Genomic DNA, 113,530 nt, shown 5'->3' with positions numbered 1-113,530 from the left:
GGTATATAAATGGGACGTGAGTTCGTTCGATGCCTGTGCCGAGGGTGTCAAGAAAGTCGAGGCCGAACTCGGTCCCGTCGATGTTCTGGTGAACAATGCCGGCATCACGCGCGACGGCGCCTTCCACAAGATGACGCTCGAGCAATGGAATGCGGTGATCAACACCAACCTCGGCTCGCTGTTCAACATGACGCGGCAGGTGATCGAGGGCATGCGCAATCGCAAGTTCGGGCGCATCGTCAACATCTCGTCGATCAACGGGCAGAAGGGCCAGTTTGGTCAGGTCAACTATTCGGCCGCCAAGGCGGGCGACATCGGCTTCACCAAAGCGCTGGCACTGGAGAATGCGCGCGGCGGCATCACGGTGAACGCGATCTGCCCGGGCTACATCAACACCGAGATGGTGCAGGCGGTGCCGAAGGATGTGCTCGAGAAGGCGATCCTGCCGCTGATTCCATGCAACCGGCTCGGCGAGGCCGAGGAGATCGCGCGCGCCGTGGTGTTCCTCGCCGGCGACGATGCCGGCTACATCACCGGCTCGACGCTCACCATCAACGGCGGCCAATACATGGTTTGAGGCACAAGGGCGGGTCTTCGATCCTCGCACGGCGCGTCTGCCGTGCTGCTGCGAGGATCAGCCTGCAGGTGCGCTCATGACGTCGCGCGTTGCGACGCTGATCGGGCTGTCGGCGATCCTGATGTGGTCGCTGCTTGCGGTGATGACGGTCGCGACCGGCACCATCCCGGCGTTTCAGCTTGCCGCCATGACGTTCGCGATCGGTGCGCTCGCTGCCGCGATCGGATGGATCGTGCGGCCGCAGGCGGTTCGCGCGCTGCGCCAGCCGCCGCTGGTATGGGCGGTCGGCGTCGGCGGATTGTTCGGCTATCACGCGCTGTATTTCCTGGCGCTGCGGCTGGCACCGCCGGCCGAAGCCGGCCTGCTGAATTATCTGTGGCCGCTGCTGATCGTGCTGTTCTCCTCGCTGCTGCCGGGCGAGAGGCTGAAGCTGCATCACGTCGCCGGGGCGCTGCTCGGGCTTGCCGGCACGGTGCTGCTGTTCACCGGCAATGGCGCGGTGATCGAGCGGGCCTATCTGCCCGGGCTTGCCGCGGCGTTCATCGCGGCTTTCGTCTGGGCGAGCTATTCGGTGCTGTCGCGCCGGCTCAGTGCGGTGCCGACCGATGCGGTCGCCGGGTTCTGCTTCGTCACCGCGCTGCTGGCCACGGCCGTGCATCTGCTGATCGAGCCGACCGTGTGGCCGGACACCACGATGCAATGGGCGGCGATCATCGCGCTCGGCATCGGACCTGTGGGCGCGGCTTTCTACGCTTGGGACATCGGGATGAAACGCGGCGACATCCGCGTGCTCGGCGCCGCGTCTTATGCCACGCCGCTGCTGTCGACAGCGTTTCTGATCCTCGCCGGCTATGCCCGTCCGACCACTGCGCTGGCAATTGCCGCGCTGCTGATCGCCGGCGGCGGCCTGCTCGCTGCCAAGGACATGCTGAAGCGGAGTTGATCGAGCAAGGCTTGTATAGCAAAGCGACCGGAGGCTGTCCGGTCGCTTTGTCGTCTCGGTCTGCCGAATAAATCAGTAGCGGTGCTTGTGGATCACCACCACGCGGTCGCCGCGATGATGGTGGTGGCGCCAGCCGCGGTGCCAGCCGTGGTCCCGATGCATCATCTCGGCGCGCGGGCCGTCGCGATACACCTTCTTCTTGATGATCGTCGTCTCGGCAGACGCAATCGAGGGAAGCGAAATCGCGGCCGCGGCAACCGCGGCGAGCACGTAGCCCATCTTCATGTGTGTCTCCTCTCTGTTCGAATTGCGGAGAGAAAACATGCAGTCGCGATGAGCGTTCCTGCGGAACCGCAGGGATTTTCTTGAACGGATGTTCAGGAAGTAATCGAGCTTATTGCTCGAGAACCATCCGGCCGTCCGCATAGGCGAAGCGCTTCAGCTTCGACAGGTAGGACAGTCCGAGCAGGTTCTCCGACAGCGCTTCGTCAGGAAGTACCAGCGCATCGACGTCGCGCACGATCAGTCCGCCGACGTCCAGCATCGCGATGCGGGCGCGCGCCGCTTTCACCTGGCCGTTCGCGGTCGAAACCTTGGCGGTGTAGTCGCCGCGCGACGGCCGCAGACCGAACCGCGCCGCCGAGCTTTCGTTGAGAGCGACCACCGAGGCGCCGGTGTCGACCATGAACGACAGCCGCTGGCCGTCGATCCGGCCATCGGTGCGGAAATGGCCGCGCGGGTCGCGGTCGATGCTGATGCTGCGGCCATAGGTTTCGGAAGTCGCCGCCGCCATGCCGACAGTTGCGTGAGGCGCCGCATGGGCCTGCGCCGGAGCCGGGGTAATCCGGTCGGCGATTTGAGCCATCGCGGTGCCGAGCACCACGAGGGCTGCGGCGAAAATCAGGATGCTACGCATAACGCCTACTCACACAGTCCGTCGCCGCGCGGATTGGATCACGCGCTGATGCCGGACGCGACCGCGGCGTCCGATGCATCCGGATGTTTTTGGCGAAAACGGTGAGCGAAGGATTAACGCGAGCGCCGGCTCAGGTGCCTTTCGGCTTGGCGCGGCGGGTCGGCGGGGCCGAGGCGGGGTCTTCGGGCCAGGGGTGGCGCGGATAGCGGCCACGCAGGTCGGCCCGCACCCCGGCGTAGGAGCCGCGCCAGAATCCTGGGAGGTCGCGCGTGACCTGCACAGGGCGATGCGCCGGCGACAGCAGTTCCAGCACCAGCGGCACCGCGCCGCCGGCGACCGACGGATGGGTGGTCAGGCCGAACAATTCCTGCAGCCGCACCGCGATGGTCGGGCCCTGTTCGGCCTCGTAATCGATCGGCAGCTTCGAGCCGGTCGGCGCCTCGAAATGGGTCGGCGCCTCGCGGTCGAGCCGGGCGCGCAACTCCCACGGCAGCAGATTCATCAGAGCGTCCGACAGGTCGGAGGCCGAAAAGTCTCTCAGGCCGGTTTTGTCGAATAGCGCCGGCACCAGCCAGTTTTCGCGCGACTCGGCCAGGGCGGCGTCCGACAAATCAGGCCATGGGTCACCCTCGGCCTTGCGCAGGAACATCACCCGGCCGCGCCATTGCTGAAGCTGCTTCGACCACGGCAGCCGGTCGAGCCCGGCCGCGACAAGGCCGTCGGCGAGCACCCGCGCGGTCTGTTCGGACGGCGTCAACGCCAGCGGTGCTTCGGACAGCGTGATCGCATGCAGCCCGCGGCGCCGCCGGGCTCGCAGAGCCATCGCGGAGCGGTCGAAGCTCACCTCGTCGGCGTCGGTGATCTGATCGCCGAAATGCAGCTCGATCTCCGTCAGCGTGATTGGCGCGGCCAGCAGGATGCGGCCCTGTGCGGCGCTGCCGGTGAGTTCGCCGACCGCCAGATACGGTGCGCGTGCCAGTGCCGAGGTCTGTTCGATTGCGGCGCCGCGACCATTGGCGAGCGTGAAGCTGCCATTGCCACGATTCTTGGCGACACGATCCGGAAACGCGAAGGCGAGCAGGACGCCGGAGGAGAGCTCGCCTGCGTCTTGCGGGGAGGGAGATGACGATGCTGCCTGCGCCGCCCAGCGCTGCGCCATCTGCCGGGCGCTGCTGGCGCGCTGCGAGCGGTCGCGGCGGAATTGATCGCGGCGATGGTCGAGGTCGGCGCCGTCGCCGCCCAGCCCGCGCTCGGTCAGAATCGCGGCGATTTCGGCGGCCTCCTCGGCGCAGCCGTAGCGGGCGGCATCGACGATCATCCGCGCCAGCCGTGGTGGCAGCGCCATCGCCCGCAGGCTGCGGCCCTCATCGGTGATGCGGCCGTCCGGGTCGAGCGCGCCGAGCTCGCCGAGCAGCTCGCGGGCTTCCTTCAGCGCCGGCTGCGGCGGCGGATCGAGGAAGGCCAGCGACGACGGATCGGCGACGCCCCACTGGGCGAGGTCGAGCAGCAGCGACGACAGACCGGCGGACAGGATTTCCGGCTGCGTATAGGCCGGCAGCGACGCGGTCTGCGGCTCGTCCCATAGCCGGTAGCAGACGCCAGGCTCGATCCGGCCGGCACGGCCGCGGCGCTGATCGACCGCGGCGCGCGAGGCGCGGACCGTCCCCAGCCGGGTCAGGCCGAGGTCCGGCTCGTAACGGGGGACTCGGGACAGGCCGCAATCCACCACGATCCGCACGCCCTCGATGGTCAGCGAGGTCTCGGCGATCGAGGTCGCCAGCACCACTTTGCGTTGGCCTTTCGGTGCCGGCTGGATGGCGCGGTCCTGCACGGCGGAGTCCAGCGCGCCGAACAGCGGGACGATCTCGACCGCCGGATCCTGCACCCGCTCGCGCAGCATCGTCTCGGTGCGCCGGATTTCGGCGGCGCCGGGCAGAAACGCCAGCACCGAGCCGGTTTCCGCCCGCAGCGCCTGCGCGATCGCCTCGGCCATCTGCCGCTCCAACGGCGCGTCGCTGCGCCGGCCGAGATAGCGGGTCTCGACCGGAAACGCCCGGCCGAGGCTTTCGACCACCGGCGCATCCCCGAGCAGCCGGGCGACACGGGCGCCGTCGATCGTCGCCGACATCACCAGGATGCGTAGATCCTCGCGCAGACCTTGCTGGGCGTCGCGAGCCAGAGCGAGGCCGAGATCGGCGTCGAGTGAGCGTTCGTGAAACTCGTCGAACAGCACTGCGGCGATGCCAGTGAGTTCCGGGTCGTCGAGGATCTGGCGGGTGAAAATGCCCTCGGTGACGACCTCGATCCGGGTGGCGCGTGACACCTTGGAGCCGAACCGGACGCGATAACCGACCGTCTCGCCAGCCTTCTCGCCCAGCGTCTTCGCCATCCGCTCGGCGCTGGCGCGGGCGGCGATCCGCCGTGGCTCCAGCACGATGATCTTCTGGTTCTTCAGCCACGGCGCATCGAGCAACGCGAGCGGCACGCGGGTGGTCTTGCCGGCGCCGGGGGGCGCGACCAACACCGCGGTATTGCTCGCCTCGAGCGCGGCGGTGAGCTCGTCGAGCGCGTCGTCGATCGGCAGCGGGGTATCGAAGGTGCGGGTCAAAAGTCAGCTCGAGGGATGCAAGGGGCGGATGGTTAACAGAAACAACCTGCAGCGGCAAAACAGCCCACCCAGGCTTCCAATTCCGGAAATGCCGCACATTCGATAGTGGGGGCAACACTAACTCAACCGATCGCACCGATGATGCATCCGAGCCGCATCAGACGGGAACAACCATGACTGCGAACGGCACACTGGCTCCGCGCATGCACGGCGGCCGGGTCGATTGGGTCGACTATGCCAAGGGCATCTGCATCATCATGGTGGTGATGATGCACTCGGTGCTCGCCGTCGAGGCCGCGGCAGGCCAGACCAGCTTCATGCACTACGTGGTCGAGTTCGCCCGCCCGTTCCGGATGCCGGACTTCTTCTTGATCTCCGGCCTATTCCTGGCGGTGGTGATCGATCGCGGCTGGCGGACCTATCTCGATCGCAAGGTCGTGCACTTCGCTTATTTCTATGTCCTGTGGGTGACGATCCAGTTCGCCTTCAAGGCGCCGAGCTTCGCCGCCGAGATGGGGTGGATCGGCGTCGCCAAGCTATATGCGCTGTCGTTCATCGATCCGTTCGGCACGCTATGGTTCATCTATCTGCTGCCGATCTTCTTCGTCGTCACCAAGCTGACGCGGCGGCTGCCGCCGCTGCTGATCTGGGCTGTCGCCGCGTTCCTGGAATCCCTGCACGTCGCCACCGGCTGGATGGTGCCGGACGAGTTCTGCGCGCGGTTCTTCTATTTCTACACCGGCTATCTGTTCGCCCGGCACGTCTTCGCGTTCTCCGATGCGGCCCGTGCCCGCCCGGCTCTGGCGCTGCTCGGCCTCGCGGGGTGGGCGGTGATCAACGCGGTGCTGGTGCATATCGGGGCTGCCGATCTGCCGGTGATTTCGCTGCTGCTCGGCCTCGCGGGCGCCTGTGCCATCATCACGGTCGGCACGTTGCTGGCGGAGAAGCGCTGGCTCGACGGTCTGCGGTTCTGCGGCGAGCATTCGATCGTGATCTATCTCGCGTTCTTCCTGCCGATGGCGATCAGCCGGTCGCTGCTGTTGAAGTACGCGCCGTTTCTCGATCTCGGCGTGATCGCGATCATCGTCAACATTGCCGGGGTGGTCGGCGCGCTGATCATCTGGAAACTGGCGAGGAAGAGCGGCGCCACGTTCCTGTTCGAACGTCCCGATGCCTTCTGGATCGCCCCGCGCAAAAAGACTCCGCGGCTGCAGGCCGCGGAGTAATCAAAACTTACGTCTTCATAGCTGAGCAACTCGGATCCGCGCTTTGCGCCGTCCGCGCGCGGCTCTGTCGCGAAGCAGTCCAGCCTCGTATGGGGGCTGGATGCTTCGCGTCGCTTGCAACAACGGAGAGGGGGCGGGTCTTTACCGCCAGGCGTCGGCCTGCACCACAGCGTCGTCGCGCCAGGCTTCACGTGCGGCCTTGTTGGCCATCCAGTTCGGCAGGAAGGTCAGCGCTTCGTCGAGAATGTGCGGAGTGTGCAGGCCCGGCGAGTATTCCAGCGCGCGCTTGAAGTACTCCTTCAGCGCCGGCCGGAAGGTCGGGTGCGCGCAGTTCTCGATGATCACCTTGGCGCGCTGCTTCGGCGACAGGCCACGCAGATCGGCGAGGCCCTGCTCGGTGACGATCACCTGAACGTCGTGCTCGGTGTGATCGACATGCGAGGTCATCGGCACGATGCAGGAGATCTTGCCGCCCTTGGCGGCCGACGGCGTCATGAAGAACGACAGGAAGCTGTTGCGGGCGAAGTCGCCGGAGCCGCCGATGCCGTTCATGATGCTCGTGCCCATCACGTGGGTCGAGTTGACGTTGCCGTAGATGTCGGCCTCGATCATGCCGTTCATCGCGATCACGCCGAGCCGGCGGATCACTTCGGGATGGTTGGAGATCTCCTGCTGACGCAGCACGATGCGCTCGCGATAGAAATCGAGATTGCGCAGGAATTCGTCATAGCCTTCCGGCGACAACGACAACGCGGTCGCCGAAGCGTGAGTCAGCTTACCCTTGCGCAACAGGTGTAGCATGCCGTCCTGCAGCACCTCGGTGTAGGCGGTGAGATTTTCGAACGGGCCATCTTCGAGGCCGGCCATCACCGCATTGGCGACGTTGCCGACGCCCGATTGCAGCGGCAGCAGATTGTGCGGCAGCCGGCCCTTCTTCACCTCGTGGCCGAGGAAATCCAGGATATGGCCGGCGATCGCCTGCGAGGTGTCGTCGGGCGGCGAGAACGCCGAGTTGCGATCGGGCAGGTTGGTCTCGACGATCGCGACGATCTTGGCGGAATCGCAGCGCAGATACTGCTCGCCGATCCGGTCACCGGAGGCGATGATCGGAATCGGTTTGCGGTTCGGCGGCAGCTGCGTGCCGTAATAGACGTCGTGCATGCCTTCGAGGCGGATGTCCTGCCAGGCGTTGACCTCCAGGATGACCTTGTCGGCGAGATCGAGCCAGGTCTTGTTGTTGCCGATCGACGACGACGGGATCAGGCTGCCGTCCTCGCGGATGCCGGCGACTTCGACCACAGCAATGTCGAGCTTACCGAGGAAGCCGAACCAGGCGTGTTGGGCGACGTGGGACAGATGGATGTCGATGTATTCCATCCGCCCGGCGTTGATGCGCTTACGGCAGGTCGGGTCGGACTGATAAGGCAGCCGCATCTCGATGCCGTCGACCTTGGCGAGTGCGCCGTCGAGCTCGGGCGCCGTCGAGGCGCCGGTCCAGACGCTGACCTTGAACTTCTGGCCGCGGGCGTGATGCGCGTTGATGCGCTCGGCGAGCGCCAGCGGCAGCAGCTTCGGATAACCGGCGCCGGTGAAGCCGCTCATGCCGACATGCGCGCCGGATGGAATCAGCGCGGCCGCGTCGGCTGCGGTCATGACCTTGGAGCGGAGGTGGGGAGCAAGGATGCGCTCGGCGTTGACCATCAACGACTCTTTCTTGCTAGGAGCGGCCAGGGGATTGATGCGATTCGTCTAGTCGCTGTGACAAAAAGAGCCATGCAACCTATGGCGAAGGAGGCATGCGTCCCGCTCCCAAACGATGCCGCGCGCCGCATCTGAAGGTCACGCTCGGCGCGGCACCTTCGCATCAGCTATTTGATTCCTCAATCAAACTCCGCCGAACGGAAATCGTCAAACGGGCGCGAAAACGCACGGCGGAGGGTGACGAGCCGGCATGTGGCGTTTGCAGGGCAGGCCCGCGCCAACCGCTGTTCGGCGATGGTGCCGTTTTCCGGTTGGGCCTGTTGGCGGTCGAGGCTGTGCCCCCCAAAAGCGAAAACCTCCGGCAGGGCATTGCCGGAGGTTTCCTGGAGGTCTCATGAAGGAACCGAAATCTCTTTCCTCTCCTTCGACGGTCACCGATCACCCGCTGACCTTGTTCATAAGTATATGAGTATTTTGCCTGACTACAACAGGTAATTTACTCAATGAATGCGGCCGATCGACATGTCTCCAGGAAGCGGCCTCGCGAACGCTCGTAGTAAATGGCGATCTCCTCCTCTGCTGGAGAGAGAGCCCTGATACGTGCCTCCACGCTTCGCGTTGTGTGTTGGCTTACGATCGAAATCATTCAGAGAACCGGTGTTCGATGCGCAAAGAAAAACCCCGGCGGTTGCCCGCCGGGGTTCATCAGACTCTCGCTTCGAGAAGCGGGGATCAGAAGTTGCGCTGAACGCGGAGGTTGCCGCTCCAGACGCCCTGGTCCTTGAACTCGTAGTTCGCAGCCGGCTTGGTCGCCGAAGCGGTCAGCGGCAGGATACCCGAGGAGGCCTGGTCGAGGTAGGTGTACATCACTTCGCCCGACAGGGTCAGGTTCTTGACCGGGGTCCAGCGGGTGACGGTGCCGACCTGAGCAATCGCGAAGTCCGGATTGCAGTTGAAGCCGGCCACGTTGGCGCCGAGACCGTTGCAGATCAGAGCAGTCGCAGTGCCGTTGTAGTCGATCTTGGTGTACGAACCGAACAGCGAGCTCGACCAGTAGGGGTTCCAGTTGTGGTTGAACGCACCACGCACGCCCCAGGCGCTGGTCTTCTCGATGCCGGTGCCGGTCAGGTTGTTGAGGCCGGCGAACACGCCGTCAGCCGCAACGCCGAACGCGACGCTCTGGTAGGTACCCGGGACCGAGTTGTTGCCGTAGATCGCGAACGAGTTCGGGCTCACGCCGCCCAGCACGTAACGGGTCGCGCCGTTCGAGTAGGTCGCCGTGATGTTGATGCTGTCGCCGGGGCCGGTCGGCAGGTTCTTGAGCGACAGAGCGCCCTGGACTGCATAGCCCCAGGTGTCGCTCGGATGACCGGAGGTCTCGAGCGCCTGGTTGTAGTAGCTGGCGCGAACCTGATGTGCCGCGGCCGAAACCTGGAACAGACCCCAAGCCTGGTCGACACGGATCTTGCCGACGATGTCGGGGATCGAGGTGCCGGCGTAGGAGTTGGCGCCGTAGGCCAGGAAGTTCGGAGTAACGGAGGTGTTGTACAGCGCCGACTGCAGGTACGACGACTGATCTTCGAGCGAGATCGAGGCCGACACGCCGTTGCCGAATTCCGCGGTGTACGAAACCTGGTTGATGCCGGTGACGTCGTCGTAGCCGCCGATCAGGAACGAGGTGTTGTTGCCCGGATAGCCGGTCCAGGGAGTGTCGAACTGCGACACCGCCTTACCGAAGGTGAAGCCGGCGAACTGGATGAACGCGTAGTACACGCCCAGCGAACCGTTGGCGATGGTGTCGGTGCCAGTGGTCCAGTTGAAGGTCGCATCGAAGTAGGTGCGAACCACGCCGTATTCGGTCGCGGTGCGGGTATCGATGTTGATGTCCTGGCGAGACCGGAAGATGTAGTCGTTGGAAAGACGGTTCTTCTGACCGGCGTTGCCGTTCCAGGCCGGAGCGTTATAGCCCCCGCTGCCGAACATCGTGACGTCGGCGCGCAGATAGCCGCCGAGCTTGATGCAGGTGTCGGTGCCCGGGATGTAGTAGAAGCCGGCGCCGTAGATCGAGCAGACCTTCACGTATTCGACGGCTTTCGCCTTCAACGGAAGATCAGCGGCCTGAGCACTGCCAACAGCGATTACCGCTGCAGCTGTTCCCAGCGCCAGTTGCTTAATGATGTTCATTGCAACCCTCCAAGGTCAACAAAGTGGATGGAGCCGGTTCCTTCGGGAGCGCCCCGAGGTGGCCCTGTGACGCGAAGTTCGCCAGCGCCTCGGCGCGGCAGACCTCTCAACGGGACGACTAGTGTTTGCCCCACCCCGTCTGCGGCGGATCATGGTTGATTTCATCACGTTAGCAAATTCATTTATCTACTCAGCAATATGATTTGGATCGGCACGTTGCATTTGTGCAACAAGACTGTGGCGACGCACAATTTCCACGACAGGTGGAAGGCCGAGGTGTTGCAAGAAGATCGAGGTCGGTTCAGCGGCTTCTGTCGACCGCAGCGTTGAAGCTGCGGGTCGAGCGGATGTTGAGCGTGCCGCTCCCGCTCTGCCCTCGAAGCATTCACAAGTTATGCGAGGAGCGGCCGTCTTGACCGCACTCGTCCGGGCAGAAATCTTCTCGCAAAACCTGTATAGCTGCGCGCAGCGTGCACAGACGCCCGTGTTCGACCGGAATTGATATGAGCGGTTGAGGAAGTTGTGTACACTGCCAACCTAGTTGTGCGACGAGCTATGCACGAGCATCGGCGCTTGTGCGGGACACTGACCGGACAATGCAGACCAAGAGTAAAGCAGAGGCTCGTGCGCCACGTGGCTCGACGATTGATCCCGATCTCGCCAGGCGTTTCGCCACGACGGTCGCGAGCGTCGCGGTGTTTCTCGACGAGATCCGTCAGTTCCGCGCCAAGTCGCTCGGCATCAGCGGGCCGCAGTTCGCGCTGCTGATGGCCGTCATGGACCTCGAGCAGGGTGACGGAGTTTCGATCCGCCATGTCGCCAAGGCGGTCCACGTCGATCCGTCGTTCATCACCACGCAATCCAAGCTTCTGGAGAAGAAGGGGCTAGTCCGGCGCCAGGTCGACAGCCACGACGCACGGGTGGTGAAGCTGTCTCTATCTGACAAGGCCTACAAGCAGATTGCCGGTCTGGCGACCGACGAGCGCGCCCTCAACAGCTTCATCTTTGAAGAGATCAGTGGCGAGGAACTGGAACAGCTCACGTCCCAGCTCGGGGATCTGCAGAACCGACTGGAAAAGGCGACCGTTAAACTCGCCAGCGGCCTATAAGCGCGACTCCAGCCGGCGAATGCAGTCGGCCTCCCCGGCTCCGGCATTCAATTGCTGGCCGACCCAGTCGAACACGAAGTCGGCCACCAGAATTGGATCGTAACCGTCCAGCGTCCACGGACCGCTGCTCGTCTCGCCAAATACCTTCAGCAGGATGTCGCGGTTTCCGGGGTGATGTTGGGCCAGCAGATGGCGGGCGTGGCCCGGCTCGATGCCTTCGCCCGCCCGCAGCGGAACCAGCATCGGGCAGCTCACCGCCGGCAGCCGGGGGCCGGCCTGAACCATGCCGAGCGCCGCGCCATAGGCGTCGGTCTGACGTGCGGCCCATAAGTCCCAGAGCCCGCCGTCGCACACGGCGGCTGCGGCGCGGCCGTCGAGAGCGATGCCACGGGTGACGAGCGAAGAAGGGCTGCCGTCGCCGATGACGGCGATTCGCGCCGGGTCGATCCCGCGGGCCTCGATCAGATAGTCGAGTGCCGCCGTGATGCCGGTCTCGGCGGCGAAACGTGGCGATGGCGCCTCATCGGGAAGATCGACACAGAGCAGTGCCATGCCGCGCTGACGAGCGGAGCGCAGGACCAGTGACAAGATCTCTTCTTTGGTGCGCCGGGTCTCGGCGATACAGACGACGACCGGATGTGCGTTCGCGCCGTGAGAGGTGACCGGCAGATAGAAACCCTCGAGGGATCTCTCTTCCAGCCACGGGATGACGACGGTCTCGCCTTGGGGGCTCAGCTTCGCCAGAAAGTGCCGGAGGCAGGTGTGCGCCAAAGCTCCCAGGGTTGGTTCAGCGCCCTGCGGGCAGCTCTCGATCGCCGCGGCCATGAAATAGTTAGCCGCATGTAGCCAGCCCTTCTGCGCCGCCAACTCATTGCCGGTGCGACAGGCTTCCTGAGCGCGACGGAGATGTGATCTGGCGAGTTCTTCCCAAGCCTGACGCCAACCGGGCCCGTTGCTCGATCGGATCAGTTTGGCGGCGGCCACGCATTCGGAAAAGCTGACGCCTTCGTTCTGCGCCACGCATAGCAATCTGCTGAATTCGTCACTGTACTCGTCGTGATCGAGCAGTCCTCGAACGTCGCAATGATCCTGGATGCTGTTGCCCAGTCGCAAGACTGCGACCCCCTCCCGATTACCTCGACCGACTTCGTTAAATTACTTAGTTGATCGAATAACTGAATTGCGAGCTGCTGTCACTCGCGAAGCGGGTCCTGAGAGCCAAGATCGATGCTGCGTTGCACGCTCTGCTGCGCAGTGCAGCATGCCGTCCGTGACAGAAGCTGTCGTACAAAGGGACTGCTGAAACGCAGGGGCAGAGGTGCTCGGCGAAATGGTGCCCCTGGCCGGGATCGAACCAGCACTCCTTGCGGAACTCGATTTTGAGTCGAGCGCGTCTACCAGTTCCGCCACAGGGGCCCGCGCGGCCGAAAATCATCCGGCCGCGAAGCGCGCGGGACTATAGCGGTCCCGGAGTCGGGGTCAACCCGACGCGCCGCGGCGGCGGCGCACACTCTGGTTTGATCGGACGGCGTCTCGACAGCGTCTCGGCCCCGAGATACGACCCCTGCCGCATCCCGGAGACCGACAGTGACCGCCGACCTGATCGACCATCGAGGCACCCTTTCCAAGACGGGCCGCCCGGAGCGGATCGCGGGGGGCGTGGCGCTGACCGTCGCGGTCGTCGCCGTGGCGGCGCTGGGGCTGGCTTGGTTCTCCCAGCTTGTGCTGGGACTTGCGCCCTGCAAGCTCTGCCTGGAGCAGCGTTACGCCTACTATCTGGACATTCCGCTCGGGCTGCTGATCGCCTTCGCGGTCTGGCGCCGCGCACCGGTGGGGCTGCTGGCGGCGGGACTGGTTGTGCTCGCCCTGTTGGCGCTCGGCAACGCCGGCCTTGCCGCCTACCACGCCGGGGTCGAATGGCGGTTCTGGGCCGGCCCATCGGACTGCTCGGGACCGATCCTGGACCTCAGCAAGGCGGGTGGACTGCTCGCCCAGCTCGACACGGTCAAAGTGGTGCGCTGCGACGAGGTGCAGTGGCGGTTTCTCGGCCTGTCGTTTGCCGGCTACAACGTGCTGGCCTCGCTGGCGCTCGCCGCGCTGTGCGGATGGGGCTTGGTCCGGCTCAAGCGGCGCTGAGGTCAGTCGTCGACGTCGTCCGGGCTGTGCCCGAACCAATGCACGATCCCCGGCGTCACGATCGAGACGTAGATGAAGCGCGACAGATGGTGCGCGCCGACGAACACCGGATCGATGTGCAAGGTCAGCGCCAGCGCCATCATGGCGTCCATCGCACCGGGTGAAAACGCCACCACCAGGTCGTTCAGCTTGACCGGCGTGGTCAGCATGATGGCGACGACGAACACCGCCGAGATCGCGATCGCGACGGCGAATGAACCGAGCGCCGCCCCGATATAGCTGAGGATCGTGCGCGGCTTGATGGCGCCGAACCGAGCGCCGATCAGGGTGCCGATCCCGACCAATGCGGCCAGATAGGCCCATTGCGGCAGCGTGCCCTCCACCCAACCGCCGCCGTGCAGCACTGATGAGCCGAGCATTGCGCCGAACATCCAGCTTGCGGGGAAGTTCACCAGCCGCAGCAGCAGCGCGACGCCGACCGCGACCGCGATCAGGACGGCCAGGACGAGCGGTGTCGCCTCCGGCCCGCGCGACGGCAATGGTCCGTGACCCGCCATGCCGATCAGCGCCAGCAGCATCGGCACCGCGCTGGTCAGGATGATCACGCGCATGACTTGAACGACGGCGATGCCGGGCACGTCCGCTTTGCGTTCGGTGGCCAGCATGATGATCTGCGACAGCGCGCCGGGACTGCCGGCCAGCAGTGCGGACGTCCGGTCCCAGCCATGGACGCGCTGCAGATAGATGCTGCTGCCGAAGGTGGCGCAGAACGTCGCCACCGCGAGCAGCCCGATCGTCACCGGATAGGACGCCAGATTGTGCACCATGGTGGGTGACACCACCGAGCCCAGCGAGACGCCGAGTGCCATCAGCACGATGTGCGATAGCGGCGGCGGCAGGCCCATTTTCCGTCCAGCAAGGCCGGCGGCGCCGACCGCGATCATCGCGCCCGTGATCAGTCCGCCGGGGAGCTGCGCCCAATAGAACAATGCGCCGCCGGCCGAGCCGATGGCGATCGTTTCGACCACCTGGAGAGTCTTGGACCGCAACGTCATGGCGGTCAGCGCAGGATTTTGAGGCACGCGACCTTATTGCAAATCATTATACCTTCGGCAATTGCGCCTCGCGCGCGCGGCCATGCCGGCGATGCGGGTGCTCGCTGGCTCTCGCCGCTGGTAATCGGATCGCAATTGTCAGTTGCATCCCGCGAGATAGAATATCGACGGGTGGCACACTAGGGAGATGGGACATGAGAGTTCTGAGGTACGAGACCCGTGCGGCGCTAATGACTGCAGCGGCGCTGCTGACATGGTCGGCCGCAACGCCCGCGCAGGCGCTGACCGCGCAGGAGTGCAGTGCCAAGTATCAGGCCGCCAAGACTGACGGCACGCTGAATGGGCAGGGCTGGAACGACTTCCGCAAGGAGCATTGCGGGGCAGCGGCGAGCGCCGACAGCAAGGCCGCGGAAGCCAAACCGGCAGATGCCAAGCCAGCAGATGCCAAGCCCGATGCGAAGCCGGAGGCCAAGTCCGAAGCCAAGCCGGCCGAATCCAAACCCGAGAGCAAGTCGAAAGCCAAGAGCGCCGCAGCGCCGGCTGTGCCGCAAGGGCCGGCGGTGTATCCGACCGCGATCGACGCCAAGTTCGCCCAGGAAAAGCCGACGCTGGCGCGACTGCATACTTGCGCGCAGCAGTGGAAGGCGAACAAGGCCGCGAACACCACGGGCGGTCTGCGCTGGATTCAAAAGGGCGGTGGCTACTGGAGCGAGTGCAACAAGCGCCTGAAGGGCTGACGTCACTCGCTTTCATGGACGGCTGCGGGCGACCCGGCCTTTCTGCGTCGTACCGGCGGTATCGGGCGCATAGCAGCCGTCCTGCTGCTGCGATTGACAGGTTCCGACGGAGCCCGCATCGGTGCGGGCGATTTTCCGCGTGAGGGAACCTGATGATCGCCAGTGTCGGCCTGATCCTGCTGTGCCAGCTCGTCGGCGAAGTGATCGCCCGCGGGTTGGGGTTACCGTTGCCAAGTCCGGTGCTTGGCTTGATGTTGCTGTTCTGTCTGTTGGTGGCGCGCGATTACATCAAGCCGCTGGCGCTCGGACCGCTCGGCAATGGCGGCGTCGAGGAGGCTTCCAAGGGCATGCTGGCGCATTTGTCGCTGCTGTTCGTCCCTGCCGGCGTGGGGGTAATCCAGCAGCTCGATATGATCACCACCCACGGTGTTGCGATCATGCTGGTCCTGGCCGGGTCGGTGCTGATCACGCTGGTGGTCACGGTGGTGACATTTGTGGTGGTGGCGCGGCTGCTGGCGATGTGGGTGCCCCGATGAACGCCAACCCGTTCTCGCTGTGGGTGTATCTGTCGCAGACGCCGCTGCTGTGGCTGACCGTGACGCTGCTGGTCTATGCGGCGACCGATGCGGTGTCGCAGGCGACCGGGCGCAATCCGCTGGTCAATCCGGTTCTGCACGCCATGTGGATTATCGGCGTGTTCCTGTGGGCGACCGGCACCTCCTACACCACCTATTTCAGCGGCGCGCAGTTCGTGCATTTCCTACTCGGCCCCGCCACCGTGGCGCTGGCGGTGCCGCTGTATGAGAACCGCAAGCTGGTGCTGGCTGCGATCCTGCCGATGGCCCTGGCGCTGGTCGTCGGCTGCGTCACCGCGATCGTCTCGGTGGTCTGGCTGGCGCAGCTCGCCGGGCTGCCCGAAACCGTGGTGCTGTCGCTGGCGCCGAAATCGGTCACTGCGGGCGTCGCGATGGGTATCAGCGAGTCGCTGCATGCCGATCCGTCGCTCACCGCGGTGGCGGTGATCCTCACCGGCATCCTCGGCGCGATCGTCGTCTCGCCGCTGATGAACCGGCTCGGGATTCGGGATTATCGGGCGCGCGGCTTCGCCGTGGGGCTCGCCTCGCACGGCATCGGCACCGCGCGGGCTTTCCAGGTCGACGCGATCGCCGGCGTGTTCGCCGGCATCGCGATGAGCCTGAACGCGCTGATCACCGCGCTGCTGGTGCCGGTCCTGGTCACTTTGCTGGTGCACTGAGTTCGGCTCACGCTGTCGCTGCAGTGTGATTTGCCGCCGCGGCAACCACCGCGTTACGCTTTGCGTGAAATCATCCGTCTGAGGATGTCGCTGATGTCCGATGTTTCAGTGGGGCCTGCCTCGTACGTCGCGGCCCCGCCGCTGCGCTGGTCGATGCCGCGTCCGGTCGTGGCGATCGCGGCTGCGCTGATCGCAGTGATGGTGGCGATCCTGGCTTCGCCCGATGCGACGAGCGCCGCGCGCGCCCAGAGCGATGCCGAACTGGTGCTGCTGCTGCGCTTCATGGCCGGCGTGAAAGCTTTGATGGCGCTGGCCGCGCTTGGCGCGGTGGTGTGGCGGCTCGGCTATCCCGCTTCGCCGGTGTTGAGTGCAGCCTACGTGCTCGCGCCCGCCCTGATGGTCGCGGCGCCGCTGCTGATCTGGCAGATCGCGCCGACCGCGCTCGGCGCCGGGCTGTTTCATGGCGGCTTGGCGCTGCTGCTGCTCGCTTTGTTCGCCGACCGCGGCCAGGCCTCAGAACTGGTCCGGCGCACATTGTTGGTGCGGCGTACGGCCTGAGCGCTACGCCGCCGGCAGCTTCAGCCAATCGAGCAGCGCAACGTTGGCCTCGCGCGGGTAGCTGTGACTGAGGTCGGCGATCTCGCGGTAGCTGACGTCGGCGCCGGCCGAGACCAGCGCCTCGTGGGCCTGCCGAGCCACCTCCACCGGAAACATCCAGTCGTGGCGCCCGTGAACGATCTGGATCGGCAGCCCGCGCAGCCGCGCGGAATCCGCCGCGCCGGCGAGCAGCGGATGAAAGCTCGCGGCGATCGGCGCCAGATGGGTGAACGGCGAGTCGCTGGTCAGGCCCGAGACGTAGCAGAACGTGCCGCCGTCGCTGAGGCCGGTCAGCAGCAGCCGCGACGGATCGACCCGCCAATGCCCCCGCACCTCGTCGAGGATACGCACCAGATTCGGCGAATCGACATCCTCGCCCATCAACGCCCAGGTTCGCCCCCTCGCGGTCGGCGCCACCACGATCGCGCCGCGGGCGCGCGCGTCGCGCAACCAGCTCCACAGGAACAGCCGGCCGTGACCGCTGCCGCCGTGCAGCGCCATCACCAGCGGCCATTCCCGGTTCGGGTCGTAATATTCCGGCACGTAGAGCGAATAGCCGCCACGGCTGCCGGGCTCGTTGAACCGGTGAAACACGCCGCTATCCGGATGCTTCGGCTGCGTCAGTCGCGCCAGCAGTGTTTCGTTCTGCTGGCTGTCCGGATCGAGGAAGAAACTCGACACCGGCGGCAGAGTGGCCGCGAGCGGATACAGCGCCTCCAGCCCCTGCGGCAGATGCCGGAGCGCCCGGAAGACGTCGCCGAGATCGCCCTGGCCGGCATCGACCGCGCGGAGGCCGGCAAACGCCGCGAGCGCCTGCTCGCCGGCGGTCTGGAGCGGACCCCGCAGATGCGCGAAGGTCTCGGGCCAATTCGCCAGTCGTGGCAACTCGGCCTGCAGGGCCTGTTCGGGCGTGCCGGCGAGCTTGAGCAGGTCGCCGAATTCCGGCGGATGCAGATAGCGCGCGACGAAGCCGAGCGATTCGAGGCTCTGCAGCAGCGGCGGCAGCAGCGCCACGATGTCGTCGATCACGGCCTCGCTCATCCCATCCCTTTCCGATCTTGTGTTGTACAGCCCGACAGTGTCAGGGATCGGGGGCGCTGCAAACCGCAAACGCTGCGGTGATCGGGCGGGGTCCCATTCGGCGCAAAACCCTTTAGGGTGGCGAGGAGCCAAAGCCCGAGCGGAACGTTGCCGTCGGCGAGGCAAGGGGACCTGGATGCCGGCATCCGAAAACAAGTTCTTCATTCTGCTGCTGGTGGTCGCCACCGGACTGTTCGGTTGGATTCTGTGGCCGCTGTACAGCGCCGTGCTGTGGGGCATGGTGATCGCGATCCTGTTCGCGCCGCTGAACCGCCAGCTCAACCGCGCCTTCGGCTTCCGGCGCAATCTCGCGGCGTTCACCTCGGTGGCCATCATCGTGCTGATGGTGCTGCTGCCGATGTCGCTGCTCGGCGCCGCCCTGGCGCGCGAGGCGGCTGCGACCTACACCAAGATCGAGTCCGGCAACCTCGATCTGCTGAAAACCATGCGGGAGCTATTGGCGTCCCGGCCCGATTGGCTCGGCGATCTGCTCAGCCGGTTCGGCGTCGGCAATCTCGCGGACATACAGCAGCGGCTGTCGGCTGCGCTGCTGCGCGGCAGCCAGTATCTGGCGGGCCAGGCGCTCGATATCGGCCAGAGCACCTTCGACTTCACCGTCAATCTGTTCGTGATGGTGTATCTGCTGTTCTTCCTGCTACGCGACGGCGATCTGTTAGCCGGACGTATCCGCCGCGCGATGCCGCTCGGCGTTGATCATCAGAGCCGGCTGCTGGATAAGTTCACCGTGGTGATCCGCGCCACCGTGAAGGGCAACATGCTGATCGCGCTGATTCAGGGCGCGCTCGGCGGGCTCGCCTTCTATGTGCTCGGCATCAGCGGCGCGCTGATGTGGGCGGTGGTGATGGCGTTCCTGTCGCTGCTGCCGGCGGTCGGAGCCGGAATCGTCTGGCTGCCGATGGCGCTGTATCTGATCGCCACCGGCTCGGTCTGGCACGGCGTCGGGTTGATCGTCTGGGGCTCGCTGGTGATCGGCATGGTCGACAACTTCCTCCGCCCGATCCTGGTCGGCAAGGATACGCGGATGCCGGACTACGTGGTGCTGATCTCCACGCTCGGCGGTCTCGAAGTGTTCGGCCTGAACGGCTTCGTGATCGGCCCGGTGATCGCCGCGATGTTCATCGCCACCTGGGACATTTATTCGTCCGCGCGTGAGGATGCCGGCGATACGCCGCCGATCGGTGCCAATGCCGGCCCGGTCGAGGCCGAGCCGGTCGCAGTCGCCCCGAACCGTAGCGATCGCGGCACGACGCCGGTCGCTTAAATCCCGAACCAGGGCTGCAGCAGCCGGGCGAACCGGCTCTTGAACCGCAGCGGCGCGTCGGTGACGGCGAGGCAGATGCAATCCTCGCCCGCGCCGGCCTGCGGCTGGTGTTCGGTGCGCTCGTCGGTCTCGGCGACGTCGCCGCGCCGCATCACGGTGTCGCCGTCGCACAGCGATCCGTGCAGCACCAGCGTCAGTTCGCGTCCGGAATGGCCGTGCTCGAACACCCGCGTGCCGGCCTCGAACCGCAGCATCCGGGCGCGCGGGCGGCAGCCCGGGATGTCGATGGTGATCTGTTGCACCCGCGGCGCCAGCCGGGTCCAGCGCAAGCCGGCAAGGTCAGTACCGAGATAGCTGCGCAGCGGCTCGGGGATCACGATGTCGGAACGCGGCTGCAGCGCCGTTGCCGGGATGGCCGAAGGTGCGTCCGGCCCGGTGTGGGTCCGCGCCAGCACGCTCTGCCACAAGCCCTGCGTCACGTCCGCGGCGGGCAGCGCGTCGAGCATTTCGCCGCCGAGCGCATCGGCGGCGGCCGCGCGCGCACGGCAATGCGGACACAGCGCCAGATGGGTGGCGACCAGCAGGCTCGAAGCTTCGTCCAGCGCGCCGGCGGCGTAGCTCAGCAGCAGATCGTCGCCGATGTGGTGCCGCACCGTCATCGCGGCTCTCCGGCGGGCGCATCGAGTGCCGCCCGCAGCTTGCCGAAGGCGAGTCGGATTCGCGACTTCACGGTGCCGACCGGCAGGCCGAGTTGCTCGGCGATCTCGCTGTGTGATTGGTTTTCGTAGAACGACAGCATCAAAACACTCTTCTCGTTGAACGACAGGGTCTCCATCACCTCGCGCACGCGCTGCTCAGTTTCGGTGCGCTCCAGCCGGCGGTCGGGCGGCTCCTCCTCGTCGGGCACGAATGCCGGATCGTTGGGATCGAAGTTCGGCCGCTTCGCCTGCCGCAGCCGGTCGATGCTGAGATTGCGTGCGATGGTGAAGATCCAGGTCGAGGCCGAGGCTCTGGCCGGGTCGAACTGCGCGGCGCTGCGCCAGACCGACACCATCGTCTCCTGGGTGATCTCTTCGGCCAGGGCCGGATCGCCGCCACGCCGGGCGAAGTATGATTTCAGGCGCGGCGCGAAATGGCGAAACAGCGTCTCGAACGCGGCGCGATCCTGCGCGACCGCGATCCGGACGATGCAGTCCGCCATCTCCGCCGACGGCGGGCGTGGACCGTCGCGCAATTGATCCATGACTACCGCTCCGTTGCCGGGCGCGCACCGATCCGCAAGATCGCCTTGAAGCGCACGCTCTGAACCCCGCAGCCTAACGCGGGACGCGGCGATGCGGAGCGCGCCATGTGTCGCGCTCACATGCTCGCGAGTAGTAATCAGGTAGTCGCGCGTGAGGACCGAATCTGGTGTGCGGAGAATCATGAGCAGCGAGCGCGCGATCGGATTGATTGCATTTGTTCTGATACGAACCAGCCGATCGTTTGGATCACCGCATCCCGACAAAAATCGCATGCGGCAACCGAGCGCATCAGGCCGGGCCCGGCTCACGCGGCTGTGATGGCTAAGCGGTGATCCGACGGCGCCGCCGCTTCGTAAACAGCGTGCTAACAGCCAACGGGAGGTTTGATGATGTCGATGCTTCGGAAACTGAACGGCATGGAAGCTGCTGTGATCGGCGGCGCGCTCCTGATGACGCTCGCTCCGCTTGTGCCGTACGCGATGCTCGGCTGATCTTCGGCGACAGCAACGTGACCGATCGAACGCGAACCCAGCCATGGTCGCGGGGCCTGCCGGCGATGCCGGCGGGCCCTCGACTCTGAGTTGGGTTGTTGCGTGGTTCGGCTGCTGCGCCGAACATATTCGGCTCGTCAGCCCGCCTTGCCGGACAGCGTCTGCACCAGAGCGATGAACTGACTCGCCAGCGGATTGTTGGCGCCGGTCGTTAGCGCGTAGACATCGGCTAAAATCGGCGGTCCGGCGATCGGCCGATACACCACATCCTGATGCGCCAGCTTGCTGACGAATTCCGGGATGATGGCGATGCCGAGACCCGCAGCGACCAGGCTCGTCAGCGATGCCGACTCGATCGCCTGATGAGTGACGCGCGGCGCATAGCCTGCCTCGAAGCAGCACTGCCACAGATACTTGGCAAACAGCGAATCCTCCAGCCGCAGAAACACGAAGCTCTCGTCGCGGAGATCCGCCAGCGTCACCTTCCTGGTCGATAGCGCGTGGCCTTTCGGCAGCACCAGCCGGACCGATTCCTGCCACGCCAGCTCGCTGGCGATCTCGGCATCTTGCGGCGGACAGCGCAGGAAGCTCACATCGGTTTGGCCGGATTTCAGCGCCGCCACTTGCCGGTCGGGCGACATCTCGTGGATGCGGAGATCGACGTTCGGGTAGTTGAGCGCAAACTGCTGGATCGCTCGCCCGAGCGGGCCGGTGAGCACTGATCCGGTCAGCCCGACATTGAGAATGCCGGCGGTGCCGGCGCCGATCGAGCGGGCGCGCTGCACGGCGGTTTCGGCCCGCTCCAGAATCGCGAGCGCCTGTTTCAGAAAATCCTCGCCGGCCCGGGTCAGCGCGACGCGGCGTGTGGTCCGTTCGAACAGCGGGGTGCCGATCTCGGCCTCCAAATCCCTGATTTGCTGGCTGAGCGGCGGCTGCGCCACGCCGAGGCTGTCGGCGGCCGCAGTGAAATTCAGGTGCCGCGCCACGGCGGCGAAATAGCGGAGATGGCGGATTTCCATCGCTCAATCATACTTCAAATGTATCAATCGAGACACATGAAATATTTGACGTCTAGAAACTCAGCAGTGATTGTTTCGCAGGCTCCAAATCCCGGGAACATTCCGATGACGCGGTTTTTCAGGTCGCTGTTTGGGCAGGTGGTCGCCGCCCTCGTACTTGGTGTGGCTCTCGGTGCGCTGTGGCCTGAGGTCGGGGTTGCGCTGAAGCCGCTCGGCGACCTGTTCATCAAGCTGATCAAGTTCGCGATCGCCCCGCTGGTGTTCGGCGTGGTGGTCAACGGCATCGTCGGCGCCGGCGACCTGAAGAAGGTCGGGCGGGTCGGGTTGAAATCGCTGATCTACTTCGAAGCCGTGACAACGGTCGCGCTCGCGCTCGGCATCGTGCTGGCCTACGTGTTCCAGCCCGGCGCCGGCATGAACGTCAACACCGCGACGCTCGATGGCTCGGCCCTCGCCGGCTACAGCAGCCACGTCAAGGAAGTTACCGGCTTCACCGACTTCATCATGCGGCTGGTGCCCACCACCTTCATCGACGCGTTCGCCAAGGGCGACGTGCTGCAGGTGCTGATCATCGCGATCCTGTTCGGCGCCGGCCTGTCGCTGCTCGGCGAGCGCGGCAAGCCTTTGGCCGACAGCATCGAGCGCATCACCGAGGTGCTGTTCAAGATCATCGGCATCATTGTCAAGCTGGCGCCGCTCGGCGTGCTCGGGGCGGTGTCGTTCACGGTCGCCAAATACGGCGTCGGCTCGCTGAAGCAGCTCGGCCTACTGGTCGGCCTGTTCTATGCCGGCGTCGCGCTGTTCGTGTTCGTGATCCTCGGCAGCATCATGCGGCTGGCGGGCTTCAGCCTGCTCAAGCTGCTGGCTTACTTGCGTGAAGAACTGACGGTGGTGGCCGGCACCGCCTCATCCGACAGCGTGCTGCCGCAGGTGATGCGCAAGCTGGAGCGGCTCGGCATCAAGGACTCCACGGTCGGTCTGGTGATTCCGACCGGCTACTCGTTCAACCTCGATGCGTTCTCGCTGTATCTGACGCTGGCGACGGTGTTCATCGCCCAGGCCACCAATACGCCGCTGTCGTTCGGCCATCTATTGGTGATCCTCGGCATCGCGCTGCTCACCTCCAAGGGCGCCCACGGCGTTCCCGGCTCGGCGATCGTGGTGCTGGCCGCGACGCTGTCGGCGGTGCCGGATATTCCGCTGATCGGCCTCGTGCTGGTGCTGTCGGTCGACTGGTTCGTCGGCATCGCCCGGGCGCTCGGTAATCTGGTCGGCAACTGCGTGGCGACCGTGGTGATCGCTGCCTGGGAGGGCGACATCGACCGCGCCCAGGCGAAACGCGTGCTGAACGGCGAAGTGACCACCGACACCGCCGCGATCCTCGACGCGCCGATCGCCGAAGCCTCCGCCTGACCGCTGAGCTGATACCAAGAAACGCAGGGAGACCGCGATGAACGCCCCGATCTACAACCCGGCTTGCGGCGGGCTGCCGCCGCAGAGCACGCTGCATACCGGCCGCGCGGTGTTCACCGAGGCCTATGCGGTGATCCCGCACGGCGTGATGAGCGATATCGTCACCAGCCTGCTGCCCGGCTGGACCGATACCCGCGTCTGGATTCTGGCTCGGCCGCTGTCCGGTTTCGCCGAGACCTTCGCGCAATATCTGGTGGAGGTCGCGCCCGGCGGCGGCAGCGACCATCCGGAGCCGGATCCGCAGGGCGAAGGCGTCGTCTTCGTGGTCGGCGGCGCGCCAAGCCTCGAGCTCGGCGGCAAGTCCCATGCGCTGCGCCCCGGCAGCTACGCCTATCTGCCGCCCGGCTGCGGCTGGCGGCTGCATAACGCTGGCGCCGAGCCGGCGCGCTTCCACTGGATTCGCAAGGCCTACGAACCCGTCCCCGGCCTTCCTGCGCCGGACGCCTTCGTCACCCATGAGTCCGAGATCGAGCCCGCCGGCATGACCGGCACCGGCGGCACCTGGGCGACGACGCGGTTCGTTTCCCCGGAGGATCTGCGCCACGACATGCACGTCAACATCGTCACGCTGCAGGCCGGCGCCTCGATTCCGTTCGAGGAAACCCATGTGATGGAGCACGGGCTGTTCGTGCTCGAAGGCAAGGCGGTGTATCGGCTCAACCGCGACTGGGTCGAAGTCGAGGCCGGCGACTTCATGTGGCTACGCGCGTTCTGCCCGCAGGCCTGCTACGCCGGCGGTCCCGGCCGCTTCCGCTATCTGCTGTACAAGGACGTCAACCGTCACCCGGCGCTCGGCCGCCGCGGGCTCGGACGATGACTGCGACCGCGCGAAAAATCGTGGCGCAGCCGCTGACGGCGGCGGCGTTCGCGCCGTTCGGGCAGGTGATCGATACGGCGCAGGCCTCTTCGCGTCCGATGAATGCCGGCATGGCAAGGCGCTTCCACGACCTCGCCGAGATCGAGGTGATCGGCGACGGCGCGCGCGTGGTGGTCGGCTTGGTCGAGGCGCAGCCTTACGCGATGCCGCTCTGGCTCAACCTGGTCGAGCGCCATCCGCTCGGCGCCCAGGCGTTCGTGCCGCTGAACACCGCGCCGTTTCTGGTGGTGGTCTGCCCGGATGAAGCCGGCAAGCCCGGCGCGCCGCAGGCCTTCGTCACCGCCCCGCATCAGGGCATCTGCTACGCCCGCAACATCTGGCACAGCGTGCTGACGCCGTTCGGCGCCGCGCAGGATTTCGTGGTGATCGACCGCAGCGGGCCGGGCGTGAATCTGGAAGAGCACGTGTTCGACGAACCGTGGATCGTGCACCTGCCGACCTGCCATTGACGCTGCGGCTCTGCAACGAGCCGCGCCGGACGTCACGTCGCTGGCGGCTAGCGCAATTCTGGCTTCGACAGAATCAGGGCCGCGCTTCTGAGCGGTCGTTAGCTTGCAGAACCGCATGGTTCGAGACGGCGCTTCGATCTGACGCGGAACTGCTCTACGGCCGCTCAAACGTGATGCTGTAGCCGAACGCGTTGCCGGTGCAGCGCAGCTCCCGAAATCCCGCAGCCGAGACCCGCTCGCGTAAGTGGCGGCGGGACACGTAGTGCGGATCGAACACGCTCTCGGCAACCAGCAGACGGCCGCCGGGGCGCAGCATGCGATGCACCGACGGAAAGATCTCGGTGCCGCGCGGAAATTCGCCGAGTGCCATCACCATCACGGCCGCATCGAGCGAACCTGCCGCGATGGCTGCGTCCCGCACGTCGGCGCGGAGCGGGCGGATGTTGGTCAGCGCTTCGGCCTCGGCCTTGGCGGCCACTTTCGCCAGCATGCCGTCCTGAATGTCGAGCGCGGTCACTTGGCCGCTTGGTCCGACAGCGCGCGCCAGCGGAAGCGTCACCCGTCCGGGGCCGCAGCCGATGTCGATCGCATGGTCGCCCGGCCGCAGCTGCAATTGCGCCACGACCTGTTCTGAGCGTGTGGCGCGCGCCAGCGGGTTTTCCATTTCCACAAGCCAGGCGATCTCCGACGGGCACGGCAGCACCGTCCGCCTGGACGCCATCCGCCAGCCCACCCAGAGGGCCGGCAGCACCAGCAGAACAAGAAAACCCGCCATCACCGATCCGTTCGCACGCGCATTCGAATCCAGCAGTGCAGCCTGCGGGAAGCGGTGTAAAGCGGGCAGGGGAGGTGTGATGACAGGAGCGAGACGAGGTGTGGTCGGTACACATAAGGCTGTGATGATCGCTCAAAACACTCAGAGTTTCCAATGGGAGAGCGACACAAAAGATTGTCACGATCGCACGCAATTGACGTAACGCCGGGCCGGTTCGGGACTCATATGTCGTAACGTGTCGCAGCGCACGTAATTCTATTTATGAATCAATATCCTCCACCTCGCCATTCGGACCGACCAGTGCGATCTCGATTCCAGCCGCGGCACAACGAGGCGCCAGCTTGCGAGCGATCCGAAGGGTGACCTCGGTTTTTGGCATCACTGCCACCAAGCGGCCGCCCGTCGCCTTCATCATCAGACGACCGACGATTTCGCACATCGACTTGTCCAGCTTCGAGAGACGCCCCGGGTAGCGCGTCTCGATTGCCCCACCCTTGCACTCAGCCTCGATCCGGACGCCATTTGCCTCGGCGGTGACGTCGCTCAACCCAGATCTGGGGTGAACCACGATCTGGCGCCCCTCCGCGTCCTGGTAGGTGCCTGCGAACGGGGGCCGGGCCGTGATCGTTCGGTGAAAGCCGTGCTTCTTGAGCCAGCCCAGAAAATCGACCTGGCGAGCACGCTGCCCGTCGGGATGGATCAAGACCGAGTGTCATTTTGATTTCTCCTCAACTATCTCAAGGGCTGCGCTGACCAATTTCCGGAAGGCGGCCGATCGTCTCGCAGCGACACCAACTCTCTTCAGCCATGAATCGCGGTCGCTGGCGTCTGCACCACTTCGACTAGCGAGGAACTGGGAGATACGGCAGACCAGTTTGTCTCCCGGCTTTACGACACCCGAAAGAATTCGGGATAGGTGCGGCTGACTCACGCCCAGCGCACGCGACAGCTCCGCCTGATTCAATCCCGAAGAGCGACGGTAGTTGTTCAGACGTTTTCTGAGGTCGTCATTGTTGATCCTTGCCATATGCGTTTTTATGCATTTTTATGTATTTATATTCAATTAGCAGCAGCATGATCCGATGGTGGATGGGGTATCTTCGATAGGACGTCCCGGTGCGGAGGTCATTCCCGGCGTCCGCTGGGGCAAGCCAGAATGGGTGCCGAGCGCCGCCTTCTGGGCGCAAATGAGTGCCCTCGCCCACGAGGACGATGATTACGTATGCAGGGACATGACCCTCAAGGAGCAGGTCGGTTTCTGTCTCCTGGGCGGCTTCGGGATCACCGCCGAGATGAACGCGTCCGCGTATGATCGTTTGGCCGCCGAACAGATATTTGCCCCCGGCAGCCTTGCCGATGCCGAGCAGATACGCGAGTTGCTGACAGCCCCGCTTGAGATCCAAGGTCGGTCAAGAAAGTACCGCTTTCCCAATCAGAAAGCGGCCAGGCTATCGCAAGCACTGCGGATGCTTGAGCACGCCCCGCCGAAAACCAATGATCACCGAATCTTCCGTCGCGAACTTACAGAAATTCCAGGGATCGGAATGAAGACCGCGTCCTGGATCACCCGCAACTGGCTCGGCAGCGACGACGTTGCGATCCTCGATATCCACATTATCCGCGCGGGTATCCTAATCGGGTTGTTCGGCCGGGACCAGCAGGTCGCCCGCGACTATGAACTCATGGAAGGCCGTTTCCTCCAGTTCGCCAAGGCGCTTCAAGTCCGCCCGTCCCTGCTCGACGCAGTTATGTGGAGACACATGAGAGCCCTTGGGCGCGGTCCGGTTTGACGAATCGATCGACTCGCGCATAGGTTGCCGCGGGGGTGGTAGATGGCCGGAAAGTCGAAGCGGGGTGCAGGGCGGACCTCGACGCGAGAGGTGGGGAAGTCAGCGGTCGCCGGCGGCGACCCGTGTGATTTGGAGTTCACAACAGAACTGACGTCCGTTCGGCTTGCCGCTTTGCGAACGATCGCCGTTGGAACAGTCCTCGATGTCCAGATCGTCAGACAAGATAGTTCAGAGGCGGCGGTATGCGTCGTCAGGAGTAGCAGCGATGTCGTCGGAGCGCTGGCAGGTTTCGAGGGACTTGCAGTCCTCATCGACTGCATCCGACGCGGCAACCGATATTCAGCGGAGGTTCTCCGGATCACGGTAGCTACCTGCGCGGTGCATGTGCGGCGGGCCCGCGTGTGATCGTCGCGGGTGGCACCTATCTTGAGATCTGCCTCCGGCCAGCATGGCGGCGTCTGTTCGGTTCTGGGCTGCGGGCCGCCGTCGCCCTCGCCCGATTGTCGCCCGGAACGGTGTTGCATACCTATGCGCACCGGAATTGGGCCGCCGACGTTGTAGCCACTGCGAGGTCATTCGGCTGCACCGCGCTTGTGTCTCCGAGTGACGATGCGATCTCATTCTCGTATGTCCATCCCCTTTCACCGGCGGTGCGGTCGCCTGCTTCCTTTGACCGACAAAAGCCGCTTCGCGTCGAAGGGCCGGTTGTTCTTCGGTATGGAATGGTCGAAGGCGAAGCCGTCGTCCGCGCCGGGCGCGCAGTGTACGACCACCAGGGAGCAGAAGACGTGTTCCCCTCCAACGGCTCCAGTGCCACCGAATTGGCTGTCGTCTTGAACGAGGCCGAGGCGTCGAGCGAAGGCATCGAGCTCGACGTCAAGCAGGTGCTGCATCGACACAGCGCGCAGATCGTCGTGGTTAAACGCGGCCCCCGAGGGGCGACCGTCTACACTTCGCGGGGCGCGTCGACTGAGGTTCCGGCGTACATGTCGAAGCAGGTCTTCAAGATCGGATCAGGCGACGTATTTAGTGCCGCCTTCGCGCATTTCTGGGGAGAGGCAAACAGAGAGCCTGAAGCTGCAGCAGACATGGCGTCCCGATGCGTTGCGACCTTCGTCGAGGGTCATTGCCTGCCTTTGGAGGCTCCATCCGATAGCGCACATCCGATCAAACCGTTCGGGTCTGCCGGCCGAATTTATCTCGCAGGTCCATTTTTTGACTTGGCCCAGCGCTGGCTTGTCGAAGAGGCGCGCCAGGCCTTCGTCGAACTCGGCGTCCGCGTGTTCTCTCCTCTGCATGATGTAGGCACCGGGCTATCGTCGATAGAGATCGCGAAGGCGGATCTCGACGGTCTTAAGGCGTGCGCCGCGGTCTTCGCCTTGTTGGATGGAGCAGATCCAGGAACGCTCTTCGAGGTCGGGTACGCGCGGGCACTCGGGAAGCCGGTTGTCTGTCTCGCGGAACGATGGGGTGCAGAAGAACTCACGATGTTCGCAGGATCTGGCTGCGAGGTGCTGCCGGATTTCGCGACGGCTGTCTATCGGGCCGCTTGGGCGAGTTGCTCTTGAGAGTCTTGCTGTTCTCAGGCGGGATCGACTCCTCTGCGCTCGCGTATTGGTTGAGACCCGATGTGTGTCTTACCGTTGACTACGGACACCGGCCCGCGTCAGGAGAGGTCGCGGCCGCCGCGAGCATCTGCAGCGAGCTGGGTCTCCGTCACGAGGTCATTTTCGTCGATTTGCGCCACCTTGGATCAGGTTCTTTGGCAGGGACCCCGGTTTCAGGGTTGGCCCGCGCGGAGGAATGGTGGCCCTATCGAAATCAGATGCTGATCACTCTAGCCGGCATGAGGTTCCTCTCTGAGGGACTACGTGAGATAGTAATCGGGGCTGTGTCAACCGATGTGCACAGCGATGGGCGGTCGCCCTTTCTTAGAGGGATTTCGAGGCTTATGTCTCTCCAGGAAGGACAAGTGGCGGTTTTAGCGCCTGCGCGTCGGCTCAGTCCCGAGAGACTATTGGACGTTTCCGAATTTCCCGCCGACCTTTTAGGCCTAACGTTCTCCTGTCACACGATGGAATTCCCTTGTGGGACGTGCCGTGGGTGCATCAAGCACGCGGAGCTTTCGAATTACATGCGACGCGGCGCAAGGTGATCTGACGGCGAGGCTACAGTAGCCCCTCTCTAACATCCATCGGATGAGTGCCGCTCAAGCGATAGTACCATATATTGGTGCGCACGATATCTTGGTTGCCTATTCCCAAGGCCGCATTTCTTCGGTTGAAGCCGTCGCTAGACTTCATGTGGACGGCTATCGGGACTTGGTCTTGGCCATGAGCGACGTCGGACATTCTCTTCCGAGGCCATCCAAAGCCCACGTTGACCGTCAGGTTGGAATGGCGCTTCCGGTGCTTCGTGATGCGTTGATCGGCGTTTCATCGACCGTTGTAGGCAGCGCGCAGCGCGGCATCATCCTCCACAAGCTCATGGAGGAGATCATAAATGGCGAGGCCACCGAGAACGCCGTCGAGATCGAGGGCCGAGCGGCCTTGCTGAAGGCACACCTCGGCATCGAGCCGACGGCGGAGCCGCAGGCGGCCGAACTTGCGGCCACTGTGCTGCGGACGCTGGCGCTGCCCGCAATCCAGGCGCTGCGGCCCGGCCTTGTCGCCGAACTGCCGGTGTTCGGCGCCGGCCGCGTCGATGACGACGAAGTCCTGACCTCGGGCCAAGCCGACGCGATCGCGCTGGACGACAGCGGGGAGGTCGAGGTGGTTGTCGACTGGAAGAGCGACGTCGCTCCGCAGGCCAGCGCCATCGACCACTATCGGCAGCAGATCAGCGACTACCGGAAGCTGACCGGAGCCAGAAAAGCGCTATTAGTATTCATGACGGCGGGGTCCGTGGTGGAGGTCGGATGACCGCCCCGATAGCAGGATCGACGACGGCAATGGCGAACAGTTTGGATGCGGGCGATGAAGCAATGGTCTTCTGGAATGATTCGAATCGGAATCATTTCTCGTTAGTTAGCAAGCTTGTGAAGCGCGCAAATCGCCTCGATTGCCTCGTCGCCTTCGCTACCTACCAAGCGAGAGTGTGGTTAAGGCCTCCGGAAATTCCGTTAAAGCCCGCGGAAAGGCCGGATGCCTGAACGGGCGTGTTGCTGCTGGTGTTTGTCCCGTTGCCCAACTGGCCGTAACCGTTGTTTCCCCAGCACTTTGCGGCTCCCGATTGAATGCCGCATGCATGGCTTCCTCCAATGGTGACCGCACCAACTCCGGAGGACATTCCGGAAACCTGCACGGGCGACCAGCTATTGTTCGTGCCACCGTTGCCCAATTGACCACTTGAGTTGTAGCCCCAGCATTTGGCTGCACCGGATTGAATCGCACAGGCATTGAAGTTGCCGGTCGCGATAGCCGTCACTCCGCTGCTCAAGCCGGAAACCTGCACGGGCGTCGTATAGCTCCCTCCGCCAGTCCCATTCCCCACGCCACCGTATTGATTGTCTCCCCAGCACTTCGCCGCTCCCGATTGGATCGCGCAAACTGTAAAGCCTTGCGCCGCGATTGCCGTCACGCCGCTCGTCAGACCGGTCACTGCGACCGGGGTCGAACTGTTCTTCGTCGTGCCGTTACCGAGCGAGCCGTTGTTGTTGTAGCCGAAGCAGAAGGCTTGCCCCGAGGCGACCGCGCAAGTGGTTGGTGTTCCCCAACCCGTCGATACGGCCGTCACCCCCGTCAGGCTTGCCTGAACCGGTGTCGAGCTGTTGTTGGTCGTCCCGTTGCCGAATTGGCCGTAACCGTTGTTTCCCCAGCACCACAAGCGTCCTCCGGCGCCGCCCGAGACGACCGCACAGGAGTAGTCAACACCTGCGGCGATGTCCGTCACCCCCGAAAGATTGCTGACAGGCACCGGTGTCTTGCTGGTCGAATTCGTCCCGTTGCCAAGTTGGCCATAGCCGTTGCGGCCCCAGCATTGCACGGTGCCATCATTCAACAGGCCGCAGGAATGGTTACTGCCGGCGACCAGCTTTTTGTAAGTCTTGCCACCAGCGACATTGACGGGAGAGGAACTCGTGGCGCCGGCACCGTCCCCCAGTTGCCCGTAGTCGCCATACCCCCAGGCGTAGGCGTTCGAGTTGATCGCCACGGTGATCGTCAAAGGTGGCGTGGTGGCCGTTCCGCCGCCGGCGTCCGTCACCTTGATCGTGCCCTGCCAGGTCCCCGGCATAGGGGAAGCTCCCGAGATAGTGCCCGACGCTGGGTCGAGCGAGAGCCCCAGTCCCGCCAGCGAGCCGGAGATGTTCGTCGCGCCGAACGCATTGCCGCCCGACCCCCCAGTTGCGGTCATCGTAAAGGAATAGGCCGCCGCAGTCCCATTGGGCGGCGTCCCAGAGATCGCGAGCGCCGGATTGACGGTGACCGAAAGGTTCCCGGAAGTGGATGAGGCCCCCGCGCTATCGACTACAACTAATCTTCCCCACCAGATACCGGAAGTGGCCGGGATCCTTCCGGTGCCTGTTCCCGTGAACATGACGTCGCCGCCGGAAATCGACGCGGCGATGCCGAGGTCGGTAAGGGATGGGCCGCTGGTCGTCGTGGCAGCCACCGAGACGTAGGGCGGCAGACCTCCTGACACGGTTGCTGCGGTCCGAACGTACGTCTCGCCGAGCGCCCCGGTAGCGACCGATGCGCCTGCGACAGCGAGCCCGGAATTGACGGTGATGGCGAAGTCGGCGGAAGTTGCGGTCGTACCGTCCGCATCGATGACCTTGTAGGCGAGGCCGGACTGGTTGCAGGTTGCGGTCGGCGTTCCTGAGAGTTTGCCGGTCACGGCGTCGAAGGTGACGCCGGGGCAAAGACTTCCGACGTCCGATATCGGGGCCGCGTTGTGAAGGAGACTGTAGCTCAAGACCCCGACGGCGTTGGCGACGGCGGGGGCCGGCCAGATCACGGCATTTTCCATCGAGCCGGTTCGGGCCGCGGGGGCAGCGATGGCGAGGGGCGGCAGCACGGTGACGATGACGTCCGGGGTCGTGCTGGACGATTCGGCGGAGGTCGCTGTCGCGCGGAAGGTGAAGTCGGTTCGCTGAGCGACGGCCGGGGCCGTGCCGGAGAACGTAGTGTTCGGCGCGTCCGCAGTCTTCGTCAGCGATACGACCGGCGTAGCCGGCGAAACCTGGACGAGAGACCAGATCGGCAGATCGCGGCTGGTGATCAACGTGCCGGCGATAGTCGCGGCCTCATGTACCATCGGTGGTGACGTAAGGTTGGCGGTGGCGGTCGCGGCCGACACGGCGAACAGCAGGTCTCCGCTTGCGGACCGTCCTGCGGCATCGGTCACCACGATGGTCGCCGTGCTTGTTGTTCCAGCGACTTCGGTGGCTTGGATTTTCGATCCGACGAGATGCATGCCGTCCGGCAGCGCCCCCAATTTCAAAGCATAACTGTAGGGCGGTCGACCACCGGAAGTCAGGTCCGCGAGATCGACCGAATAGTTTCGGCCCTGAGAGGCGATCGGCGGCGTGCCGGTAAAGGAAACCGGCGCATAGAAATACAGCGAAAAGGCACTAGAGATCGCCTGCGTGTCGTCAGCGGAATCCGTCACGCGATACGCAAGCCCCTCGACGGTGCACGGCTCCACCGGACGACCGATGATGGCGCCATCGCTTTCCCGGAACTGCATCCCGGCGCAGAGCGATGAGAGATCCCTTATCTGCACGCCGTTTTGAAGAAGGTCGTAGGACACAGACCCGATGGCATTCGACGCCGTCGGCCCGGCAATCCCGAAGCTTGTATCGGGGACGACCGGACCTTCATAGATCGGCATCGACGCGAGGCTTCCGGAAATTGCCAGCTTCGGACGAACGACGACCGAGGCGCTCGCGGCGGCGAGCCCGGCACTGCTGCTCGCGGTGGCCGCGATCGTGTAGGTCGTATCCGACGCGACATCTGGCGCGACGCCCGAGAAGGTCGTCGACGGAGCGTTTCCTGCCGCCGTCAGCACCAGGGTCGGCGTGGCGGGACTCGCAACGAGGCCCCAGGTTGCATCCGGCGAGACGCTGGACAGCGCGCCGGCGACCCGCTGTCCTGCATGGACGATCGGCCTTTCGACGCTCGCGGTCGCGGAAAGGTATCCGATGTCGAGCACAAACGAATTGGAGAGTGCTCGGCGTCCGTCGAAGCTGTCCGTCGTCAATATCTGCAGCGGACCGTCGTTGCACCGTGCAGAAGGCGTCCCGGACAGAACTCCAGTCGATTGATCGAACGACAGACCTGGGCAACGTAGGGCGATATCGTAGACGGTATTGCCGTCCTTGACGATCTGGAAGTTCGCGTGCCCGACAATGCCCGAGGTGATAGGCGCTTCCGGCAGATCAATGGGCCTGCCTGCGGTCCCCGCTACGACGTCCGTCCGATACGCGACCTGAATCCGCGGATAGATGCGCAGCGACAATCTTGCGACCGCCGTCGTACTGCCGCTTGCGCGAGCCTGTGCGGTGACGACGACGTCGGTCGGCGCATCCACCTCCGGCGCCGTCCCGGAAAAGGTGCCGCCTGCCGGATTCGACACCAAGTCCAGATGAGGGGCGACCGGTTCCTGCGTGAAAGTCCAGGAGGCGGTCGTGAAGTTGGACTTCCCCTGGATGACGACGGTGTCGAAAGATCGAATGGGAGCGTCCCCAATGATCGACAGGCCGGCTGATCCGGTCTCGGCCGGCTGGGGCGGGACGGAAGGCACCCCCATTCCCCCGGTGCCGTACATGCGGAAATATTGGAAGTTAGCCGCAGTCGCAGCTTGGGAAGTCCATATCGTCGCACAGATGAAGCAGAGGACCGCCCCCATCCGATGCGACCACCGCCGCACCGAAGATTGCTCTGAACTCATGGTAGGACCGACAACCCGGCCAAACCGGTCGGACCGCAAGTGCGTCAAACGTTCGTTCCGAACGCCGTAGTCAAGGCCGGCCTGCATCGCTTCACCCGCTGCAATCAACGTCCTTCGCGCCGATCCCCTTTGCATGTCGGCAGGAACAAAGTCGTTATGACATTAAAAGTATTCATCCACAATTTCGGGCGACGGCAACTGTACTTGAAAGTATATTTGAAAATATTCAAATCAACACCAAGAACAACAGGTAGTTTTTGCTCGCTCTTCTGTCACCATTTGGCACTTTGATCGCGGGAGAGCTTTACAGTATCGAGCCTTTCAAATCGAAATACGTAGAATCCGCCGCTGAAGTAATGATTATGCGGAAATGCAATATTGAGCCAAGTATTGAAGATGAACAGTCTTGTGTTGGAAATTTTGGCTTTGCGTCGTCCGAGGTCGGGAGATTCCGCTTCCTGCTTCGACGACCCGCGTCTACCGGCAGTGGGTGCCGCTGACCGGCAGAGGGACCTCTGGAGCCGAAGCTTCCCGTTCGGGCAATGCTGCCCTACGTAGGGTTGGTCGGGCTCAAGCAGCTCCAGCACCATGCGGCGCAGGTTCGTCGCCGCGTTGAGACCGCGTTCGATATCGAGACCGCAATCGAAGCAGGTCGGGGTGGACGGCTCGAAGTGGCCGGCCTTGTGATGGATTATACGCCGCGGACGCAGGGGTCCTGGCGACGATCATGGAGGCGACGGCCGTGACTGGGCATCACCGGTGATCCCGAAATAACGATCGATTTCGTTTCACCGCTAGGCTATTGTGAGCCATCATGAAAAAGCCCGCACACGACATCGAAGCGGCCGATATCGCCGCCGTGGACCTGTTCTGCGGCGCGGCCGGATTGTCGCTGGGATTGACGCGGAGCGGCGTAAAGGTTGTCGCCGGGATTGATTTGGATCCGGCCTGTAGGTTTCCATTCGAGCAGAACATCGCCGCAGACTTCCTCCAGGCCGACATCTCGACCCTGGAGGCCAAAGCCGTCGACGATCTGTTCGGTAACGCGAAGATCAGAGTGCTGGCAGGTTGCGCTCCTTGCCAGCCGTTCTCCGGTCTGACGACCAAGCGGCGCGGCACTGACGAGCGTTGGGAATTGCTGCTGCATTTCCTGCGGATCGCCAAGGAGACCGGCCCCCACGTCATCACCGTGGAGAACGTGCCCAGGCTGAGCCATCTGCCGCTTTGGGGCAGTTTCGTCGAGGGACTCGAGCAGGAAGGCTACCATATCGCCTGGGAGGTTCTGGACGCCTCGCGGTACGGCGTGCCGCAGAGTCGGCGGCGGCTCGTCCTCCTCGCCTCCAAGCTCGGCCCGATCCATCTTCCGGAGCCCACCGTCCGAAAGCTGCGCACCGTTCAGGATGCCATCGGCACGCTCCCGGTCATCGCTGCGGGTTTGCCCAACTCTGCCGACCCGCTGCACACCTCGCGAGCGCTCACCATGCGCAATCTCGCAAGGATCCGGAATTCCCAACCCGCCGGCACGTGGCGCGACTGGCCCAAACGGATGCGGGTCGCCTGCCACAAGGCTGATACCGGACGGACCTATCCCTCCGTGTACGGTCGCATGTCGTGGGACAAGCCGTCGCCGACGATCACGACGCAGTTCTACGGTTTCGGAAACGGTCGCTTCGGCCACCCCGTCCAGGATCGAGCCATCACGTTGCGCGAAGGAGCGATACTCCAGTCGTTTCCGCCGAGCTTCAAATTCGTGCCCGACGGCCGCCGGATCAATTTTCGGGAGATAGGCCGCCTGATCGGCAACGCCGTGCCGCCTGCCCTTGCGGAGGCGATCGGCCAGGCCATCGTCCGTCACGTAGCCGAAGCAGCCTCCGACTCCTCCGTCGCCAGCTCGCGGTACTCCTCGGAATCGAGGTAGCCTGCAATATTCTGCGCGATGCCGCTCATGTACTTCAACGATCTGTCCGACAACATCGTCAGCTGTCGGATCGGATGGTCCCGGCCGACCTCCTCGAAGGTCTTGCGACCATGCGCGAGATCGTGCCGAATATCCTTGATGGTAAGAAGGTCCGCGCCTCCGCGGGTTCGACGATTGTCCGTGCGCACCGAGAACCCGTAATGGCCGGCCGCTTCGGCGATCCTCTTCGCATCCACGCTTCCTTCGATCCAGATCTCGCCGGCGAGCGCAATCGAAACGAACTCGCACGGAAGATCGACCATGTTGTGGTTCAGTGCGGGGCTCGCCTGCTTCTTGAACCTGCGGATCGTCTCCCGTCTCAACGACACCCGAAGATCGGCGAAGGCCACGGACTTTCGGGTAATGGTGTCGTTGATCTCCTGAATCCCGCCCCGGAAGGTCGCCTCGATCAGATTGTACAGGACGAGGAAGGTGCCGGCCCGGAGCGTCAGCAGCCGCCCCTCTTCGACGCGGCTCGCTCCCGACCGGATCTCCCGTTCGGCCTTTCTGACGACGGCGAGATAGTGAAGAACATGGCGTTTCCGCTCACTGAAATCCTGCAGGAAGGCGTAGGTCATGGCCGCAACAGCTCGTCCCGCACGAACTCTAGACGGCCCTTCAGGTTTGCGCGGTTGTTCGACGCATCGCTCGTCGTCAGGCGCTTGAACTCGTTGCCGGCGAGCCACTCGGGGATGGCGCCGACATTCAGGTCCTCCCGCTCGCGCAGTGCTAGTCCCACACCCACGGACAACGCTTCGAAACGCACCCGCGGGACCTTCCGGCCGCCGCCCTTCGTCTTCTGAAATCCGTCGGGGAAATGTGCCTCCACGAAACGGAGCATCCTGTCCCATTCGTCTCGCATCTGCTTCAGGAGAGCGTCCCTACCGCCGCCCTGAAGCTCCACATTGGTGTCCTTGACGTAGCGCAGCAAGAAATCGGCGACGACCTTGCCCTCGGGGCCGAACCCGAATTTCTCGTAGCGGTTCAGGAAGGCGAAGAACCTGGTGACTAACTCCTCGTACTCGAAGCGCTTCCTCAGGCCCTCCGGAACGGGCGCGAGCTTCCGAAGCAGAGGATCCTTCGCGAGCTCCGTCACAAATTCGAGGAACGGTCCCTTCTCGATGCCGCGCCGTATCTCCACTGTGGCCAGCTTCACGGAGCCAGTGTTGATCCTGTCGAAGAGGTCGCGACGAACGTCTTCCGTCACGGTCTCGCTGAGCTCAACCACCCTCAGCGTCGTCCTACGGACCCGCCTCTGTCGAGGCAGGGGAAGATCATCAAAGCTGAAACCATTCAGCGCATCGAGCTTCTCGAGGCCCGACAGAACCAGTTTGTTCGTCAGAAACTCGGCCAGCGTGCGTACGCGCTGCACACCATCGACGATTTCCAGCCGTCCGCTCATCGTTGGGTCGTCGTCGTTGACGTCTGCTACGAACAGGTAAGGTATCGGCATTCCCATCAGAAGCGATTCGATGAAGCGCATCTGATTGCGGTCAGGCCAGATCAGGTCGCGCTGGTAATCCGGGACGAAGAGTTCGTTTTCGTCCTCTTCCAGTCCCTTCAGATACTTCATCACCACGACTTCGGCGGGATACTCCCTGACCAGATAGCGGATGTCCTTCTGGCTCTGGACGATCTGACGGTCGGCTTCGTCGGCCTTCTCCTTCGACTTGGTCGGTCTGCCGGCAGGTCGAAATTTCTCCCAATCATCAAAAAGATCGCCCATTCCGTATCCATTCGTTGCAATGAAACCGCGCGAGGCCAGCCGGCCGATTCCCGCCCAACGGAGACCCCGACAGCACCATCAAATGGGACTGCCGCCAACCAAGACCGCCCACCACAATGAAAGTCATAACAGAAGATCGGCGTCGCTTCGATGGAGCTTCCGGCGAAGGTCGTAGACGAAATCGTAGAGGGCTGACCCGCAGCCGTCGTGACGTTCGCCCGCAGGAGGGGCGGGGGCAGTGCAAACGAGGACGGGCGGCGGCCGAATTGTCTTCACACCGGCGGGTCCGCCTTTCACTCCCTGGCCGATGTTTGGGCTTCGGCGCCGACGGCTTCCATCACCGAAGCGAGTTCGCCGGCGAGATCCCCATGATGGCGATGCAGATATCCGCCGATCGCCGGGTTGCGGAGGAGGCGGGCGACGAAGCCCTTGGCGACGACAAGCACCAGCAGGGTCTCTCCCAGAGTATCTTCGACGGACTTGTAGTCCTGATAGAGCTTCTCCATCTGTCGCTCCATTCGAGCGATGTCCTCCGGAGTGGCATCGAGTTGCCGAGGCTTCTTGGTCTCGATCAAGGCATCAGGGCGAGACGCGGCAAGGATCATCTTTGCGTACGGCACGTTCAGGCGGCTGGCGGAGATCATCATCTCGGCAGCTTCGATCTGGCGCATCGGCTTCATCTTTCGCAGGATCGCGAACACACCGCGGCTGACCATGCGGTCCTTCAGCAATTCGACCGCTTCCGGCACGACCCCGTCGAGCAGCCGCTCGCGCTCGCGAATGCGCTCCACGTTGACGTTCAGGGTCTGGGCGATCCGCTCGGGCGCCACGCCCTTGCGGATAGCCTGCATGATCATCTTGTGCTCCTGCACCGCGCTTATGCGATTGACCTGCCGATTGTAGGTGAACCCCTCGTCGTCGGTCGCGACGAGACAGATCGCGTCCGGTGCGCCGAGCTCCTTCAGCGCTTCCAGCCGCAGGTGCCCGTCGAGCAGGATGTAGCGACGGCCGTTGCTGCCCGGTTCGGGATGGACGGCGAGCGGTTCGATGATGCCGACTTCCCGGATCGACGCGAGGATGGTCCGAAACTTCGGCGTCCCGCGGACGTCCTTCGTCGGAAAGCGCGTCGGCAGGATCGCATCGAGCGCGATCCTGATCGTCTCCTTCTGGAAGGCGTGCCGGGTCATGACAACGCCCCGTGGCCCAACCTGTCCGCAAGCGGCTTGGGTATGTCCCCTATGCTCTCCGCCCGCAGGAGAGTGCGGAAATGTTCGTCCGCCAGGATCCGCCTCAGCGCGGTGACCACGAACAGCAGGCGCTGATCGGCCACCTCGGACTTGCGGACCACCAGTTGCTGCCGCCGAACCTCCGCCTGGAAGGTTTGGGCGAGCTTGTTCGCGGTCAGCGGTTGGCTGCCCTTGCGCCGCATCGAGCCGTAGGTCTTCCCCAAAGTTTGCCGCCGATCGATCAGGCGCCTCACCTTGAGAAGCTGGTCTCCGCGCAAGAGGCCGGATTCGTAGGCTTCCATCATCGCCAGTTGGACCTGGCCTTGGCCGGCCTTGGCGATATCCGCCGCAATCGTGATCGGCAGCCACCCTTTCTCGACCGCGCCGATCAGACGATCTTCGCCGGCCTTCAGGAGCTGCACGATGCAGGAGATATAGCCGGCATCGAGGCCGGTCTTTCGGGCGATCCTGGCGGGGCCGTACCCTCGGTCCTCCAGCACGCGCACCGCCGTCAGGAGGTCGCGGTTCGAATGCTTGCGGCGGGCCAGGTTCTCGACCAGGCTCATCAGATAGACTTCGGTTTCGGATGCCTGGACCACCAAGGCGGGAATGTGGGTCTCGCCCAGCGCCTTGAAGGCTTCCAACCGTCCCTGACCGCAAATGAGATCATAGGCGGGCCCGCCCCCTTCGGATTTGGCTTCCGTGACAGTAATCGGACGCTTCAGGCCGACCGTGGCGATGTTGTCGACGATCCCGGCGAAAGTCTTGCGGCTTCGTACACGCGGGTTGACGATGCGGATGCTCTCGACCGCGATCGACTGGATCTGCTGCGCGCTACCGACGTGGTGCGCGATCGTTGCCGTGTTTTCCTTTGCCATCAAGCGACCTCCGCCAACGGGACGCGGCGCATCAGTTCGTAGAGTGCCTCGAGCGTATCGAACCGATAGGTATCGAGGCTTGCCTCGTTGCGTTCGGCCACGTGCAGGCGCGGATTCCAGCCGTGCAGCGCGGGCAGAAGGTAGTAGTCGCGAACCGCCCCTTCGCCGGGCTCCATGCGCGCGGCGATCGTGATGTCGGGCTGGTTCGGGCCGCCGAGGCGGACCAGCCAGCGGAGCGACCCCGCCTCCGTCTGCGTGCACCGACAAAGCAGAAGCGCCGCAGTGACCTCATGATTTATCGTGGCGATGCCGGTCTCGGAGTTGAGCGATACGGATGCGCCTGCCGATCGCAGATGCTCCAGCATGTCCTCGACCAGGCGCGGGTGTTGCTGTCGAAGTCTCCGGTTGCTCTCGACGTAGGCGAAGTCGCGATCCGGTGCGTATCCGACGAGCGAGTAGGTCCGCAGGAGACTGCCGAATCGGCTGCGGTAGGCGCTACTCGAAGGGCAACTCGGCGTTTCGTCGATCATCAGCCCTGAAAGGTAGCCATGCTGGGCAAGAAGCCGCCGCAGCAGGTCCAGCATCGCCGCGTCGGACATTTTCGCCGACCGGCCGCGAATGATGGCCTGCGCCGCGTCAAACAGAAGGCGGTCGATGATCGCCGGAAAGGCGCCTTCGGACCGGATCCACATCGACGGGTCGTTGCGGACCCGCTTCTGCTTCAGCTTGAAGGACCCACGATTCCAGACGTTGTTGCCGATGTACTTTTCGTTGATCAGGACCTGATGGACAGTCCCGCGGGTCCAGGGCCTGCCAAGGTCCGTCAGGACGGCTTCCGAATTCAGCAGGTCTGCGATCTCGCCTTCGCTACGACCGTCCTCGACAAAGCTTCGGTAGATGCGCCGCACCACATCGATCTCGTCGCTCGGACCGGGAACGAGCACCACCCTGTCGGTCTGGATGCTCTTGTGCTCGAGGCGCCCGAGCAGGGTTTTTCTCACACCGCCCTCGTCGACCAGTTGGCGCCTCAGACCGAAGCCCGCCGGCCCCCCTTGGCGGAAGCCCTTCTCGATCAGTCGACACTGGCCGGCGAACACCTTGATCGAGAGCTCGCGGCTGTATTCGCCCGCCATCTTGCGTTTCAGCATCTTCTGGATGTCGGAGCCAAGGCTGCCGTCGTTCTCGAACGGCTCCGCGCAATACTCGACCCGAACCCCGGACCGCTTGCACTGGTATTCGTAGTAGGCGCTCTCGTCAGCGTCCTGGAAGCGGCCCCAGCGACTGACGTCGTAGGCGAGCACGATCTCGAAATCGGCCTGACCGCCCGTCACGTCGGCGATGAGCCGCCGGAGCCCGGCCCGCCCATCGATGTTCAGGCCGCTCTTTCCTTCGTCCGCATAGGTTCGGACGATCGTGTAGTTGCGCCTGGCCGCATAGCTGCGGATGGCGTCGGACTGGTTCTCGGTCGAATAGCGCTGATGCTCGGTCGACATCCGCACGTACTCGGCGGCCCGTAGCTCAGGCGAGCCGGAATTGCTCTCGTCTTGCGGCGTTGCCATCAGCCCATTTCCGCCACTCTCGCCGGCATGGAAGGAAACCCGCCGGTTGTGCGGAAGCCCCCGATACCGAAACCTTGCTTTCCTCAAGTCTAGCGCGAGGGAGGAGAAGCATGTTGCCGGAGAAGGGCAGATCATTGACGGCGGGAAGCCGAGGAGAGGGGCCCCCTCGACGCTATGCCGAAATCATCTCGCTGGCCCTGAAGACCGAACTCGACGATAGCCGACGGACGATCAAGACCGTTCGACGGTGGACCAAGGCCAGCGAGCGTTCCGTCAAGAACTGGCTTTCCGGATCGTGCGGGCCGGACGGAGATCACCTCATCGCCCTGCTCGTCCATTCCGAAACCGTGCTCCAGATGCTGCTGATCGCAAGCCGCCGGCTGGATATCGTCGAGATGCTAGTGATGCGCTCGGTCCCGGCCGGCGCCGCCGCACCACGCGGGCCTCGCGGGCGGAGGACAGTCTCTGGGGGCGATGGCCCTGATCGCGACCCTATCGATGACCCTGAAGCCGACCCAGATGACGGCTTCGTCCCCAATCACAGGCAGGCGTGGTTTCTCGGCGAACTAGCGAAGGGAACGCGCGTTTCGGCTGGGGCGCTGCGCGAACGGTTCGGCGTCGCGGAGAAGACCGCCAAACGCGACATCGCCGCGCTGAAGACGAACGGGCTGATATGCCGCGTCGGGTCGAGGAGGAAGGGCAGGTATCGCCTGTTGAGAGCCGCCCCCTTCTTCGGTACGGGGCCGTCCGACGCTGTCCCTCCGTCGGGTCCCCACGGCGGGCGGCGCTGACTTGGGGCGAGCGGCGGCGCAGGATTCCGCCTTCATGGCGCTATCTCACCGGACGGGAGATCGCTCTTGAGCGTGGAGCGCTGCGCGCTGGCGGATGATTGTGGCTAAGATTGCGGCGGGCCGGCCTATTTTCCAGCTTGGAGCGCGGAGGAGGTCGAGAATTGTGCCGGTTGCCGTGCGAGCGCGGGGGCGAGCGGGGCCGAAGGGGCCTAGACCGGCTTAATTCGCCTTGGAACGATCTCAAGGCAAATCTGCGGCTCTATCTAAACGAACTTATATATTGCATTATATCGCTTAAGGCTCTATGTATGATCTATTATGGCAAAGCAAGTTCCATCTATCGCAGCCACTCAGGGGCTTAGAAAACTGGGGGCCGACATATCGGTCGCGCGCAAGCGGCGGCGGATGACCCAACAGCGTCTCGCTGACGGAGCGGGTGTCACCGTCCCGACGATCCGCCGCCTGGAAGCCGGAGACCCGGGGATGTCGTTGGCCACTTTAGCAATGGTGCTCGTCGTGCTGGGCGAAGGAAATCGGCTGGGGAATTTGCTGGATACCAGTACCGACGATATCGGCTTGCTGATCGAAAACGAAAAGCTTCCGCAACGCATTCGTGCGGCTCGGCGGCGGCCAGCGCAGCCGAGCCGCACTGAGAAGCACGACAGCGACCAACGGCCCGCCGGCGACGACGAAAGCTTCGGGGAGGCGTTCTAATGGCTCGGATTTTGAAAGTCTGCATAGGCGACCGGGGCGACGAAGTCGGAAAGCTCCGCTTCGACTCGCAGGGGAATCGCGAGTTCAGTTCATTCGAATACGCCGAAGAATGGCTCGCCAATCCGCGTGCTTTCGCAATCTCTCCGTCCATGCCGCTGGTCGCGGGCCCCTATTACTCGAAGAAGGAAGGCGATCTCGTTTCTCCGCTGCCCCCTGCTCTCGCCGATACCTCACCGGATTCCTGGGGGAGGAACATCATTCGACGGGACGCCCGTGAGAACCGCAAGGACCCGGCACCTCTTACCGAACTGGACTACTTGCTGGCCGTCGACGACTTCAGTCGGATAGGGGCTCTGCGATTGAAAAGCGAAGACGGCCAGGATTTTCTCGCAAGCGAGCCGCTAGGCCGTCACAACATTCCGCCTGTCTTGCAATTGAACGAACTCGGCAAGTCAATCGCAAGCCTCGAAGGAGAAGACGAGATCACGGCCGCGGCCCTCAAGAGGCTTCGCCAGATCGGCAGCGCCCTCGGCGGCGCAAGGCCGAAATGCTCCGTGATAGATGGCGACAATTCGCTTCTCATCGCGAAATTCACATCTCGCCACGACTCCTACGACGTCGAGCGAGCCGAGGTGTTGACGCTAAGACTGGCGAAGCTTTGCGGTCTCACCGTGCCTGCGGCCCGTCTCGACATGAGCGACGAGCTTCCCGTTGCACTGATACCTCGTTTCGACCGATCGGGCGCAGGCCGCATCCCCTACATTTCGGCACAGACGATGCTGCAGGTACCCTCTGCCGACGGGAGCTCCTACACGGCAATAGCGGAGGCCGTCCGCATCAACTCCAAAGACCCAAAGACGGATCTTCGTGAACTGTTCAATCGGGTCGGCTTCACGGTGCTCGTCTCGAACGTGGACGACCACCTGAAGAACCACGGGTTCATATACGCAGGCGAAGGAAAATGGCGCCTCTCGCCGTTGTTCGACGTGAATCCTGCCCCGGAACGGCACCGCGAGCTCAAGACGTCTATCGTGGAGGGCGGAGGGGCCGAGGCAAGCATCGACCTGTTAATCGAGAATTCTCCGTTCTTCGACGTTCCTGAAGATGACGCCAAGGCGGAGCTTCACGCGATGGCAACGACAATCTCGGAGCGGTGGCGTGACCTGGCTAAGGATTGCGGTATGAGCCGCCGCTCGATCGATATCTATCACGCGGCTTTCCAGCACGAGGAGACCGATAAGGCGCTCAAGTTAGGTCAGCCGAAGATCGCTTTCGGCTGACCTGTTGCCGGTCGAACTCGTTACGCGCGAGCGCGAAGACCGGATGCATCCACCGCCTCCCTCATGAAATGCGATCGCGTTTCTGCGTCTAGCGATCCCGTCGGGATGAAATGAAACGGGAAGTCCTTCATTTCGGACTCCACGACCTTGAATAGGCGCGGTTCGACGTCGGCCTCGCACTCGACCAAAATGTCGACATCGGAGTGAAGTCCGAACCCGCCTTTCGCGAGAGACCCGACCACCCAGGCGCGTCCCAACCTTCTTCAAGGCATCGAGTGCGTTGAATGCACACGTGGCAGCGAAGGCTCGCCTTCGCTGAAGCCTCGTCTCGATCAGAATCTCTACTCGGGACTTGGTCATGCGACGACAATCCAATTCCACTGTAAAGGCATAGGTATGGCTCGGGCGGGGAAGTATCAAACCCTCGACTTCGGTCCTGCAGCAGCTCGCGCCTCCTCGGCGCTCGACGCTAAGCTCGTTCCGCAGGGGGCGATCTCCGAGGCGGCACCTCGAACCCCAGCTCAATCGGCGGACGTTCGCGGGTGCCTCCGGGTCAGGTCGGCAACGGCTCTTCCCAGAGCCAACCCCAAACGCTCCGGCAGGGGCGGCCCCGACCGCCTTTCGACGTCGCCGTTGATGGCTTTGTGAAAATAGCGCCTACGGTTCGCCGAGCCGTTGATCAATGACCAGCTCTGCCCGATGCCGGCCAGAAGGTAGGGCAGACCGAGTCCAAGGATTGGGGTGAAGACGATGCCCCGGAGCATGTTCGTGACTGCGAGTATGGTTCGCAGGTTTGCGGTGTCGATCACGTCACGATCGCTCGTCGACGCGCCCCACAATTGGCAAAGGATGCGGCGACCGACCACGAAGACTTCGTCGATGAAGAAGATCCCTTGCGATCCAGGTTGGATGACGGCCTGCACGTCGACGCCGACTGCGACCTTCTTGACCAGTGTTCTCGCGCCCTGCGGGTCGATGATTTCGATGAAGGCGTAGACGGCGAGATCGAGGTCGACCTCGCACGGTCCGAGTTGAACGATGGTGCCCTCGAGTGCGTACAGTCCCATGTGACCCTCCTGGTTGAGCGAGGAAAGCGTACCGGATCGGTCGTAAAATATGTGATAAATCACATGGCTACTTTTGGGGGAAATCCGGACCGTCCGCGTCATGGCGCAGACCGGATTCGGACGTCGCTTCCCTCAAAGGAAGGGTATGGCCGTCAAGCTACTTGCCACGAACGTTCGCCGTCTTCGGCAGGCCAAGGGGTGGACGCAGGACGAACTCGCCGCCGCCCTTGAGGCCGAGCAGGGGGTGGTTTCCCTGATCGAGAACAGGCGGTCGAATCCAACGCTTCTCATGCTGGAAGGGCTCGCCGCCGCCCTCGGCGTCCACCTGGCCGACCTCTTCGAGGCCGAGCCCTCGCCCAAGTCACGCGGCCAGGTCGAACGCGCTGGCGGCCGGCAGAAGTGATCTCAGATTGGCATCAAGCGGTATGGGCTGTACTCCCGCCGCCGAAGGCCCGCATAGCACTGGCCGGGACTTCGGCTTCCTGACGCGGCGTCTGATGAGACGGGCGAACCGGCGATGGGCTAGTCGATTGGCGGCCTGCTCTTGCTCGGTGGTTTCTACAGTTGCCATTCCGATCAAGAAGCCACAGGTGCTCGAGGTCGCAAGCGATGGCCATGGCTTTGCGGAGATGTTCGAACAAGGCTGCGAAGAACTCGGCATACCTTTTCATAGCGGCAATCCCCCTTCAAAAACGTGCCCCGCCAAAACGGCAGTGCGTCGATGATGGCAAAAACCCACCCGACATTGCCGTGTCCGTCGTCTGCGAACTGCAAGGGGCAAATGGAGGAAGCGAGCCCGGGCTCAGTCGAACGGCACCGGTGACCTAAATTCACGACCATTTCGGGGAGGACTTCGTTCTGGAAGCCGGACCCAATCGAATGAAAGTCGATCATGGGAATTCGCAGCGGCTTCGATCACTAAAGGCCGTCTATATAAAGGAGGCGGAGGTGGTGTTGTTCGGATGTTGGTTGGAGGCCCGCCGGCGAAGTCCCGCGCTTGCCGAGGCCCCCGCCAAAGACCTGATGAGAGGCGTCGTGGATTCGGCCTACGACCAAGCGCAAACTCGCGCGTGCGAAAGCGGCCAACGGATTACCATGGACGCCAATCGTCCTCCAGAGCACTGGTGACAAATCGGCGTGATAATTGCCAAGCGAAGACAACTCCTACGGAGTCCAGACAACGCGAAGTTGAACCCCTTTTCACCTATAGCGCCGCCCTTTCAGTCCATAACCCAGCTTTGGTAACCACACGACTTTGCCAGATTTTTGAAGCGCCCTTGAAATCTGGGATCTACTTTTTTCGCCCGCGTCGAACGCACCTCGCCGAGCGAGCATGCTGATCAGATCCGCGCGGCTGACGGGTGATTTGGTTTCGGTGAGATGTTGAACCACGCAGGCAGTGATCCGCTCGTCAAGGGTCTGGATTCCGGTTGGATAGAGCTTGCTGTTGTACAACGCCGGCCCGTAGGGCCTCATCCTGTCCCAGTAGCCGAGACCGACGAGCCTGGCGATCTTGGTGCGGTGCTTCGCGGTCAGTTTACGCAGGAAGACCTCCTCGCTGGCTGCAGCAATCGCCAGACCGCGGCCCCGCAAGGCGGCGGCGATGTCCTCCTTGGAAAGCGGTCGCTTTGCAGTCCGGATCATCTCCAGCACGGCCTCCTCGACGAAGTCGTGGTAGCTGGGCTTCTCGTCAACCGAAAACACACGTCCCAAGAATGGGCGAGAGCGCAGCCACCATCCCGCGCCAACAATGAACACGAACCGTGCCTTCTCTTCGTTCATCGTCGTGAAGAAGAACGCGGGCTGATCTGAAGGACCCAGGTTTGTCTTTCGGCGGATCAAGCCGATCATATCGTCCGTTTCGACTGGCTTGCGGGCCGATTTCAGAATCTGCCTGGCTTCGGCGATCACGGCGTTTCGGGCGGGGTCCGGCATCTCCAGCGAGGCTTCGCCGGTCTCGATTTCGGCGAGGAAAGCCTCCATCCGCTCCCGCGGGTAGCCGGCAAGCAAACACCTTGCGAGCTTGTCGTCCGGCGGGAACCCGGCGCGCTCGAGCTGGGGCCGAAGAGTGGCCATGCTACCGCCGATCCGATCCCGGATTTCGCCCATCATGATGAACTCGCGTGAGAACCTCGCGGCAACATCCGCTGGAAGCTCCGTCGCGCCGGCCGGCACCCCAGCGAGGAGCCCCAAGTCGATCATGCGGCGGAGTCCGCGACTGTTGATCCGCATCTTGTTAGCGGCCGTTGCGAACGACAGGAGGTCGCCCTCGGCAGACCGCACGGCAGCTTCGAGCACTTCCTTGGGGTCGACGAAAAGAGCCTGGAGGCCGGCCCCCTTTGTCTTGCGTTGGCTGACCTTGAGATGTCCTTCGAGGATCAGCCGCACGCCCTGCGCTACGCTGGCCGGGCGTCCTCGTCCGAGCCCGGACAGCGCGACTAGGCCCTTGGCAGGCCGTTTGAAAATCGGAGTGGACGCCGCAAGCGTGGTTAGGAGCTTGTCCACATCAGTTCGTCGGAAGACGTAAGCGTTCTTTTGACCCCGGCAGTCGAGAGCAGGCGTGATGGTTTGATTTTCAATTAGCTGAACCATGACCCTGCGCGCGATCCCGAGGCGGTCCATTGCTTCTTCCAAGGAAAGTGCGTCCGCCATGTCACGTGCCAGCCGGTCGACGAGATCGGACGGGAACGACTTCGCATGTCCGGAGGTAGGCTCGTCCTTGATGATCTCGAGAGCCAGCCCGATGCTTCGCATGCCGGCGGTGCTGACGCCGATTCTCGCTGCCGCTTGCTTCAGCGACAGCTTCCTGTGCTCTTCAGGGAGGAGGGTCCCGAGCTTGGCGCGGGGAACGATCGGGAAGCGGGCCGCGCCGTGCCTGAGCATCGCTTCGGCGAGACGGTCGTAGCCCTTCCATCGCCGTCTGTAGTTGAACCAATGAAAGAGCCAGCCATAGCACGCCGAGAACCCCTGCTCGGGGCGCCCTCCATTTGCGATGAATTCGTCGTAGGTGCGGGTCAGGAGTTCGTCGAGGCGGTTGTCGGCCAGAATTTCAAAGCCGCGAGCTTGAAGCTTTGCAACCGGGACGCCCAGCGACCTCGCCGTGCGCCACTTCCTGCTGAAGCCGACGTCAGCGGCTCCGATCCGTTCCAAAATGTTGCAGGTCTCGACGAAGTTCATCTCATCGAGAATCGCGACAGGCTCGGATTCTGCGCATCCGAAGCGGGCCAACAGGTATCGATCCGCCCTCATGATAGCCGGGTCGGCTTCCAACCGGGGCAAGTTTGCGAAGAACCGGCCTTGGTCGCAGTGGAGAAGGCTGGGGTCCCGCCATTTGAGTTTGCTGCCGCAGACGCAGGTGTCGATCAGACAAAGTTGATGGCGCGGACAGGTGGTGATGGGACGAAGATCCCACCAAAACCTGTGGTGTTGCGACTCGGCGATGCAGGCCGGGCAGAGCCTGCGGGTCAGATAGTGGAGTTGGATTGTGACTTCGTTTCCTCGAAGCGTGCGCTTGCCATCCTCGGCGCACCGGACGCTCCACTGTGCAAACTGCTCAAGCGACTGACCCACGGCGCCAGCGAACCGTTCCAACTCCGCCGGCTCGCCGTGCGCCAAGCGCGATTGATTGATGCCCAGACAATGCGCCGTCCAATCCGGAGAGTCGTGGCGATGCATCTCCGCAAGGGCAAAGAGAAAGCCCTGAGCGGACTCCTCGGGTTGGAGAGGTCTCCATCGATAGATCCCAAGCCGGGGGACGTACGGCGTGTGTCCAACCTCCGTCATCGGCGCCCTGACACGACATCTTTCACATGCCTGGTTATTCGCGCGCGAAAGGCTGTGGATTTCCCCTGCGGTTCTTCGTCGCCGGATTCATCGAGGATTTCGCCGAAGCGATTTTCGAACTGCTTCCACGACATCAGGAAGTAGTTGTCCTCGTCGTTGCACTGCTTCCGGCGCCGATAGACTTCAGCGAAGTGACCGCGAGTGATATTCTTGCTTCCATCGTCGATCGCGCGGCTTCCCGCATTCTGGATCAGCTTCATGATGTTCCCAAGATACCCACCGCCCGCCTGATGGAGGCGCATAGCCATCTCGGGATCTGCGAGGTTCGAGGGAGCGTCGAACGGCAGGAACGAGGCTTCGCCCGCCGACTTGTCGATGGCCGCGAGGATCTTCTGGTACTCGGTCGTTTCGCTCCGGCGGCCCCCTTTCGGGCGCCCGTGCGCATCCAGCTCGGGGAAGTCCTCGAGGTGGCAGCGCAAGGGACCGACCATGAGGGAATCCCGCTGCCGACCTTCCAGTTGCTCGTTCACCTGCTTGAGATGCACAGCTTCCGGCAGGCCAATGAAAACAAGCTGTACGCGGGAATTCAACAGCAGCTTGAAGACGTCCGAGGCACGAAAGTTCTGCATCCTGGCTCTCATGATGTGCTGAACTTCGTCAAAGATGATCATCTTGACCTTCTGCGCCAGAATGGCCGATTGCACGCTCCGGCTCGCGTCTCCGTAGTTGGCGTTGGCCCGAAGCGAGACACCCAACGCCATCGCGGTGTCGTGCATGAACGACTTGAACGTCGGCTCGCTGTTGACCGCCAGCACGGCGATGGCCTGCTCGATTCCGTAAGCGGTTCGATGAATGATGGGCCGCAGATCCGTTGCCGGCACCTCAGGTCGGAGCCATTCCCCAGAGGGGTCTTCGCCTCTCAACTGGTGGAAGACTTCGTCGGTGAACATTCTGACCGCAGTGGTCTTGCCGGCGCGCGTTTCGCCGAGCACGAAGATGCCGTCACCTTCCGATCCGGTGCCGGCATCTTCCAGCAAGCGACGAAGTTCGCGGGAGACTTCCCGTGTCGATTCGGTTTCGATCCTTCGCAGTCTCAGGCGCTGCTTCCGCTCTTGATCTGTGAGGTTGGCGAATCTGAAAGTCATTTCTGATTTCTCTCGTTGCGCTTGCCTGGCGACCCGAAGTCAATCGGGCGAATGACCACGGGCTGATCGTCCACCGGGGGCATTGTCGTGGAAGTGTCCGTTGACGGGCGTTCGCTGGTTGGCCGGGTTGACTTCGAAGAGGACGCGCGCCGTCTCTTCACCGCGGATTGCTGACCCTCAGGCCTCGCCCGAGCCGATTGATCTGACGCGGAGCGCACGCCACCGGCCGGCTTCGAAGCCCGCGATTGGCCTCGATTCTCCGTCGGCATGGCCACGGGTCGGCTATCAGAAGTCGGGGGGATGGTGGCCTCTATAAACGGCCCGTGCGGCTGGATAGGCGGCGAAGCCACATACGTGTCGCCTATCGAATGCGATCCAGGCGGAGAGTGGTCTGTAGATTGGTGCGCGGGCCTGACGTGCTTCCATGGCGGCGACTTTTTCCGGAACCTGGCGAGCCGCTTCGGTGCTTTCGACTTCAACCGGGATGCTGCCTGCTCCTGAACGAAGTTGTCGATTTCCTTCATCGAGACGGCCAGCGCGATATCTTTCTGAAGGTCCTCTTCCTTCATAAGACGAGCCTTCAGCCGCTTTACCCTGACCCAAAAGTCGAGGCTATGACCTCGCGCCTCGTCAGGCTCAATCAATTCAGCCGGGACCCACCGTCTTGTCTTCTCGTCGAGGATGAAGATGGTTGAGAGGTCGGTCGGATCGAGGCGTATTTGGACATCAACGCAGGCATCCGGCGCCCCGCGGAGGAAGCTGAGTTCTTCGGAATCCCATCGAAGGCCCATGTAGCGGATGCCGCCGCGCGAAAGAGAACGCGGAATGACGAGACCCGTCATCGGGATGAGCAAATCTCCCGGCGGCACGTAGGGTAGCGGGATCTCCTTCAAACCACGCTGCCACGCTTCGACCGGCGCGACGCCGATCTTGCTGTGGCGCTTCTGGTGGTAGACGTCCACGATCCACTTCAAAACGATCCAATTGATCTCGTCGATCGTCAGAATGGCCATCTTTTCCGAAACGTAGAACTTGCGACGTTCGATCTTCGAGAAAGTTGTGCCCGGCAGCGTGTGGATGATGTCCTCTTCGAGCGACCGGAACCAGCGCTCGACCTTTCCTTTGAGCCACGGCTTGCGCTTCTTCATGTGCCGGAGCGTGAAGCCGAGCGCCTTTGCGGCGGCGTCCATCGAGGCCGACTTGAAATCGCGTCCGTTGTCCGTGATCAGCACGGCCGGGACGCCGCAGCAGGGCCATGCGTTGTGAACGCCCTCGATTTCACCTTTTTCCAGGATGGCCACGCGCAACGCGTCCATGATGCTCACCCAGGACGGTGGCGCGAAGGTGATCACGTAGCCGACGATGCATCGCGAGTACCTGTCGAGAATAACGGTAAGCCAAGGCCTACCGACGATCGCGCGGGTATTCTCGTCGATGACGATGATGTCGAGCAACGTGTGGTCGGTTTCCCACTCCTTGTTGACCTCGTCGCCCTGTGGACCGAGTTGAACGGACTGATACTCCCGCCTCGCCTCGAAGACGGTCGTCTGCCGCGACAGGGTCTGGAAGCGGTCGCGAGAGCGCAGCATGCGCGCGAGCAGCTTGCTACCGATACCCTGCACATCGCCAGGCAACGCAAGCGTATACCCGTTGGCCTCGGCCTCCTCCTTCAATGCGAGGTTGGCAGCCCGGCGCGCGGAGTTGAGGCTGGTCGGGGTCGGGGTCGACAACTTCTCATCGATGACCCGGTCCAAAACCTTGATCTGCCAGTCCTCATATCGGTTGTTGCGATTTCCCTTGGCCCAGTGACAAGGGACCAGCGCGCGGACATCGCGGCCCGCAGCGATGAAGACGCGGTACCATTCGCGTACTTGGCGGCGGGACGGCAGGCTGTCCGCTGAGATTCCGCGCTCCTTGCCGACCTCCTCTACAATTTCGGCTATCACTTTCTTCCGCACGCGTAGGCGAGCCGGCTCGACCGCATCGAGACGGCGGACGAAGTCTGCCCGCATCAGCGCGGTATCACGCTCCTGCGGCGTAAAGGTGCCCCAATCCGTTTGAACGCTCTGCTGGCGAGAGGCACTGAGCCTATCCAGGTCGTTCGGGTGCGTGAGCCGGAGCTTCAGCGCCATCTTCATCTGGGCGACTTCGCTCAGGAAGATTTCGCGGCCGCTCTCTGGGTGAAAGAACACGCGCCCGCCGCTCATAGCCGGCCCGGCCATGAAACGCTGTCCGTCGATCAAAACGGGGCCGCCATGAGGGACACGAACCGGTACGACTTCACTCAAACCGAGACTCCATGTCGTCTTCTGGAGCGAACCATTTGCGTCCCCGGACGAATGTCGATCGTCGGGACCATTTGCTGTTCGGATCGAGCGTGATCTCGCCGGCCCAGGCCAGGTACAGAGCGACCGCGAGGGCGTCGACGCCGGGTGGAAGCACGTCTTCAAAGGCCGAGACCAAACTCCGACGGGGCAATTGCAGCGCAGCAGTTCGGCCGACCCCGCACCACGTGGGCGGGATGCGGGACGGAACGCAGCGAAGCATCAGGACGGCGTTCTGGAGACTGGGTTCAATCCTGATCTCGTTTTCGGTGGCCAACTGGAATTCGTAGCCCAGCGCCTCGGCCTTGGATTTGAGCACCTGAAATCGGTGTTTGACCTCCAATCGCTGTCGTGCCTGCAGAACGGGATCGTCACGCTTCGGGTAAACGGATTCCAGCGGCTTCACCTCGACCAACGCTGGAATGCGATTCTTCCGTTCGAGAAGAAAGTCCGGCGTCCAGAATTTGTATTTGTCGTGATCCCAGACCCGGATTCTCATCGGCTGGTGCCGCACGGAGACGAGGTCGTGTTCGTATGCGTCGGTCCGAGTGATCCAGTCCTGCTCAAGCAGAGACTCGAACTGCACCGCACCTCTATCGCCGCGCGAAAGATTAACCGTTCCGGTGAAGTTGTCGGTGAATAGCCGTTTAGGATTGCGGACGGCGACGGGACCCTTGTTCTTGGCCTTCTTCATTTGGACAACCCATTCTGGGTGCTATCTTCGTTGTCTGACACGCCTACGCGATAAGCGTCCGCGTTTTCGTCCGTCGAACTCGCGCAGCGTTTTGCGAAGCCGGCTCAGTCTAAAGTCGAGGTCGGCAGTCTGGGCTTCGACGACGCGAAGTGCGTTCAGATACGCCGCTGAACCCTTCGCCAAGAAAATGATCTCGCCCATCGACGTCCTCCGACACACTGAGGTTCGTACCATCCGCTACGAACCGCCAGCGCACGAAAGACTCTCAGCAAATTGTGACGTTGATCCGAATAGATCAACGTCCGTTTCTGAAATCTTGCCGAACGCAATTCTGCGCGGACCGCTTTTTGGAAGTAATGAACAACTGATTAGTTGAGTTGGTCGAACATGCGAGTAGCTATGTTTTCGGAGATTCATTTTCGTCGCTCGATCATCGGGTCGGAGCGTCGTTCACCATTGGAGTCTCACTCACGTTAGCCTTTAGTGTAAGGTGGCGGCCTGCATTCCCGTTGCAGAGGGTTGCGTCGTCAGAAAGATGCGCATCACCTCTTCGCCCGCTACGTGCCGGTCGCGGATCAGCTTCTTCGCGAGCAGGATGATCGCGTCGCGGTGCTGGCGCGCCAGATCGTCCGCGCGGCGCTGCAGGCGGCGCAGGTCGTGCTCGACCATCCGACGCAGCGTCGGATCGCGCTCGAGCACGTCGAGAGCTTCGTGGGCGCTGGACCGCAGCGCCAGGTCCCTCCCGAGGCCGTAGGCGGCGTGCAGCGACGCCGTCGTGCTGGTGGCGATACCGAGATCGGATTCGAGGTTGCCACCGGCGCCAGTCGAGATCGAACCGATGCAGACAAGCTCGGCCGCGCGTCCGCCCAGCACGCCGACGATGTAGTCCTCGAGCGACGCTCGGGTCGGCAAGATACGGTCCATGCCAAGGGTCGTGGCCCCGTGGGAGTTCGCCTGGCTGGTCAGGAGCACATTGCGGACGCTGACGCCGCCGGTGGCGAGCCCGACGATCGCGTGCCCGGCTTCGTGCACCGCGGCGCGATAGGCCTTGGCAGGCGGCAGCGTGTTGGCGGGCACGATGGCGGCGAACAGATCGGCTTCTGTCATGGCACGCTGTGCCCGCCGGGCGATTCGCCGCGCGGCTCGAACCTTTTCCATGATCTCGGCGCCGGTCGCCCCGGCCAGCAGCGGGCCCAACCGGCTAAGGTTCACGTCGGCGAGCTCGCCGGCCAGGTGATAGCGGAGGATGTTGATGGCGCCTGCCGCGTTGGGGCGGGCGATCTCGATCGAGCGCTCGAGGCGCCCGGGTCGCAGGATCGCCGGATCCACATGGTCGATCATGTTGGTGGCACCGACGACGACGACGCCTTCGCGCTGGCCAGCGACCGCGGCATCGAGCAGCAACAGGAAGTCGTTGATCACCGGCGTCCACCAGTCCCGGCCACGCGGCGACATGGTGCGGCGGTCGGGGATCGCGTCGATCTCGTCCAGGAACAGGATGCAGGGCGCGGACTCGGCGGCCTGGGTGAAGACGGCCCGCTGCGCCTTGATCACGCCATCAAGGTCACCGCTTGAGGAAGCGAAGAACTCCGAGACCGAGGTGGCGACCAGCGGCATACCACAGGCCGACGCCAGCATCCTGGCGTACAGCGACTTTCCGCAGCCGGGCGGCGAGTGCAGCACCGCGCCACGATCGACTTCGCTCCACGCGATCCGGCCGGCCCGATAGTCCGAGATGTCGGCGGCCAGCGCCAGGCCCCATTCGCGGGCGGCGCCGTATTCGATCGCCGAGGCGAGGTCGGGCAATCGGCTCGCCGGCCCCTTCGCAATGGCCCGGCGAGCCGCCGCCTGTAGCCGCTTGACCACGTCGCCGGGTCGCGACCCAGGACGCATCGCCGCGATGATGGTATCGAGGTCCATCCCGGCCAGCAGGCTGTCGTCGATGCGAACCGGCACGTAGCCCGCGAAGGCGCGGCGCAGCGCGTCACGCAGCACCGCTCCGTTCGGCTGCGCGATCACGATCGTCAGGTCCGCCGCGCTGGTCAGCGCCGACGGTAACAGGGCGTCGGGCCGCTGCGAAACCCCGAGCACCCGCATGCCGGCCGTCAGCGCGCCCGACACTTCATCGTTGGCCACGCCCGGCCTGTGCCCACTGCGGCTGGAGCCATCGCGGGCGAAGATCTCCCAGGTACCCTGCTTTCTCAGATACGAGGCAACCGGCGCGACCCAAGAGGCCGTCGGCACTTGGATGACGACCGCTATCGCGTTTTCGTTGCGCAGGCGATCACGCGTTGCCTCGTTGGTCGCAGCCTCGAACGCCGCGGCGACGACGGCCTCGCGTGGACGCGGGCGTGAACGGGTGCGCTTCTTGACGCCGTGCACCCGTTTCGCCGCCGCACCGCCGGACGAGCTGCACACGTCGCCTCGTCCAGACGCCACGGGGGCCCAAGGGCGAAACACGTGTCTACGGGCCGCCGGGTCGAGCGGCATGGCGGTCAGTTCGCGCTTCTTCCGTTTGCGCGCAGCGCTGGTCATGACCGGCCCCTCACCATGGTGGTTGGCCCGAGCGGCTCGGTGATCAGGTCGAGTTCGAGCATGTCGGCGCAGGCGAGCGCAAGCACCGCCGGGCTCGGATCCCGCTGACCGCGCACCCGGCGCAGCAGGCAGCCGAGCGCCATCGGCCCGTCGTCGCGCAGTACGGTAAGCACCTGCATCCGCATCTCGATGCCGACCGGGTGGTGCCGGTAGTCCCAGACGAGCCGTGAGTTCGCGAACCGCGGCTGCCGGCGAATGTCGTCCTCGCTGATTGTGAGCAACGGCAGCCCGAGCTGGTCCAGCGCGAGCAGCGCCAGGCCCTCCTCCTCCACGTCGCGGACCGGACGGGCTGGCACCACGTCGAGGACGTGGCGCCCGTCGTCCCGGACCAGGACGATCGCGTCGAGGGTTACCGGTGCCTCGCGAACCCGCGACGCCGGCACGAATTCGATCGCGCGGACCAGCGGGTCGAGCGTCGCCTGCACCAGCGCCTCGCGAACGAGGTCATGGCGAGCCGGGATTGCGGTGCGGGTCTTGGCGGAAACGAACAGCGACTCTGCGCTGACGCGCGCATGGGGACGGGATCGGACCATGAGGACACACTCGAGCACTTCTGGATCTGGATGACGGCATCGATCTGCGGGGGATGCGTGTCGGCGTCGTTCATGCTCACCTCCTCAAACGGTCACGACAAAGTTCTGATCGAATTCCGGATTGTCCCAGGTCCGGAAGAGCGGCGGCCACGGGCCGTAGCCCTTGGCGTTCGACACCACGCGGGTTGCGCCAATCTGGGCGTCGAACCATTCGTGGGTGTGTCCATGCACCCATACGTCCGCCGGGCGTAGCGCACCCGGACCCGGCGACATCAACACCGTGAGGTCGCTGCCATAGGCGGCGTACAGCAGGTCCTCGCGCGTCGGCTCGATGGGTTGCGTACGCGGCCCGATTGGCGCGTGATGGGTGACCACCACCAACGGCCCGTTGCGGGGGTGCCGCATGGTCGCTTCGAGGAAGGCGCGTGACGCATTGTGACGGGCGAGCGCGTGCTGCGGCCGGAAACGCTCGGCGTACCGATTGATCCGGATCTTCTTGTAGTCATTCATCATCTCGCCAGCAGCCAGCATGGCGCGCTGCGGATCGCCGTAGAGGTCGAAGTCGGTCCACAGCGTCGCGCATGCGAACGTCACGCCTCCGATCTCGAACGTCTCATTCTCGAGAACGTGGACGTTGCTGCCTTCGGCGGCGGCGCGCGCCTTCTGGACCGTGCGGTCGATGTCGGCGCCGTAGGCCTCATGGTTGCCGGCGATGTAGATGACCGGTCGGTCGGCGACGCGCTCGCGCAACCACGCGACGCCGCGCTCCATGCGCGGCATCAGGTCGCCGGCGACGACCAGCACGTCGTAGTCCGGCCGCTCGCCTGGACCTGGCAGGTCCCAGCCGCGCGTCAGCTCGACATGGATGTCGGACATGATCCAGATACGCATGGTCGTCAGTGCCTGGTGAGGGTTTCGAACTCGGCGATCTCGCGATCGATGTCGTCGAAGGCATTAGGGTGGACGTCGAGCAATTCTTCGATCGTCAGCGCGAACTGGACGCGTGCCGACCCGCATGACGGGCAAGCCATCGTGCCGTCGTACTCGAACGGTCCCTCGGCCCGGCAATCCGGGCAGCGAAAGCGCGCCATCGCCCTACTCCTCGCTGAAGTACACAGTGGCGGGGTCAACCTCGATGAAGCGGTCGGCCTCCCGGTCGTAGCGCCGGCAGGTCACCGTGACGGCGTCGCCGTCGTAGTGGCGGATGACTTGCAAACGCTCCCAGCCGGGGCGCACGCGCACAGGCTTCCCTTGGCGGTGGATGTCGCAGCGCGTGGAGAACCAGCCGCTATCGTTGAACAGCCGCCCCTCGGCGCCGCATTCTTCGCAGGTGCAAGCGGAGCGCGCCTCGGCGAGATCGACCGCCTCGCCGATGGTCGATGCCGTCGCCGGCTGCAGGTCGCGCGTCTGATAGTACAGCCGTAGCGAGCCGAACTTCCCCTTGATCTGATCGACGCTCGCCGAACCAATCGGGTCGGCGGCGACTGCCGCGGCGATCCGGCTGACTGCGGTTTCGACCAAGTCGCGCCAGCCATTGCCGACCTCCGGCTTGCGTGGGGTGATGATGCGGCCCTGAAATGTCTGGCTGAAGAGTGCGGGATAAGCTGCCGCCAGGGCCCACCGCCAGTCTCCGGAACGCTGAACCAACATCGGAGGACTCCACAAACGCTACCGAAACAACGCTCGGAACATATCGTGAACGAGGTCCCGGCGCAATAGCTTTCTATGGATAATTTGACATATGTCGATATCGACCCTACCTTTTCTGAAGAAAGTCTCGTAGAGTCAGCGGGATGAGGCTCATATAATGTTAGAGGCGCGAAATCTGTGGGCCGGACACGCGCATCGGTTGAGCAGGCCGGCCGCGCATGGGACGTTTCCCGCATCTCTCAGAGGATTGCCGATGGCCGACGACACCGCACCCGTACGGCGGGGGCGAAAACCATCCGAGGACGACGGGCGCCGGCAATTCCTCACCAAGATGAAGGTCGACATCATCAAGGCGATCAAACAGGCCGCGCTCGAGGACGACACCCACGCGTGGCAGATCATGGAGGAAGCCGCCCAGCAGTGGCTGGAGCGTCGAAGGTCGTCACGTGAACGCGAGTAGGGTTAGTTTGCCTGCTGATGTCGGATGGTGACCGAGGTCGTGCTTCCGCGATTTGCCGCGTAAGTCTCGTTTTCGGAAAGGCATCCTCGGATGCCGTTGGATTGGCAAGTGAAGTTTAGAGGTCAGGGAGTAGTGCGCGACCTGAACGATTTTTCGGCGGAGTATCCGTTAGCGCGGAAATTGGTATACCGAACCATCATGTAGCGGATCGCTGGAAGCTTTCCATGCAAGAACATTTTCTGTCCAAGGCACGCCTCGACATTTTCAGGCCGTTTACCGGCAGGCATCGCGCCGTCTTTTTCGAGGTTGTCACCGAAATTTATGAGCGCACCCTCGGCGTGAACGCCGACTACGAGATCGTACTGGATCGGTCCGCGCTGACGGAAATCATTGTTGATGCGCTTGCCAAGAACAGGTCGCTGATCTTTTCTGGAGAAGACGGCGACGAGGAACTCGACGACGCCGCCGACGATCGTGAGTATGCCGACAAGGTACGCAGGAGGTTGAAGCTCTTCGGCATGATCGAGGAGTACAATGATTCAGCCCACCTCAAGGTGCTCTGGCGGTTCACGCCGGAGGGTAAGCGGATCGCCAAGATGTTCGCTGATACGCGACGCAAGACATCCGTGGCGCGCCAACGCAGCGTGCGCGCCTGCAAGGGGGCGCTGAAGGCGTTCGCTGACGAGGGAAACCACGAATATCTGGTCGACGCCTACGAATACGCCTCGACGATCTTCGACGACGTCTGCCAGGTCTCCGACCTATTCGCCGAGCACCAGCGCCGCATCATGGGGCATTCCTTTTCGACGTCGAAGGAGGCCCTCGCCGCATACATGCTGGGCGTGAATGATTTCGACAAACGCGCCTCGCGGTATTTCGACAGCGACAACATCTACAACCACGCCTCCGACATCGTCGATCTCACCGAAAGCATCGCATCGATGAATCCGGTCGTCCTGGAGGCCGTGGACCGCAAGATTTCGGAGGAGAATCCGGCACTGGAGGAGGAGGCCAACGGGGAGGCGGTCCATGCCTGGATGCTGGCCAGAATTCGCAGGGTCGTCGAATCGACCCGCGACATCAAGCATGAGGAACTCCACCGGGTCGTGGGCGAATTCTCGACCAACTACGCGATCCTGATCGGCAGGTTGATCAAGCTGAGCGCCGTCGGGGACGATGACCCGTTGATCAGGTTCGCCACCATCTTCGCGGCCGCCGGCGACGAGGAGCGCGACGAAATTTCCCGCGAGATGCTCAGCCATCTATTCCCGTTGCGCGCGGATCTTGTCGATCCGGCCGACCTCAAGATAGCGGAGCGGGCCGATCGGGTGCGCACGCCGACCAAGATCGTCCGCAAGCAGCCCTCGCGCGAGGAAAGGCTGCAGGCGGCGATCCGCAACGCCATGACGGCGGCGTTCGCAGTCCCGGCCAAGGAAGTGGTCGGCCGCGTCCACGCGGCCGTGCTGGCCGGCGGCGGATCGACTTCGGTGATGCAATTGCCGGTCGAAGGCGCCCGCTCGCTCCTCGCGGCGATGTCAGCCGTCGAAATCGTCCGGAGCCTGGGCGCCGAAACCGGGCTGACGGTCTCGGAAGGCGAGGAGTGCCGCTCCAACGGAATGTTTCGCGCCGTCGATCACAAGATCTCGGAAAGGGCCTGACATGAAGTCGATCCAGGACCGGCTCAAGACCAAGAACGTCAGACTGGAGGACTTCCAGGCAGTCAACGCATTGCTGATCAGCCGCGGCTTCCTTTCGCGCGAGGATAGCGTGCGTCACCGTGCCCTCTACATGGTCGCTCAAAGGTGTCAGGAAGAGATCCAGGACGTGCTCACCTTCGTCTATGGCGCAAATCTGTTTCACGATCCCAGCACCTCCCATTTTCGCCTCCAGCCTTTCGGCGCACGCGACATCGGTCTGCCGGACGTCGGCGAGGAGATGGAGATCCGGCGCGAACTGAAGGGGGCGGTCCACAAAGACTTCACGGCCTCGCTGCTGACGCTGAAGCTGCTTTACGACGAACATATCGTGGACCGAAAAATGGGTCCGGGCGGGCGTGTAGCCGTTCGGGTGACCGAATTCGTCACCGCCATGAAGGTGAACTTCAAGGTCGACCTGCCGGCAGCCGACTTCCACCGCAAGGCGATCTTCATGAAACTGAAGAAGCACGGCGTCGCCGAGTTCAACATCGACGAACTCAAGGATGAAGACGCGGTCATCAGCATCCGCCCCGAGATCAGTTCGCTGGTCTACGACAGCGCGGTCGCCGCGGCGGTCGCCGCGGTCGGGGAGTTGGGCCGAAATTCCGCCGAGGCGGGGGCTTCCCTTGCGACCTCCGACGACATGGAAGTGGATGCCGCACGATGCTGATGAAGCAGGTGACAACCGTCAACTGGGGCCAACTTCCGATCGGCGACGTGGGTCTGGCCGACGTCGTGCTGCTCGGCGGCGAGACGGGAGCGGGCAAATCCTCGTTCATCGACGCCGTGATCGGCGTGATGACGGGCAACGAACTGCGGTTCGCCAAGTACAATTCGGCTCAGAGCGAGACCTCGTCGAGCAAGAAGACGAAGCGGACGGTGGCATCCTACGTCCTCGGAGCCGACGACAGCGCCGAGCCGCACCGCCAGCACGGCGCCCACGGCTATGCCGGTCTCTATTTCGAGCCGGACGAACGCGACGACGGGGCCGGCCAGCCGTTCACCGCGATCGTCGGCGTGGAGGCGCGGCTCGAAAGGCTGGCCAGCCAGCCGGTCTACAAGTCGCTGGAAGACGTCAGGATCATCGTCTTCGGCGCCAAGGTCGGCGCCTCCGACCTGACCAGGAACTCCGAAGGGTCCGAGGAGGTCATTCCGGTCAACGAGCTTTTCGTCGCCCTCCGCAAAAAGTTCGGCAAGGAGGCCGTCCGCGACTACAGCACGAAGACCGAGTACGTCTGCAGGCTCTACGCGACCCTCAAGGGACTGCCGTCGCCGGTTGATCGGCGCGAGGCGGAGGGGTGCATGCGAGCCTTCGTCAATTCGATCGCCTACCGGCAGCCCGACGACATCGACGCGCTCATCCGCGAGGACATCCTGGAGCCGGACGACAACGCCAGGATGATCGAAACGCTGAAGACGACGATCACCGATGTCTCCAATCTGAGGCACCAGGCAGAACGGTTGGAGAGCAACGTCAGGCTTCTGGAGGAAGCGGACCGGCTGCTCAACGACGGGGCGAAGCACTTCATCGAGGAGTGGATGTTTGCCGCGTGGAAGCGGCTAGGCTGCTGCAGGACGCGGTAAACCGCCGCGACGAGGCTCTCGCCGCCAAGGAGACGGCAACCGCCGGCCTCGAAGAAGTCAACAAAGCTATCGGCAACTGCGACAATCAGGCCGCGTTCCACAACGAGGTCTATGAGCGGCTGCGGGCGCAGATCAGCGAGAGCGACGTTCATCGCGTCCGTCAAGGCATCCAGGACAGGATCGCGCGGAGCGCCGACGCCATCCGGAGCTTCGAGCAGAAGCTGCGGAACGCCACTCTCACGCTCGGCGCAGCCCGCAACGTAATCCGGCAGTCGATGGCGGCTTGTGCAGGCATCGAGGAATTGCGGGAAGCCGCAACGAGGCTGTCCGCAATTGGAGACCGGATCGACGGAATTAGGCTGCCGGACGTCGAAGGACATTTCCGTGCCGTGCAGGACGGACTCGACGGCGGCGCGGTGGCCGCCCTCCAGGAAGCCATTGCCGCGATCGACACGGCCGTCGGCGCCGGCTGGACGGCCGAGATTGACTCCGTCGCCGAGACGTTCAACTCCGCCAGGGACAAGCTGCGCCAGGATATCGACCTGCTTCGCACGAAGCGTCGCGAGAGCGAGGTCAGGCGCCAGGCGTTGGCATCCGGCAGCACAAGCTATCCGCGCGGTGTGTCGGAGTTCGTCGCTCACTTGGCGCGGGTTCTTCCGGAGGCCAAACCGCGCATCCTGTGCGACGTGGTCGAGATGAAGGATCCGACCTGGCAGAACGCGGTGGAGGGCTTCATCGGCGGCGACCGGTTCGCCATCCTCTACGAGCCGGCCTATGAAGCCAGGATCATCGCGTTGTTGCGCTCCTACCGCGATGCGAGCGGCTCCCGTCCCTCGGTCGCCCAGATCGGCCAGGCGCTCAGGGACGCGGGCACCGCCGTTCCGAACTCGCTTGTGGGCAAGGTCAAGAGCGATGATCGGGTCGCGATCGGGTATCTGACCGCCCGCTACGGTCGCAGCGTCTGCGTCGCATCGGAGGACGAACTGAAGGACGTCCGCAGCGGGTTGCTGCAGGACGGCGTCTCGGTGTCCGGCTACAACTACCGCAACCGCTCCGAGCCGGACGAGAGACTGGTGTTCGGCGTCGAGGTGCGTCGCCGACAGGCCGAGGCACTCGGTCTTGCGATCGAGCAGATCGGCAAAGAAATCACGGTCAAATCGACCAGCGAGCAGGATCTCAAGAACGCCGTCGGTCTGATGGGACGTACGAGACCGGCCGACTTCCAGGATATGGAAGTGGGACCGTTCCAGGCGGCCGGCAAGGAACACAGGGCTGCGACCCAAGAGCTTGAGAACCTCGACGTATCGAGCATCGCCGACCTTGAACGGCAGGCCAGCGATGCCAAGGCCAAGGTCACGGAATTCGTCGATCGCAAGAATGAACTGCTGCCCAAGGTTGGCGAACTTAGCCGGGATATCCGGACCGCCGAGGGAAAGGTGGCCGATGAGGACGAAGCGATCCGCAAGCTGTCTCCGGATGCCGAACGCGCCGACGCGAGATGGAAGGCGGCTCTTGCCGCGGTCCCCGAGATCAAGCGGCTGCCCTATCAAACGCTCTATCGGCAGGAGATCGAATCGACGAGACCGGTCAAGTCCTTCCGCGACCGCAACGTAGAGCGGAGGTCGTGGACGCAGGATTCGAAGAATGCCGCCGAGAACGTGCTTCGTGATTACAATCGCGACGCTCTCGAATATCAGAAGATCGCCGTCCACATCCTTCAATACCCGTCGCCATCCCCCTCCCCGGATCACATGGCGGAGTGGCTCCGATCGCAGTTCGAGCAGGTGGCCTTCCAGATACGGCGCCAGCGGGACACCGGTCTGGTCGAGCAGCGCGGCAAGCTGGTGCTGGCCGAACAGCAGTTCACGAAATCGTTCACGTCGAACTTCTGCCTACGCATCCTTCAGAGGGTGACGGGACCGGACCGGACCATCGACATCATCAACAAGAGCCTGGAAGACATCAGCTTCTCCGGCGACAAGATACTCATGACTCAGTCGCTGCGGGAGGAGTACAGCGAGTATCTCGACCTGTTCCGGGCCGTTCGTGAACGCACCGAGGCCGGGCCGGCCGACCTGTTCTCGGCGGCCGAGTTCGCCCCCGCGCAGAAGGCGACGCTCGAAGCGCTCCGAGTGCTGCTCCTGTCCAACGACGTCGAACATTCGATGCGTGAATTGAATCGGATCGCGGACTACCGGAATTACAAGAAATACGACTTCGAGAAATCGTCGAAAGGCGGCGATCCTCGCGGTCTTTCGACGTGGGGGACGGGATCGGGAGGAGAGGCCGAGACGCCGTTCTACATCATCCGCGCCGCCGTGTTCGCGGCGAGCTTCAGGCTCTTCTCGAAACAGAAGATCTCGCATTTCCGCACCTTGTTCCTGGACGAGGTCTTCAAGAACATGGACGAGACCAGAACCAGGCGCGTCATCGATTTCCTCACAAAGGAAATGGGCTTCCAGCTCGTCTGTGCGGCGCCGACCAAGTCGATGGCCGCCCTGATGGACGTGTTCAATCGGCGCATCAGCTTCTCGAAGTCGCCGACGGCGGGATCTCAGACCTGGATCGACGAAGTCGATCTCGAACAGCAGAAGATTGCGGAGGTCTACGAAGAGCACCGTCGCAACACCATCCAGGAGGTGACGGCGAAGTTCGAGCTTGAAAATCCGTTCAAGACGGGCATCGGCGAAGCTGCGGAATGACGCCTGATACGGCCCTCAACGACCCGCTCGCGAGGCGGCTGCTCGGCAGCGCGCTGGATCGGCTGGACCGGGCGCTGCCAGAAGACAGAACGAACGCCGTCAGGATACCGATCGACGAGAAATCGGCGCCGGAAATATTCAAGGCGGAGACCAGCGCCGACCGGGAGATCGCCTGGCATGTCCTCGATGTCCTCGCCGACGCCGGGATCGGGGTCGTCGCGTATCGACGAGCGGCGCGCCACGGTTCGCGTGAGGATCGCCAACCCGTCTTTCAGATATCGACCTCACCAGCCAACGAGGACCGCCTTCGCGCCTTCTACGGCCGCCCGCGTCCCGGTCTGAAATATTCCCAGGAATGGTGCAGCCTGGTGCGATCGAGCAATCTCAACGAAGGCGCAAAAGCGTTGATCGCGGGGCTACCGGTCGTCATCCAGGGTCGATCCGCAGAGGAGGTCTTCCGGCGGCTTATCTCGATCCGGGATCTTCATGATCCCCACGAAAACCTGTATTTGCGGGAGATCTCCAGTCGGGCGTTCTGGGGGCTGTCGAAGATTCTCGACAATCGGACCGACCTCGTTGCTGCGCTGTTCGGGGTGGAGGAGTGCCCTTACCCGACCCAGCCAATCCACCTGAACGTCTATTTCGCCGGAGCATTTTCATGGATGCTCTTCATCGAGAACAAGACGTCGTTCGAGCGCGCCATGCGAGACGCCGCAGGAGCACTTACGGTGCAGCGCTCATCGCCCTATGCCGGCGCCGCCCTGATCTATTCGGGCGGCTTCATGGGTACGGCCGGGCGAATACGGCAATCGAATGGCTCTCGAACCTTCTACTGTCTGGACGCCGTATCGAGGGCGGCCGAGGTCGAGGCGTTCGAGAGCGTATTGTATGGCGGCGTGGATATCGCAACGGCATTCTGGGGCGACCTCGACTACGCCGGCATGTCCATTCTAACGGTCCTGCGGACCAGTTTCCGCGGAGCGCGAGCATGGGAGCCAGGTTATGCGCCGTTGCTGGCTCGGCTCGAAGCTGGCGAGGGACATACACCGGAAGAGGCCCGGAAGTCCGGGCAGAAGCCGGTCTCAACGACTGGCTGCTGCTATGCGGACGGGTTTCTGATCCCCGCCTTGGCAAAGCATGGTCGGTTCGTTGACCAAGAATAGCGGTGGATGCCTTCAACGACGGAGCGCCCTCGGGATGATCTTCGGTCTCGGACCGTCGGGCGAGGATGTCGTGGTCGGAAGTTTGATGTTGAAAGCCTGCTAGTAGCGAGTTGCAAATGACTGTCAAAGGGCCCGCCATCCGGACGCAGCGCGGCTAAGCGACCAGCGTGCCGCGGGAAGGCGGTGCCATCCACGAATGCGAGGAACATGGATGGGGCCGATTTTGCGAAGCGTCTCGTTCGACTAAGAACGATGGGTTCCAGCTCGGAACAATTTTACAGACTTGTATCCCATCAGCCACAGGTTGAAAAAGTTCTGCTACACGCCAACGGCGTCACAATTCACGCGGGATCCGTCGTCAACCTCTCCGCATCGCTCGGGAGGGGATCATGCGCGCATCACGTGCATTCTGCGATCACCGATTCCTTGGTTGCGCGCTCGGCGCGCTCGCATTTGGTTTGTCGAGCGGCCCGACACTGGCGCAACAGGTCGTCGCCAATAGCACGACTGAGACCGCCAGCGGGACGATCAACACCGGAGTTCTGCCGCCGACCGCGGGTTATCCGCTCTACGCGCTGAACAGCGGCATCATTTTGAGTTCGACACCGCTTGCCCTGGTCAGCGGGGGCGCCAATTCAGACGGCGCGCACGCCGAAAGCGGTGGCAACATCACGATCTTCTCCGGGTCTTCCGTCAGAACGACCGGCGCTGGAGCACCCGGGCTCCATGCCACAGGCGCAGGTTCCAGCATCACTGCGGCCGACACGACAATTCAAACCACGGGAGCGGGCGGCAGCTTTGGGGCTTTCGCGGAAGGCAATACCACCGTCACGGTGAGCGGCGGCAGTATCACCAGCCAGGCGAGCGCTCTCCGCGCAAACAGTGGGGGCACCGTCAACGCCACCAACGTAACGGCGACTGCAAATGGCCCCAATGCCATAGGTGCCCTCGCCAACAACGGGACCATCAACATCATCGGCGGCTCGGTCACCGCGCTCAACGGAAGTTCGGACGACGGACTCGTCGCAAGCTTGGCGAACGGCAGGTTGACCGCCGACGGCGTGACGGTCAATGCGAGCGGCAACGGGCTGCGCACCAACGCCAACTCGTCGCTCTCATTCCAGAACGGCACCGTCACTTCGGCGGGCCTTGGGGCCTATGCCTTCGGAACCTCGACGATTGCTATCGCGAACAGTTCCGTTACCGCGACGGCGGGCGGTCTGAGGGCTGACAATTCGACTCTCTCCGCAACCAACGTCGACATCACGACGCCGGGTCACGCTGGGCTTTCGAATGGCGCCGCCGCCAACGTTACTCTTTCGGGAGGGACTTACTCGATAACCGGACTCGGCGCCGGCTTGGTCGCGATCGGTGGGACGCTCGATGCCACCGGAATTGCCGTAGTCGGATCCGGGGCGTTGAGAGGGCATGGAGCCATCGCGGAGAGCGGCGGAACGGTAAGCCTCCATGCAGGAACTTCGATCACCACCGGTGCCGGCTTCAACGCGGTCGGCATCGGGGCCTCCGCCGCGGGCAGCCGAATTACCGCGGATGCAGCCATCCCCCTCACTATGAACGGCCGCGGCGCGATGGGCGTCTACGTCCACGACGGGGGCCAAGTATCGCTGGTACCAGGCTCATCGATGACGCTGAACGGAACCAGCAGCGTCGGCGTGTCGGTGGACAACACAGCCGTCGCGCTTGGGACGATCGGAAGCGGTTTGACGATCAATCTCAATGGCGCTGGGGTCGCGGGACAGGCGGGCAGCACAGGGGTCGCGGCGTTCAACAACGGTAGCATCGCCCTTGAGAACCTGACCGTCACAGGGCCCAATGCTGCGGCCGGCGCATGGGCGGCGACCGGCAGCACCATTACGATCTCTGGCAACAGCCGTATCGACATCAATTCCGCGCAGAACCAAACATTCTACACGCTGGCGACAGCAACCCTCGTTACCGAAAATCCAGCGGTCGGCTCAATCTTCTCCGTAACCGGCGGAAGTCCGATCGCAGGACTGTACGCGCCGGGCGGCCGGATCAACAGTATCGGCACGACCATCAACGTGACCTCTGGAAGCGGCGCAACGGGCGCCGAGGCGGCCAATGGCGGCGTCGTCGACATGACGAGCAACACCATCACCACGACGGGCACCAACTCGTTCGGTATCCGCGTCGATTCGAACGGTCAGGTCTTCGGACGTAACTCTAGTGTAACGACGTCCGGCGGCGGAGCGGCCCTGTTCATTAATAGTGCGCCCGGCCTCATCGATCTTACGAATACGACCGCCCTCGCGACGGGCCCCGGCACGGACGGCCTCGCCACGCTGAACTTCAGTGCCGCCGGGATAAATACCGTCAACCTATCGGGAGGCAGCCTCATCAGTCAGCAGGGGATCGGCATTGCCGCGCAAGGACCGTTGAACGTGACTGCCAGCAACGGCACCGTGGTGACAGGCGGCGGTGGCGTTCTGCTGGGAGCCTTCAACAACGTAGTTGGCTTCCAGCAGACGGTCGTGCAGTTCAACGCCTCCAGCGGCAGTATCCTCACAGGCGACGCCTTCGCGCAGTCGTCGAGCATCGCCAACATCGCTCTCTCGACGCAAGCGCGCTGGACAGGAGCCGCCCTCGACGTCACCAACGTCGACGTGGGGCCGACGAGCACTTGGACGGTCACCGCGAACTCGAACGTCACGCAACAGACCACGAACGGTGGCACGATTCAGTTCACGCCGCCCGCCGGCGACCCGACACAACTCCCCAGCTACAAGACGCTGACGACGCAAACCTATGTCGGCGCCGGCGGAACGGTCGGTCTGAACACCTTCCTGGGCACGGACGGCTCCCCTTCGGATCGCCTTGTGCTGAATGGTGGCAATGCTTCGGGCAACTCGTTCCTTCGTGTCGTCAACACGACCGGCCCGGGTGCGCTCACCACCGGCAACGGCATTTTGGTGGTCGATACGATCAACGGAGGAACAACAAACGCGGGTGCGTTTGCACTCGGAGCTCCAGCCGTAGCAGGCCCCTACGAATACACTCTATTCCGATCCAGCGTCGACGCGAGCAATCCGCAGGCTTGGTACCTGCGCTCCACGCTCAATTGCGATCTCGCTCCGACCGTGCCGGAATGCGAAGTCCCGACGCCCGTTCCGAACCCTACGCCGAACTACCGAATCGAGACCTCGCTCTACGCGGCGATCCCTTCCATGGCGTTGCTCTACGGGCGTAACCTGCTCGACACGCTCCATGAGCGCGTCGGTGAGGAAGAGGATACGCGCAATCGCGCCAATCCCGAGAACGGCAAGGTCGGCTGGGGTCGCGTCATCGGGGTCAACGGCGTGCAACACGGCGATAGTCTCGGCGGCTCCGGCGGCCCGCGCTACGACTACACGTTTCTCGGCTTGCAGGCCGGCATGGATGTCTATCGTCACGACCGGCCCGACGGCAGCCGTGACCTAGCTGGCGCCTATTTCGCGATCGGAGGTGATCAGGGACGTGTCACGCATTTCGACAACAGGCAAGGCGACACCAACTTCGCGGCCTACACGCTCGGCGGATATTGGACGCATTTCGGAGGGACCGGCTGGTACACCGACGCGATCCTGCAAGGCACGTTCTACGACATCAGTTCGACCGCAAACCGGGGGTTACCAACCTTCAAGACCGGGGCACAGGGAGCCGCCGCTTCGCTCGAGGCCGGCTATCCCCTCAAGTTCGCTGGCGGCTGGTTCATCGAGCCCCAGGCCCAGGTGGTCTATCAGAACGTCCACATCAACGACGCCAGCGACATCGCGGCCCAGATCCGGTTCGCTGATGTCGAGTCACTTCTCGGCCGAGTCGGCGCGCGTTTCGGCCGAACCTGGGGCGTCGCCGGCTCGCCGCAGCAGACGATCACGGCCTGGATTCGGCCGAACCTCTGGAACGAGTTTCTCGGTAATCCGACCACCTCGTTCTCGTCGGCAACCGGGTTCATCCCGTTCCACGCCGATCTCGGCGGTCTCTGGGGCGAGATCAATGCCGGCATCAGCGGCCAGATCAATCCGAACACCACGCTTTACGCGAACGCCTCGTATCAGAGTCGCTTCGACGGGGGCGGCTTCGCTTACACCGGAAAGGCCGGTTTAAGGGTGAACTGGTGACAACGTCAGCAAGGTGCGCATGGAAAGCGGACAGGCTCCACAGCGGTCGCCGCTGACGCACGAAGGGAGTGTTTGCGCGATGATCATTGATTTTGCCGGCGTCCCTGTTGTCGCACTTCGAGCCAAAGCATCACCAGCGAAAACATGAACAGGTTGACGGCCAGAATGAAGGTAACGACGATGCTGCGGTTGTAGTCGACGCCGATCAGCGCGTCGAGAAAGACCATGACGACCATGGCACCGGTCAGCAGGCCGCTGAGCACGCAGGATCCGATCGCATATCGAACGATCCTCACTCTTCGTCCGATCATGTGATCGGTGCCGACCTGGGACGCCGTCGTCGATTGCGCGGATAGCCGATCAAGACGACCGACAAGCAACGCCGGCAACGCCGCGACAGCGCCAAGCAGGAACGCAGGCGCTGTCGCGAGCGATATGACACGGGTGATTTGGTCAATGGGAACCTGTTTGAGCAAGCGTTCCTCCCTCCAGCCCGGCCAAGCGGTGCCGATGATAGCCTGCGACCCCGTCGTCCGGATAAAAAACTACGAAGTCAGATAGGTCCTTAAGGGCCTGCTCCCGGTCGAGCGCTTCCAAAGACGCGTACAGCCGATCCCACCTGCAACATCTGAAGATCTCGGCCTCGCTCGCGGCGGACCGCTCTCCGCGCAGCTCGCTGATCTCGACGGGCTCGTCGAAACCCTTGGGACGAATCCGATCGACGTTACGAAACAGGAATTCCCTCTCGACTCGTTCCCTGACGGCTGCGCTGACCAGCACGCGCGTGCCGTAGTTTTTGTTCAGCCCTTCAAGCCGGGAAGCCAAATTCACCGTGGCTCCGAGCGCCGTGTAGTTCATCCGATCCGCGGACCCGACGTTTCCGACGACGGCATCACCGACGTGGAGACCGAAGCGTGTCTCGTAAATCGGCCAACCTTCGCTCCGGAAGGAGGCGTTGACCTCCTCGTTGGCACGAATGCACGCCAGGACGGCGCGGCAGGCATTTGCGGTATGGTCGGGGTCTTCCGCCGGTGCGTTCCAGAACGACATGACTGCATCCCCGATGAACTTGTCCACGGTGCCTTGCGCCTTCATGATCTCTTCGGAAAGCGCGGCGAAATACCGCGAGGTGTAAATCATCACCGCGACGGGTCCGCCCTTTCGGTCTTCGCCGTGAAATCGGCGACGTCGGTGAAGAGAACGGTGATCTCGCGGCGCGATCCCCCCAGCGTGAGCGAGGACTCGGCCTCGATCAGCTGCCGCACGATCTGCTTGGGAATAAAGCTCGAGAAGCTTCTGACGACGCTGCGCATGGTGAAGACGGAGCGGCCGAGCTCTTCGATCTCCGCGATCATGGAATGGATGCGGGGGCGGTCCGCAATCTGAAACCGTTGGATCTCGTCCGTCTCCGCGGCGAGCTTGCGAAGCGGCCGCGCCATCAAGGATCCCAGCCAGAATGCCACCGGCAGCGACGCAGCGACGAAGGCGAGCGCGAGGGCAAACAGGGTCCGGCGTTCGGCGATGATCCGCGCATAGAACTCGTCGAGCGGCGCCACGACAGCCAGCCTGATGTTGGCCGCGCCGGCGGTCTCGATCCTGTGGAATCCGGCGACGTAAGTCCGTCCCCCAGCGTCATCGAAGAACTGCTGGGCCAGTCCTCCGGTCCGCCAAGCGGTGATCGCCGACGACAGCCCCGGGAGACCGGCCGCAGCCATCCCGGGCAGTCCTTCGACGCGACCGGCGGTCTCGGCCATCAGACGCCGCATCTGCGGATGTCCGACAATCCGCCCTGCGTCGTCGAACAGGAAGGCAACGCCCGTTTTGCCGAGCTTTTGCTGCACGAGCATCTGCTCGAACCGGTTCAGCAAGATGTCGCCGGCGATCACGCCGCGGCGGCCTTCCCTCAGCGGTCTCCGCAGCGTGTAGCCAGGCTCGCCGCTCGCGTGAAACACGTACGGCCCCGTCAGCAGCGTCCCGTCGTTCCGCACGGCGTCGACGTACCACGGCCGTTGGCGCGGATCGTAATCGACCGGCCCAGAATTCTCCACGATCTGGATCAGGTTTTGCGACAGGTAGACTGTCTTCGTCGCCGAGCCGTCGCCGCGCGCGATCAACGCCAGCCGAAAGACCGCATTCTCGTCGGCCTTGAGGTCGGCCCGGAAGGACGGTCCGGCCCGATCGATGACGTCCATCTCGAGGAACGACCCGTCTTCGTAGCCGACGTAGAGATTGAATAGCTGCTCGTTGTTGCGGAGCATTGCCGCCAGCAAACTGTTCAGGCGCGGGTTGTCCTTGATGGAGGCCGTCTGGATCGACGGGAGGTCGGCCAGGATTTCGAGACTGTCGCGAACGTTCTTGAACTGCTCGTCGATGTGCTCGGCACCGAGCTGAGCGACCTTTTCGATAAAGCCGCTCGCCGCCGAGCGGGTAATCTGCGTGACCCTTTCGAAGCTGAGAAACACCAGCGTCAGACCGACGGCGAGCACGGCCGCGACGAACACCGCGACGATCGACGTCCGAAAGCCGATGCAGAATTGCCGACCGCGTACCGCCGGCAACCCCATGCGCCCCTCCTACTTGCGGACGATCGGCTTCGAGGCCGGCGGCTCCGGCGCCTCAGGTGCGATCGAGAAGGTCGCCCAGGTGCTGAACCCGGACGGCCGGTTCTCGGTCGCAAGGTCCTTGTAGGCCTTGAGATTCAAATAGCCCTGGTATCCCTCGAACAGCTTGGGGAAGATAAAACCGATCTGGGGCCCGAGGCCGACGGTCATGCCCCTGAAGCCGCCGAGTGTCGCGCCCGGTCCCGTGTCGTCGGTAAGCTGCTGGAAGTAGTAGCCGACCACGCCGATCTGGAACGTCCTGGTCAGAAACTTGGAGGCCGCCCAGTCGAGATGGAAGTCGATGCCGTTCTGGTACTGCAGATCGCGATTGGGGGCGCTGTAGGTCAATCCCGCGACGACAGAGAACTCGTTGCCGGCCTTCGGATTGAAGTAGGTGTAACCGCCGCCGGCGTCGATCGCGGCGAATCCAAGGCTGAGATTGGCGAGCCGGTTCACGTCATAGGTGCCGCTCGGGATGTTGCCTTGAACATAGACCATCTCATTGTGGACGCCTTGGTTCCATTTCAAGCTGCCTTGGTAGAACACGTCGGCAACGCTCGTCCGGTTGTCGGTCCGTGTTCCCGAGAGGGTGTTGCCTAGCGGTCCGGTGAGGGTCGCCCCAACGCCGACCCCGACGTTGCCCGCTGCGCCGAGCACGGCGAAAGTTCCCTGCCCCCCCAGGATCGGCAGCGCCGAGGTGTATGCGACGCCCTGAATCAGCGCGTCGGCGTGGTCGGTGAGGCCGACGGAGACGGCTCCGCGACCGCCGCCGGGCAGGACGAAGTTGGCGCCGCCGCCTGCGCTCGACTGCAGATGGAGATAAACGGTGGTGGAGGCCCAGCCCGGCACTGTGGGGGTCGCGGCCAGACTACCGAAGGAGCCCGGCAGCCAGAAGCTTAGCCCTCCCGCGTCGGCCATGGCCGTGCCTGCCATTCCGATCGAAGCCACTGCCGCCAGACATGCCGTCCTTAGCTTCATCACAACCTCCCGATGTTCGCCATCCCATTCGATCGCAGGATTTCCGGCCGTTTCCCAATAGGCAATCCCGTGATCGCACATTTTCCGGAAGTGTGCTTCCGGAGTATCTCTCAACATTCGATGATGACCTTGAGCGCGCCGGTTTCCGCGGCGCGCGAAAAGACGTCGTAGGCCTCCGCGATCTGGTCGAGGCTGAAGCGGTGCGTGATCAGCCGCTTCGGCTCGATGCGCTTCGAGACCACCGTCTTCATCAGCATCGGCGTGGAGACGGTATCGACCAGCCGGGTCGTGATCGAGATGTTACGCGACCAAAGCTGTTCGAGGTGGAGATCAACCTTGACGCCGTGAACGCCTGCATTCGCGACGATGCCACCGGGAGCGATGACCTCGGTGCAGAGCTCGAAGGTCGCGGGGACCCCAACGGCCTCGATGGCGGTGTCGACGCCGGCTCCGCCGGTCAATTTCATCACGCGTTCTGCGGCCTTGCCGTCGCCACTGTTGACCGTCTGCGTGGCGCCGAACTGACGCGCGATCGCAAGCCGCTTGTCGTCCAGGTCGATCATGATGATCTCGGCCGGCGAGTAGAATTGTGCAGTAAGAAGTGCCGCCAGGCCGACCGGCCCCGCCCCGACGATGGCGACCGTCGAGCCAGGCGCGATCTTGCCATTGAGCACACCGCATTCAAAGCCGGTCGGCAGGATATCGCTGAGCATGACCAGCGCTTCTTCGTCGACACCTTCGGGCAGTCGATAGAGGCTGGTGTCGGCGTACGGCGTCCGGACGTACTCAGCTTGTGTTCCATCGATCTTGTTGCCCAGGATCCAGCCGCCGTTCCGGCATTGTGAGTACATGCCGCGGCGGCAGAAATCGCACTTCCCGCAAGAAGAGATGCAGGAGATCAGAACTCGGTCACCCGGCTTGAACGCAGTGACGCCGGCACCAACGTCGTCCACGACGCCAATGCCCTCGTGACCGAGAATGCGCCCCGGCGTGCACGTCGGCACGTCGCCCTTGAGGATATGCAAATCTGTGCCGCAGATCGTCGTCTTGACGATCTTTACGATTGCGTCGCCAGGTTCCTTGATCGCCGGTTTAGGGCGGTCCTTTAGCGACTTCTCGCCTTTGCCGGAAAACACCAACGCTTTCATGTCGTGCTCTTGTAAGAAAGTCTGCCGCGACGCATGCCGCAACCGGGGACGATGGGCATCACGTTCCCCACATCACGTAGTTGACGATGGTATCCGTCCGGATCAATCCCTTACGGAACACGCCGGCGAACGGCACGCGGTCGGAATAGACGGCAGCTTCGCCGCGCGCGCCTGCCGGCAAACGTAGATTTGGATCGTCCAGCTTGAGGATCGCCGCGAACCGTGGCGGCGGATTGGACGACGAGGTGATTGCCGGGATCACGCCGCCGACCGGGATCTGCCCCCCGCTGGTGATATCGATGGTATCGACGACCTTCGCCGTGAACACGAGGCCGGGATACATCGGAAAGATGACTTCCGCCGGCGACCCGCGGCTGATGCCGAGGTAGGTGCCTTCGGGAAAGGTTGCCGCGATTTTTCCCCGGCTCTCGTCATCGACGTCGCACACGAACGGCATCACCGCCGAACCCGGGCTGACGATCTGACCGGGCAGAATATTGACGTTCGAGACGAAGCCGTCGCAGGGCGCAGTGACCCTGGTCTCTGTGACATCGTTCTCGGCGGAGGCCAGTTGCTGGCGGACCTGCGCCACAGCGGTGTTCTCGCCGCCGATCGTGGAGGTCAATTCCAGACGCGCCCGTTCCTCCGCCGCCCGTGCGCCGGCTTCGCTCTGGACGGCAGCATCCAGATCGCGCTTGGCCGAGTCCACCGTCGCCTGGGCGACGACATTGCGGCTGAAGAGCTGAACGTTTCGATCGTAGGTCTGTTGCGCCAACGCTGTCTGGGCCTCAGCCCGTTGACGCGACGCATTTGCCTGGTCGAGCGCGGCCTTCAACTCCGGCACGCCCTGTTGGGAAGCCGCCAGAGACGCTTTCAGCCGCTCCACCTCGAACTGAAACGGCTGCGGATCGATGTTGAACAGCGTATCGCCCTTCTTCATCGGCGCGTTGGCCCGCGCCAGCACCTCCGCCACGCGTCCGGGCTTTGACGTCCGCGGCGCAATTTGCACGACCCGGCGCAGCACCTGCACGTCGCTGGATCCCGGATGATAGAAGTTCATCGCGTAGAGCACATAGAAGAACAGAATCGGACCCGCCGCCGCCAGTACGATGGCGAGCGTCAACGAAAGGCGGATCAGCTTCAGCTTGACGAAGATCAGCCAGACGATGGCGGCGTATCCCAGAAACAGCGGCCATTGCATGGCGTCACCTCCTGTTTAGTTTGGCAACGATGCCGTCAAGCCGGGCGTTGAGAGCAGCGAGTTCGCGCCGCAGCGCCTCCGCGGATCCCGGCGCGGGATCACCGGGCTTGGGCTGCGCTTCCCGCCAATACCAGTACAGAATGAGCACCGAGGCGATCATGGCCGGGATCATGGCATGCCTCCTTTCGCGAGCTGGCGCTCGATGTCCGCGATCCGCGCGGATGTCGTCTTCAGTGCTTCCTGCAGCCCCGCGAGATCCGGCGGTGGCATGAGCTCGCGGCCGGCGGGAATGAGAAAGGCCCAGATCAAAGCGATCGGCCATAGCGGCGGCAACAACAGGCCGAGCCACCCGCAGACCGTGATGGCGGCCACCTGGGGATGGCCGCGACCCTGCGCGATCTCGCCAGGCAGCTTCCCGAGCCTGTAGATGAGCCAGATGGCAGCGATGAACAGACAGACCACGATGACGAGGCAAAGCCACCAGAACGCGTCGTAGCTCGATTGTCCGCCTACGGCAGCGAGAACCATCACTGCACCTTCCTTCCCCATTCTACAACTCCTTCACAAGCAGGCCGCGAAGCTTGGCTTGCTGGGCAGTGTTGATGCCGAGTCCTTCGGCGAAGTAGCTCTCGATCGTACCGTAGCGGGCGCGCATCTCGTCGAATGATGCTTCCAGATAGTCGCGTTTCACGCCAAGGATGGCGATTGGAATATCGCGGTCGCCGCCGTCGGCCGCGAAGCGATCAATCGTCGCCTTGTAGTAGGCCAGCAGGTTGTCGTTGCTGCGCAAATAGTCGGCCATCACCGCCGCCTCAGGAACGCCGAGGAGGGTGAGCAGTGCCGCAGCGGCCCAGCCGGTTCGATCCTTGCCGGTCGTGCAGTGAAACACAGCCGGCAGATTCGATTTGTCCGCGAGAGCAAGATAGAGCGTGCGGTAGGCGTGTTGCGCGCTCCGCAGGGACACGAACTCGCGGTAGCCTTCCGCGAAGTGCGCTTCGATCTTGCCGCCGCCGAGCGCCGCGTTCGCTGCCTTGGGATCGCGCAATAGCGCCTCCAACTGGGCTGGCGCGGCAGACTGCGCGTCGGCGAGAACGTTCAGGGACACGATCCTCGCGTCCGCCGGAACCTGATCGGGCTGAACCTTCACCTCCTGGATCGTACGCAGGTCGAATACACTGCGTAGCCCCACGAGACCGAGCTTCGTAAGATCAGGAGCCGTCATCGGATTGAATACATCAGACCGGTAGACTAGGCCGCGCACGAGGGTCTTGCCGTCGCCGGTCCGATAGCCGCCGAGGTCGCGCAGGTTAGTCGCCGCCGACAATTCAAGCGCGTGGCCAAGGCTTTCGCCGGGTGCGAGTCCTAACGAGGCGCTGAGCGCTTGCGCGCCGACTGGCGCGGATATCGCCAACGACGCCGCCACGCCCAGAGGCAAAGCGAGCAAGCTTCGACGATCCATCATGGTCGGGACCATGGCCAATACCTCGCCTATCGAACCTTCTGGACCGAGGGCACGATATACTCGCCGCGATACATGCGCTCCTCCGGCTGGTAGAGCCGCATCACCATGAAGAACCCTTCCGCCGGCGCGGGCAGCCAGTTGGCTTGCTTGTCCTTGCTGGGAGGATCGTGCTGGATCGCGATCGTAAGGCCGCCATCGGCCTCGGATTCCAACTTTTCGGCCATGTTGCCGATGCCGTAGCGATTGATCGGGTTATTCGCGAAGAACCCCTCGATATCGTACATGCTTATCCGCCAGTAGCGCGCCGGCGGAAGCTGGCCTGGCGGGAAATGCAGTACGTATTTGTTCGAACCATTGAGCGGCTGGCCTGCGGCATCGGCTCTTACTTGCGGGAAGAGGATTTCGCTCGCGAGATCACCCCAGACGTAGCCGAACCCCGTGCCGGCACGGTCGAGCCAATTGTCGAGGCTAGTCTGGTCGTAGCCCACCGCCCATGTGCCGCCCGGTTGGAGCGGAAACAGATCGCGGGCCTTGTGCGCAGCGAGGGTCTGGCCGTCGAGCACGGCACGCTTCAATCCCGCCACGGTGGGGGCATCGAGCTTGTCGAACTGGAAGCCCTCCTTCGCCGTGATGCCAATGGCCTGAAGCTGGCGGGCGAAACCAGTCTCGTCGTCCCTGACGGTGAGGTCCTTCAGCGTCTCTCCCAACTCCTCAAAGAACAGAAGTTCATCCGGCGTCGTGGTTCCCGGCCGCCGGATGGGACGCATAGGCTGGCCCGGCTGCAGTTCCGCGTTCGTCTTGCCCCAATCCTTGAGCGCGATCATTTTCAGGCCGCTCTGAAGCACATGCACCTTCGCAAGGTCGTCTTGACCGGTCACAGCGATGTGGGGCGCGAACTGCACGTAGCGGCTCCGCACATCGATCCGCTTCAACCCGGCGGGAATTTCGCCCGACCACCCGACCGGCACGACGACGTAAGGAGATGGCTTGCCGCCGTCCTGCTTCTGACTGATCGTGTGGGTGTCGCTGTGAAGATCCCAGATGCTGGTGCGGAAATAACGATCGCCGAAATCCGGATGCACGATGACGACCGGTCCCTCCTTCAGGTCGACCAAAATGATCGAGTAGAGCGTCTCGGTGTTCGGCGTCTCGATCAAGCGCGTATTGGAATTGAGAAGCCTTTGCGCGTGCCCCCAGACGTTGACGCCATGCGGCAGCGGATCGTACGGCGAACGTTCCTGACCGCCAGGCAAAGGCCGGCTGAACAGGCGGAACGACTGTCCCGCCTTTACCCACTGCATGCCCCAAAGCACCGCCTGCACGCCGAGCGTATAGGCCTCGCTCTCGCGCGCCTGATCGGCGCTCATCCGCGCGAAGGCGTCCGGCGCCTTCATTAGCGAAGTCGGGGGTGTCGCCTCGTTGCTCTGCGCATGGGCGGCCACCGTGAATATCACGGCAAACACGGCCAGTGACGTCTTTCTCATGGCGACCCTCGGCTCCCCATTTCATGACTGTCCTACTGCCTCGCTACGGCGATGTCGTTCAGCTTCCAGCTTCCGTCGAACGCGGGTTCCAGCGGACCGTAGAGGCGGAACATCGCGAAGAAGCCCTGACCTGGGATGGTCTCGATCCAGTTGGTCTCCATGCCGGCAGGCGCCTTCGGTCCGAAATAGAGATCGACCGAACCGTCGGCGTTCTTCTTGAGGTCCGATAGGCCGCCGCGCCCGGCACGCTGCTGGTCGGTATCGATCATGCTGCGCGTGCGGTTGTCGTAGATAGTGACCGACCAGAAGGCCTTCGCTGGCGTATCGGCATCGACATGCAGCCGATAGGAATTGCCGCCGTGCAGGAACGCGCCGGTGCTGTCACGGAACGTCGAGGCGTACCACGTTCCCTCGCCTGGCACCGGTTTCATCGTGTAGAGATAGCGAGCATTCATGGCGAGCTGGTACCAGCCCTGCGCGCGCTCATCCAATTCGGTCCGCTCCACCGTCTCGAAATCGGGCGTCGTCGCGAACGTGATCTTCTCCCACTCGCGATCGGGCCAGTATCGTCGTCCGTCGAAGCGATTGGCAAAAGCCATGTTGGCCATCATGGCTGCCCCAGTGTCGGCGGCTTTCAACAGGATGCGTCGCTGGCGCTCGTTTGGCTGAAACGACTTCCCGGGCTCAAGCCCAAGCGGCTTGAGCATCGCATACATCAGTTTGTCCTGCGGCTCGACGCGCACGTCGGAAAGACCGTCGGCCAAGTATTCGAAGAAGCGGTAGTCCTTTGGCCAATCGGAGTTCATCGGCACGCCGCCGACACGGATCACCCGGGTCGGCTGCGCAGCATCCTTCTGTGCGAGCGGATAGAGTCCGATCGAGCCAAGCAGGTTGACCAGCGTATCCGGCCCTTCCCCCGCTTTTGGCGTCCCGCGCGCAAGTAGAAAGACCCGATTGGTGCGGCAGCGCACCTCGATATAGCCGGTGGGAATCGGACCGTCGTAGCCCGGAGGCAACAGCAGGAGCTTCGCGCCGTTGCGGGTATCGCCGACGCCGATGTCGAGAACAGCCCTTTGCCAGAAATCGACAATGCCACCGAGTACGCCCGTCGGAGCGTCGACTACAAATGGCCCGGTCTTCGACAAGTCGATTACCGAGTTCCCATAGGTCGAGACGTCGTTGCCGGTCATGAAGACCTGCTTAGGAGACAACGGCTTGTCGAACACCACCATCGCTGGCACGGCCAGATTGAGTCCGGCGGATTCGAGCGCCTTCGCCACCCCGACCGAGTTAACCAGCGGCGTGGCCCAGATGTAGGCCTGCACCGCACGCTGGTAGTCGAGCTCATCATACAAGGCTGTCGATGTCTCCGAAGTCGGGTAGCCAAAACGGAAGCCTGCGCCAGCGGGACTGCTGGAGGGGGCGACGGTCGAGGTCTGTGCACAAGCACCCCATGGGACCGCGGCTGCGATGATCGCGGCCGCGATCTTCAGACGAATTTTGCGTCCGACGATTGAGGAATACGACATCATGATTCTCTCTATCCCGTTTCCTCTTGACGACGACGCCATGAGAAATCTCGCCCCGCCAGCGTGACGTTCGCGTCCCCTACGATACCTTCACCACACCGGGCATATTGTAGCTGCCATCGATCAGCGGTGTGCCGGGTCCATAAAAGCGCGCCGCGAATTGAAAGCCGCCGCTCTTCGGCGCCGGCAGCCAGTTCTGCCGCTGGCTCGCCTTCTTCGGCTCGTCGCTCTGGATGTAGATCACGAGCTTGCCGTCGGCGCTGTGAAGCTTGCCGCGCTTCAACATGTAGCTGTTGATCGAGTACCGGTTGATCGGATTGTCGACGAAATAGCCGTCGTGATCGTAGAGCGGTAGTTCCCAGAACTCGGTCACGGGGGGCATGTCGTTGAGATCGAAGGTCAGCGTGTAGCGGTTCTCTCCGGAGAGCGGACGGCCAGACGAGTCCTTGAAACCCAGCGCACCGGTGTGTGAGCGCGAAGGGACGGGCGCCAAAAGCGCGATCAATCCATTCCCGGCCCGCGCCACCCAATCGGTGTCTCGATAACCGAGGTCCGAGGCGAGGCGCCATCCCTTCATGTCGCGGCCGGTATTCGCGAATGCTTGCGCGGCTTCCTTGCGTCCTTCCTCGATGCCGGCCTCGATCGCAGTAACGATCTCGGGAGACAGTTTGGAGGGATCGAACGGAGTGCCGGCTTTCAGGCCAAGCTTCTCGAACCGCAGGAAAGCATTGCGCTCGTGATAGCCGTCTTCCTGCTTCGTGAAGGTCTTGTCGTTGAGAACGAGACTCGCCCAGCGCAGGAATTCGATGCCCTTGAGCTTGCCCGGCTCTCTGACAGCCTCCATCCCCGGATAGGCGGGATAGTCCCCCTTGACGACCAGCACGTCCTCGGCGCGGACACTCTTGCGCCCGGCCGCTTCCCAGGCGCCGAGCGGCATCAAGGTGATGCTGTCCTGGATACCGTTGACCAGATTCACCTCGTCGGGCGTATCGTCGGTCAAGGCGATGCGGGCGGCGACCGTCGCGAATTCCGACGGCGACTGGAAGATTTCCGCCCCGACAAACCCTGCCGGCATCTTGCCGCTCCAGTTCGGGCCGATCAGCAGCCGCTGGATCTTTCCTGGCGCGTCGAACTGGCTGCCGATGATATAGGGCCACCATCTCGCATAGTTGTCGGCGAACTGGACGCTCCAATAGTGGTCCCTGATCTCGGGCACCACAACGACAACAGGTTCTTTCGAGAGATCAAGCATCCCGACGCCGTAAAGGGTGGTCGCGTTCGGCGTGGTTGCGGAACGGTCCGCCGCGGTTCTCGGCTTTCGATCCCAACTCAGGCGATTGACGCCCGCGAATTTCGGGCTCTTGTCATTTTGCGCGGTGTTGTAGCGTAGATGGTAGATGCCGATCGGATGCATCCCCCAGAAGAATATTTCTTTGGCGACGCTTCTCGCCTCCTCGGGCGATGTCGGGGACATCAACTGCGCGCTGGCGAGGCCGACAGTCGCAGCGGCCGCCGCCAAGCCGCCGCCCGCCAGCATCGCGCCTCGTCGGGTTAACTGTACGTTCATGGTACTCTCCTGTGAGATCGCATCTTCGCTGGTTATGCCCTCTCGGCTGGGCTGCTGCGCGGACCATGCTCGAGTAACTTCTTACAAGAGAGACTTGGGTCGTGCGCCACTTAGAATTGGCCGGGCCTTCCATGTCCTTGGACTCGAAGTCAGTTCTTGTTGGCGCCCGCCGTCGTGAGCTTCTCCATTACGTCGCTCACGGTGAAGCTCGCCGCCTTTGCACGCGGCGGGAACTCCTTGAAGCTCTCGATGTATCTGGCGACCACCGCTTGCGCCGGCACAGCCAGGAAGGCGTGATGCACCTGCCAGTCGCCGTACAACAGGCTGGTCGTCGCCCGTTCGAACGGATCGGCTCGTAGATTGTAAATGTTCGGCACGCGGAGTTTCGTAAATTGCCCCTGCCATACGCTGATCGGCGTTTGCGGAGACAACTCCGTGTTCTGCTCCGTGAAGGCGATCTTCCAATCGCGGACACGGAGCGCCATCAGGTCGCCGTCGTCGCTCCAGTACAGGAACTCGCTGCGCGGGGATTCCTTCGCCTCGCCCTTCAGGAACGGCAGCAGATTGAAGCCGTCGAAGTGGACCTTGAACTGCTTGCCGTTGAGGGGCGTCCCTTTCTTGGTTCGCTCGACGAGATCCACATCGCCGTTGGCGGCGGCGAAGGTCGGAATGAAGTCCTCATGCACGCAGATGTCGTTGATGATGGTGCCGGGCTTGATCACGCCGGGCCATTTGATGAGGCACGGCACGCGGGAGCCGCCTTCCCAGTTGGTGGCTTTCTCGCCCTTGAAAGGTGTCGCGCCCCCATCCGGCCAGGTGAAGACCTCCGCGCCGTTATCGGTCGTATAGACGACGATGGTGTTGTCGGCGACGCCGAGGTCGTCGACGAGCTTCAGAAGCTCGCCGACATGCCCGTCGGTTTCGACCATCCCGTCGGGATAGATGCCCTTGCCTGTCTTGCCCTGTGATTCCTTCTTCAGGTGCGTGAAGACCTGCATCCGCGTCGAGTTGAAGTAGCAGAACCAGGGCTTGTTGGCGCGGTGGTTGATGAAGTCCTTGGCCGCACCGAGGAACTCCTCGTCGATCGTCTCCATGCGCTTGGTGTTGAGCGGGCCGGTATTCTCGATCTTGCCGTCCGCGCTCGACTTAATGACGCCGCGGGGGCCGAACTTCTTCACGAACGACGGATGCTTGGGATAGTCTGGGTTCTCGGGCTCCTCCTCGGCATTGAGGTGGTAAAGATTGCCGAAGAACTCGTCGAAGCCGTGCGCGGTCGGGAGGTGCTCATCGCGGTCGCCGAGATGATTCTTGCCGAACTGACCGCTGGCATAGCCGTAGGTCTTGAGCACGTCGGCGACGCTCGGATCCAGCGGCCCAAGCCCGAGTTCCGCACCCGGCAGGCCGACCTTGGTAAGGCCCGTGCGCACTGGTGTCTGCCCGGTGATGAAGGCGGCGCGACCGGCGGTGCAGCTCTGCTGGCCATACCAGTCGGTGAAGACGGCGCCTTCCCGTCCGATGCGGTCGATGTTCGGCGTGCGATAGCCCATGATACCCATGTTGTAGGCGCTGACATTGAACCAGCCGATGTCGTCACCCCTGATAAGGAGGATGTTCGGCTTGCCAGTCCCGCCGGACGCGGTAGATGGAGCGGGCGCAGCCTTCTGCGCCTGCGCGAGCGTTTGCGATGTCAGCGCCGCCGTTGCGACCAGCGTCGTCGTTCCGAGGAGCAGCTTGCGGCGATCGATGGATTTCTTCGCATCGGCCTCAGTGTTCTTCGCGTCTCGGCTCATTCAACACTCCCTGGGTTGCAGACTGCCTTCGCGATGGCTGAATGACAGGCGTTCGGACCACGCATCTGAAGCCGACGTGGCTGGTCGAGGTATCGACGGGCTCGGCGTGTCGCGCCGCGGGGCGGTAGCGTCGGCAATAGTTCGGCGCACAGAGATGCGAACCGCCCTTGAGGACTTTGCGAGGAATCCGGACGTCGGGCAGGTGGACGTCGTAACATGCGCTCTCCGGGCCCCCGCGCGGGTTCAACGGGATGCAGCACTGCTTTCCCTCGTCCTCTTCGTGCTTGCCGGACCACCAGTCCGACGTCCATTCCCAGACGTTGCCGATCATGTCGTGGAGGCCGTAGCCGTTCGACGGAAAGGACCGGACCGGCGACGTACGCTCGAAACCGTCCTCAGCGAGGTTATGGACCGGGAACTCGCCCTGCCAGGTGTTCGCCACGTGCCGGCCGCCCGGCGTCAGCGCATCGCCCCAGGCGAACTCCGCGCCGTCGAGCCCGCCGCGTGCGGCAAACTCCCACTCGGCCTCGGTCGGAAGGTCCTTGCCGGCCCACTGGGCGTAGGCAAGCGCGTCGCTGTAGGACACATGGACAACGGGGTGGTCGTCGAGATCCTTGATGTTGCTCTTGGGGCCGTAAGGACGCCGCCAGTTGGCGTCCTTCATGAAGGTCCACCACTGGCTCCAGTCACGAAGATCGTTGATGCGAGGCGCCGGAGCAAACACCAGCGAGCCCGCGAAGAGCATATCCGGCAACGCGCCGGGATAGTCCTTGGGATCCGGCATTTGCTGCGCCGTCGTCACGTGCCCGGTCGCGTTGATGAATTCCTTGAACTGCCGGTTGGTGACCGGCGTCCTGTCGATCCAGAAGCCGTCGACGGAGACGCGATGGACCGGTGCCTCCTCCGGATAGTGCTCGTCGGAGCCCATCCGGAAGGAGCCGCCCGGAATCCAGACCATCTCCGCAAGCCGGGCGGGGTTCGTTTCGCGTAGCTCTTCGGGAGCGGACAGCATGTGTTTCCCCGCCCCGCGCGCTACTGACAGTAGTCCCAGAAACCCTGCGTCCGGGACGGATCGGTGTAGTACCAGCACATGCCCGGCGCCGGCGCAGCGCCTGCCCAGGCGGCAGCGGTCGCGGCCGTGACGACACCGAGCGCCGCACCTGCCGCGATGGCTCCGCCTGCCGGCCAGCGATACCAGCCGGGACGGGCCCATCGGACTCCGCCGCCCCGCCAACCGGGGCGAACCACGGCGCCTCGACGGACGACGGCAGCTCCACGAGGCCCGACGACCGCGGCTCCGCGCCGGACGGCCACCCCGCCGCGAGGACCGACCACGGCCCCGCCACGGCGCACGACGGCCCGCACCTCGATCGCATCCGATCGTCCTTCCTGCGCAGCCAAATCCGCCGGATAGATCGGTGCCGCGAAAGACGACTCCATGGGCAAAACGCTCGCTACGCAAAACAGGATCGCCGCGCAAGTTTTGTTAAATCTGCCGGTCATCCGCCTTCTCCCTTTCCCGTGTTTTTGTCGAAGCCAAGTCGTTCGTTCGCTCGAACCCTTCCGACGACTTTGCGGGGCGACAGTATTCCCCGGTTGCGTGGCGACAATATGCAATTCGTGCCAACTGTGAGTACCAGGCCGGCCGGCTGCAGTGGGATGCCGCATAGGATCGTGCGCCGCAGCGTCACGAGGCGCGTCCGGGACTGAGACACCGTTCCTGAAAGATCGCATTTTCAAGGCTCTCGGGCGCAACGACGGAGCGTTGGAAGCCTAGGCTCGGCCGAGAGCCTGGGATATCGTACTGGGTTATAGGGAAGACATACCCGGAGTTTAGAGACTAATACCGGAGTATGCGGTGAGTACATCCAGAGATGGTGCATCGCGAAGAGCTGTTGCTGTCCACGATGCCGCCGACCCGGCGGCAGCTTCAGGTCACCGCGATGGTCGCCGTCGCGCTGTTCACCGCCTTCATCGCCACGCTGCCGTTCGGATCGCTGCAGATCACGCCGGTCCCGTCTTTCATACCCATCGTCGACACGACGCTGCTGCTCAGCGACCTGATCACGGCAACACTGCTGTTCGCCCAAGTCTCGGTCGTACGCTCGCCGGCGCTGCTCGCACTGGCGAGCGGCTATCTCTTCACCGGCCTCATCATCGTTCCGCACGCCCTCACCTTTCCCGGGGCCTTCGCCGAAACTGGGCTCCTCGGCGCGGGAGTCAATACGACCATCTGGCTCTACTACTTCTGGCACACCGGACTGCCGCTGGCCGTGATCGCCTACGCCGCGCTCAAGGCGCGCGGCAAACTCGCGATCGGCCATAGCAATGTGCAGAACTCGATCATCGTCTGCATCGCGGCAACGCTAATTGCGGTAGTAGCGCTGACCTTTCTCGCGACAGCCGGCCACTCGTTGCTGCCGTCCATGATGTACGATGCCGTCAACTGGTCCTGGACACGGCTCTATTATGTCGCGGCGTTCCTGCTCATTCTGCTGGTCCTTGCCATCGGGCTAGTCTGGCGCGGACGCCGGTCCGTGCTCGATCTCTGGCTTATGGTCGCGTTATGGGCCTGGCTGATCGAACTCCTCCTCGTCATGGGCACGGACTCCCGCTACAGCCTACTCTGGTATGCCGGCCGCACCTATGGCCTGCTTTCGGGCGTGTTCGTGCTGCTGATGCTGCTGTCGGAGACCACCAGGATCTATGCCCGTCTCGCGCTCTCAGTGATTTCCAGCAGGCGCGAGAAGGAGGGCCGGCTGATGACCATGGACGCCGTCGCCGCCTCAATCGCGCACGAAGTGAAGCAACCTCTCGCGGCCATGGTGACCAACGCGAGCGTCGGCCTCCGTTGGCTCGACCAGACGCCCCCCGGCATCGACCAGGCGCGCAACACCCTGAACCTCATTGCAAAGGACGGCCATCGCGCCGCCGACGTGCTCGGGAGCATCCGGGCCGTCCTGGGGCAGCAGAAGACGAGCCGCGTGCCGACCGATCTCAATCGACTCGTCCGGGAGGCGGCTGCGCTCATGTCTGCCGAGTTCGCCAGCCAATCCGTTTCCGCCGATATGCTGCTGCAATCCGGACTTCCGCCCGTCATCGCCGACCATCTCCAGATGCAGCAGGTCTTTCTCAACCTTTTCACCAACGCCACGGAGGCCATGCGTGACGTCTACGCCCGCGACCGGATTCTCGTCGTCCGGTCCGAGCGAGTCGGCGCGCATGACGTCATGCTTACAGTGGAAGACACCGGCAGCGGCATCGGACCGGAAAGCACCGATCGCATCTTCGATGCCTTCTACACGACCAAACCGGGAGGGACCGGTATGGGCCTTCCCCTGTGCCGGTCGATCATCGAGTCGCACGGGGGCGACCTGTCGATTGCGCCCCGCGAGCCTTTCGGAACAAAGGTCCTGATCAGGCTGCCCTTGAATGGAGTGACGTATGACTGAAGCGGCTCGCGATACCGAAGCGCTTGTTTTCGTGGTGGACGACGACGAGTCTGTCCGAAACTCCGTTGCCGGCCTGCTCGGCGTGGTGGGCCTCAAGACGAAATGCTTCTCTTCGGCACGGGATTTTCTCGACGAGCAGCTTCCCGACGCCCCAAGCTGCCTCGTGCTGGACGTACGTCTGCCCGGCGCCAGCGGGCTTAACGTCCAGGAAGATCTGGCCAGAGCTGGCATCCCGATCCCCATCATCTTCATGACTGCGCATGGCGACATCCCCATGAGCGTTCGGGCGATGAAGGCCGGTGCCATCGAATTCCTGCCCAAACCCTTCCGGGATCAGGACATGCTGGACGCCATCTACCTGGCGCTGTCGAAAGATCGCGCCCGCCGGCAGAAGGAGCTGGGCCATCATAACGTCCGAGCGCGCTATGCCGAGCTCACGCCGCGCGAGCGGGAGGTCATGAGCCTGGTGGCGGCCGGCCTGGTCAACAAGCAGATTGCCGACCGGCTGTCTCTCGCCGACATCACGGTGAAAATCCATCGCGGTAACGTCATGCGGAAAATGGGCGCCAATTCGCTCGCCGATCTGCTCAAGATGGCGTTGATCCTGAGCCTCACCTGAGGGGTAATATCTAATACCCCCGTATGATTCCGTTTTGTACGGAACCGGCCCATCTATTTGCCGTCGTAAACAGTCGCCGGTCCGCGCGTGCCCGACTCTATCCGCATTTGCATCGTCGATGACGACGAGTCCTTTCGGAAGGCGCTGGCGAGCCTGGTCGAACTGCTGGGCTATCGGGTAGATCCCTTTGCTTCGGCGGAAGCGCTTTTGGCCTCCGACAGCCTCGAACGCGCGGCCTGCATCATCACCGACATCCAGATGCCTAGTATGAGCGGCATCGAGCTGCACCGTCGCATTCAGTCTTCGGGACGGACAATACCTTTCATCTTCGTGACCGCCTATCCGGACGACGCCACCCGCGCGCGCGCGTTGCGCGATGGAGCCATCGGCTACCTCGGTAAGCCGATGCAGGAGGCCGGCCTCGTCGATTGTCTCGAGCGCGCAGTCCGGCGACCCTAGCCGCGGGCAGGACGATGCGCCCTTGGGTCGGTTTGCTGAGGTGGTGCCAGCGATCGGCTCCGACCGCCACCGCGTTCCCCCGGTCGGCAGGGAAACGATCTGCGAGCGGTGGCAGCTCCTACAGTTGGAAAGTGCAGGCGCTCTGGCGATCCTAGGCGGCCTTCTTCCTCGTCGTCGGCTTGTATCGGGCAGCGGCACAAGGCCTCATTGCCAACCAGTAGCCCACCGCGTCAAGGTACACGATCTTGTCGGCGAATTCGCCGACCGCGTTGCCAACATACGCGCGACTGCAATTCTCCGGGATCAGGCCGCGCTTGCGGAGAATAGATTCCAACTCGGCACGGGTGAGGGGACGCTTTGCCTCGTCGATCAGCTTCATGATCCACAGACCGGCCCGCTGCACAGCGGTCAGGGTTCTCTCCTTCCAGGTCGCCGGATCGTAGAGCCCCGGCGCGTAGGCGCGAGAGCGGTCCCATTAGCCGAGACCCGTAAACTTGATAAGCTTGTCATCGTGTCTAACGAAGAAACGGCGCAGGAACACCTCGCCGTTCGCGAGCGGCGTCCGAATGGAGCGAGCTTCGAGGGCATCTACGATCTCCTCCTGAGAGAGGGGCCGGTTGGCCTCGCGCAGCATCCGCATCGCGATGTCATCGACGATGTCCGTCTGGGTGCTCGCTGGCCCGTCGAGCGGGAACGAAAGACCCGTGTACGATCGCACGCGCAGCCACCAGCCCGGCACCCTCGATGAAGACAAACTTTTCGCGCATGTCCCACATGGCGGTGTAGAAGAAATCGTTCTGATCGGACAGGCCGATCGGCATTTTCCGGCGCGGTTTCGAGAGCAGATCTGCGGATGGAATCGGCAACTTGGTTGCCGCAAGAAGCTTCTCCGTCTCCCGCACCAGCGCCTTCCAGCTACCTTCCGGCCTGGCGAGAGATGCCTTACCCTCTTCGAGCTTCCCCACGAAAGGCTCGATGTCGCGGCGGACGTAGGCGGCACAGAGGCATTTCGCGAGATCAGGGTCAGGAGGGAAGCCGGCACGTCGCAAGCCGTTGCGCAGATCGGGGAAGCTGCCGCCCAGCCTCTCGCGGATCTCGGCCAGCATCATGAAGCGCTCGGCAAATGCATTTGCCACGTCCGTCGGAACGACTCTTGCGCCTGGCTTGACGCCGGCGATCAGCCCGGCCTCGATGGCTTTCCGCAGACCGCGAGAATTGAGGCGCATGCGAACTGCTGCGGCGCTGAAGGAAGCAGCCTCACGCTTCGTGTCCAGCTTGTCGAATGCCGTCAGCACGTCGTCGGGATCGATGAACAGACCGGCCAGGCCGCTGCGCCCCTCCATGCGGACACGCACCTTAAGCCGGCCGTCTAGAATCCGACGCACTCCCTCGACAATCGTCAGCGGTTTTCCCCGGCCCAGCTTGGTTAACGCGAGCAGATTATCCGGTGCGGTCTTCTCTCGTCGAGCGCCGCCGCCCACCTTCGCCAAGAAATCGTCGATATCCTGCGGCCTGAACACGTAGTTGTGGCGCCGACCACCGCCCCGGAGGGCTGGCACCAGAGATTCGTCAGCCAAGAGCTTCATCATCGTGTTAAAGCCGATTCCGAGCCGCCGCTGCGTCTCGTCCAGGTTCATGGCGCCTTTCAGGTCGCGAGAGATGCGCGCGACCTCCTCGACGGAGAAGGAGATCTGGCTGCCCGAGCGCTTTTCGGTACGGATGAGTCCGAGCGCTAGGCCGATGCTCTCCATGCCATAAACACTGACACCCGCTTTCGCTGCGGCCGCCTTCAGCGAAAGCTTGCGGACCGCCGCGGCAGGCAGCTTACCCAGCCTCGCCTTCGGCACAATCGGAAAGCGCGCAGCACCGTGGACATGAAACGCTGCCGCGAGAAGCGACGAAAACTTGACGCCCCGCTTGTGATTGAACCAGTGATAGAGCCAGCCGTAGCAGGATGTGAAGCCCTCTTCGGGCCTGCCGCCCTGCGCGATGAAGCCGTCGTAGATTTTGGTGAGCACCTCTTCGAACTTGCCGTCGGCCAGCACTTCGAAACGCACTCCGCCTTGAGAACAGACGTGAAGAAGATCGGATCTGCGAGAAGCCTCGCTTCCGCTCCGCGGGCGAATCCTTTGGCCAGCTCTTTGTGGACGTCTTCCCTGAATTCGTCCCCGGCTCCGGCGTGGCCTTGAGCCATGTCGGCCCTCGCAAAGTGTGCGAGCGCTAGGATCGCCGGACGCTTCTTGTGCTCATCAGGCCAGCGGATCGGGTGCAGATCGTCGATTTTCATGGCGAACCTCTTCATCGAGGTCGCGAATCTACCCGGAGACCGTGCAAGACCGAAGACGCCGACTTAGACGCTGCTCTGGACGGAGGCGAGGGGCTCGAGATCAGGTCCCGAGTTCTGAGGCATATGTTGGTTCGCCTACCCCAGCGGTCAGCCCGGAGCTTAGATGCCTGGCCGCGGACGTCCTTACTTCCACTCCGCTAAGCGCTCCTGCAAGATTTCATGCGCTCTCCGACGATAGTCGTCCTTGCTGAGGTTCAGCGTGTCTTGCCCTTCATCGGCTTCGATGATTGCCATGATTAGGGCCATAGTCAGATTGTCTCCGTCCTTAAGAGGCACGTCGACCTCAGCTTCGAAAACTTCTGTCCGGAGCTTCGCGCCGCGCGAGGTCCGCGCCTTCAAGGTTACCAGCGCGTGAAGCACATCCTCGTCCGAGACGGCGATTGGCTCGACAGAATAAGTGCGCTCAATAGTAGGGCCGGCGGAGTCCGCCATTTCCGCAACAGAGTACGTGATCGGTTTTACTATTTTCTTCGAGAAGTAGTTCGCGAGCTCTTTTGCCTTCATATCCCCGCCTCCGTGCTTCAGCGGGAGGCTACGACCGGATCCTGCAAATCGGAATCGTCGTAAAGCGGCTATTTCACCGCAAAAAGTGTGCTTCTCTTATCTCAGGTTGCAATTTTAGAGCTCGAAAAACGTGACACACTTATGTGTCCTTTGACACTCTTATATGTCCCAGCACACGAGGTGACGTCCGGCCGAGGGCTACGGATCCAGCTCGGTGTCCCAGTACAAGTAATCGAGCCAGCTCTCGTGCAGATAGTTCGGCGGGAACAGCCGACCGTTGCGATGGAGCTGATGCACCGTCGGGGCGAATGCGGTCTGGCGCGGAAACATCTTGGCCTGTTCGGGCGTCAGATTGCCCTTGCGCAAGTTGCACGGCGAGCAAGCGGCGACGACGTTTTCCCAGGTGGTCTGGCCGCCCTTGGAGCGGGGGATGATGTGATCGAAGGTGAGATCTTCGGGCGCGCCGCAATACTGGCAGACGAACCGATCGCGCAGGAACACGTTGAACCGGGTGAAGGCCGGATGCGTGGTCGGTTTGACGAAGGATTTCAGAGAGACGACGCTGGGAAGCCGAAACTCGTGGTTCGGACTATGCACCGCGCGGTCGTAGTGGGCGACAATATTGACGCGATCAAGGAACACCGCTTTGACCGCGTCCTGCCACGACCAAAGCGACAACGGATAGTAGCTGAGCGGCCGGAAGTCCGCGTTGAGCACCAGCACCGGCCAACCGCCATGTGAGACATGCGCGTTCAAGAAACGCTCCTGACCCCCGTCGATCGACGCTGCGAAGCAGCATGCGAAGGCATACTACAGTCAGCGTGACGGGCTTGTGAAGGGCGATGCAGAAATGTCTCTCCCGCAGGGCGGGATTTCAGCCCAAGCTGGAGCGCATAAGCAGCAGACGTATTCCAGAAACCCGTCGCTTTAGAGGTGTTTGTTCCATTTTTACCCGCCGCGTTGACGGGACCGCGGCGGCCTAGCAGATTGCCCAGTGACAGTTCCCGTAAATCCGCCAACCTAAGTGAGGAGGCGTCATGTCCAGCGCAGCAACCGCATCGATCAAAGCCGTCGCAGAAGCACCCGCCCACCGTCCCGGCCGCGGCCGGGTGTACGAGTCGATCGCCGATGCTTACGGCGATACGCCGCTGGTACGTCTGAACCGGCTGCCGCAGCAGCACGGCGTCAACGCGACCATCTATGCCAAGCTCGAGTACTTCAATCCGGCGAGCAGCGTGAAGGATCGTATCGGTGCGGCGATGATCGCGGCGCTGGAGCAGGAAGGTATCATCAAGCCCGACACCGTGCTGATCGAGCCGACCTCCGGTAACACCGGTATCGCGCTGGCCTTCGTGGCGGCCGCCAAGGGCTACCGGCTGAAGCTGGTGATGCCGGAATCGATGTCGATCGAGCGCCGCAAGATGCTGGCGTTCCTCGGCGCCGAACTGGTGCTGACCGAAGCCGCCAAGGGCATGAAGGGCGCGGTCGCCAAGGCCGAAGAGCTGGTGGCGGCGACCCCGAACGCGGTGATGCCGCAGCAGTTCAAGAATCTCGCCAACCCGGCGGTGCATCGCCGCACCACCGCGGAAGAGATCTGGAACGACACCAACGGTGCGGTCGATATCTTCGTGGCCGGCGTCGGCACCGGCGGCACCGTCTCGGGCGTCGGCCAGGTGCTGAAGCCGCGCAAGGCGTCGCTGAAGGTGGTGGCGGTCGAGCCGGAAGAAAGCCCGGTGCTGTCGGGCGGCGCGCCCGGCCCGCACAAGATCCAGGGCATCGGCGCCGGCTTCGTGCCGGATATCCTCGATCGCTCGGTGATCGACGAGGTGGTCAAGATTCCGAGCGCCACTGCGATCGAAACCTCGCGCGCGCTGGCGCGGCACGAGGGTATCCCGGGCGGCATCTCGTCGGGTGCGGCGATCGCCGCTGCGATCGAACTCGGCAAGCGGCCGGAAAACGCCGGCAAGACCATCGTGGCGATCGTGCCGTCGTTCTCGGAACGCTATTTGTCGACGGTGCTGTTCGAAGGCGTGTGATCGAAAGAGTGTAGATGCCGGATGGCGGGTGCGCCCGCGATCCGGCTCAACGCTGACTTAAGTCACTACCAGATCGGCGCCGGTGAGCCGGCGGTAGGCGTCGAGATAGCGCTTCGAGGTGGCCTCGACGATCTCGGCGGGCAGCTTCGGCGGCGGCGCTTCGCCATTCCAGCGCCCCGCGCGGCGTTCGGCGTCGAGATAATCGCGCAGCGGCTGCTTATCGAACGACGGCTGCGACCGGCCCGGCGCGTAGGTGTCGGCCGCCCAGAACCGCGAACTATCCGGCGTCATCACCTCGTCGATCAGGATGATCCGGCCGTCCTTGTCACGGCCGAACTCGAACTTGGTGTCGGCGATGATGATGCCCTGCTCGCGGGCGACCTGTTCGCCCTGGGTGTAGATCGCGCGCGTCATGCTCTCGAGCGTGTAGGCGGCCTCGTCGCCGATGATCTCGCGCATCCGTGCGATGGTGATGTTCTCGTCGTGGCCGGTCTCGGCCTTGGTGGCTGGCGAGAAGATCGGCGGCTCCAGCCGCTCGCTCTCCTTCAGCCCCTCGGCCAGCTTCTCGCCCGCCAGCGTGCCGGAGGCGGCGTACTCCTTCCAGGCCGAGCCGGTGATGTAGCCGCGGATCACGCATTCGATCGGGAACACGGTGGTGCGCCGGCACAGCATGGTGCGGCCAGCCAGCGCGGCGCGATGGCCCTGCAGCGCCGGGACCGCGGCGATGATCTCGTCGATGTCGGCGCTGATCATGTGATGCGGCACCACGCCGCCGAGCTGACCGAACCAGAATGCGCTCACCTGGGTCAGCACCGCGCCCTTCATCGGGATGGTCTCGCCCATCACGACGTCGAAGGCGCTGATCCGGTCGGTGGTGACGAGCAGCAGCCGGTCGTCGTCGACGGCATAGATGTCGCGCACCTTGCCGCGGCCGATCTTGGTCAGCGGCAGGTCGCTCGAGAGCATCGTGGTCATGGGCGGTGTTCCAGGCAGAGACGGCCGCCGGTGCAGCCGGCGGCGGGGATCGTTTCGGGCCCGCAGTCTATCATTCCGGCAGCGGAATGAACTCGCTCTCGTTCGGGACGGCGGCGAAACGACCGGTTTTCCAGTCCTGTTTGGCCTGTTCGATCCGCTCTTTGCTGGACGAGACGAAATTCCACCAGATGTGGCGCGGCCCCTCCAGCGCATCGCCGCCGAGAAACATCATCCGCGTGTCCGTCTTTGCCCGGACAGTGATGCGGTCGCCGGGGCGGAAAATCAGCAGGGTCGGGCCGACGTGGCGCTCGCCGGCGATCTCGACCTCGCCGTCGACCACATAGATCGCGCGCTCCTCGTGGTCTGGATCGAGCGGCACCGCGGTGCCGGCCTTGGCGTTGACCTCGACATAGAACCACGGCGATACCATCGTCACTGGCGAGGCTTTGCCGAACGCCGAGCCGGCGATCACCCGGGCGGTGAAGCCGGTGTCCTGCACCATCGGCAGCGTCGCCGCAGCGAAATGCTGGAAGCTCGGCGCGATCTCTTCGGACGCCTGCGGCAGCGCGATCCAGCTCTGCAGGCCGAGCATCGACTGGCCGTCGCGCCGTTCCACGTCGGGCGTCCGTTCGGAATGCGCGATGCCGCGGCCGGCGGTCATCAGGTTCATCGCGCCGGGCGCGATCTCCTGGATGTTGCCCTCGCTGTCGCGGTGCATGATCTTGCCGTCGAACAGATAGGTGACGGTGGCGAGCCCGATATGCGGATGCGGCCGGACGTCCATGCCCTTGCCGGCGATGAACTGCACCGGCCCGAAATGATCGAAGAAGATAAAGGGGCCGACCATCTGCCGCTTGCCGTGCGGCAGCGCGCGGCGCACCGCGAAGCCGTCGCCGAGATCGCGGGTGCGCGGCACGATGATCAATTCCAGCGCATCGCAGGTGGTCGGATCGCCGAGCACCGGATCGTTGGTGGGCATCCAGCTCATTGGATCACTCCCAAGTTGTCTTCGTCATTGCGAGCGAAGCGAAGCAATCCAGGAGCCGAGTGGACCGAGGTGGATTGCTTCGTCGCTTCGCTCATCGCAATGACGGCGTGAGGCCCGTGTAAGATGCGGCAGGCATGCCGTCGTTTATCATGCCGTCGTCGCGGGCTGCGGGGCGCTGGCGGTCTTCGCGTTGCCCTTGCGCGGCTCGCTGGTCACCGGCTTGGTCGGCACCAGCTTGCGCACCGCGGACGCGGCGGCGATCTGGCCGCGTTCGAACAGCGCCTCGTGGTTGGCCTCGATGTCGCCGAGCGCATATAGGTAGTTGACCATCAGCCCGTGCGACTGCCGCATGCCGTTCGGCGACCGATCGCCGAGGAAGTTCAGCCGGTCGAGCCGCGCGCCGTTGCCGAGGTGGAAGCGGGCCACCGGATCGAGCGGCCGGCCGTTCGGCCCCTTGGCCTGCAGGAAGTAAGCGGCGGCGAGCTGCAGCACGATCGGCTTCAGCCGGTCGGCGGTGTCGGCATCGTCGAACCAGTTCGGCGTATCCAGCGCTTCGAGTGCGGTGCGCGCAGAAGCATCGAGCAGCGTCGAGTCCGGATTGTCGCGCTCGCGCTTCAGCCACTTCGCAAAGCCCGGCACAGGCGACAGCGTCACGAAGGTCTGCACGTTCGGCAGCTCGCGCTTGATCTCCTCCACCACCTGCTTGATCAGGAAATTGCCGAACGAGATGCCGGCGAGGCCCTGCTGGGTGTTGGAGATCGAATAGAACACCGCGGTGGTGGCGTCGCTGGCGGCGATCGGCTCGCGCTCGAGATCGAGGAGCGGCGCGATCGCGGCCGGGCTGTCCTTGGTCAGCGCGACCTCGACGAAGATCAGCGGTTCGTCGACCAGCCGCGGATGGAAGAAGCCGTAACAACGCCGGTCCGGCGGGGCCAGCCGCGCGCGCAGATCGTCCCAGTCGTGGATGGTGTGGACCTGCTCGTAGCGGATGATCTTTTCCAGGATGTTGGCAGGCGTCGTCCAGTCGATCCGCTGCAGCACCAGAAACCCCCGATTGAACCACGACGTGAACAGATGCACGAAGTCGTCGTCAACGTGACGCAGCTGCGGATGTGCAGCGATGCGGGCCAGAACCGCCTCGCGCATCTTCACTAGCGCGGCGGTGCCGCCCGGCGCGTGATTGAGGTGGCGGATCAGTTCCTGTCGGCGCGGCTCGGCGGCGCGGAGCAATTCGCCGGTCGCCTCGGCCGAGGCGTCGGCACGAAACGCTTCGATCGCGGCGTTGAGTTCGGCGAGGTCGGGCCCGAACTGTTCGGCGAGAGCATCGAGAAACGCCAGCTTGTCCTCGTCGTCAGCAGCCTCGTAGCCGGCGAGCAGTGACGCAGCGAGCGCGACGCCGGACGCTTCACCGCGCCGCGACAGGAGCGTTTCGCCAAGCGCGATCAGTTCGTCACCAGACATCGGCTGCGAGCTGGTCAGCCCGAACAGGCTGCGGCCGCGCTCAGTGAGGCTGTTGAACAGGCCGCCGAGAAACTCCGAAGCGCGGTCTGCGGTGGTGGCTATCGGCATCAGCTTCATCCCCAGGCTTGCGACATCGTCGCTTCACGTACGAAGCGCGGTACGTCACAACCATAGACGTTCCGGACAACGCCTTCCAGACGCATGAGCAGGACGATGGTTTCGCCACGGCTTCGTGACCGGCCGGAACGGGATGTCGCTGGGTTCGCCGAGGACCGCCGCCGGCTAATTCGCCAGCACTTCGGCGGTGACGTCCTCGACATTGTGCAGCAGGCACATCAGCTTGCCGTCGGCGTCGCGCACCGGGGTGTTGATCGACTGCCAATAGCGCTCGACGAACACGCCCTCGGCGTTGCGGACATCGTAGCGCTGCACGGCGAGCGCGTGCGGCTGGCCGGTCTCGACCACGGTGCGCAGTGAGTTGTAGACGTTGCTCACGCCGTCGGCGGTCTCGACCGCCGGATTGTCGGGGAAGATCTCGAACAGAGGTTGGCCGACGATGCCGTCGCGCGACGTGAAGGTGGCGCGCGCATAGGCGTCGTTGATGTCGATGATCTTGAGGCCCGGCCCGGCATCGATCAGCATGTAGGGATGCTCGGACGTATCGAAGCTGGCGCGGATTTGCGCCAGCACCGAATGAAGATCGCCGCCGCGGTTGCGATAGGCCAGCGGCGACAGATCGGCGCCGGAGATCTGCGAATGCAGCAGCGCCAGTTCGCGCTTGGCCGACGACAGCAGGCCGAGCAGCGTCCGGCGCAGCTTCTCATCCTCGGCCGTCTCGAGCAGCTTTTGGAAGTGCGCGATATTCTGTTCACAGACGAAGCGTTGCATCGACCGCTCTCCGTCTTCCGGGAGTGTCGGCTCTTCTGCTACGCCAGATTGCGAGTATGTCAATACCGCTAACGGTTCCCTAGCGACCCAGGGCGGTCGCTTCGCTCACCTTGGCGAACCGCTCCAGCGTCAGCACCGCATCGGCAAAACTCTGCGCGCGACCGTCCAGCACCGGACGGGCGAGCTGCAGGAATTTCTGCGTCATCGCCTGGTCGCTGGGGAACGAGTTCGGCTCGCCGGACGGATCGGCGTAGATCCGTTCATGCACGCCGTCCTCCGTGGTGATCGACACGCGGGCGCCGAACGGATGGGTTTTGCCTTCGAGCCGTTCGTCGCGCACCACGTCGAATTTGTCCGCGAGCGCATCGATCGCTGGGTCGCCAAGCCGCGTGTAGTCGTCCCAGCCGAAGCTGCCCTGCTCCAGCGCCAATGCGCCGGTGAAGAACATCGAGAACTGACCGCCGACGATCGAGCGCGGATGCCGCTTGGTCGGCGCGTCGCCGGTGAGCGTGATGCCGTTCTTGTGCAGCCCGACTTCGACGCGCGTGATTTGCGCCGGCGTCAGATTGTGCTCGCGGCGCATCGCGATCAGCGCGTCGATCGCCGCGTGCGTGTAGCGGCAGCTCGGATACGGCTTCACGCCGATCTTCATGGTCTCATAGACGCTGCCGAGATCGGCGACCGCTTTGTCATGATGCGGCGTGTCGGTGTAGCCGACCAGCAGGCCGTGGATGCCCTCGACCGACTCGGACGAGCCGATGAAGCCGTTCTTCGCCAGCGTCGCGGCGATCACGCCGTTCATCGCGGCGGCGCCGACCTGATAGCGCTTATTCCACGCGCCGTTGACCAGGAATTGCAGCGAGCCTGCGGCCTGGCTGCCGGAGACGCCAAACGCCGCGACGATCTGATCCTGCGGCAGGCCGAACAGCTTGGCGGCGGCGGCCGCGGCGCCGTAGGTGCCGGCGGTTGCGGTGGGGTGGAAGCCGCGCGCGTAGTGCGAGGTCGGATCGAGCGCGTTGCCGAGCCGGCAGCACACTTCGTAGCCGGCGACGATTGCGGTCAGCACATCGCGGCCCGAGGCGCCGACCAGTTCGCCGACTGCGAATGCGGCGGGCACCACCGGGGCCGACGGATGCAGCGACGAATCGGCATGGGTGTCGTCGAAATCAAGCGAATGCCCGAGCGCGCCGTTCAGCAGCGCCGCCACCGCCGGGGTCCAGCGCTTGTCGTCGCCGAACACCGTGGAGTCGCCGGCTCCGTCGAGCGACAGCGCCTGCAGCATCTGCAGGATCGACGGTGTCGATTCGGCTTCGCGCCGGGCGCGGATCGCGCTGCCGAGGAAGTCCAGCGTCAGCAGCTTGGCGCGCGCCAGAACGTCCTGCGGAATGTCGGTGAATTGCAGCGCGGCGACGTAGCCTGCGAGCGTGGCGGTTTCGTTGGCCATCTGGGCTCCCTCTTTTGCGCGGCACGTTAGGCGGGCCGCGGACGCGGTTCAAGCCGCGCCGGTGCAGGGCCCATCCGCAGTGCTGCGGATTTGCGCGGTGCGCAGGGCCGTGCTCTCTGGCGCGGGTGATTCCGCGCCAGACGGTGCAACCGGAACGATTGCTGCCGCCGATGACATCCTCCAGGACACGCTTGCTTTCACAATGGAAACCACGCCAGCCACAATGGGGGCTGGCCCTGCGTATCACCCTCGCGGCGCTGCTTGCGCTTGGGGTCGCGCAGAGTCTGCATTTGCATTTGCCGCTGTGGGCGGTGCTCACCGCGATCATCGTGACGCAGACCAGCGTCGGACGGTCGCTGAAAACGGCGGGCGATTATCTCGTCGGCACCATCGGCGGTGCGATCTACGGCGGCGCCATCACTATCTTCGTGCCGCATCACAGCGAGCTCGGGCTGCTCGGGGCTCTGGCGCTTGCGGTCGCGCCGTTGGCGCTGATCGTGGCGATCAAGCCCAACCTCAACGTCGCCACCGTCACGGCGATCATCGTGCTGCTGGTGCCGACCATCACCAAGGTCGAGCCGCTGGCCTCGGCGATCGACCGCGTGCTCGAAGTCGGCGTCGGGGCGATCGTGGGGCTCGCGGTGTCGTTCGTGGTGCTGCCGTCGCGCGCGCAGGGGCTGGCGCTCGCCGCCGCGGCGCGCTCGCTGGAGCTGATGGCCGATGCGCTCGGCGCGCTGCTGGCCGGCCTGACCAAGGGCCTCGACAACGACGCGCTGCACCGGCTGCAGGACGGCATCGGCGCGTCGCTGGTGACGCTGGCCGAAATCGGCGCCGAGGCGCAGCGCGAGCGGAACGCCGGGCTGTCGCGCGGGCCGGATGTCGCGCCCCTGGTCCGCACCCTACTGCGGCTGCGCCACGATCTGGTGATGGTCGGTCGCTCGGCCACCGCGCCGCTGCCGCCGTCTCTGCAGGAGCGGCTCGGTGGCGCGATCGACAATCTGCGCCTTGCTGCGACCTCGCATCTGGCCGCCTGCGCCGAGGCGCTGCGCCAGCGCCATGCGCCGCCGCCGCTGGGCCCCATGGAACAGGCGCTGGCCGCCTATGCGGCCGAGGTGGCCGCGGTGCGGCGCGACGGGCTGATCCGGGCGCTGCCGGGCGATCAGGCCGAGCGGTTCTTCGCGCTCGGTTTCGCCATGGAGCAGCTCCACCAGAACTTCCGCGACCTGGAAATGCGGGTCACCGAATGGGGCCAGCCCAGCAAGCCGACCGCGCGGGTCGCGTAGCTCAGATCTTGTAGACCATCACAAACACGGCTGCGACCAGTGGCACCGTGGCGATGATGCCCCAGACCAGCCAGGTCTTGGCGTCGCGCCAGTACTGCGCTGGGATTTCGCCGCCCTGGGCGAAGCTGCGCGCAAGGCGCGCCTGCCGGATCTGCAGCGGGATCAGGATGCCGAGCCACATCACGCCCGAGACCACGAACAGGATCTGCCCGGCCACCAGCCAGAACGAGGTGAACAGCGGCATATCCTTCACCAGCGCGGCGCCGTAGCCGCCGATGATGATCAGGGCGATGCCCGCCAGGGTGAAGATGAAATCCGAGACCGTCACGCCGCGCTGCGCATGCGCCACGATCTTCGGATCGCGGGTCATGTCGGAGAACGCCTTCCAGAAGGCTGTGATGGTGACGTTGCCGACCAGCACGACCACGCCGACGACGTGGAGAAACTTGAACACATCATACATCGGGTCTGTTCCGCGCCTGTGCCGTCGTGACCAGCACTCCGCCGCGCCACTGCTCGAATTTTCGTTTTGTGCTCATGGTTTTGGGATGATTTGTCAAATCGACCTTCGTCGCCCGGAAAGCTGCAGCGCTTTGGAATAACGCGCGCATCGCTGAGCGCATGCGTTTTCGCTCCCACATCGGCCGGACTGCTTCAACACGCCGCGCGTAGCTTCAATCCACCCCGCTTATCGCATCGGTTCCGGGCGTACGGCAGGAACGTTCAAACCGCTTTGCGGTTGGGCCGGCGTGACAGCGACAGGAGCTCACCCATGAAACAGGCATTGCTTGCTGCCCTCTGCTGCGCAGCAATCGGCACGTTCGCCGGCACCGCTTCGGCCCAGACCACCGGACCGGCGCCGCAGGATTCGACCAAGATGAACAGCGGCATGTCCGGCGGCGGCTCGCCCGGGATGTCCGATAACGGCATGTCGAAGGGCTCGACCCAGGGCATGGCGACCAGCAAGTCGAAAAAGCACTCCTCGAAGAAAAACGACGTGCAGCCCAGCAGCATGTCGAAGGGCCCCGCCAAGTAGCTCGCGTTTTCGGGATTCCTCCCCGACTATGGCCCGCAGCAGCAAGCTGCGGGTCTTTTTGTGACCGCGGATCATCGGCTGGCGCAGATCGGCTGGTCGCCCGCGCGGGCCTACCATATTGCACCGCAGCAATTATATCCGTGCCAGGGCAGGGGCACAGACCAGGAGCGACCGTGTCACTAAAAGACCATATCGATTTCCTCGGCCAGCTCCGAAAAATGCACAGTCTCAATGGCTTGGCTTGGGGCGAGGCGGCTCACGACAGCCGGCTCGCCGAGACCACCGCGTTTGGCGCCAATCCCGGGGACTTGCGGATGTTCTCGTTCGTCCCTGAGGGGATCACGCAGAAGCTGCCCTTGGTCGTTGTCCTGCACGGCTGCACCCAGAATGCCGCCGGCTATGAGATCGGCGCCGGCTGGTGCACGCTGGCGCAGCGTTACGGCTTCGCGCTGTTGCTGCCGGAGCAGACCCGCGCCAACAATCCCAACACCTGCTTCAACTGGTTCGCGCCGGACGACATCCGCCGCGACAGCGGCGAGGTCGGCTCGATCCGGCAGATGGTCGAGCACATCGCGCGCAGCCATCACATCGACCGTGCGCGGATCTTCGTCACCGGTCTGTCGGCGGGCGGCGCGATGGCGGCGGCGATGCTCGCGACTTATCCGGACGTCTTCGCCGGCGGCGCGGTGATCGCGGGCTTGCCTTATGGCGTCGCGCTCAATGTGCGGCAGGCGCTGAAGGAAATGCGTCACGCTTCGGCGCGCACGGGCCATCAGCTCGGCGATCTGGTGCGCGGTGCCACTGCGCACAAAGGGCCATGGCCGAAGCTGGCGGTGTGGCACGGCGATGCCGACCGGACGGTTGATCCGGCCAATGCCGATGCGCTGGTCCGGCAATGGCTCGACCTGCACGGGCTGCCCGAGGCGCCGATGTCTCAGAACAAGATCGACGGCTATCCGCACCGCGTGTGGTGGAATTCGAGCGGTGAGCCCGTGGTGGAGTCCTACACCATCACCGGCATGGCGCATGGTACGCCGCTCGGTGCTGGCGCCGGGGATGAACGCTATGGCGTTGCCGGGGCCTATCTGCTCGATGTCGGGATTTCATCGTCCTACCACATCGCGCAGTTCTTCGGCCTGACCGGCAGGGTCTATCAGACGCGATCGTCTGATAAGACGGCTGTGGCACGAGTCGCCACGGATGGTCATCGCTCCGGTGCGACCGACGCTCCGCAGGCCGCTCACCGCAAGTCGCAACAGCGATCCAACAAGGCCGGCGCGTCGGATGAGGCGCCTGATAGCAAGCGCGGGCTCGATGTCGGCGCTGTGATTACCCGCGCCCTCACCGCCGCAGGATTGATGAAGTAAGCGCTCGGTTCCCTGATCGGGTGCACCAATTATGCGCACGCAACGGTGCAGCGGGGTACGGAACGGATCGCCGAAGCGAGACTTGTCAGACCACCTTTCACCGAACGGGAGTCTGACCATGATCAATCGTTTTGCCGGAACCGCTATCGTCGTCCTTGCCCTTGCGGCGCCTGCTGTCGCCAACGCCCAGGGCGTTCCGGGCGGCATCGAGCGTGGTGCGCGCGATGGTGAGCGCGCCGCAGGCCCGGTTGGCGCGGTGGTTGGTGGAACGATCGGTGGCGTCGTCGGCGGCGTAGCCGGCATCCTGGGCGTCGACGATCGTCCGCAGTTCCGTCACTACGTGGTCGAGCAGCGTCATCCGTCGTTCCGCTATCGTGACGAAGTTCGCGTCGGCGTCGTGCTGCCCTCGGACGGCGTGACCTATTATGAGGTGCCCGATCGCTTCGGCCGCGCCAGCGAATATCGCTACACCGTGGTGAACGATCGCACCGTGCTGGTCGATCCGAGGACCCACAAGGTTGTCGAGATCATCGAGTAATCGGAACGACCGGATGAACGAGGGGCGGGCCGTGTCGGAGGGGACGCGGCCCGTTCTCTTATGTTCAGGGCCGCGCGCGCTGCAGCGTCTCGGAGGGCTTTTCGCCGAACATGTCCCGATAGTCGCGGGCGAAATGGCCGAGGTTGGAGAAGCCACAGGACAGCGCTGCTGCGGTCACGGTGGTCGGCGTCGTTCCGTCCGACAGCAAATTATGGGCGTGCTGTAGCCGCACCCGCTTGGCGAACGCCATCGGCGAATAACCGCGGCTTCGCTGGAACGCCTTGAAGATGCCGCGCGAGCTGATGCCGGTGAGGGCGGTCAGCTTTTCGATGGTGATCGGCCGCATCCAGTTGGCTTCGATATATTCCTCGACCTGGCGGACGTGCTTCGGCGCGATCCCGTGCGACTCGCGCTCGAGCTGCCGACTGTAATTGTGCCGGAAGGCGCTGAGGAATAGCAGGGTGATGGCCTCCTGCAGCTCGCCCAGCACCACCGGTGGCAGCGGGCTGCAATTCAGCTGATTGGCCAGGAAGCACAGCATCCGGCGCAAGTTGACCACTTGCGGCGCTTCGTTGTTGGCCGCCGGCTCGAATTCGATCGACGCCTTCGGCTTACAGCCGAGCAGGGTGGTCAGCTTCCGCTCCAGCGCCGTGGTGCTGACGCGCAGCAGGCTGAAGCTGTAGGACGGGCCATATTCGGTGCGGGCGTTGCGGCCCGGCGAGATGATGCCGGCCTGCCGCGCGTTGATCGCCGTGCTGGTGCCGCCGCTGCGGGTGATGAATTGCCCCGACAGAGCGATCTGCAGCCGCGCACATTCCCCCTCAGGGAATTCGACCACGATCGATCCGGTGCCGACACCGAAGGCGAGCGCAATGTCATCGAGCTGGACGAAATTGCTGCGCGCGTGGAAATCGGCGCAGATCGGGCCTTCCACCAACTTGGCGCCGTAAACGGAGCTCAAGGCTTGGCGCAGTTCTTCCGGATCGGCGGTGTCAAACGCGGGGTACCGGGAGAGAGGTTCGTTGAGAAGCTCGACGGTCATCTCCGATTACGTCTCCAGTCCGCACGCAACATTCCGGCCGATCCTGGTAACAGAACGAGGGAACCGTAGGTCCTCGTAAGATTCCCAGGTATTTGCGGAAAATTGGACGTAGCAGCCGGCAATAGGTTCAAACGACTGACCAGGGCACCGTTTGACGGCCCGCGCGAAAGGCATTTCGGCCAGCGCGAACGAGTCGCGCCGGCCGGGTCAGCTCAGAAAAACGGAAGCGCCGGAGGTGGCGGTCAGGCTTCGCCCGTCAGGAATGGGTTGGTCAGGCGCTCCTGACCGAAGCTGGAGCCGGGCCCGTGACCGCAGATGAAGCCGACGTCGTCGCCGAGCGGCAGCAGCTTTTGAGTGATCGACTGGATCAGGGTGGCATGGCTGCCGCCGGGCAGGTCGGTGCGGCCGACCGAGCCGGCAAACAGCACGTCGCCGACGAAGGCGAACCGCATAGCATCGTTGAAGAACACGACGCTGCCCGGTGAATGGCCCGGGCAGTGCAGGATCTGGAAGCTCAGCTCGCCGATGCTGACGCTGTCGCCGTCGGCGAGCCAGCGGTCCGGGGTGACGTCACGGACGCCGTCGATGCCGAAGCTGCGGCCGGAATTGACGACGTTGTCGAGCAGGAACTGGTCGTCGCGATGCGGGCCGATCACCTCGACCTTCAACGCATCGCGCAGATCGGCGGCGCCGCCGACATGGTCGATGTGGCCATGGGTGAGCCAGATCGCGCCGACCTCGACGTTGGTCTTTTCGATCGCAGCCAGAATCTCCGGCACGTCGCCGCCGGGATCGACAACCACGGCTTTGCGGGTCGCTTCGCACCACAACAGCGTGCAGTTCTGCTGGAACGGCGTCACGGGAATGATTGCGGCGCCGGCTTTGGCCTTGGTCTGGGTCTCGGTCATGGCCGGGACAATGCCGCGTCGAAGAGGGTGAGTCAAAGCTCGGCTCACCCTCCGGTATCGCCGCTTGCGCCCGAACCGCCGGCAGCGCTCGCTATCGCTTCAGCTGCGCTTTCAGGGTCGCCTCGACCTCGCGGTCGAACGACGAAGCCTGCTTCGGCTGCTTGTCGCGCTGCGCCAGCAGATAGGCATCGCGCTGCTTCACCAGGGCTGCGAGTTTGTCGTTGAGCGCCTTGCGGGCCGTCATCTGGGCGTCGAGCCTGGCGGCACGTTGCTCGGCCGGCAGCGCGCGCAACTCCGGCGGCAGGTCCGCGTCCTTGACCTGATCGAGCTTCTGCCGCCCGGCCAGCACGTCGCTGACCAGATCGCCGCCGCCGGTCACGGCCTCGGACGAACTGCGGGCGCGCTTGTTGATGTAGCTGGCCATGTCGGACGCCGAGGCCGGCGCCGCGGCCGCGACCTGAGCGAGCTGTCCGGTCTTCTCTTCGGTCCGGCGCTGCATCGGCGCGGGGCCGTAGGGGATCACGGTGCCGTTGATCTGTTTCTGCAGGATGATGATGTCGTCGTCATAGGGCGTCTGGATCACCACGATCTGGCCGCCGTCCTGCGGGATGGGGATGTAGCGTCCGCGGCCGCCGTCGGCGATCTCGCGCCACACCCGCGCGGTGTCCTGCGCGGTGCCGGCCTGCACCGCGTTGACGATGATGTCTTTCTGCCGGGCGACCGCCAGGGTCTCGGGGTATTTGGTGTCCTGCGCGTAGTCCATGTGCGGCGGAGCATCGCCGACCAGGAACACGATGCGGCGGGTGTCGCCGCCCTGCCGCCAATGCAGCTTGTTGATGGCCGTATCGAGCGCCTCGTTGACGCTTTCGGGCCAGTCGCCGCCGCCGCGCGCCTGCAGTTGCAGGAGCTGGCCGTAAAGGTCCTGGATGTCGGTGGTGAGGTCGACGCTGCGGACCACGTAGTCGTCGCCGATGTCCCGATAAGCGACCAGCCCCATCCGGATGTCGGCGTCGGGATTGTCGTCGAGGATTGTGGTGGCGATCGACCAGATCTTGCGCTTGGCGCCTTCGATCAGGCCGCTCATCGACCCGGTGGTGTCGAGTACGAATGCGACTTCGACCGAGGGCCGCGCTTGCGCTGCCGTTGCGAAGGAGAGTGGAAGCGCCAGCGCGGCGGCAGCCAGCGCGGTTTTGAGAGTGATGCGTTTCATCGTGATGGTCTCCGGCGCCCCCGCCAAGCCCGCAACCCAATGCTCCGCCGTGCGGCACCTTCGAAAAGGTGCCGCCGCAACGGTCCTGCGGCCGAGATTGGAACTGACGTGACCGGTTGGGCACCCGCTCCGACTTCGGCTAGACTTGGACGCGATGGAATCGAATGCCGTTCAAATGATTCTGCCGCGCGATCTGCGGCAGTCGGAGACCGCGCTCAGCATTGCGCGCGGCACGCAGCGGCTGCTGCGTTCGCTCGGCTTCGCCTGCGTCAGCGAACTGCCGCTGCCGTCCGGGCGGCGCGCCGATCTGGTGGCGCTGAACGAGCGCGGCGAGATCTGGATCGTGGAGATCAAATCGTCGGTGGAGGATCTGCGGGCCGATCACAAATGGCCCGACTACCGGGCGCATTGCGACCGGCTGTTCTTCGCCTTCACTCAGGATCTGCCGTGCGAGATTTTTCCGGCCGACACCGGGCTGATCGTGGCCGACGGTTACGGCGCTCATCTGCATTGCGAAGCGCCGGAGCACAAGCTGCCGGCGGCGACCCGCAAGGTGATGATGCTGCGCTTCGCGCTGGCCGCCGCCCAACGTCTCGGACGCCTCGCCGACCCGCAGGGATTTGCCGAAGGGTCGTAGCTCCGTCATTCCGGGGCGCCGCGTAGGGGCGAGACCGGCATCCCGATGGATTAGTCGCGCGTCAGATTCCGGGTTCGCGAACGTTGTTCGCGCCCCGGAATGACCAGGCTGATAATCGATAGAGGGCTGTGCTTAGCGTGGCGCGCGCTTGGCGAGGATGCGCTGCAGGGTCCGGCGGTGCATGTTGAGGCGGCGCGCGGTCTCGGAGACGTTGCGGTTGCACATCTCGTAGATGCGCTGAATGTGCTCCCAACGGACGCGGTCGGCCGACATCGGGTTCGGCGGCGGTTCGGACTTCTCGTTGCCGGTCGAGAGCAGCGCCGCGACGACGTCGTCGGCGTCCGCCGGCTTCGACAGATAGTCGACCGCGCCCATCTTCACCGCGGTCACGGCGGTGGCGATGTTGCCGTAGCCGGTCAGCACGATGGCGCGGCAATCGGGGCGCTCGCGCTTCAGCGCAGAAACCACATCGAGGCCGTTGCCGTCGCCGAGACGGAGATCGACCACGGCGAATGCGGGTGCCGCCTTGCCGATCTGGGCGAGACCGCTGGAGACGCTGTCGCACGCCGTGACCGCGAAGCCACGCGTTTCCATGGCCCGTGCCAGCCGGTCGAGGAACGGCTTGTCGTCCTCCACGATCAGCAGCGAGCGATCGGTGTGGTCATTCAGTTCGGGAATGGCGTTCACGGCGGGGCTCCTCGTCGAGTGTCACAAGATATGGGGGTGCGACACCGCGCTGCCAAGAGCGTGCGCCTGCGACCGGAGCGCGCGGGGCAGATCAAGCCATTGTTTCTTCGGTCTTTTCGATGGTCTCGAAGCGGTTCCTGGGCCAGCTGAGCTGGACGATGGCACCATGATCCGGGAAGGTCTTGTTGCGGAACTCGACCTTGGCGCCGGTCCGCTCCAGCAAGGTCCGGGCGATGAACACGCCGAGGCCGAGGCCCGACCGCTCGCGATTGGGATCGTCGGCGCTGCGGCGGCGTGACAGATAGGGCTCGCCGATCCGGCGCAGCACGTCCGGCTTGATGCCCGGACCGTCGTCCGACACCACGATCTGCACGGTGTCGGCGTTCCACCAGGCATTCACCTCGACGGCGTTGCGGGCGAAGTCGACGGCGTTCTCCAGGATATTGCCGATGCCGTACAAGATCGCGGGGTTGCGCATCACCACCGGCTCGGGTTCGCCGTGCTGCGCCAGCCGGATCTTGATGGCGATGCCGAAGTCGCGATGCGGCGCCACCGCTTCCTCGATCAGCGTCGACAGTGGCATCCGGTCGAACGGTGCGCCGGCCGACGACAGCTGGGCGATCTTGCCGAGGATCTCGCGGCAGCGCTGCGCCTGTTCGCGCAAGGTCCGCAGGTCGGAGGCCATCTCGGGCGGGGCGGTTTTTTCCAGCTCGCGCGAGATCAGGAAGATGGTCGACAGCGGCGTGCCGAGTTCGTGCGCGGCCGCGGCGGCAAGACCATCGAGCTGGGTCAGATGCTGCTCCCGCTCCAGCACCAGTTCGGCCGCCGACAGCGCGTCGGCGAGCTTGCGGGCCTCTTCGGTAACCTGGAAGGTGTAGAGACTGGTGACGCCGATCGCGAGCAGGATCGAGAGCCAGACGCCGACCAGATAGATCCGCGGCAGCGCGACCGGCTCCTCGCCGGCCCAAGGCAGCGGCAGATGGCTGTAGCCGAGGAATGCCGCGCAGCCGGCCGCGAAGATCCCGAGCGAGATCGTCATCCGGGTCGGCAGTGCGGTGGCGCTGATCAGCACCGGGCCGAGGAACAGGAACGCGAACGGGTTCTGCAGGCCGCCGGTAAAGTACAACAGGCCCGCCAGCTCGGAGATGTTGAGCGCGAGCAGCAGCGCGGCGTAGATCGGCTCCATCCGCTGCATCGGGTTGAAGGCGATCTGCAGCGCGAGGTTGACCAGGCCCGACACCGCGATGATGACGATGCACGGCATCACCGCGAAGTCGAATTCCAGCCCTTCCGAGACCACGAAGATCGCGGCGAGCTGGCCGAGCGCCGCCAGCCAACGCAGCCGCAGGATGGTATCGAGGCGAACGTGGCGCCGCGGATGCCGGAAGTCGGCGGAAATCAGATCATCGGACATGGGCCGGACAGTAGCGTCGGCGGGTCGGTATGCCAATTGACGCCGCCCGCGGCGGATCGCCCGGCGGCACGCTTGCGCTCACCGCCGGCAATCGCCAAACAGGCTCCATGATGGCGATCGATAGCGTTGGCCGGGTCGACGACCCGGCGGGGTCTTCCTCCGTGTCTGCGGCGATTGAAGTCTCGCATCTGGTCAAGACCTACAAGACCACGCGGGCGGTGGACGACATCTCGTTCCGGGTGCCGCGCGGCAGCATCACCGGGCTGCTCGGCGGCAACGGCGCCGGCAAGACCACGACGATCGCGATGATCATGGGGCTGGTGCTGCCGACCGCAGGGCGGATCCGCGTGCTCGGCTGCGCGATGCCGGAGCAGCGGGCCGACGTGCTCGGCCGGATCAACTTCGAAAGCCCCTATGTCGACATGCCATCGCGGCTGACGGTGCGGCAAAACCTGACGGTGTTCGGCCAGCTCTACGCAGTGCCGGACTTACGCGGCCGGATCGCCGAACTCGCCGCCGATTTCGATCTGACCGACTTTCTCGACCGCGCCTCCGGCAAGCTGTCGGCCGGGCAGAAAACCCGGGTGGCGCTGGCGAAGGCGCTGATCAACCAGCCCGAACTGCTGTTGCTCGACGAGCCGACCGCCTCGCTCGATCCCGACACCGCCGACTGGATGAGGTCGCATCTGGAGAGTTATCGCCAGCGCCGCGGCGCCAGCATCCTGCTGGCTTCGCACAACATGCTCGAAGTCGAGCGGCTGTGCGATCGCGTCGTGATCATGAAGCGCGGCCGGATCGAGGACGACGATACGCCGTCGGCGATCATGGCGCGCTATCACCGCTCGACGCTGGAGGAGGTGTTTCTCGACGTCGCCCGCGGCCGGGCACGGGATGCTGAATCATGAGAAGTCTGATCGCCGGCCTCGAACTCGGTCACGGCCTCGCCTGGCATCGCATCAGCGCCATGGTGCTGCGCTATTGGTACCTGCTGCTGTCGTCATGGCCGCGGCTGTTCGAGCTGGTGTACTGGCCGGCGCTGCAAGTGATCACTTGGGGCTTTCTGCAGAGCTACGTGGCGCAGAATGCCGGGTTCTTCGCCCGCGCCGGCGGCACGCTGATCGGCGCTGTGATCCTGTGGGACATTCTGTTTCGCGGTCAGCTCGGGTTTTCGATCTCGTTTCTCGAGGAGATGTGGGCGCGCAATCTCGGCAACCTGATGATGAGCCCGCTGAAGCCGCTCGAGTTTCTGATCGCCTTGATGATCATGAGCCTGATCCGTCTCGCCATCGGCGTCGTGCCGATGGTGGTGCTGGCGATGACGCTGTTCGACTTCAACCTGTTCGGCTTCGGCCTGCCGCTCGGCGCGTTCTTCTGTAACCTGATCTTTACCTCGTGGGCGCTCGGCATCTTCGTGTCGGGACTTGTGCTGCGCCATGGCCTCGGCGCCGAAAGCATCGTCTGGAGCCTGATGTTCGGCGTGATGCCGCTCGCCTGCGTCTACTATCCGGTCGCGGTGCTGCCGCATTGGCTGCAGGTCGTCGCCTGGATGCTGCCGCCGACCTACGTGTTCGAAGGCATGCGGGCGCTGCTGATCGATCACCAGTTTCGCGGCGATCTGATGCTGTGGGCGCTCGGCATCAATGTGGTGCTGTTCGTGGCCGCGTTCATCAGCTTCCTGGCGATGCTGAACAGCGCCCGGCGTCACGGCTCACTGATCCAGAGCGGCGAGTAGGATGAATCCGGACAGGCCTGTGGACTGTCCGTGCTTACTTTTTACGCGGTGAAGCGCATATTTCGATCTTGTGATTGACGCGCCTGTACCCAGCCGCCACTATGTTGCGCTGCACGGGGTTACGAGGGACACGACACGATGCCGGTTGTCATTGGTGAATTTGGTCGCCCGCCGGAGATGCCTGCGGAAGTCAGTCCGGCGCTGACCACGCCGATGTACTGGTTCTACGAGATGGCGCACGCCTCGCTGAATCCGGCGCGGGCGATGTCGGACGCGACCAAGCTGGCGTTCAAGAACCCGCTCAATCCTTGGAGCCACACCGAATTCGGCAAGTCGATCGCCGCGGCCTGCGAAGTGTTCGAGCGCACCACCCGCCGCTACGGCAAGCCGGAGTGGGGGCTCGACGACACCGAGGTCAACGGCATGCGGGTCCCGATCGAGATCCACAATGTCTGGGAAAAGCCGTTCTGCCGGCTGCTCTATTTCGAGCGCAAGCTGGAGCGCCCGCTGCGCCATCCGCAGCCACGGTTGCTGATCGTAGCGCCGATGTCCGGCCACTACGCCACGCTGCTGCGCGGCACGGTCGAGGCCTTCCTGCCGACCCATGAGGTCTACATCACCGACTGGGCAGACGCCCGGATGGTGCCGGCCGCGGCCGGGCGGTTCGACCTCGACGACTATGTCGATTACGTCATCGAGATGCTGCAGACGCTGGGCGGCAACGTTCACGTCATGGCGGTATGCCAGCCGTCGGTGCCGGTGCTGACCGCGGTGTCGGTGATGGAGGCCAACGAAGATCCGTTCGTGCCGCTGTCGATGACGCTGATGGGTGGCCCGATCGACACCCGCCGCAATCCGACCGCGGTGAACAATCTCGCGGCCGAGAAGGGCATCGACTGGTTCCGCAACCACGTCATCACCAAGGTGCCGTTCCCGCATCCGGGCTTCATGCGCGACGTCTATCCGGGGTTCCTGCAGCTCAACGGGTTCATCAGCATGAACCTCGACCGGCACATGGACGCGCATCGCAACCTGTTCAACCATCTGGTTCAGGGCGACGGCGACCTCGCCGACAAGCACCGCGAGTTCTACGACGAGTATCTGGCGGTGATGGATCTGACCGCGGAATTCTATCTGCAGACGGTCGATCTGGTGTTCGTCAAGCACGCGCTGCCGAAAGGCGAGATGACGCATCGCGGCAAGCTGGTCGAGCCGTCGAAGGTCAAGCGCGTCGCGCTGATGACGGTGGAAGGCGAGAACGACGACATCTCCGGTCTCGGCCAGACCGAGGCGACGCACGGTCTGTGTTCGTCGATCCCGGATAATCGGCGCGTGCACTACGTGCAGAAGGGCGTCGGCCACTACGGTGTGTTCAACGGCTCGCGTTTCCGTTCGGAAATCGTGCCGCGTATCTGTGATTTCCATGCGTCGTCGGCGAGCGATACGCCGGCGCGCGCGGCGGAGTGATTACTACGCGTCGTCATTAGCAGGCGCTGTGGATGACGCGTTGCTGCTGATCAGTTTGCGCTGATAAATCAAGGCGCAAGCGGGTTGATCAGTTGTGTACATAGCTTGGGGGAATCCGGATTCATGGGTTCCGCAAGTAGTGAGGAGTGAGTCACCTCTCAGGGTATCGTTTTGAATCGAAATTCGCGAAAATTTCGAGTTCCGAGCCCCATCACTTAGGGGTGCGACATCGGCTTTGCCCTGTATATTGGGCAAATGATTTGTTTTTGCGCCGAGCGCTTCCCATGGCGGCGGTTATGGCAGATTCCAGGGGACCTTCTTTTCCCTGGACCTGCAGACATGGCCCGCGCACTTCTCTATCGGCGCCCCACGGAGCCGTCGACAATCCCCGTCCGACACGGCTCGCAGTTCTTCGCCGTTCGCATTCGCCGCCACCGCCGCGCGCGACGTTACACCTTGCGGATTCATCCGAGTGATCGCGAAGCGATTCTGACGATGCCGCCACGCGGCACGCTGGCCGACGCCAAGGAATTCGCCCAACGTCACGGCGCGTGGATCGCCGCGCGTCTCGGCCGACTGCCGAAGGCGGCGCCGTTCCTGCCCGGCACGCTGGTGCCCCTCCGGGGTCAGGACCATAAGATCGTGCACCGCGCCGGGCGCGGCACGGTGTGGACCGAAGTGCGCGAGTCCGGCGAAAAGATCCTGTGCGTCGCCGGCGAGACCGAGCATATCGAACGCCGGGTGCTTGATTTCCTCAAGCGCGAGGCCCGCCGCGACCTGCAGAAGGCCTGCGATCGCTATGCGCCGGAGCTCGGCGTGAAGGTGACGCGGCTGTCGATCCGCGACCAGTCGAGCCGATGGGGTTCGTGCACCTCGGCCGGCTCGCTGTCGTTCTCGTGGCGGCTGATCCTGGCGCCGCCTTATGTGCTGGACTATCTGGCGGCCCACGAAGTCGCGCATCTAGTCGAGATGAACCACTCGGCGCGGTTCTGGCGCGTGGTCGGCAAGGTCTGTCCGCAGATGGAGCGCGCCAAGACCTGGCTCGACTCCTACGGCAACGACCTGCACCGCTACGGCATCAGCGACTGAGGTGCGTTGGACGCGGGCGCGGTGACTGCGGCCTGCCGCGCGCCGCTCAGACTTGCACGCCGCGTCACCGTCCGAACAGCCGATCCATCAGCCAGCCATCGAGGCC

At 63.7% G+C, this 113,530-nt stretch carries 103 protein-coding genes and 1 tRNA gene (1 of these 104 cut by a window edge); 42 read left to right on the top strand and 62 right to left on the bottom strand.

The genetic code is table 11. The annotated features are described in order from the left end of the window. Both phbB and yddG read left to right on the top strand, forming a co-directional pair. Positions 1 to 577, top strand: partial view of an acetoacetyl-CoA reductase gene (phbB, locus tag DY467_RS10490; RefSeq protein WP_107342742.1) — the 3' portion only. 149 nt of this gene lie to the left of the window's left edge; only the last 577 of its 726 coding nucleotides appear in the window; the start codon falls outside the window, past its left edge; its stop codon occupies positions 575 to 577. Positions 578 to 653: 76 nt separating this feature from the next. Then, a complete protein-coding gene (gene yddG / locus DY467_RS10485) occupies positions 654 to 1,520 on the top strand; it encodes an aromatic amino acid exporter YddG (protein ID WP_107342743.1) in 867 nt (288 codons plus the stop codon). A 72-nt stretch (positions 1,521 to 1,592) separates the two neighbouring features. Here the strand turns inward: yddG and DY467_RS10480 are convergent, their stop codons facing one another. The 3 genes from DY467_RS10480 to hrpB all read right to left on the bottom strand — a co-directional run bounded on the left by DY467_RS10480 (position 1,593) and on the right by hrpB (position 5,044). After that, positions 1,593 to 1,805, bottom strand: coding sequence for a hypothetical protein (locus DY467_RS10480; RefSeq protein ID WP_164635854.1), 213 nt, complete (start codon positions 1,803 to 1,805; stop codon positions 1,593 to 1,595). Positions 1,806 to 1,914: 109 nt separating this feature from the next. Further along, positions 1,915 to 2,436 (bottom strand): TIGR02281 family clan AA aspartic protease, encoded by a 522-nt coding sequence (locus DY467_RS10475; protein WP_164574268.1) that lies wholly within the window; start codon positions 2,434 to 2,436, stop codon positions 1,915 to 1,917. Between the two features lie 130 nt (positions 2,437 to 2,566). Continuing rightward, the gene (hrpB, locus tag DY467_RS10470; RefSeq protein WP_164635852.1) at positions 2,567 to 5,044 is read right to left on the bottom strand and encodes an ATP-dependent helicase HrpB; all 2,478 of its coding nucleotides are present in this window, start codon (positions 5,042 to 5,044) and stop codon (positions 2,567 to 2,569) included. Between the two features lie 173 nt (positions 5,045 to 5,217). Here hrpB and DY467_RS10465 point away from each other — a divergent pair, with 173 nt between their 5' ends. Next, positions 5,218 to 6,270: an acyltransferase family protein gene (locus DY467_RS10465; RefSeq protein ID WP_164635851.1), complete on the top strand. Its 1,053-nt coding sequence runs from the start codon at positions 5,218 to 5,220 to the stop codon at positions 6,268 to 6,270. 141 nt (positions 6,271 to 6,411) lie between these two features. On the opposite strand, the gene scpC is transcribed toward DY467_RS10465, so the two are convergent. Further along, positions 6,412 to 7,971, bottom strand: a complete 1,560-nt coding sequence (gene scpC / locus DY467_RS10460) for a succinyl-CoA:acetate CoA-transferase ScpC (RefSeq protein WP_107342748.1) — start codon at positions 7,969 to 7,971, stop codon at positions 6,412 to 6,414. A gap of 732 nt (positions 7,972 to 8,703) precedes the next feature. Further along, positions 8,704 to 10,155, bottom strand: coding sequence for a porin (locus tag DY467_RS10455; protein ID WP_164635849.1), 1,452 nt, complete (start codon positions 10,153 to 10,155; stop codon positions 8,704 to 8,706). Positions 10,156 to 10,751: 596 nt separating this feature from the next. On the opposite strand from DY467_RS10455, the gene DY467_RS10450 reads away from it, so the two are divergent. Next, positions 10,752 to 11,264, top strand: coding sequence for a MarR family winged helix-turn-helix transcriptional regulator (locus DY467_RS10450; protein ID WP_164635847.1), 513 nt, complete (start codon positions 10,752 to 10,754; stop codon positions 11,262 to 11,264). Here DY467_RS10450 and DY467_RS10445 read toward each other — a convergent pair. Both DY467_RS10445 and DY467_RS10440 read right to left on the bottom strand, forming a co-directional pair. Further along, complete coding sequence (locus DY467_RS10445) at positions 11,259 to 12,377, bottom strand: alpha/beta hydrolase family protein (RefSeq protein ID WP_205502240.1); 1,119 nt, start codon at positions 12,375 to 12,377, stop codon at positions 11,259 to 11,261. The genes DY467_RS10450 and DY467_RS10445 overlap by 6 nt on opposite strands. Before the next feature lie 218 nt (positions 12,378 to 12,595). Beyond that, positions 12,596 to 12,680: transfer RNA gene (locus DY467_RS10440), tRNA-Leu, on the bottom strand. 171 nt (positions 12,681 to 12,851) lie between these two features. Between DY467_RS10440 and DY467_RS10435 the strand changes: the two genes are divergently transcribed. After that, complete coding sequence (locus tag DY467_RS10435) at positions 12,852 to 13,400, top strand: disulfide bond formation protein B (RefSeq protein WP_164635845.1); 549 nt, start codon at positions 12,852 to 12,854, stop codon at positions 13,398 to 13,400. Positions 13,401 to 13,402: 2 nt separating this feature from the next. On the opposite strand, the gene DY467_RS10430 is transcribed toward DY467_RS10435, so the two are convergent. Further along, positions 13,403 to 14,455 carry an AbrB family transcriptional regulator gene (locus DY467_RS10430; RefSeq protein WP_107354063.1) on the bottom strand — a complete coding sequence of 351 codons (1,053 nt, stop codon included), beginning with the start codon at positions 14,453 to 14,455 and terminating at the stop codon, positions 13,403 to 13,405. Between the two features lie 194 nt (positions 14,456 to 14,649). Here DY467_RS10430 and DY467_RS10425 point away from each other — a divergent pair, with 194 nt between their 5' ends. The 4 genes from DY467_RS10425 to DY467_RS10410 all read left to right on the top strand — a co-directional run bounded on the left by DY467_RS10425 (position 14,650) and on the right by DY467_RS10410 (position 17,005). Further along, a complete protein-coding gene (locus DY467_RS10425) occupies positions 14,650 to 15,192 on the top strand; it encodes a hypothetical protein (RefSeq protein ID WP_164635843.1) in 543 nt (180 codons plus the stop codon). A 152-nt stretch (positions 15,193 to 15,344) separates the two neighbouring features. Then, positions 15,345 to 15,728, top strand: a complete 384-nt coding sequence (locus DY467_RS10420) for a CidA/LrgA family protein (protein ID WP_164635841.1) — start codon at positions 15,345 to 15,347, stop codon at positions 15,726 to 15,728. Next, positions 15,725 to 16,447 carry an LrgB family protein gene (locus tag DY467_RS10415; RefSeq protein ID WP_107346398.1) on the top strand — a complete coding sequence of 241 codons (723 nt, stop codon included), beginning with the start codon at positions 15,725 to 15,727 and terminating at the stop codon, positions 16,445 to 16,447. Before DY467_RS10420 ends, DY467_RS10415 begins: the two co-directional genes overlap by 4 nt. 93 nt (positions 16,448 to 16,540) lie before the next feature. Then, on the top strand, positions 16,541 to 17,005 hold the full coding sequence (locus DY467_RS10410) for a hypothetical protein (protein WP_164635839.1): 465 nt from the start codon (positions 16,541 to 16,543) through the stop codon (positions 17,003 to 17,005). A gap of 3 nt (positions 17,006 to 17,008) precedes the next feature. Here the strand turns inward: DY467_RS10410 and DY467_RS10405 are convergent, their stop codons facing one another. Next, complete coding sequence (locus DY467_RS10405; protein WP_164635837.1) at positions 17,009 to 18,085, bottom strand: carboxylesterase family protein; 1,077 nt, start codon at positions 18,083 to 18,085, stop codon at positions 17,009 to 17,011. Between the two features lie 175 nt (positions 18,086 to 18,260). Between DY467_RS10405 and DY467_RS10400 the strand changes: the two genes are divergently transcribed. Beyond that, a complete protein-coding gene (locus DY467_RS10400; protein ID WP_164635835.1) occupies positions 18,261 to 19,406 on the top strand; it encodes an AI-2E family transporter in 1,146 nt (381 codons plus the stop codon). Here the strand turns inward: DY467_RS10400 and DY467_RS10395 are convergent. The 3 genes from DY467_RS10395 to DY467_RS10385 all read right to left on the bottom strand — a co-directional run bounded on the left by DY467_RS10395 (position 19,403) and on the right by DY467_RS10385 (position 22,160). Further along, positions 19,403 to 20,065 carry a ChrR family anti-sigma-E factor gene (locus DY467_RS10395; RefSeq protein WP_164635833.1) on the bottom strand — a complete coding sequence of 221 codons (663 nt, stop codon included), beginning with the start codon at positions 20,063 to 20,065 and terminating at the stop codon, positions 19,403 to 19,405. The genes DY467_RS10400 and DY467_RS10395 overlap by 4 nt on opposite strands. Continuing rightward, the gene (locus DY467_RS10390; RefSeq protein ID WP_164635923.1) at positions 20,062 to 20,649 is read right to left on the bottom strand and encodes a sigma-70 family RNA polymerase sigma factor; all 588 of its coding nucleotides are present in this window, start codon (positions 20,647 to 20,649) and stop codon (positions 20,062 to 20,064) included. The genes DY467_RS10395 and DY467_RS10390 overlap by 4 nt, the downstream gene beginning before the upstream one ends. A gap of 629 nt (positions 20,650 to 21,278) precedes the next feature. Continuing rightward, positions 21,279 to 22,160 (bottom strand): LysR family transcriptional regulator, encoded by an 882-nt coding sequence (locus tag DY467_RS10385; RefSeq protein WP_164635831.1) that lies wholly within the window; start codon positions 22,158 to 22,160, stop codon positions 21,279 to 21,281. 105 nt (positions 22,161 to 22,265) lie between these two features. Between DY467_RS10385 and DY467_RS10380 the strand changes: the two genes are divergently transcribed. The 3 genes from DY467_RS10380 to DY467_RS10370 are packed head-to-tail and all read left to right on the top strand — an operon-like array spanning position 22,266 to position 24,959. Further along, a complete protein-coding gene (locus tag DY467_RS10380; RefSeq protein ID WP_164635829.1) occupies positions 22,266 to 23,573 on the top strand; it encodes a dicarboxylate/amino acid:cation symporter in 1,308 nt (435 codons plus the stop codon). A 37-nt stretch (positions 23,574 to 23,610) separates the two neighbouring features. After that, on the top strand, positions 23,611 to 24,450 hold the full coding sequence (locus tag DY467_RS10375; protein ID WP_164635827.1) for a bifunctional allantoicase/(S)-ureidoglycine aminohydrolase: 840 nt from the start codon (positions 23,611 to 23,613) through the stop codon (positions 24,448 to 24,450). Beyond that, complete coding sequence (locus DY467_RS10370; RefSeq protein ID WP_107342760.1) at positions 24,447 to 24,959, top strand: ureidoglycolate lyase; 513 nt, start codon at positions 24,447 to 24,449, stop codon at positions 24,957 to 24,959. The genes DY467_RS10375 and DY467_RS10370 overlap by 4 nt, the downstream gene beginning before the upstream one ends. A gap of 154 nt (positions 24,960 to 25,113) precedes the next feature. Here DY467_RS10370 and DY467_RS10365 read toward each other — a convergent pair whose 3' ends face one another. The 3 genes from DY467_RS10365 to DY467_RS26875 all read right to left on the bottom strand — a co-directional run bounded on the left by DY467_RS10365 (position 25,114) and on the right by DY467_RS26875 (position 26,761). Further along, on the bottom strand, positions 25,114 to 25,734 hold the full coding sequence (locus tag DY467_RS10365; protein WP_164635825.1) for a class I SAM-dependent methyltransferase: 621 nt from the start codon (positions 25,732 to 25,734) through the stop codon (positions 25,114 to 25,116). Between the two features lie 259 nt (positions 25,735 to 25,993). Next, positions 25,994 to 26,437 (bottom strand): hypothetical protein, encoded by a 444-nt coding sequence (locus DY467_RS10360; RefSeq protein ID WP_205502238.1) that lies wholly within the window; start codon positions 26,435 to 26,437, stop codon positions 25,994 to 25,996. 9 nt (positions 26,438 to 26,446) lie between these two features. After that, positions 26,447 to 26,761: a helix-turn-helix domain-containing protein gene (locus DY467_RS26875; protein WP_164635823.1), complete on the bottom strand. Its 315-nt coding sequence runs from the start codon at positions 26,759 to 26,761 to the stop codon at positions 26,447 to 26,449. Positions 26,762 to 26,816: 55 nt separating this feature from the next. Here DY467_RS26875 and DY467_RS10350 point away from each other — a divergent pair, with 55 nt between their 5' ends. The 4 genes from DY467_RS10350 (at position 26,817) to DY467_RS10335 (ending at position 30,445) form a co-directional block, all read left to right on the top strand. Next, positions 26,817 to 27,524, top strand: a complete 708-nt coding sequence (locus DY467_RS10350; RefSeq protein ID WP_164635822.1) for an 8-oxoguanine DNA glycosylase — start codon at positions 26,817 to 26,819, stop codon at positions 27,522 to 27,524. A 722-nt stretch (positions 27,525 to 28,246) separates the two neighbouring features. Beyond that, entirely contained in the window at positions 28,247 to 29,092 is an 846-nt protein-coding gene (locus DY467_RS10345; protein WP_246701514.1) for a PfkB family carbohydrate kinase, read from the top strand. Further along, the gene (locus DY467_RS10340; RefSeq protein ID WP_246701513.1) at positions 28,990 to 29,679 is read left to right on the top strand and encodes a 7-cyano-7-deazaguanine synthase; all 690 of its coding nucleotides are present in this window, start codon (positions 28,990 to 28,992) and stop codon (positions 29,677 to 29,679) included. Before DY467_RS10345 ends, DY467_RS10340 begins: the two co-directional genes overlap by 103 nt. Before the next feature lie 241 nt (positions 29,680 to 29,920). Further along, entirely contained in the window at positions 29,921 to 30,445 is a 525-nt protein-coding gene (locus DY467_RS10335; protein ID WP_205502236.1) for a hypothetical protein, read from the top strand. 160 nt (positions 30,446 to 30,605) lie between these two features. Here the strand turns inward: DY467_RS10335 and DY467_RS10330 are convergent, their stop codons facing one another. After that, entirely contained in the window at positions 30,606 to 34,274 is a 3,669-nt protein-coding gene (locus DY467_RS10330) for an RCC1-like domain-containing protein (protein WP_164635816.1), read from the bottom strand. Between the two features lie 955 nt (positions 34,275 to 35,229). Here DY467_RS10330 and DY467_RS10325 point away from each other — a divergent pair. Beyond that, positions 35,230 to 36,333: a DNA cytosine methyltransferase gene (locus DY467_RS10325; protein ID WP_164635814.1), complete on the top strand. Its 1,104-nt coding sequence runs from the start codon at positions 35,230 to 35,232 to the stop codon at positions 36,331 to 36,333. Here the strand turns inward: DY467_RS10325 and DY467_RS10320 are convergent. From DY467_RS10320 to DY467_RS10300, 5 genes are all read right to left on the bottom strand, one after another. After that, complete coding sequence (locus DY467_RS10320; RefSeq protein ID WP_164635812.1) at positions 36,267 to 36,950, bottom strand: MAE_28990/MAE_18760 family HEPN-like nuclease; 684 nt, start codon at positions 36,948 to 36,950, stop codon at positions 36,267 to 36,269. The genes DY467_RS10325 and DY467_RS10320 overlap by 67 nt on opposite strands. Continuing rightward, complete coding sequence (locus DY467_RS10315; RefSeq protein ID WP_164635810.1) at positions 36,947 to 38,098, bottom strand: DUF262 domain-containing protein; 1,152 nt, start codon at positions 38,096 to 38,098, stop codon at positions 36,947 to 36,949. The genes DY467_RS10320 and DY467_RS10315 overlap by 4 nt, the downstream gene beginning before the upstream one ends. A gap of 293 nt (positions 38,099 to 38,391) precedes the next feature. Continuing rightward, on the bottom strand, positions 38,392 to 39,285 hold the full coding sequence (locus DY467_RS10310; protein WP_164635808.1) for a ParB/RepB/Spo0J family partition protein: 894 nt from the start codon (positions 39,283 to 39,285) through the stop codon (positions 38,392 to 38,394). Further along, on the bottom strand, positions 39,282 to 40,202 hold the full coding sequence (locus DY467_RS10305) for a plasmid partitioning protein RepB C-terminal domain-containing protein (RefSeq protein WP_164635806.1): 921 nt from the start codon (positions 40,200 to 40,202) through the stop codon (positions 39,282 to 39,284). The genes DY467_RS10310 and DY467_RS10305 overlap by 4 nt, the downstream gene beginning before the upstream one ends. After that, complete coding sequence (locus DY467_RS10300; protein ID WP_164635804.1) at positions 40,202 to 41,761, bottom strand: recombinase family protein; 1,560 nt, start codon at positions 41,759 to 41,761, stop codon at positions 40,202 to 40,204. Before DY467_RS10300 ends, DY467_RS10305 begins: the two co-directional genes overlap by 1 nt. A gap of 110 nt (positions 41,762 to 41,871) precedes the next feature. On the opposite strand from DY467_RS10300, the gene DY467_RS10295 reads away from it, so the two are divergent. The 3 genes from DY467_RS10295 to DY467_RS10285 all read left to right on the top strand — a co-directional run bounded on the left by DY467_RS10295 (position 41,872) and on the right by DY467_RS10285 (position 44,546). After that, positions 41,872 to 42,552 (top strand): DeoR family transcriptional regulator, encoded by a 681-nt coding sequence (locus DY467_RS10295; RefSeq protein WP_164635802.1) that lies wholly within the window; start codon positions 41,872 to 41,874, stop codon positions 42,550 to 42,552. 318 nt (positions 42,553 to 42,870) lie between these two features. Continuing rightward, positions 42,871 to 43,266 carry a helix-turn-helix transcriptional regulator gene (locus tag DY467_RS10290; protein WP_164635800.1) on the top strand — a complete coding sequence of 132 codons (396 nt, stop codon included), beginning with the start codon at positions 42,871 to 42,873 and terminating at the stop codon, positions 43,264 to 43,266. Then, positions 43,266 to 44,546 carry a type II toxin-antitoxin system HipA family toxin gene (locus tag DY467_RS10285; protein WP_164635798.1) on the top strand — a complete coding sequence of 427 codons (1,281 nt, stop codon included), beginning with the start codon at positions 43,266 to 43,268 and terminating at the stop codon, positions 44,544 to 44,546. The genes DY467_RS10290 and DY467_RS10285 overlap by 1 nt, the downstream gene beginning before the upstream one ends. A gap of 20 nt (positions 44,547 to 44,566) precedes the next feature. Here the strand turns inward: DY467_RS10285 and DY467_RS26870 are convergent, their stop codons facing one another. Beyond that, on the bottom strand, positions 44,567 to 44,788 hold the full coding sequence (locus DY467_RS26870) for a nucleotidyltransferase domain-containing protein (RefSeq protein ID WP_164635796.1): 222 nt from the start codon (positions 44,786 to 44,788) through the stop codon (positions 44,567 to 44,569). A gap of 279 nt (positions 44,789 to 45,067) precedes the next feature. After that, positions 45,068 to 45,613: a hypothetical protein gene (locus tag DY467_RS10275; RefSeq protein WP_164635794.1), complete on the bottom strand. Its 546-nt coding sequence runs from the start codon at positions 45,611 to 45,613 to the stop codon at positions 45,068 to 45,070. A gap of 145 nt (positions 45,614 to 45,758) precedes the next feature. Between DY467_RS10275 and DY467_RS10270 the strand changes: the two genes are divergently transcribed. Then, positions 45,759 to 46,016: a helix-turn-helix domain-containing protein gene (locus DY467_RS10270; protein ID WP_164635792.1), complete on the top strand. Its 258-nt coding sequence runs from the start codon at positions 45,759 to 45,761 to the stop codon at positions 46,014 to 46,016. Positions 46,017 to 46,813: 797 nt separating this feature from the next. Here the strand turns inward: DY467_RS10270 and DY467_RS10265 are convergent. The 9 genes from DY467_RS10265 to DY467_RS10225 form a co-directional block, all read right to left on the bottom strand. Continuing rightward, entirely contained in the window at positions 46,814 to 49,396 is a 2,583-nt protein-coding gene (locus DY467_RS10265) for a TniQ family protein (protein WP_164635790.1), read from the bottom strand. Further along, a complete protein-coding gene (locus DY467_RS10260) occupies positions 49,393 to 50,541 on the bottom strand; it encodes an ATP-binding protein (protein ID WP_164635788.1) in 1,149 nt (382 codons plus the stop codon). Before DY467_RS10260 ends, DY467_RS10265 begins: the two co-directional genes overlap by 4 nt. After that, positions 50,538 to 52,829: a TnsB C-terminal domain-containing protein gene (locus DY467_RS10255; protein WP_164635786.1), complete on the bottom strand. Its 2,292-nt coding sequence runs from the start codon at positions 52,827 to 52,829 to the stop codon at positions 50,538 to 50,540. Before DY467_RS10255 ends, DY467_RS10260 begins: the two co-directional genes overlap by 4 nt. After that, positions 52,822 to 53,559: a TnsA endonuclease N-terminal domain-containing protein gene (locus tag DY467_RS10250; protein ID WP_164635784.1), complete on the bottom strand. Its 738-nt coding sequence runs from the start codon at positions 53,557 to 53,559 to the stop codon at positions 52,822 to 52,824. The genes DY467_RS10255 and DY467_RS10250 overlap by 8 nt, the downstream gene beginning before the upstream one ends. 480 nt (positions 53,560 to 54,039) lie before the next feature. Next, complete coding sequence (locus DY467_RS10245; protein WP_164635782.1) at positions 54,040 to 56,094, bottom strand: AAA family ATPase; 2,055 nt, start codon at positions 56,092 to 56,094, stop codon at positions 54,040 to 54,042. Next, positions 56,091 to 56,687: a hypothetical protein gene (locus tag DY467_RS10240; RefSeq protein ID WP_164635780.1), complete on the bottom strand. Its 597-nt coding sequence runs from the start codon at positions 56,685 to 56,687 to the stop codon at positions 56,091 to 56,093. The genes DY467_RS10245 and DY467_RS10240 overlap by 4 nt, the downstream gene beginning before the upstream one ends. A gap of 84 nt (positions 56,688 to 56,771) precedes the next feature. Beyond that, on the bottom strand, positions 56,772 to 57,578 hold the full coding sequence (locus DY467_RS10235) for a metallophosphoesterase (RefSeq protein WP_164635778.1): 807 nt from the start codon (positions 57,576 to 57,578) through the stop codon (positions 56,772 to 56,774). Positions 57,579 to 57,583: 5 nt separating this feature from the next. Next, entirely contained in the window at positions 57,584 to 57,778 is a 195-nt protein-coding gene (locus tag DY467_RS10230) for a hydrogenase maturation nickel metallochaperone HypA (protein ID WP_164635776.1), read from the bottom strand. 4 nt (positions 57,779 to 57,782) lie between these two features. Further along, entirely contained in the window at positions 57,783 to 58,337 is a 555-nt protein-coding gene (locus DY467_RS10225; RefSeq protein WP_164635774.1) for a hypothetical protein, read from the bottom strand. Between the two features lie 253 nt (positions 58,338 to 58,590). Between DY467_RS10225 and DY467_RS10220 the strand changes: the two genes are divergently transcribed. The 7 genes from DY467_RS10220 (at position 58,591) to DY467_RS10190 (ending at position 70,082) form a co-directional block, all read left to right on the top strand. After that, positions 58,591 to 58,797: a hypothetical protein gene (locus tag DY467_RS10220; protein WP_164635772.1), complete on the top strand. Its 207-nt coding sequence runs from the start codon at positions 58,591 to 58,593 to the stop codon at positions 58,795 to 58,797. A 224-nt stretch (positions 58,798 to 59,021) separates the two neighbouring features. Next, positions 59,022 to 60,455 carry a Wadjet anti-phage system protein JetA family protein gene (locus DY467_RS10215; protein ID WP_164635770.1) on the top strand — a complete coding sequence of 478 codons (1,434 nt, stop codon included), beginning with the start codon at positions 59,022 to 59,024 and terminating at the stop codon, positions 60,453 to 60,455. Between the two features lies 1 nt (position 60,456). Next, entirely contained in the window at positions 60,457 to 61,164 is a 708-nt protein-coding gene (locus tag DY467_RS10210) for a DUF4194 domain-containing protein (RefSeq protein ID WP_164635768.1), read from the top strand. Beyond that, positions 61,158 to 62,078, top strand: a complete 921-nt coding sequence (locus DY467_RS10205; protein ID WP_164635766.1) for an ATP-binding protein — start codon at positions 61,158 to 61,160, stop codon at positions 62,076 to 62,078. Before DY467_RS10210 ends, DY467_RS10205 begins: the two co-directional genes overlap by 7 nt. After that, on the top strand, positions 62,045 to 64,780 hold the full coding sequence (locus tag DY467_RS26780; protein ID WP_164635764.1) for an SbcC/MukB-like Walker B domain-containing protein: 2,736 nt from the start codon (positions 62,045 to 62,047) through the stop codon (positions 64,778 to 64,780). The genes DY467_RS10205 and DY467_RS26780 overlap by 34 nt, the downstream gene beginning before the upstream one ends. Further along, positions 64,777 to 65,943 carry a hypothetical protein gene (locus DY467_RS10195; RefSeq protein ID WP_164635762.1) on the top strand — a complete coding sequence of 389 codons (1,167 nt, stop codon included), beginning with the start codon at positions 64,777 to 64,779 and terminating at the stop codon, positions 65,941 to 65,943. The genes DY467_RS26780 and DY467_RS10195 overlap by 4 nt, the downstream gene beginning before the upstream one ends. Positions 65,944 to 66,332: 389 nt before the next feature. After that, entirely contained in the window at positions 66,333 to 70,082 is a 3,750-nt protein-coding gene (locus DY467_RS10190) for an autotransporter outer membrane beta-barrel domain-containing protein (RefSeq protein WP_164635760.1), read from the top strand. 83 nt (positions 70,083 to 70,165) lie between these two features. On the opposite strand, the gene DY467_RS10185 is transcribed toward DY467_RS10190, so the two are convergent. The 14 genes from DY467_RS10185 to DY467_RS10125 form a co-directional block, all read right to left on the bottom strand. Next, entirely contained in the window at positions 70,166 to 70,558 is a 393-nt protein-coding gene (locus DY467_RS10185; protein WP_164635758.1) for a DUF2721 domain-containing protein, read from the bottom strand. After that, on the bottom strand, positions 70,536 to 71,222 hold the full coding sequence (locus tag DY467_RS26505) for an adenylate/guanylate cyclase domain-containing protein (protein ID WP_246701517.1): 687 nt from the start codon (positions 71,220 to 71,222) through the stop codon (positions 70,536 to 70,538). The genes DY467_RS10185 and DY467_RS26505 overlap by 23 nt, the downstream gene beginning before the upstream one ends. Beyond that, positions 71,222 to 72,646, bottom strand: coding sequence for a cache domain-containing protein (locus DY467_RS10180; protein ID WP_246701511.1), 1,425 nt, complete (start codon positions 72,644 to 72,646; stop codon positions 71,222 to 71,224). The genes DY467_RS26505 and DY467_RS10180 overlap by 1 nt, the downstream gene beginning before the upstream one ends. A gap of 9 nt (positions 72,647 to 72,655) precedes the next feature. Next, entirely contained in the window at positions 72,656 to 73,777 is a 1,122-nt protein-coding gene (locus DY467_RS10175; RefSeq protein ID WP_349627626.1) for a SphA family protein, read from the bottom strand. Beyond that, positions 73,771 to 74,808, bottom strand: a complete 1,038-nt coding sequence (locus tag DY467_RS10170; RefSeq protein WP_164635756.1) for a zinc-dependent alcohol dehydrogenase family protein — start codon at positions 74,806 to 74,808, stop codon at positions 73,771 to 73,773. Before DY467_RS10170 ends, DY467_RS10175 begins: the two co-directional genes overlap by 7 nt. Positions 74,809 to 74,866: 58 nt before the next feature. Continuing rightward, on the bottom strand, positions 74,867 to 76,009 hold the full coding sequence (locus DY467_RS10165; RefSeq protein WP_164635754.1) for an HlyD family secretion protein: 1,143 nt from the start codon (positions 76,007 to 76,009) through the stop codon (positions 74,867 to 74,869). Between the two features lie 4 nt (positions 76,010 to 76,013). Next, positions 76,014 to 76,181 (bottom strand): hypothetical protein, encoded by a 168-nt coding sequence (locus tag DY467_RS10160; protein ID WP_164635752.1) that lies wholly within the window; start codon positions 76,179 to 76,181, stop codon positions 76,014 to 76,016. Then, complete coding sequence (locus DY467_RS10155; protein WP_246701510.1) at positions 76,178 to 76,558, bottom strand: DUF3302 domain-containing protein; 381 nt, start codon at positions 76,556 to 76,558, stop codon at positions 76,178 to 76,180. Before DY467_RS10155 ends, DY467_RS10160 begins: the two co-directional genes overlap by 4 nt. Position 76,559: 1 nt before the next feature. Next, the gene (locus DY467_RS10150; RefSeq protein ID WP_164635750.1) at positions 76,560 to 77,483 is read right to left on the bottom strand and encodes a tyrosine-protein phosphatase; all 924 of its coding nucleotides are present in this window, start codon (positions 77,481 to 77,483) and stop codon (positions 76,560 to 76,562) included. A 14-nt stretch (positions 77,484 to 77,497) separates the two neighbouring features. Next, entirely contained in the window at positions 77,498 to 78,955 is a 1,458-nt protein-coding gene (locus tag DY467_RS10145; protein ID WP_164635748.1) for a DUF1254 domain-containing protein, read from the bottom strand. A 32-nt stretch (positions 78,956 to 78,987) separates the two neighbouring features. Further along, positions 78,988 to 80,487: a DUF1254 domain-containing protein gene (locus DY467_RS10140; protein WP_164635746.1), complete on the bottom strand. Its 1,500-nt coding sequence runs from the start codon at positions 80,485 to 80,487 to the stop codon at positions 78,988 to 78,990. Positions 80,488 to 80,563: 76 nt separating this feature from the next. After that, positions 80,564 to 82,051 carry a DUF1214 domain-containing protein gene (locus DY467_RS10135; protein WP_205502234.1) on the bottom strand — a complete coding sequence of 496 codons (1,488 nt, stop codon included), beginning with the start codon at positions 82,049 to 82,051 and terminating at the stop codon, positions 80,564 to 80,566. A 149-nt stretch (positions 82,052 to 82,200) separates the two neighbouring features. After that, complete coding sequence (locus DY467_RS10130) at positions 82,201 to 83,841, bottom strand: arylsulfatase (RefSeq protein WP_164635744.1); 1,641 nt, start codon at positions 83,839 to 83,841, stop codon at positions 82,201 to 82,203. Continuing rightward, positions 83,816 to 84,853 (bottom strand): formylglycine-generating enzyme family protein, encoded by a 1,038-nt coding sequence (locus DY467_RS10125; protein WP_246701509.1) that lies wholly within the window; start codon positions 84,851 to 84,853, stop codon positions 83,816 to 83,818. The genes DY467_RS10130 and DY467_RS10125 overlap by 26 nt, the downstream gene beginning before the upstream one ends. Before the next feature lie 862 nt (positions 84,854 to 85,715). On the opposite strand from DY467_RS10125, the gene DY467_RS10120 reads away from it, so the two are divergent. From DY467_RS10120 to DY467_RS10110, 3 genes are all read left to right on the top strand, one after another. Then, positions 85,716 to 87,293 (top strand): sensor histidine kinase, encoded by a 1,578-nt coding sequence (locus DY467_RS10120; RefSeq protein WP_164635742.1) that lies wholly within the window; start codon positions 85,716 to 85,718, stop codon positions 87,291 to 87,293. After that, complete coding sequence (locus DY467_RS10115) at positions 87,286 to 87,912, top strand: response regulator transcription factor (protein ID WP_164635739.1); 627 nt, start codon at positions 87,286 to 87,288, stop codon at positions 87,910 to 87,912. The genes DY467_RS10120 and DY467_RS10115 overlap by 8 nt, the downstream gene beginning before the upstream one ends. A gap of 87 nt (positions 87,913 to 87,999) precedes the next feature. Then, entirely contained in the window at positions 88,000 to 88,371 is a 372-nt protein-coding gene (locus DY467_RS10110; protein ID WP_205502232.1) for a response regulator transcription factor, read from the top strand. 151 nt (positions 88,372 to 88,522) lie between these two features. Here the strand turns inward: DY467_RS10110 and DY467_RS10105 are convergent, their stop codons facing one another. The 5 genes from DY467_RS10105 to DY467_RS10085 form a co-directional block, all read right to left on the bottom strand. Further along, the gene (locus tag DY467_RS10105) at positions 88,523 to 88,750 is read right to left on the bottom strand and encodes a hypothetical protein (RefSeq protein ID WP_164635738.1); all 228 of its coding nucleotides are present in this window, start codon (positions 88,748 to 88,750) and stop codon (positions 88,523 to 88,525) included. Between the two features lie 96 nt (positions 88,751 to 88,846). Next, a complete protein-coding gene (locus DY467_RS10100; RefSeq protein WP_164635736.1) occupies positions 88,847 to 89,011 on the bottom strand; it encodes a hypothetical protein in 165 nt (54 codons plus the stop codon). 7 nt (positions 89,012 to 89,018) lie between these two features. Next, complete coding sequence (locus DY467_RS10095; RefSeq protein ID WP_164635734.1) at positions 89,019 to 90,428, bottom strand: hypothetical protein; 1,410 nt, start codon at positions 90,426 to 90,428, stop codon at positions 89,019 to 89,021. A 413-nt stretch (positions 90,429 to 90,841) separates the two neighbouring features. Next, positions 90,842 to 91,222, bottom strand: a complete 381-nt coding sequence (locus DY467_RS10090; RefSeq protein ID WP_164635732.1) for a hypothetical protein — start codon at positions 91,220 to 91,222, stop codon at positions 90,842 to 90,844. Between the two features lie 198 nt (positions 91,223 to 91,420). Further along, entirely contained in the window at positions 91,421 to 91,978 is a 558-nt protein-coding gene (locus DY467_RS10085) for an HNH endonuclease (RefSeq protein ID WP_107342762.1), read from the bottom strand. Positions 91,979 to 92,259: 281 nt separating this feature from the next. Here DY467_RS10085 and cysK point away from each other — a divergent pair, with 281 nt between their 5' ends. Further along, positions 92,260 to 93,258, top strand: a complete 999-nt coding sequence (cysK, locus tag DY467_RS10080) for a cysteine synthase A (protein ID WP_164635730.1) — start codon at positions 92,260 to 92,262, stop codon at positions 93,256 to 93,258. 57 nt (positions 93,259 to 93,315) lie between these two features. On the opposite strand, the gene DY467_RS10075 is transcribed toward cysK, so the two are convergent. The 5 genes from DY467_RS10075 to DY467_RS10055 form a co-directional block, all read right to left on the bottom strand. Further along, positions 93,316 to 94,233 carry a phosphoribosylaminoimidazolesuccinocarboxamide synthase gene (locus DY467_RS10075; protein WP_107342764.1) on the bottom strand — a complete coding sequence of 306 codons (918 nt, stop codon included), beginning with the start codon at positions 94,231 to 94,233 and terminating at the stop codon, positions 93,316 to 93,318. Between the two features lie 70 nt (positions 94,234 to 94,303). Then, positions 94,304 to 95,221: a pirin family protein gene (locus DY467_RS10070; RefSeq protein ID WP_164635728.1), complete on the bottom strand. Its 918-nt coding sequence runs from the start codon at positions 95,219 to 95,221 to the stop codon at positions 94,304 to 94,306. 147 nt (positions 95,222 to 95,368) lie between these two features. Then, complete coding sequence (locus tag DY467_RS10065) at positions 95,369 to 96,790, bottom strand: malonyl-CoA decarboxylase (protein WP_164635726.1); 1,422 nt, start codon at positions 96,788 to 96,790, stop codon at positions 95,369 to 95,371. Between the two features lie 174 nt (positions 96,791 to 96,964). Further along, the gene (locus tag DY467_RS10060) at positions 96,965 to 97,570 is read right to left on the bottom strand and encodes a PAS domain-containing protein (RefSeq protein ID WP_164635724.1); all 606 of its coding nucleotides are present in this window, start codon (positions 97,568 to 97,570) and stop codon (positions 96,965 to 96,967) included. Between the two features lie 79 nt (positions 97,571 to 97,649). Continuing rightward, positions 97,650 to 99,014 (bottom strand): MmgE/PrpD family protein, encoded by a 1,365-nt coding sequence (locus DY467_RS10055; RefSeq protein WP_164635722.1) that lies wholly within the window; start codon positions 99,012 to 99,014, stop codon positions 97,650 to 97,652. A 170-nt stretch (positions 99,015 to 99,184) separates the two neighbouring features. On the opposite strand from DY467_RS10055, the gene DY467_RS10050 reads away from it, so the two are divergent. Next, on the top strand, positions 99,185 to 100,297 hold the full coding sequence (locus DY467_RS10050) for an FUSC family protein (protein ID WP_107346401.1): 1,113 nt from the start codon (positions 99,185 to 99,187) through the stop codon (positions 100,295 to 100,297). A 1-nt stretch (position 100,298) separates the two neighbouring features. Here the strand turns inward: DY467_RS10050 and DY467_RS10045 are convergent, their stop codons facing one another. Next, a complete protein-coding gene (locus DY467_RS10045; protein ID WP_107354079.1) occupies positions 100,299 to 100,760 on the bottom strand; it encodes a DUF2269 family protein in 462 nt (153 codons plus the stop codon). 309 nt (positions 100,761 to 101,069) lie between these two features. Here DY467_RS10045 and DY467_RS10040 point away from each other — a divergent pair, with 309 nt between their 5' ends. The 3 genes from DY467_RS10040 to DY467_RS10030 all read left to right on the top strand — a co-directional run bounded on the left by DY467_RS10040 (position 101,070) and on the right by DY467_RS10030 (position 103,238). Beyond that, entirely contained in the window at positions 101,070 to 101,333 is a 264-nt protein-coding gene (locus tag DY467_RS10040) for a hypothetical protein (RefSeq protein ID WP_164635720.1), read from the top strand. Positions 101,334 to 101,506: 173 nt separating this feature from the next. Next, a complete protein-coding gene (locus tag DY467_RS10035) occupies positions 101,507 to 102,700 on the top strand; it encodes an extracellular catalytic domain type 1 short-chain-length polyhydroxyalkanoate depolymerase (RefSeq protein WP_164635718.1) in 1,194 nt (397 codons plus the stop codon). Positions 102,701 to 102,818: 118 nt separating this feature from the next. Continuing rightward, entirely contained in the window at positions 102,819 to 103,238 is a 420-nt protein-coding gene (locus tag DY467_RS10030) for a DUF1236 domain-containing protein (protein ID WP_107342771.1), read from the top strand. A gap of 64 nt (positions 103,239 to 103,302) precedes the next feature. Here DY467_RS10030 and DY467_RS10025 read toward each other — a convergent pair whose 3' ends face one another. The 3 genes from DY467_RS10025 to DY467_RS10015 all read right to left on the bottom strand — a co-directional run bounded on the left by DY467_RS10025 (position 103,303) and on the right by DY467_RS10015 (position 106,398). Further along, entirely contained in the window at positions 103,303 to 104,280 is a 978-nt protein-coding gene (locus DY467_RS10025) for an AraC family transcriptional regulator (protein ID WP_107342772.1), read from the bottom strand. A 242-nt stretch (positions 104,281 to 104,522) separates the two neighbouring features. Then, positions 104,523 to 105,188, bottom strand: coding sequence for an MBL fold metallo-hydrolase (locus DY467_RS10020; protein WP_107342773.1), 666 nt, complete (start codon positions 105,186 to 105,188; stop codon positions 104,523 to 104,525). 91 nt (positions 105,189 to 105,279) lie between these two features. Next, positions 105,280 to 106,398 carry a vWA domain-containing protein gene (locus DY467_RS10015; RefSeq protein WP_164635716.1) on the bottom strand — a complete coding sequence of 373 codons (1,119 nt, stop codon included), beginning with the start codon at positions 106,396 to 106,398 and terminating at the stop codon, positions 105,280 to 105,282. Positions 106,399 to 106,552: 154 nt separating this feature from the next. On the opposite strand from DY467_RS10015, the gene DY467_RS10010 reads away from it, so the two are divergent. Next, a complete protein-coding gene (locus DY467_RS10010) occupies positions 106,553 to 107,035 on the top strand; it encodes an MmcB family DNA repair protein (RefSeq protein ID WP_164571828.1) in 483 nt (160 codons plus the stop codon). A 132-nt stretch (positions 107,036 to 107,167) separates the two neighbouring features. Here DY467_RS10010 and DY467_RS10005 read toward each other — a convergent pair whose 3' ends face one another. Together DY467_RS10005 and DY467_RS10000 are read right to left on the bottom strand one after the other, a co-directional pair. Further along, complete coding sequence (locus tag DY467_RS10005; protein WP_107342775.1) at positions 107,168 to 107,722, bottom strand: ActR/PrrA/RegA family redox response regulator transcription factor; 555 nt, start codon at positions 107,720 to 107,722, stop codon at positions 107,168 to 107,170. Between the two features lie 91 nt (positions 107,723 to 107,813). Beyond that, positions 107,814 to 109,136 carry an ActS/PrrB/RegB family redox-sensitive histidine kinase gene (locus DY467_RS10000; protein WP_107342776.1) on the bottom strand — a complete coding sequence of 441 codons (1,323 nt, stop codon included), beginning with the start codon at positions 109,134 to 109,136 and terminating at the stop codon, positions 107,814 to 107,816. A gap of 107 nt (positions 109,137 to 109,243) precedes the next feature. Here DY467_RS10000 and DY467_RS09995 point away from each other — a divergent pair, with 107 nt between their 5' ends. The 4 genes from DY467_RS09995 to DY467_RS09980 all read left to right on the top strand — a co-directional run bounded on the left by DY467_RS09995 (position 109,244) and on the right by DY467_RS09980 (position 113,424). Further along, positions 109,244 to 110,041 carry an ABC transporter ATP-binding protein gene (locus tag DY467_RS09995; protein WP_205502242.1) on the top strand — a complete coding sequence of 266 codons (798 nt, stop codon included), beginning with the start codon at positions 109,244 to 109,246 and terminating at the stop codon, positions 110,039 to 110,041. After that, entirely contained in the window at positions 110,038 to 110,868 is an 831-nt protein-coding gene (locus DY467_RS09990) for an ABC transporter permease (protein WP_107342778.1), read from the top strand. The genes DY467_RS09995 and DY467_RS09990 overlap by 4 nt, the downstream gene beginning before the upstream one ends. 138 nt (positions 110,869 to 111,006) lie before the next feature. After that, on the top strand, positions 111,007 to 112,335 hold the full coding sequence (locus tag DY467_RS09985) for a polyhydroxyalkanoate depolymerase (protein ID WP_107342779.1): 1,329 nt from the start codon (positions 111,007 to 111,009) through the stop codon (positions 112,333 to 112,335). A 255-nt stretch (positions 112,336 to 112,590) separates the two neighbouring features. Further along, positions 112,591 to 113,424, top strand: a complete 834-nt coding sequence (locus tag DY467_RS09980; RefSeq protein ID WP_107342780.1) for a M48 family metallopeptidase — start codon at positions 112,591 to 112,593, stop codon at positions 113,422 to 113,424. Positions 113,425 to 113,530 lie beyond the last annotated feature (106 nt).

This window comes from Rhodopseudomonas sp. BR0G17 (assembly GCF_010907025.1).
Taxonomy (GTDB): domain Bacteria; phylum Pseudomonadota; class Alphaproteobacteria; order Rhizobiales; family Xanthobacteraceae; genus Rhodopseudomonas; species Rhodopseudomonas palustris_H.
Note: the sequence above shows the minus strand (reverse complement) of the source record. Positions and strands in the feature narration are given on the sequence as shown.

Excerpts from the sequence above, each read along its gene's own strand:
- DY467_RS10405 (WP_164635837.1), bottom strand. The coding sequence starts at position 18,085 with ATGAGCGAGGCCGTGATCGACGACATCGTGGCGCTGCTGCCGCCGCTG.
- DY467_RS10205 (WP_164635766.1), top strand. The coding sequence starts at position 61,158 with ATGCTGATGAAGCAGGTGACAACCGTCAACTGGGGCCAACTTCCGATC.
- DY467_RS10165 (WP_164635754.1), bottom strand. The coding sequence starts at position 76,009 with ATGCAATGGCCGCTGTTTCTGGGATACGCCGCCATCGTCTGGCTGATC.
- DY467_RS10420 (WP_164635841.1), top strand. The coding sequence starts at position 15,345 with ATGATCGCCAGTGTCGGCCTGATCCTGCTGTGCCAGCTCGTCGGCGAA.
- scpC (WP_107342748.1), bottom strand. The coding sequence starts at position 7,971 with ATGGTCAACGCCGAGCGCATCCTTGCTCCCCACCTCCGCTCCAAGGTC.
- DY467_RS10235 (WP_164635778.1), bottom strand. The coding sequence starts at position 57,578 with ATGCGTATCTGGATCATGTCCGACATCCATGTCGAGCTGACGCGCGGC.
- DY467_RS10120 (WP_164635742.1), top strand. The coding sequence starts at position 85,716 with ATGGTGCATCGCGAAGAGCTGTTGCTGTCCACGATGCCGCCGACCCGG.
- DY467_RS10010 (WP_164571828.1), top strand. The coding sequence starts at position 106,553 with ATGGAATCGAATGCCGTTCAAATGATTCTGCCGCGCGATCTGCGGCAG.
- DY467_RS10150 (WP_164635750.1), bottom strand. The coding sequence starts at position 77,483 with ATGGTCCCGACCATGATGGATCGTCGAAGCTTGCTCGCTTTGCCTCTG.
- DY467_RS10455 (WP_164635849.1), bottom strand. The coding sequence starts at position 10,155 with ATGAACATCATTAAGCAACTGGCGCTGGGAACAGCTGCAGCGGTAATC.
- DY467_RS10025 (WP_107342772.1), bottom strand. The coding sequence starts at position 104,280 with ATGACCGTCGAGCTTCTCAACGAACCTCTCTCCCGGTACCCCGCGTTT.
- DY467_RS10175 (WP_349627626.1), bottom strand. The coding sequence starts at position 73,777 with ATGTTGAGAGATACTCCGGAAGCACACTTCCGGAAAATGTGCGATCAC.
- DY467_RS10395 (WP_164635833.1), bottom strand. The coding sequence starts at position 20,065 with ATGACGGTGCGGCACCACATCGGCGACGATCTGCTGCTGAGCTACGCC.
- DY467_RS10090 (WP_164635732.1), bottom strand. The coding sequence starts at position 91,222 with ATGAAGGCAAAAGAGCTCGCGAACTACTTCTCGAAGAAAATAGTAAAA.
- DY467_RS10250 (WP_164635784.1), bottom strand. The coding sequence starts at position 53,559 with ATGAAGAAGGCCAAGAACAAGGGTCCCGTCGCCGTCCGCAATCCTAAA.
- DY467_RS10155 (WP_246701510.1), bottom strand. The coding sequence starts at position 76,558 with ATGGGGAAGGAAGGTGCAGTGATGGTTCTCGCTGCCGTAGGCGGACAA.
- DY467_RS09980 (WP_107342780.1), top strand. The coding sequence starts at position 112,591 with ATGATTTGTTTTTGCGCCGAGCGCTTCCCATGGCGGCGGTTATGGCAG.
- DY467_RS10465 (WP_164635851.1), top strand. The coding sequence starts at position 5,218 with ATGACTGCGAACGGCACACTGGCTCCGCGCATGCACGGCGGCCGGGTC.
- DY467_RS10275 (WP_164635794.1), bottom strand. The coding sequence starts at position 45,613 with ATGGGACTGTACGCACTCGAGGGCACCATCGTTCAACTCGGACCGTGC.
- DY467_RS09990 (WP_107342778.1), top strand. The coding sequence starts at position 110,038 with ATGAGAAGTCTGATCGCCGGCCTCGAACTCGGTCACGGCCTCGCCTGG.
- DY467_RS10265 (WP_164635790.1), bottom strand. The coding sequence starts at position 49,396 with ATGACGGAGGTTGGACACACGCCGTACGTCCCCCGGCTTGGGATCTAT.
- DY467_RS10380 (WP_164635829.1), top strand. The coding sequence starts at position 22,266 with ATGACGCGGTTTTTCAGGTCGCTGTTTGGGCAGGTGGTCGCCGCCCTC.
- DY467_RS10300 (WP_164635804.1), bottom strand. The coding sequence starts at position 41,761 with ATGGCAACGCCGCAAGACGAGAGCAATTCCGGCTCGCCTGAGCTACGG.
- DY467_RS10145 (WP_164635748.1), bottom strand. The coding sequence starts at position 78,955 with ATGAGAAAGACGTCACTGGCCGTGTTTGCCGTGATATTCACGGTGGCC.
- DY467_RS10240 (WP_164635780.1), bottom strand. The coding sequence starts at position 56,687 with ATGGTCCGATCCCGTCCCCATGCGCGCGTCAGCGCAGAGTCGCTGTTC.
- DY467_RS10260 (WP_164635788.1), bottom strand. The coding sequence starts at position 50,541 with ATGACTTTCAGATTCGCCAACCTCACAGATCAAGAGCGGAAGCAGCGC.
- cysK (WP_164635730.1), top strand. The coding sequence starts at position 92,260 with ATGTCCAGCGCAGCAACCGCATCGATCAAAGCCGTCGCAGAAGCACCC.
- DY467_RS10330 (WP_164635816.1), bottom strand. The coding sequence starts at position 34,274 with ATGGGGGTGCCTTCCGTCCCGCCCCAGCCGGCCGAGACCGGATCAGCC.
- DY467_RS10160 (WP_164635752.1), bottom strand. The coding sequence starts at position 76,181 with ATGATCCCGGCCATGATCGCCTCGGTGCTCATTCTGTACTGGTATTGG.
- DY467_RS09985 (WP_107342779.1), top strand. The coding sequence starts at position 111,007 with ATGCCGGTTGTCATTGGTGAATTTGGTCGCCCGCCGGAGATGCCTGCG.
- DY467_RS10060 (WP_164635724.1), bottom strand. The coding sequence starts at position 97,570 with ATGCAACGCTTCGTCTGTGAACAGAATATCGCGCACTTCCAAAAGCTG.
- DY467_RS10350 (WP_164635822.1), top strand. The coding sequence starts at position 26,817 with ATGGTGGATGGGGTATCTTCGATAGGACGTCCCGGTGCGGAGGTCATT.
- DY467_RS10105 (WP_164635738.1), bottom strand. The coding sequence starts at position 88,750 with ATGAAGCTGATCGACGAGGCAAAGCGTCCCCTCACCCGTGCCGAGTTG.
- DY467_RS10450 (WP_164635847.1), top strand. The coding sequence starts at position 10,752 with ATGCAGACCAAGAGTAAAGCAGAGGCTCGTGCGCCACGTGGCTCGACG.
- DY467_RS10195 (WP_164635762.1), top strand. The coding sequence starts at position 64,777 with ATGACGCCTGATACGGCCCTCAACGACCCGCTCGCGAGGCGGCTGCTC.
- DY467_RS10100 (WP_164635736.1), bottom strand. The coding sequence starts at position 89,011 with ATGCGGATGCTGCGCGAGGCCAACCGGCCCCTCTCTCAGGAGGAGATC.
- DY467_RS10140 (WP_164635746.1), bottom strand. The coding sequence starts at position 80,487 with ATGATGTCGTATTCCTCAATCGTCGGACGCAAAATTCGTCTGAAGATC.
- DY467_RS10075 (WP_107342764.1), bottom strand. The coding sequence starts at position 94,233 with ATGACCACGATGCTCTCGAGCGACCTGCCGCTGACCAAGATCGGCCGC.
- DY467_RS10285 (WP_164635798.1), top strand. The coding sequence starts at position 43,266 with ATGGCTCGGATTTTGAAAGTCTGCATAGGCGACCGGGGCGACGAAGTC.
- DY467_RS10415 (WP_107346398.1), top strand. The coding sequence starts at position 15,725 with ATGAACGCCAACCCGTTCTCGCTGTGGGTGTATCTGTCGCAGACGCCG.
- DY467_RS10290 (WP_164635800.1), top strand. The coding sequence starts at position 42,871 with ATGGCAAAGCAAGTTCCATCTATCGCAGCCACTCAGGGGCTTAGAAAA.
- DY467_RS10345 (WP_246701514.1), top strand. The coding sequence starts at position 28,247 with ATGGTCGAAGGCGAAGCCGTCGTCCGCGCCGGGCGCGCAGTGTACGAC.
- DY467_RS10295 (WP_164635802.1), top strand. The coding sequence starts at position 41,872 with ATGTTGCCGGAGAAGGGCAGATCATTGACGGCGGGAAGCCGAGGAGAG.
- DY467_RS10220 (WP_164635772.1), top strand. The coding sequence starts at position 58,591 with ATGGCCGACGACACCGCACCCGTACGGCGGGGGCGAAAACCATCCGAG.
- DY467_RS10055 (WP_164635722.1), bottom strand. The coding sequence starts at position 99,014 with ATGGCCAACGAAACCGCCACGCTCGCAGGCTACGTCGCCGCGCTGCAA.
- DY467_RS10245 (WP_164635782.1), bottom strand. The coding sequence starts at position 56,094 with ATGACCAGCGCTGCGCGCAAACGGAAGAAGCGCGAACTGACCGCCATG.
- DY467_RS10180 (WP_246701511.1), bottom strand. The coding sequence starts at position 72,646 with ATGGGGTTGCCGGCGGTACGCGGTCGGCAATTCTGCATCGGCTTTCGG.
- DY467_RS10425 (WP_164635843.1), top strand. The coding sequence starts at position 14,650 with ATGAGAGTTCTGAGGTACGAGACCCGTGCGGCGCTAATGACTGCAGCG.
- DY467_RS10225 (WP_164635774.1), bottom strand. The coding sequence starts at position 58,337 with ATGTTGGTTCAGCGTTCCGGAGACTGGCGGTGGGCCCTGGCGGCAGCT.
- DY467_RS10480 (WP_164635854.1), bottom strand. The coding sequence starts at position 1,805 with ATGAAGATGGGCTACGTGCTCGCCGCGGTTGCCGCGGCCGCGATTTCG.
- DY467_RS10365 (WP_164635825.1), bottom strand. The coding sequence starts at position 25,734 with ATGGCGGGTTTTCTTGTTCTGCTGGTGCTGCCGGCCCTCTGGGTGGGC.
- DY467_RS26505 (WP_246701517.1), bottom strand. The coding sequence starts at position 71,222 with ATGATTTACACCTCGCGGTATTTCGCCGCGCTTTCCGAAGAGATCATG.
- DY467_RS10315 (WP_164635810.1), bottom strand. The coding sequence starts at position 38,098 with ATGGGCGATCTTTTTGATGATTGGGAGAAATTTCGACCTGCCGGCAGA.
- DY467_RS10190 (WP_164635760.1), top strand. The coding sequence starts at position 66,333 with ATGCGCGCATCACGTGCATTCTGCGATCACCGATTCCTTGGTTGCGCG.
- DY467_RS10390 (WP_164635923.1), bottom strand. The coding sequence starts at position 20,649 with ATGGATCAATTGCGCGACGGTCCACGCCCGCCGTCGGCGGAGATGGCG.
- DY467_RS10430 (WP_107354063.1), bottom strand. The coding sequence starts at position 14,455 with ATGACGTTGCGGTCCAAGACTCTCCAGGTGGTCGAAACGATCGCCATC.
- DY467_RS10125 (WP_246701509.1), bottom strand. The coding sequence starts at position 84,853 with ATGCTGTCCGCTCCCGAAGAGCTACGCGAAACGAACCCCGCCCGGCTT.
- DY467_RS10270 (WP_164635792.1), top strand. The coding sequence starts at position 45,759 with ATGGCCGTCAAGCTACTTGCCACGAACGTTCGCCGTCTTCGGCAGGCC.
- DY467_RS10475 (WP_164574268.1), bottom strand. The coding sequence starts at position 2,436 with ATGCGTAGCATCCTGATTTTCGCCGCAGCCCTCGTGGTGCTCGGCACC.
- DY467_RS10135 (WP_205502234.1), bottom strand. The coding sequence starts at position 82,051 with ATGAACGTACAGTTAACCCGACGAGGCGCGATGCTGGCGGGCGGCGGC.
- DY467_RS10040 (WP_164635720.1), top strand. The coding sequence starts at position 101,070 with ATGAAACAGGCATTGCTTGCTGCCCTCTGCTGCGCAGCAATCGGCACG.
- DY467_RS10310 (WP_164635808.1), bottom strand. The coding sequence starts at position 39,285 with ATGACCCGGCACGCCTTCCAGAAGGAGACGATCAGGATCGCGCTCGAT.
- DY467_RS10000 (WP_107342776.1), bottom strand. The coding sequence starts at position 109,136 with ATGTCCGATGATCTGATTTCCGCCGACTTCCGGCATCCGCGGCGCCAC.
- DY467_RS10320 (WP_164635812.1), bottom strand. The coding sequence starts at position 36,950 with ATGACCTACGCCTTCCTGCAGGATTTCAGTGAGCGGAAACGCCATGTT.
- DY467_RS10385 (WP_164635831.1), bottom strand. The coding sequence starts at position 22,160 with ATGGAAATCCGCCATCTCCGCTATTTCGCCGCCGTGGCGCGGCACCTG.
- DY467_RS10170 (WP_164635756.1), bottom strand. The coding sequence starts at position 74,808 with ATGAAAGCGTTGGTGTTTTCCGGCAAAGGCGAGAAGTCGCTAAAGGAC.
- DY467_RS10210 (WP_164635768.1), top strand. The coding sequence starts at position 60,457 with ATGAAGTCGATCCAGGACCGGCTCAAGACCAAGAACGTCAGACTGGAG.
- DY467_RS10215 (WP_164635770.1), top strand. The coding sequence starts at position 59,022 with ATGCAAGAACATTTTCTGTCCAAGGCACGCCTCGACATTTTCAGGCCG.
- DY467_RS10115 (WP_164635739.1), top strand. The coding sequence starts at position 87,286 with ATGACTGAAGCGGCTCGCGATACCGAAGCGCTTGTTTTCGTGGTGGAC.
- DY467_RS26875 (WP_164635823.1), bottom strand. The coding sequence starts at position 26,761 with ATGGCAAGGATCAACAATGACGACCTCAGAAAACGTCTGAACAACTAC.
- DY467_RS10015 (WP_164635716.1), bottom strand. The coding sequence starts at position 106,398 with ATGAAACGCATCACTCTCAAAACCGCGCTGGCTGCCGCCGCGCTGGCG.
- DY467_RS10340 (WP_246701513.1), top strand. The coding sequence starts at position 28,990 with ATGGGGTGCAGAAGAACTCACGATGTTCGCAGGATCTGGCTGCGAGGT.
- DY467_RS10325 (WP_164635814.1), top strand. The coding sequence starts at position 35,230 with ATGAAAAAGCCCGCACACGACATCGAAGCGGCCGATATCGCCGCCGTG.
- DY467_RS10410 (WP_164635839.1), top strand. The coding sequence starts at position 16,541 with ATGTCCGATGTTTCAGTGGGGCCTGCCTCGTACGTCGCGGCCCCGCCG.
- DY467_RS10370 (WP_107342760.1), top strand. The coding sequence starts at position 24,447 with ATGACTGCGACCGCGCGAAAAATCGTGGCGCAGCCGCTGACGGCGGCG.
- DY467_RS10030 (WP_107342771.1), top strand. The coding sequence starts at position 102,819 with ATGATCAATCGTTTTGCCGGAACCGCTATCGTCGTCCTTGCCCTTGCG.
- DY467_RS10130 (WP_164635744.1), bottom strand. The coding sequence starts at position 83,841 with ATGAGCCGAGACGCGAAGAACACTGAGGCCGATGCGAAGAAATCCATC.
- DY467_RS10050 (WP_107346401.1), top strand. The coding sequence starts at position 99,185 with ATGACATCCTCCAGGACACGCTTGCTTTCACAATGGAAACCACGCCAG.
- DY467_RS09995 (WP_205502242.1), top strand. The coding sequence starts at position 109,244 with ATGATGGCGATCGATAGCGTTGGCCGGGTCGACGACCCGGCGGGGTCT.
- DY467_RS10305 (WP_164635806.1), bottom strand. The coding sequence starts at position 40,202 with ATGGCAAAGGAAAACACGGCAACGATCGCGCACCACGTCGGTAGCGCG.
- DY467_RS10065 (WP_164635726.1), bottom strand. The coding sequence starts at position 96,790 with ATGCCGATAGCCACCACCGCAGACCGCGCTTCGGAGTTTCTCGGCGGC.
- DY467_RS10045 (WP_107354079.1), bottom strand. The coding sequence starts at position 100,760 with ATGTATGATGTGTTCAAGTTTCTCCACGTCGTCGGCGTGGTCGTGCTG.
- DY467_RS10070 (WP_164635728.1), bottom strand. The coding sequence starts at position 95,221 with ATGAGCTGGATGCCCACCAACGATCCGGTGCTCGGCGATCCGACCACC.
- yddG (WP_107342743.1), top strand. The coding sequence starts at position 654 with ATGACGTCGCGCGTTGCGACGCTGATCGGGCTGTCGGCGATCCTGATG.
- DY467_RS10335 (WP_205502236.1), top strand. The coding sequence starts at position 29,921 with ATGGCGCTTCCGGTGCTTCGTGATGCGTTGATCGGCGTTTCATCGACC.
- DY467_RS10020 (WP_107342773.1), bottom strand. The coding sequence starts at position 105,188 with ATGACCGAGACCCAGACCAAGGCCAAAGCCGGCGCCGCAATCATTCCC.
- DY467_RS10375 (WP_164635827.1), top strand. The coding sequence starts at position 23,611 with ATGAACGCCCCGATCTACAACCCGGCTTGCGGCGGGCTGCCGCCGCAG.
- DY467_RS10400 (WP_164635835.1), top strand. The coding sequence starts at position 18,261 with ATGCCGGCATCCGAAAACAAGTTCTTCATTCTGCTGCTGGTGGTCGCC.
- DY467_RS10230 (WP_164635776.1), bottom strand. The coding sequence starts at position 57,778 with ATGGCGCGCTTTCGCTGCCCGGATTGCCGGGCCGAGGGACCGTTCGAG.